94 protein-coding genes (1 of these 94 cut by a window edge) are annotated in these 115,343 nt (G+C 47.3%); 63 read left to right on the top strand and 31 right to left on the bottom strand.

What is annotated here, in order from left to right:
- Positions 1–353 precede the first annotated feature (353 nt).
- From L0U89_RS07320 to L0U89_RS07300, 5 genes are all read left to right on the top strand, one after another.
- The gene (locus L0U89_RS07320) at positions 354–1,061 is read left to right on the top strand and encodes an orotidine 5'-phosphate decarboxylase / HUMPS family protein (protein WP_234860929.1); all 708 of its coding nucleotides are present in this window, start codon (positions 354–356) and stop codon (positions 1,059–1,061) included.
- Between the two features lie 12 nt (positions 1,062–1,073).
- A complete protein-coding gene (locus L0U89_RS07315; RefSeq protein WP_040481490.1) occupies positions 1,074–2,108 on the top strand; it encodes a zinc-binding dehydrogenase in 1,035 nt (344 codons plus the stop codon).
- Between the two features lies 1 nt (position 2,109).
- Entirely contained in the window at positions 2,110–2,901 is a 792-nt protein-coding gene (locus tag L0U89_RS07310; protein WP_234860928.1) for an SDR family NAD(P)-dependent oxidoreductase, read from the top strand.
- A 3-nt stretch (positions 2,902–2,904) separates the two neighbouring features.
- Entirely contained in the window at positions 2,905–3,792 is an 888-nt protein-coding gene (locus L0U89_RS07305) for a sugar phosphate isomerase/epimerase family protein (protein ID WP_234860927.1), read from the top strand.
- Positions 3,793–3,907: 115 nt separating this feature from the next.
- Complete coding sequence (locus tag L0U89_RS07300) at positions 3,908–4,786, top strand: SMP-30/gluconolactonase/LRE family protein (protein ID WP_234860926.1); 879 nt, start codon at positions 3,908–3,910, stop codon at positions 4,784–4,786.
- Positions 4,787–4,934: 148 nt separating this feature from the next.
- On the opposite strand, the gene L0U89_RS07295 is transcribed toward L0U89_RS07300, so the two are convergent.
- From L0U89_RS07295 to L0U89_RS07265, 7 genes are all read right to left on the bottom strand, one after another.
- Positions 4,935–5,603, bottom strand: a complete 669-nt coding sequence (locus L0U89_RS07295) for a toxin-antitoxin system YwqK family antitoxin (protein WP_234860925.1) — start codon at positions 5,601–5,603, stop codon at positions 4,935–4,937.
- A 19-nt stretch (positions 5,604–5,622) separates the two neighbouring features.
- Positions 5,623–5,901 (bottom strand): Txe/YoeB family addiction module toxin, encoded by a 279-nt coding sequence (locus L0U89_RS07290; protein ID WP_234860924.1) that lies wholly within the window; start codon positions 5,899–5,901, stop codon positions 5,623–5,625.
- The gene (locus L0U89_RS07285; RefSeq protein ID WP_234860923.1) at positions 5,898–6,149 is read right to left on the bottom strand and encodes a type II toxin-antitoxin system Phd/YefM family antitoxin; all 252 of its coding nucleotides are present in this window, start codon (positions 6,147–6,149) and stop codon (positions 5,898–5,900) included. The genes L0U89_RS07290 and L0U89_RS07285 overlap by 4 nt, the downstream gene beginning before the upstream one ends.
- A 422-nt stretch (positions 6,150–6,571) precedes the next feature.
- The gene (locus tag L0U89_RS07280; RefSeq protein ID WP_234860922.1) at positions 6,572–10,090 is read right to left on the bottom strand and encodes a CRTAC1 family protein; all 3,519 of its coding nucleotides are present in this window, start codon (positions 10,088–10,090) and stop codon (positions 6,572–6,574) included.
- A 150-nt stretch (positions 10,091–10,240) separates the two neighbouring features.
- Positions 10,241–11,974: a RagB/SusD family nutrient uptake outer membrane protein gene (locus L0U89_RS07275; RefSeq protein ID WP_234860921.1), complete on the bottom strand. Its 1,734-nt coding sequence runs from the start codon at positions 11,972–11,974 to the stop codon at positions 10,241–10,243.
- A gap of 58 nt (positions 11,975–12,032) precedes the next feature.
- Positions 12,033–15,314, bottom strand: coding sequence for a SusC/RagA family TonB-linked outer membrane protein (locus tag L0U89_RS07270; protein ID WP_234860920.1), 3,282 nt, complete (start codon positions 15,312–15,314; stop codon positions 12,033–12,035).
- A 455-nt stretch (positions 15,315–15,769) separates the two neighbouring features.
- Positions 15,770–17,530 (bottom strand): tetratricopeptide repeat protein, encoded by a 1,761-nt coding sequence (locus L0U89_RS07265; RefSeq protein WP_234860919.1) that lies wholly within the window; start codon positions 17,528–17,530, stop codon positions 15,770–15,772.
- Between the two features lie 102 nt (positions 17,531–17,632).
- Between L0U89_RS07265 and L0U89_RS07260 the strand changes: the two genes are divergently transcribed.
- Positions 17,633–17,851 (top strand): hypothetical protein, encoded by a 219-nt coding sequence (locus tag L0U89_RS07260; RefSeq protein WP_008625126.1) that lies wholly within the window; start codon positions 17,633–17,635, stop codon positions 17,849–17,851.
- Here L0U89_RS07260 and L0U89_RS07255 read toward each other — a convergent pair.
- Positions 17,848–18,846 carry a glycosyltransferase family 2 protein gene (locus L0U89_RS07255; protein ID WP_234860918.1) on the bottom strand — a complete coding sequence of 333 codons (999 nt, stop codon included), beginning with the start codon at positions 18,844–18,846 and terminating at the stop codon, positions 17,848–17,850. The genes L0U89_RS07260 and L0U89_RS07255 overlap by 4 nt on opposite strands.
- On the bottom strand, positions 18,846–19,178 hold the full coding sequence (locus tag L0U89_RS07250; protein WP_234860917.1) for a YbaB/EbfC family nucleoid-associated protein: 333 nt from the start codon (positions 19,176–19,178) through the stop codon (positions 18,846–18,848). Before L0U89_RS07250 ends, L0U89_RS07255 begins: the two co-directional genes overlap by 1 nt.
- A gap of 190 nt (positions 19,179–19,368) precedes the next feature.
- Here L0U89_RS07250 and L0U89_RS07245 point away from each other — a divergent pair, with 190 nt between their 5' ends.
- Positions 19,369–19,650: a hypothetical protein gene (locus L0U89_RS07245; protein WP_008625132.1), complete on the top strand. Its 282-nt coding sequence runs from the start codon at positions 19,369–19,371 to the stop codon at positions 19,648–19,650.
- Between the two features lie 39 nt (positions 19,651–19,689).
- Here L0U89_RS07245 and hisS read toward each other — a convergent pair whose 3' ends face one another.
- Entirely contained in the window at positions 19,690–21,057 is a 1,368-nt protein-coding gene (gene hisS / locus L0U89_RS07240) for a histidine--tRNA ligase (RefSeq protein ID WP_234860916.1), read from the bottom strand.
- 289 nt (positions 21,058–21,346) lie between these two features.
- Positions 21,347–21,850: a metallophosphoesterase family protein gene (locus tag L0U89_RS07235; RefSeq protein ID WP_234860915.1), complete on the bottom strand. Its 504-nt coding sequence runs from the start codon at positions 21,848–21,850 to the stop codon at positions 21,347–21,349.
- A gap of 73 nt (positions 21,851–21,923) precedes the next feature.
- Between L0U89_RS07235 and L0U89_RS07230 the strand changes: the two genes are divergently transcribed.
- Both L0U89_RS07230 and L0U89_RS07225 read left to right on the top strand, forming a co-directional pair.
- On the top strand, positions 21,924–22,334 hold the full coding sequence (locus L0U89_RS07230) for a rhodanese-like domain-containing protein (protein WP_234860914.1): 411 nt from the start codon (positions 21,924–21,926) through the stop codon (positions 22,332–22,334).
- Between the two features lie 120 nt (positions 22,335–22,454).
- Positions 22,455–23,435, top strand: a complete 981-nt coding sequence (locus tag L0U89_RS07225) for a pyruvate dehydrogenase complex E1 component subunit beta (RefSeq protein WP_234860913.1) — start codon at positions 22,455–22,457, stop codon at positions 23,433–23,435.
- Positions 23,436–23,626: 191 nt separating this feature from the next.
- On the opposite strand, the gene L0U89_RS07220 is transcribed toward L0U89_RS07225, so the two are convergent.
- Positions 23,627–26,158: a TonB-dependent receptor gene (locus L0U89_RS07220; protein WP_234860912.1), complete on the bottom strand. Its 2,532-nt coding sequence runs from the start codon at positions 26,156–26,158 to the stop codon at positions 23,627–23,629.
- 258 nt (positions 26,159–26,416) lie between these two features.
- Between L0U89_RS07220 and L0U89_RS07215 the strand changes: the two genes are divergently transcribed.
- From L0U89_RS07215 to L0U89_RS07185, 7 genes are all read left to right on the top strand, one after another.
- On the top strand, positions 26,417–27,490 hold the full coding sequence (locus L0U89_RS07215; protein WP_234860911.1) for a sensor histidine kinase: 1,074 nt from the start codon (positions 26,417–26,419) through the stop codon (positions 27,488–27,490).
- Complete coding sequence (locus L0U89_RS07210) at positions 27,487–28,227, top strand: LytR/AlgR family response regulator transcription factor (RefSeq protein ID WP_234860910.1); 741 nt, start codon at positions 27,487–27,489, stop codon at positions 28,225–28,227. The genes L0U89_RS07215 and L0U89_RS07210 overlap by 4 nt, the downstream gene beginning before the upstream one ends.
- Positions 28,228–28,394: 167 nt before the next feature.
- Positions 28,395–28,871 carry a nucleoside deaminase gene (locus L0U89_RS07205; protein WP_234860909.1) on the top strand — a complete coding sequence of 159 codons (477 nt, stop codon included), beginning with the start codon at positions 28,395–28,397 and terminating at the stop codon, positions 28,869–28,871.
- Positions 28,872–28,883: 12 nt separating this feature from the next.
- Complete coding sequence (locus L0U89_RS07200) at positions 28,884–29,411, top strand: hypothetical protein (RefSeq protein ID WP_234860908.1); 528 nt, start codon at positions 28,884–28,886, stop codon at positions 29,409–29,411.
- Positions 29,412–29,585: 174 nt separating this feature from the next.
- Positions 29,586–32,009, top strand: coding sequence for a TonB-dependent receptor plug domain-containing protein (locus tag L0U89_RS07195; RefSeq protein WP_234860907.1), 2,424 nt, complete (start codon positions 29,586–29,588; stop codon positions 32,007–32,009).
- A 133-nt stretch (positions 32,010–32,142) separates the two neighbouring features.
- A complete protein-coding gene (locus tag L0U89_RS07190) occupies positions 32,143–32,679 on the top strand; it encodes a TetR/AcrR family transcriptional regulator (protein WP_234860906.1) in 537 nt (178 codons plus the stop codon).
- A gap of 84 nt (positions 32,680–32,763) precedes the next feature.
- Entirely contained in the window at positions 32,764–33,186 is a 423-nt protein-coding gene (locus L0U89_RS07185; RefSeq protein ID WP_234860905.1) for a hypothetical protein, read from the top strand.
- Between the two features lie 75 nt (positions 33,187–33,261).
- Here the strand turns inward: L0U89_RS07185 and L0U89_RS07180 are convergent, their stop codons facing one another.
- The gene (locus L0U89_RS07180) at positions 33,262–34,371 is read right to left on the bottom strand and encodes a porin (RefSeq protein ID WP_234860904.1); all 1,110 of its coding nucleotides are present in this window, start codon (positions 34,369–34,371) and stop codon (positions 33,262–33,264) included.
- Between the two features lie 308 nt (positions 34,372–34,679).
- Between L0U89_RS07180 and L0U89_RS07175 the strand changes: the two genes are divergently transcribed.
- From L0U89_RS07175 to L0U89_RS07145, 7 genes are all read left to right on the top strand, one after another.
- Entirely contained in the window at positions 34,680–35,456 is a 777-nt protein-coding gene (locus tag L0U89_RS07175; RefSeq protein ID WP_234860903.1) for a glucose 1-dehydrogenase, read from the top strand.
- Between the two features lie 24 nt (positions 35,457–35,480).
- Entirely contained in the window at positions 35,481–36,278 is a 798-nt protein-coding gene (locus L0U89_RS07170) for an SDR family oxidoreductase (protein ID WP_008625181.1), read from the top strand.
- 56 nt (positions 36,279–36,334) lie between these two features.
- Positions 36,335–38,068, top strand: a complete 1,734-nt coding sequence (locus tag L0U89_RS07165; RefSeq protein ID WP_234860902.1) for an alginate export family protein — start codon at positions 36,335–36,337, stop codon at positions 38,066–38,068.
- A gap of 20 nt (positions 38,069–38,088) precedes the next feature.
- Positions 38,089–38,538: a hypothetical protein gene (locus L0U89_RS07160; protein WP_234860901.1), complete on the top strand. Its 450-nt coding sequence runs from the start codon at positions 38,089–38,091 to the stop codon at positions 38,536–38,538.
- Positions 38,539–38,612: 74 nt separating this feature from the next.
- Positions 38,613–39,314, top strand: coding sequence for a hypothetical protein (locus L0U89_RS07155; RefSeq protein ID WP_234860900.1), 702 nt, complete (start codon positions 38,613–38,615; stop codon positions 39,312–39,314).
- Positions 39,311–40,378 carry a PCMD domain-containing protein gene (locus tag L0U89_RS07150; RefSeq protein ID WP_234860899.1) on the top strand — a complete coding sequence of 356 codons (1,068 nt, stop codon included), beginning with the start codon at positions 39,311–39,313 and terminating at the stop codon, positions 40,376–40,378. Before L0U89_RS07155 ends, L0U89_RS07150 begins: the two co-directional genes overlap by 4 nt.
- Positions 40,379–40,437: 59 nt before the next feature.
- Positions 40,438–41,019 carry a DUF502 domain-containing protein gene (locus L0U89_RS07145; RefSeq protein WP_234860898.1) on the top strand — a complete coding sequence of 194 codons (582 nt, stop codon included), beginning with the start codon at positions 40,438–40,440 and terminating at the stop codon, positions 41,017–41,019.
- 9 nt (positions 41,020–41,028) lie between these two features.
- Here L0U89_RS07145 and L0U89_RS07140 read toward each other — a convergent pair whose 3' ends face one another.
- Both L0U89_RS07140 and L0U89_RS07135 read right to left on the bottom strand, forming a co-directional pair.
- Complete coding sequence (locus tag L0U89_RS07140) at positions 41,029–41,676, bottom strand: TetR/AcrR family transcriptional regulator (RefSeq protein WP_234860897.1); 648 nt, start codon at positions 41,674–41,676, stop codon at positions 41,029–41,031.
- 386 nt (positions 41,677–42,062) lie between these two features.
- Complete coding sequence (locus L0U89_RS07135) at positions 42,063–42,665, bottom strand: hypothetical protein (RefSeq protein ID WP_234860896.1); 603 nt, start codon at positions 42,663–42,665, stop codon at positions 42,063–42,065.
- 383 nt (positions 42,666–43,048) lie between these two features.
- On the opposite strand from L0U89_RS07135, the gene L0U89_RS07130 reads away from it, so the two are divergent.
- Positions 43,049–44,308 carry a putative porin gene (locus L0U89_RS07130; RefSeq protein ID WP_234860895.1) on the top strand — a complete coding sequence of 420 codons (1,260 nt, stop codon included), beginning with the start codon at positions 43,049–43,051 and terminating at the stop codon, positions 44,306–44,308.
- Between the two features lie 27 nt (positions 44,309–44,335).
- Here L0U89_RS07130 and glsA read toward each other — a convergent pair whose 3' ends face one another.
- Positions 44,336–45,385, bottom strand: a complete 1,050-nt coding sequence (gene glsA, locus L0U89_RS07125; protein ID WP_234860894.1) for a glutaminase A — start codon at positions 45,383–45,385, stop codon at positions 44,336–44,338.
- A 940-nt stretch (positions 45,386–46,325) separates the two neighbouring features.
- On the opposite strand from glsA, the gene L0U89_RS07120 reads away from it, so the two are divergent.
- Entirely contained in the window at positions 46,326–46,745 is a 420-nt protein-coding gene (locus L0U89_RS07120) for a DsrE family protein (protein WP_234860893.1), read from the top strand.
- A gap of 69 nt (positions 46,746–46,814) precedes the next feature.
- Entirely contained in the window at positions 46,815–47,642 is an 828-nt protein-coding gene (locus L0U89_RS07115; protein WP_234860892.1) for a ZIP family metal transporter, read from the top strand.
- A gap of 71 nt (positions 47,643–47,713) precedes the next feature.
- Here L0U89_RS07115 and L0U89_RS07110 read toward each other — a convergent pair whose 3' ends face one another.
- The 4 genes from L0U89_RS07110 to L0U89_RS07095 form a co-directional block, all read right to left on the bottom strand.
- Positions 47,714–49,984, bottom strand: coding sequence for a TonB-dependent receptor domain-containing protein (locus tag L0U89_RS07110; protein ID WP_234860891.1), 2,271 nt, complete (start codon positions 49,982–49,984; stop codon positions 47,714–47,716).
- Between the two features lie 77 nt (positions 49,985–50,061).
- Positions 50,062–50,469: a hypothetical protein gene (locus L0U89_RS07105; protein WP_234860890.1), complete on the bottom strand. Its 408-nt coding sequence runs from the start codon at positions 50,467–50,469 to the stop codon at positions 50,062–50,064.
- Positions 50,470–50,473: 4 nt separating this feature from the next.
- Positions 50,474–51,697: a DUF8744 domain-containing protein gene (locus tag L0U89_RS07100; RefSeq protein ID WP_234860889.1), complete on the bottom strand. Its 1,224-nt coding sequence runs from the start codon at positions 51,695–51,697 to the stop codon at positions 50,474–50,476.
- Between the two features lie 161 nt (positions 51,698–51,858).
- Positions 51,859–53,643, bottom strand: coding sequence for a hypothetical protein (locus tag L0U89_RS07095; protein WP_234860959.1), 1,785 nt, complete (start codon positions 53,641–53,643; stop codon positions 51,859–51,861).
- Positions 53,644–54,031: 388 nt separating this feature from the next.
- Between L0U89_RS07095 and L0U89_RS07090 the strand changes: the two genes are divergently transcribed.
- Genes L0U89_RS07090 through L0U89_RS07085 form a run of 3 tightly spaced genes read left to right on the top strand, consistent with a single transcriptional unit; the run spans position 54,032 to position 56,979 of the window.
- Positions 54,032–56,149, top strand: coding sequence for a ribonucleoside triphosphate reductase (locus L0U89_RS07090; protein ID WP_255777842.1), 2,118 nt, complete (start codon positions 54,032–54,034; stop codon positions 56,147–56,149).
- Positions 56,133–56,309, top strand: a complete 177-nt coding sequence (nrdD, locus tag L0U89_RS20460; protein ID WP_008625303.1) for an anaerobic ribonucleoside-triphosphate reductase — start codon at positions 56,133–56,135, stop codon at positions 56,307–56,309. The genes L0U89_RS07090 and nrdD overlap by 17 nt, the downstream gene beginning before the upstream one ends.
- A complete protein-coding gene (locus L0U89_RS07085; RefSeq protein ID WP_234860888.1) occupies positions 56,296–56,979 on the top strand; it encodes an anaerobic ribonucleoside-triphosphate reductase activating protein in 684 nt (227 codons plus the stop codon). The genes nrdD and L0U89_RS07085 overlap by 14 nt, the downstream gene beginning before the upstream one ends.
- 77 nt (positions 56,980–57,056) lie before the next feature.
- Here the strand turns inward: L0U89_RS07085 and L0U89_RS07080 are convergent, their stop codons facing one another.
- From L0U89_RS07080 to L0U89_RS07070, 3 genes are all read right to left on the bottom strand, one after another.
- Positions 57,057–57,506 carry an OsmC family protein gene (locus tag L0U89_RS07080; protein WP_008625305.1) on the bottom strand — a complete coding sequence of 150 codons (450 nt, stop codon included), beginning with the start codon at positions 57,504–57,506 and terminating at the stop codon, positions 57,057–57,059.
- Between the two features lie 100 nt (positions 57,507–57,606).
- Positions 57,607–59,952, bottom strand: a complete 2,346-nt coding sequence (locus tag L0U89_RS07075) for a nitric-oxide reductase large subunit (RefSeq protein ID WP_234860887.1) — start codon at positions 59,950–59,952, stop codon at positions 57,607–57,609.
- 65 nt (positions 59,953–60,017) lie between these two features.
- A complete protein-coding gene (locus L0U89_RS07070) occupies positions 60,018–60,455 on the bottom strand; it encodes an RrF2 family transcriptional regulator (RefSeq protein WP_040479246.1) in 438 nt (145 codons plus the stop codon).
- Between the two features lie 337 nt (positions 60,456–60,792).
- On the opposite strand from L0U89_RS07070, the gene L0U89_RS07065 reads away from it, so the two are divergent.
- From L0U89_RS07065 to L0U89_RS07015, 11 genes are all read left to right on the top strand, one after another.
- Positions 60,793–61,380 carry a TetR/AcrR family transcriptional regulator gene (locus L0U89_RS07065; protein ID WP_008625313.1) on the top strand — a complete coding sequence of 196 codons (588 nt, stop codon included), beginning with the start codon at positions 60,793–60,795 and terminating at the stop codon, positions 61,378–61,380.
- 16 nt (positions 61,381–61,396) lie between these two features.
- Positions 61,397–62,719, top strand: a complete 1,323-nt coding sequence (locus L0U89_RS07060; RefSeq protein WP_234860886.1) for a TolC family protein — start codon at positions 61,397–61,399, stop codon at positions 62,717–62,719.
- A gap of 7 nt (positions 62,720–62,726) precedes the next feature.
- On the top strand, positions 62,727–63,773 hold the full coding sequence (locus L0U89_RS07055) for an efflux RND transporter periplasmic adaptor subunit (protein ID WP_008625317.1): 1,047 nt from the start codon (positions 62,727–62,729) through the stop codon (positions 63,771–63,773).
- A gap of 11 nt (positions 63,774–63,784) precedes the next feature.
- On the top strand, positions 63,785–66,904 hold the full coding sequence (locus L0U89_RS07050; protein ID WP_234860885.1) for an efflux RND transporter permease subunit: 3,120 nt from the start codon (positions 63,785–63,787) through the stop codon (positions 66,902–66,904).
- 171 nt (positions 66,905–67,075) lie between these two features.
- Complete coding sequence (locus L0U89_RS07045; protein ID WP_008625321.1) at positions 67,076–67,333, top strand: PqqD family protein; 258 nt, start codon at positions 67,076–67,078, stop codon at positions 67,331–67,333.
- A complete protein-coding gene (locus L0U89_RS07040; RefSeq protein ID WP_008625324.1) occupies positions 67,320–68,366 on the top strand; it encodes an ATP-grasp domain-containing protein in 1,047 nt (348 codons plus the stop codon). Before L0U89_RS07045 ends, L0U89_RS07040 begins: the two co-directional genes overlap by 14 nt.
- 14 nt (positions 68,367–68,380) lie before the next feature.
- Positions 68,381–69,739 carry an alanine racemase gene (locus L0U89_RS07035; protein ID WP_234860884.1) on the top strand — a complete coding sequence of 453 codons (1,359 nt, stop codon included), beginning with the start codon at positions 68,381–68,383 and terminating at the stop codon, positions 69,737–69,739.
- Between the two features lie 14 nt (positions 69,740–69,753).
- Positions 69,754–71,931 carry an urea transporter gene (locus L0U89_RS07030; RefSeq protein WP_234860883.1) on the top strand — a complete coding sequence of 726 codons (2,178 nt, stop codon included), beginning with the start codon at positions 69,754–69,756 and terminating at the stop codon, positions 71,929–71,931.
- Positions 71,916–73,256 carry a tetratricopeptide repeat protein gene (locus tag L0U89_RS07025; RefSeq protein WP_234860882.1) on the top strand — a complete coding sequence of 447 codons (1,341 nt, stop codon included), beginning with the start codon at positions 71,916–71,918 and terminating at the stop codon, positions 73,254–73,256. The genes L0U89_RS07030 and L0U89_RS07025 overlap by 16 nt, the downstream gene beginning before the upstream one ends.
- Before the next feature lie 11 nt (positions 73,257–73,267).
- On the top strand, positions 73,268–73,918 hold the full coding sequence (locus L0U89_RS07020) for a tetratricopeptide repeat protein (protein WP_234860881.1): 651 nt from the start codon (positions 73,268–73,270) through the stop codon (positions 73,916–73,918).
- 223 nt (positions 73,919–74,141) lie between these two features.
- Positions 74,142–75,545: an MBL fold metallo-hydrolase gene (locus tag L0U89_RS07015; protein ID WP_234860880.1), complete on the top strand. Its 1,404-nt coding sequence runs from the start codon at positions 74,142–74,144 to the stop codon at positions 75,543–75,545.
- Between the two features lie 157 nt (positions 75,546–75,702).
- On the opposite strand, the gene L0U89_RS07010 is transcribed toward L0U89_RS07015, so the two are convergent.
- Positions 75,703–76,386 carry a hypothetical protein gene (locus L0U89_RS07010; protein WP_234860879.1) on the bottom strand — a complete coding sequence of 228 codons (684 nt, stop codon included), beginning with the start codon at positions 76,384–76,386 and terminating at the stop codon, positions 75,703–75,705.
- A 76-nt stretch (positions 76,387–76,462) separates the two neighbouring features.
- Positions 76,463–77,032 (bottom strand): Crp/Fnr family transcriptional regulator, encoded by a 570-nt coding sequence (locus L0U89_RS07005; RefSeq protein WP_234860878.1) that lies wholly within the window; start codon positions 77,030–77,032, stop codon positions 76,463–76,465.
- A 155-nt stretch (positions 77,033–77,187) separates the two neighbouring features.
- Here L0U89_RS07005 and L0U89_RS07000 point away from each other — a divergent pair, with 155 nt between their 5' ends.
- The 14 genes from L0U89_RS07000 to L0U89_RS06935 all read left to right on the top strand — a co-directional run bounded on the left by L0U89_RS07000 (position 77,188) and on the right by L0U89_RS06935 (position 97,617).
- Entirely contained in the window at positions 77,188–77,619 is a 432-nt protein-coding gene (locus L0U89_RS07000) for an RrF2 family transcriptional regulator (RefSeq protein WP_234860877.1), read from the top strand.
- 41 nt (positions 77,620–77,660) lie between these two features.
- Positions 77,661–78,392 carry an iron-sulfur cluster repair di-iron protein gene (ric, locus tag L0U89_RS06995; RefSeq protein WP_234860876.1) on the top strand — a complete coding sequence of 244 codons (732 nt, stop codon included), beginning with the start codon at positions 77,661–77,663 and terminating at the stop codon, positions 78,390–78,392.
- Positions 78,393–78,396: 4 nt separating this feature from the next.
- Entirely contained in the window at positions 78,397–80,208 is a 1,812-nt protein-coding gene (locus tag L0U89_RS06990; protein WP_234860875.1) for a c-type cytochrome, read from the top strand.
- A gap of 24 nt (positions 80,209–80,232) precedes the next feature.
- Positions 80,233–82,197 carry a Sec-dependent nitrous-oxide reductase gene (gene nosZ / locus L0U89_RS06985; protein WP_008625345.1) on the top strand — a complete coding sequence of 655 codons (1,965 nt, stop codon included), beginning with the start codon at positions 80,233–80,235 and terminating at the stop codon, positions 82,195–82,197.
- A gap of 60 nt (positions 82,198–82,257) precedes the next feature.
- Positions 82,258–82,827 (top strand): hypothetical protein, encoded by a 570-nt coding sequence (locus tag L0U89_RS06980; RefSeq protein WP_234860874.1) that lies wholly within the window; start codon positions 82,258–82,260, stop codon positions 82,825–82,827.
- A gap of 45 nt (positions 82,828–82,872) precedes the next feature.
- Entirely contained in the window at positions 82,873–83,307 is a 435-nt protein-coding gene (locus L0U89_RS06975; RefSeq protein WP_234860873.1) for a nitrous oxide reductase accessory protein NosL, read from the top strand.
- Positions 83,308–83,315: 8 nt separating this feature from the next.
- Positions 83,316–84,563, top strand: a complete 1,248-nt coding sequence (locus L0U89_RS06970; protein ID WP_234860872.1) for a nitrous oxide reductase family maturation protein NosD — start codon at positions 83,316–83,318, stop codon at positions 84,561–84,563.
- The gene (locus tag L0U89_RS06965) at positions 84,538–85,281 is read left to right on the top strand and encodes an ABC transporter ATP-binding protein (protein ID WP_234860871.1); all 744 of its coding nucleotides are present in this window, start codon (positions 84,538–84,540) and stop codon (positions 85,279–85,281) included. Before L0U89_RS06970 ends, L0U89_RS06965 begins: the two co-directional genes overlap by 26 nt.
- Positions 85,274–86,041, top strand: a complete 768-nt coding sequence (locus L0U89_RS06960) for an ABC transporter permease subunit (RefSeq protein WP_234860870.1) — start codon at positions 85,274–85,276, stop codon at positions 86,039–86,041. The genes L0U89_RS06965 and L0U89_RS06960 overlap by 8 nt, the downstream gene beginning before the upstream one ends.
- A 201-nt stretch (positions 86,042–86,242) precedes the next feature.
- On the top strand, positions 86,243–86,932 hold the full coding sequence (locus L0U89_RS06955; protein WP_234860869.1) for a protein-L-isoaspartate(D-aspartate) O-methyltransferase: 690 nt from the start codon (positions 86,243–86,245) through the stop codon (positions 86,930–86,932).
- A gap of 170 nt (positions 86,933–87,102) precedes the next feature.
- Complete coding sequence (locus L0U89_RS06950; protein ID WP_234860868.1) at positions 87,103–88,719, top strand: tetratricopeptide repeat protein; 1,617 nt, start codon at positions 87,103–87,105, stop codon at positions 88,717–88,719.
- A gap of 230 nt (positions 88,720–88,949) precedes the next feature.
- Entirely contained in the window at positions 88,950–89,105 is a 156-nt protein-coding gene (locus L0U89_RS06945; RefSeq protein ID WP_234860867.1) for a hypothetical protein, read from the top strand.
- Between the two features lie 105 nt (positions 89,106–89,210).
- On the top strand, positions 89,211–96,626 hold the full coding sequence (locus L0U89_RS06940; RefSeq protein WP_234860866.1) for a S8 family serine peptidase: 7,416 nt from the start codon (positions 89,211–89,213) through the stop codon (positions 96,624–96,626).
- Positions 96,627–96,816: 190 nt separating this feature from the next.
- On the top strand, positions 96,817–97,617 hold the full coding sequence (locus L0U89_RS06935) for a sterol desaturase family protein (RefSeq protein WP_234860865.1): 801 nt from the start codon (positions 96,817–96,819) through the stop codon (positions 97,615–97,617).
- A gap of 57 nt (positions 97,618–97,674) precedes the next feature.
- Here L0U89_RS06935 and L0U89_RS06930 read toward each other — a convergent pair whose 3' ends face one another.
- Positions 97,675–98,832 (bottom strand): methionine aminotransferase, encoded by a 1,158-nt coding sequence (locus tag L0U89_RS06930; RefSeq protein WP_234860864.1) that lies wholly within the window; start codon positions 98,830–98,832, stop codon positions 97,675–97,677.
- Positions 98,833–98,835: 3 nt separating this feature from the next.
- On the bottom strand, positions 98,836–100,119 hold the full coding sequence (locus L0U89_RS06925; protein ID WP_234860863.1) for an APC family permease: 1,284 nt from the start codon (positions 100,117–100,119) through the stop codon (positions 98,836–98,838).
- Between the two features lie 540 nt (positions 100,120–100,659).
- Here L0U89_RS06925 and rocF point away from each other — a divergent pair.
- The 9 genes from rocF (at position 100,660) to L0U89_RS06880 (ending at position 108,325) form a co-directional block, all read left to right on the top strand.
- A complete protein-coding gene (gene rocF, locus L0U89_RS06920) occupies positions 100,660–101,610 on the top strand; it encodes an arginase (RefSeq protein ID WP_234860862.1) in 951 nt (316 codons plus the stop codon).
- Between the two features lie 134 nt (positions 101,611–101,744).
- Positions 101,745–103,535 (top strand): arginine--tRNA ligase, encoded by a 1,791-nt coding sequence (gene argS, locus L0U89_RS06915; RefSeq protein ID WP_008625380.1) that lies wholly within the window; start codon positions 101,745–101,747, stop codon positions 103,533–103,535.
- A gap of 2 nt (positions 103,536–103,537) precedes the next feature.
- Positions 103,538–104,119, top strand: coding sequence for a glutathione peroxidase (locus L0U89_RS06910; RefSeq protein ID WP_008625381.1), 582 nt, complete (start codon positions 103,538–103,540; stop codon positions 104,117–104,119).
- A 77-nt stretch (positions 104,120–104,196) separates the two neighbouring features.
- Positions 104,197–105,108, top strand: a complete 912-nt coding sequence (locus L0U89_RS06905) for a 1,4-dihydroxy-2-naphthoate polyprenyltransferase (protein ID WP_234860861.1) — start codon at positions 104,197–104,199, stop codon at positions 105,106–105,108.
- 72 nt (positions 105,109–105,180) lie between these two features.
- Positions 105,181–106,032 (top strand): universal stress protein, encoded by an 852-nt coding sequence (locus L0U89_RS06900; protein WP_234860860.1) that lies wholly within the window; start codon positions 105,181–105,183, stop codon positions 106,030–106,032.
- Between the two features lies 1 nt (position 106,033).
- A complete protein-coding gene (locus L0U89_RS06895) occupies positions 106,034–106,390 on the top strand; it encodes a translation initiation factor (protein ID WP_234860859.1) in 357 nt (118 codons plus the stop codon).
- 75 nt (positions 106,391–106,465) lie between these two features.
- Positions 106,466–107,191 carry an SGNH/GDSL hydrolase family protein gene (locus tag L0U89_RS06890; RefSeq protein WP_234860858.1) on the top strand — a complete coding sequence of 242 codons (726 nt, stop codon included), beginning with the start codon at positions 106,466–106,468 and terminating at the stop codon, positions 107,189–107,191.
- A 160-nt stretch (positions 107,192–107,351) separates the two neighbouring features.
- Positions 107,352–107,750 carry a VOC family protein gene (locus L0U89_RS06885; protein WP_234860857.1) on the top strand — a complete coding sequence of 133 codons (399 nt, stop codon included), beginning with the start codon at positions 107,352–107,354 and terminating at the stop codon, positions 107,748–107,750.
- Entirely contained in the window at positions 107,747–108,325 is a 579-nt protein-coding gene (locus L0U89_RS06880; RefSeq protein WP_234860856.1) for a hypothetical protein, read from the top strand. The genes L0U89_RS06885 and L0U89_RS06880 overlap by 4 nt, the downstream gene beginning before the upstream one ends.
- A 26-nt stretch (positions 108,326–108,351) precedes the next feature.
- On the opposite strand, the gene L0U89_RS06875 is transcribed toward L0U89_RS06880, so the two are convergent.
- The 4 genes from L0U89_RS06875 to L0U89_RS06860 form a co-directional block, all read right to left on the bottom strand.
- Positions 108,352–109,716 carry a glycoside hydrolase family 140 protein gene (locus tag L0U89_RS06875; protein WP_234860855.1) on the bottom strand — a complete coding sequence of 455 codons (1,365 nt, stop codon included), beginning with the start codon at positions 109,714–109,716 and terminating at the stop codon, positions 108,352–108,354.
- 60 nt (positions 109,717–109,776) lie between these two features.
- Complete coding sequence (locus tag L0U89_RS06870) at positions 109,777–111,000, bottom strand: MFS transporter (RefSeq protein WP_234860854.1); 1,224 nt, start codon at positions 110,998–111,000, stop codon at positions 109,777–109,779.
- Between the two features lie 146 nt (positions 111,001–111,146).
- Positions 111,147–113,855 carry a hypothetical protein gene (locus tag L0U89_RS06865; RefSeq protein WP_234860853.1) on the bottom strand — a complete coding sequence of 903 codons (2,709 nt, stop codon included), beginning with the start codon at positions 113,853–113,855 and terminating at the stop codon, positions 111,147–111,149.
- Between the two features lie 233 nt (positions 113,856–114,088).
- Positions 114,089–115,343, bottom strand: partial view of a T9SS type B sorting domain-containing protein gene (locus L0U89_RS06860; protein WP_234860852.1) — the end only. 2,216 nt of this gene lie beyond the right edge of the window; 1,255 of the gene's 3,471 nt are visible here — the last part of the coding sequence; its start codon lies beyond the right edge, outside the window; its stop codon occupies positions 114,089–114,091.

Here is a 115,343-nt window from a genome sequence, read left to right as displayed (position 1 = left end):
ACGTAGTGTACTCGTAGCGCCCTCATGATATTTCGGCCAAAGGGGATCATATTTCCTCTGCAACGGAAATAGTGCAAACTTTGGAAATTTGGCCTTTAATTCATTGGAAAAAGCTATCATCCTACTTTAAGGACCTGTTGGACATGGCTTAAAGAACCATTCCAATCGATCTATTTAACACTGCGATATTTCAGTTTATTGCCTCATTTTTTTATTGAATACCTAGGCATTTTTCAAATCCAAATTGGAATTGTTTATAGACTCCAAAATTGTTTGCCATTCATCCCAATCAAGATGGGGGCAGTCGCAAAATCTTTTATATTTAATCAAAGCAAGAAAAACTCCCAATACTGATGAGACCCATTGTGCAGATCTCCCTTGATCTGACGAATATCGATGAGGCGCTGGATACGGCCGCTTTGGCGCTTCGGGCCGGTGTGGATTGGCTGGAAGCCGGCACTCCCCTGATTTTGGCGGAAGGCCTGCATGGTGTGCGAAAGTTACGGGAAGCCTTTCCGGGCATCCCCATCGTAGCCGATCTCAAAACGATGGACGGCGGCTACCTCGAAGCGGAAATGATGGCCAAAGCCGGGGCGACCCATGTGGTGGTAATGGCCCGGGCCCATGCCGAGACGATCAAATGTGTGGTCAAGGCAGGACAAGACTTCGGCGTGAAAGTGATGGGCGACAACATGATCTGCCCCGACATGGTGGAAGGAGCCAAATTTTTGGAGGACTTGGGTTGCGATTATGTCATCCACCATATTGGCTACGATGAGCGCAGAGGAATCGCAGCGGCCGGCCACCGCATGCCGAGTCCATTGGACCAACTCCGGGAGGTTGTGGCCGCGGTCAAGGTACCCGTCCAGGCTGTCGGTGGACTTTCCCTCGAGCAGGCCATCCAATGCCCCCAATACGGGGCGCCCTTGGTGGTATTGGGCGCTCCGCTGACAATTGATGCAGATTCCTTTAAGACAGCCGATGGTGACCTCGAAACCTCCCTCAGGATGATTTGCGAAGCCATCCATGCACAAAAAACCATTTTTCCCCAAAACGCCTAAACGATGTCAATCATGAAGATTCCCGCAGTCGTCAACTACTCCGAGCAAAAATATTCGGTTGAAATCCGTGAAATCCCCATCCCTGATATCGGGGAGGAGGATATTCTTTTGGAAGTCGAAAACGTGGGGGTCTGCGGAAGCGACCTGCACCAATGGACCTCCGACCACAGTTGGCAGGTGAACTATCCGGTCGTCTTGGGGCATGAATTTGGCGGAAAAATCGCTGCCCTCGGCGCCCGCGTGGCAGGCTGGAAAGTCGGTGACCGTGTCGTCTCCGAAACCGCCGCCGTGATTGACAGCAAAAATCCCATGGGCAAAGTGGGACTCTACAACTTGGACCCGACCCGCAAGGGCTTTGGCTACGGGGTCAATGGCGCAATGACCCGCTTTGTACGGGTGCCGGCGCGATGCCTACATGCCGTTCCGGAAAACCTTTCTTTCGAGGAAGCCTGCCTGACAGAACCTTGCTGTGTGGCCTTCAATGCCTTGGTCGGAAACTCCCATATCAAACCAGGAGACCGGGTCGTCGTGATCGGCCCAGGAACCATCGGGACTCTTTGCGCAGCGATTGCACGACTTTGCGGAGCAGAAGTGGCAGTTTTGGGCTTGGACGTAGATAAAAACCGCTTGGAAATTGCCAAAAACGCCTACGGATGTGATACCCTGATTGGAGAAGATGCAGCCGAGGCCTGGGCCAAAAAGCGGGATGGATTGGGTGCGGACGTGGTGGTGGATGCGGCAGGACATAGCATCGCCCTCAAGGTGGCCATGAAGCTCGTCCGCCCCAACGGACAAATCACCAAAGTGGGTTGGGGACCAGAGCCATTGGATTTTTCCATTGATCCCATCGTACAGAAAAACGTGCGGCTACAGGGCACCTTTAGCCACAATTGGCCCATTTGGGAGCGGGTGATTGCGCTGCTGTCGAGTGGTGCCTTGAATGTCCGGCCAATCATCGGCGGCGTGTGGCCCATCACCGAATGGCATCATGCTTTTGAAAAAATGCACTCGGGACAAATTGTAAAGGCTGTATTAAAACCTGTATAGCATGCGACTCCAAAACAAGGTCATCATCGTCACCGGAAGCACCACCGGAATCGGCAAGGCCATCGCCAAGCGCTGTGCCGCCGAAGGCGCAAAACTGGTCCTGCACGGACTGGAAGGTTTCTTGGGAGAGGAAGTATTGGAGGAAATAGGAGCGGAGAAAGCGGTTTTTCACCAAGAGGATATTGCCGCCGAAGGCTGCCCGGAGCGATTGGTGCAATTGGCCGTAGACAGCTTCGGAAAGCTCGATGCAGTCGTCAACAATGCCGCTTGGGTGGTCCAATCCAACATCCACAACACCGACCGGGCCTTTCTCCAAAAAGTCCTCGATATCAACGCGGTCGCCCCCTTTCTGCTTGTCCAGGCAGCCTTACCCCAACTCTCCAAAAACCGTGGCTGTGTCCTGAACATCGGCTCGGTCAATGCCTGGAGCGGGGAACCCAACCTACTTGCCTACTCCATTTCCAAAGGCGCCTTGATGACGCTGACGCGCAATCTGGGGGATTCCTTGATCCGCGATCACGGCGTCCGCGTCAATCAAATCAACCCCGGATGGGTACTGACCGAGCGGGAAAAGGAAAGGAAAAAAAGCCATGGACTTTCCGATACCTGGTACGAAGACCTTCCCAAAATGTATGCGCCTGCGGGACGGATCCTTTGGCCCGAGGAGATTGCTGCGGCCTGCGTCTATTGGCTTTCCGATGAAGCAGGACCGATATCGGGCCAAGTCGTAGACCTCGAACAATACCCCATGATCGGGCGAAATGCCCCCAAAGACACCTCAACCATACACTGATCGATGCCAAAAATCGCCGCATTTCCAAAGGCCTTTATGCAGCAGCTTTGCAAGGACGGAAGCATGAAAATTGCCGATTGGGTCAAGCTTGCAGCCCCGCTTCGGATTGACGGGCTGGAATGGTATGCGGGATTTCTCGAAATGGCAGATGAAAAAAACTGGCCCAAGTTCCGCCGCATGGTGGAAAACGAAGGCATGGTTATCCCCATGATGTGTTGCTCGCCGGACTTCACCCATCGGGACAAGGCCTTCCGGAAAAATGAAATCGAAAAGCAAAAACGCTGGATCGAAATGACCGACGAACTCGGCGGAAAATATTGCAGGGTGCTTTCCGGTCAGTACCGCCCCGAACTTTCGGTATCGGAAGGCATCCAGCTCGCCAAAGAATGCATCGAAAACTGCCTGCCCTACGCGCAAAGCCTTGGTATCACCCTGGTCATCGAAAACCATTACAAAGACGACTTCTGGGAATACCCCGAATTTGCGCAGAAGCGCTCCATCTTCACCAAGCTGGTCAATTCCATCCACCACCCGCACTTTGGGGTGAACTTTGACCCGAGCAATGCCTTCCTGGCCGGGGAAGATCCCCTGGACCTGCTGTATGACATTTCGGAACGTGTCCTGACCATGCATGCCAGCGACCGTTTTTTGAAGTACGGAACGATCGAAGACCTGCGCAAAGAAGAAGGCGGTGCGGTCGGCTATGCCAAGCGACTGAGTCATGGCGAAATCGGAAAGGGCATGAATGACTACGACGCCATTTTCTCGGAACTCAGACGCGTCGGATTCGACAGCTGGATCAGCATCGAAGACGGCGTCGATGGCATGGATCAACTGAAGCGCAGTGTGGCGTTTTTGAAAAAGAAAATCGCGCAGTACTGGAAAAAATAGCCGATAGTTGATAGACCATGGTCCATAGCAATCGATCAAGCCAAAGTCATATCTAGAAATCCCTTGATTCCCATATTTCCATGGTCTATGGACTATGGACTAAACCCTCCCCCCCATGCAAGCTCTGACCATCACCTCTATTCCCTCCCAATGCTTCCTTGGCGAAGGGCCGCTGTGGATCGCGAAACTCGGCTGTTTCTTCTGGGTGGACATCGAAAAAGGCAAGCTCCACCGCTATCATTTAGGCAGCGGACAACTCGAATCCCGATACTTTCCACACCGCTTGGCAGTGGTTTTGGAAGCGGAAAACGGCAAATTGATCTTGGGTCTGGACCGAAAGCTGGTTCGCTACGATTGGGAAACGGAGCAAATCGAAGAACTCTGTGGAGTCGAAGAACACTTGCCCCTGAACCGATTCAATGACGGCAAAGTCGATCCCCAAGGCCGCGTTTGGATCGGCACGCTGAGCACCCGGTTTACGGAGGGTTCAGGCGCACTGTACCGCATCGGCGCTGATTTCCAGCCACAGGTACAGTTGGAAAACCTCACCATCTCCAACGGCATGGCCTGGACCGCAGATGGACGCACTTTTTATTTCATCGACACACCGACCAAAAAGATCCAGGAATTCAGTTTTGATCCCGCCTCAGGTGCGATCGGGTTTCGGCGTATTGCGGTGGAGATTCCGGAGGGATTGGGCTTCCCGGACGGCATGTGCATCGACAGGGAGGGCATGCTTTGGGTGGCGCATTATGCAGGCGCAGGCGTATACCGCTGGAATCCCAAGACAGGTGCTCTATTGGACAAAATCGAATTGCCCGTGCCCCATGTGACTTCCTGCTGCTTCGGTGGGGACGATTTGGACCTGATGCTGATTACCAGTGCGCAAGAAAACCTTTCTCCCGCTGAGATCGAAAAGTATCCGCAGAGTGGCGACGTATTTTTGGTGAAGATGGCGATCGGCGGTTTTGAGTCCCACCGCGCAGGTTTTTGAGGGTTTGGAAGCCCACCTGGGAGCAATGAAATCGGAAAGATCAACAAAATCATTAGGGTAAAATGGCTTGTCCCCTAAACCTAGCTCCTACACCAAATATCACCCAAGTGGAGGGAACACTATGAGAAATTTTGCTATTTCTTTTGATTCAACAGTCCTCGTCATCGGACAGAAGAGGTGCATTTTCTATGGAATTGTCCGGTTTTTCGAAGTCTGGACTCTGATAAATGGTTTCAATTAGGGAATCATTTCGGTAGAATTCTACGATAATTAGCTTTTGCTTTTGATAAATATACCACAACCCATGTCTCATGTCTTTTCTATATTCTCCCTCCTTCTCAATGTAACCGCACCTTGGATTATAGCTAATTGCCTTCCCTTCTTTGATTCCATTTTCATAAGTTTCGATATAATGTAGTTTACCATTTAAGAACCATTTTTGAATCCCGTGAAGTTTACCGTCCTTCACGATTAATTCACAATATTTTTCTCCCGATTCGAGAAACTCGTAATAATATCCATTTTTTTTATCATTTAGCATTAGGCCAGATTCTCTTAACCTACCATTTTGATAAAATGTAGTTACTGGTTCTATTTGATCTTCCAGCGCATCTTTTTTCTCCCCATTCTCACAAGAAAAAATGAATGAAAGAATCAAAATCGAGGCAATTATCCTATTTCCACCCATTGTGCCTTTTTTTGCGTTTTGTTTGTGATCTTTTAACCTGCCAGAAAAAGCCGTGCCACCCTCTTGGGAGTAGCATAGACCTTCGGTGGTGGCTGGGTGGTGTCTATTGCTATCGGTATGCAATTCCATCCACTCTGGGAAGTGAATTTTATTTATCACCATAATGGCCATAGGCCCCTAAAACAGTCACCAGGATTTTAGCCCCATCGATCAGGTAAACAAGCCTGTGCTTTTGATCTATCCTTCTTGACCAAGTATTTTGCTGAAAATGTTTGAGCCTTTCTGGTTTTCCTGTACCTGTTTCCGGATGTTCCTTTAGTTCCTGAATCAAAGAGAAAAACTTCTTTAGAAGGGGCTTATTTCCTGTTTTCTTCAACTTTTCAAGATCCTCCAGAGCCTCAATTGTGAACTCTATCTCAAAAGTCATATACCGAGGAGATCTTTCAACTGCTCATTGGACAACTTCACCGTTTTTCCCTCCGAATACGACTGAATACTCTTAGCCAATCGCTCCCGAACGACAGGGTCATCAAAGAATCGATCATTTTTTACTTCGTTAGAGATTTCATAGACCTTGCCTTTTCCTCTCTGAATGATCACGCGCTCATTCTTATCAATCAGATCCAGGTATTTTTTGAGATTTTGTCGGAATTCTCTCGTGCTGATTACTATCATGACATTAAATTCTGTGTACACATGATGGTACATTAAATTAGCTGGAAAAGTTCAGAATTCCATGCTGTTGGTCACTTATAAAGTTTTTGGCCTGCCTTAGCTTAGCACTTTATCCATAAGTGAAGTTCAACCACCGCCGTATAGGCCTTGAATAGACCTTCGATGGTGGTTGGGTGTTATGGATAGCTATCCGGATACCTTTAGCGGCAACCCCTATTATAAATCCAATTTGTAATTGGAACAGATATCCAAGTGCCGCATTTGAATTTAACTTAAGATCAAGTGAATTACAAATTCAAATCTATAGAAAAGCGTAGTTGCAAACTCACGCTTAGCGGGGACCGGGTAAGGGGCTTGGTATCGGTTTCTAGAATGTGAGACTGGAGACCGATCAAAATCATTTGAGCATGTAAGCACTTGGCCTATTCATCCAAGGCCACCCGCTCTCCTTTTCCATTCAGGCCAAATACACTCGCCCCTTCGGGAAGGGTGATAAACCCACCGCTGTTGGACAAAAATCCGGAACGGTTGGCCAATTCGACCCTACGTTCCTTGCCATCAGCCTGTTTCAGGACCACGGTCGAAAACGCCGCAGGAACCTTTTTCACACTGGCAGGCACCGCCCTCGTCGGCACAAAGGCCAAAAGACGGCCCCGGTTTTGACTGGCCAAATAGACGGTCCTCCCGTCGGCCAAATGCAGCAGCGCCATCGACTTGGCATCGCCAGGCACCAAAAATCCGGACTCAAGGCTTCGCACAGGCTCAAACTTGCCCGCACCATCTCCTAGCAGCACCAAGCCCGTAAAGGCATCATACCTTCCGGAAAAGACCTCATTGCCATAATCATTGCCCACCAGGAGGATGTCCATGTTTCCGTCTGCATTGACGTCCGTCAAGGTCATGCCATTGACTGGAGCGATTTGGGCAAGCAGGGGCAGTTCATGCAGTTTGAATTTCCCGTTGCCCAGGTTTTCCAGATAGCTCGTACGGTCGTAGTTGCCGGTCAGCGTGGTCACCCCTTCGAGTTCCTCTTTGGTGAACAGTGTCCCTTCCGTTACCAGCGCGTATTGCTTGTAGCGCTCAAATTTCCTTCGGAACAGCGTGCTTTGCCCATACAAGTCATCCCAATAGTGCGCCGGCACCGAGACAGGCTTGCCCTCATTGTCTTTGAAATAGGTGAAAATCACAGGATCCACGCTTTGGTTCTTGTCAAAATCCTTGGCGTAAACCTTTACAGGCCTTTCCGCACTTGGATGGTAGTAGTTGTTGGCGCCCATGTTGCCAAGGACGTAATCCATGTCCCCATCTCCGTCGAAATCGGCCGCGGCGATGCTGTTCCACCAGCCCAGGTGGTTATCAACTCCCGTATCCAGCAACTTTTCAAATCGGTCTCCGAAATTCCGGAACACCGTCAGGGGCATCAATTCCCCGACCACGACCAAGTCCATCAAGCCGTCGCTGTCCACGTCGGACCACAAAGCATCAGTCACCATACCGATATTGCGAAGCCCCGGCGCAAACAAATCCGTCACGTCTTCCAATGTACCTTTGTTGTTTTTCAGGATCAGGGATTGTTCGGGCAGTGGGTATTTGCCGATACCGGTTCTGCCTCCTACAAACAAGTCCGCAAATCCATCCCCGTCAAAGTCCGCAGCCCGCACCACCGACCCACTCGATTTGATGGCTGGCAAAGCCCCTTTTTGCTCCCTGAAATTCCCTTTGCCGTCATTGACCAGCAAACGGTCAAGGTATTCCTCCGATTCGGGCAAAAACTCCGGACTGCCTGATACCAAGTACAGATCCAAATCCCCGTCATTGTCGAGGTCAAAAAGGACCATTCCCATTTCCTCAAACCTTTTGTCAATATCTGCGGAAAACAGTTCTCTTCCTGCAAACCTGCCATCTTTGGATTGGGTGTATACTACCGGGCTGAATCCTGCCGATGAACCGACAATGAAATCCTCCAGGCCATCCCCATTGATGTCCCCTGTCGCCAGACTTGGTCCAAACTGCGTCAACTTGTGCGGCAAGGTGCGCTGTATGTTGTAGTCGATTTTGTCAGTTTCTTGGTGTACATAGTCAATACCCAAACTGCCGGAAACCTCACTCAGATAGGGGTTCAAGGCCTTTGGCACAAAAGGAAATTTGAGTGATTCCTTGCCGACCTGTGTTCCTTCACCATGTTTGATTTCAATGACTTGATTCGATTGGGGCTTTTGAATCGCTTGGAAAGTCCCATCTGGCCAAAGGACCTCAAGTGTCGCTATGTTTTTTGTCCCCAAGCCAAAATGAACCACGTCTTCCACGGCGGAAAGGTAGCCCCGCGAAAGCTGCTGTTCTTGGTAGAGAAAGCTTCCATCCTCGAACCTAAGGGTAAGTTTTGCCCCAATACCAAATGGGTTTTGTGTATTTCCCTTGAGCTTGACGCGCAGGTAGGTATGGGTTGGGTTTTTCTTGTCAAGCGTGTTTTCAAAGACGAAAGCCAGGTCATTGATATTGTTGACCACATAATCCAAATCCCCATCCTTGTCCAAATCGGCAAATACAGCACCGTTGGAAAATGAAGGTTTGTTCAGTCCCCAAGCTTCCCCCACGTCCTCAAATGTCCAATCCCCTTTATTCCTGAATGAATAATTCGGGATTTTCACGATTGGAATGGAATCCAGCAACTGCCGCAGGGACGCCACACTTCCTACGTCCGCCCGGTAGTTGGCGAAGTCCTTGTCGGTGATGTCCCTCGGGAAACCATTGGTAATCAACAAATCCCGCAGACCATCATTGTCCATGTCCACAAATAGCGGAGACCAAGACCAATCCGTTTGGTACATCCCCGCCATGAATCCAATCTCACTGTAGGGAATCCCGGGACCATTGCCCGCATGCAGCATGTTGCGGACATGTTGGTATTCGTAGCCCCACTGTTCGTTGCTGATGTAGGTTTGATAAGAATTTTTGGAAATGGTGGTCTTCTTCCGATAGTTGGTCTCTCCCAACATATCCAAGGTAATGATATCCGGGTACCCGTCATTGTTGTAATCACCGATATCAGAACCCATGGAAAACATGCTCTGATGCCGTACAAACTCGGCAGTCCTGTTCGAAAAGGTGCCGTCTTGGTTGTTGATGTACAGGATGTCGTTGGTAGTATAGTCATTGCTGATATAGAGGTCCGACCAGCCGTCACCGTTGATGTCGGCCACTGCCAAACCTAAACCAAAGCCCTCTATGGTAATCCCTGCCTCTATTGTCACGTCCGTAAAAGTCCCGTTGCCGTTGTTTTTATAAAGACGGTCATTGTTGATGGCAGAACCGTCGGTGATCTTTTCGCGGTAATTGGAGGGTATGGCCTTGTTTTGTTCGTTGTTGAGGACATACAAGTCCAAATGCCCGTCATTGTTATAGTCAAAAAAAGTCGCCATCATGCTGTTGCCCTTTTCGGCAACTCCAAAGTCCGCCGCCATTTCCTTGAATTGGGGAACGCCAGATCCATTCAAGCCTTGGTTGACAAAAAGCATATTGGCTCTTTTTTCAGGTGAATGGAACATCGCCGCACATACGTACACATCCAATAGACCATCCCCATTGATGTCCACGACGGTCACGCCTGTACTCCAGCGATCTGCGGCTTCAATTCCCGCTTCTTGGGAAACATCCTTAAACTTCAGGTTTCCCTCATTTAGATAAAGCTTGTTTGCCACTTGGTTACCTGTAAAAAACAAATCAGGCAAACCGTCATTGTTGAAGTCTCCGACCGCAACTCCCCCACCGTTGAAGATGTACTCATCTGTGAGGATATTGAAAGTATCGGTCTCTACGATGTTGTTGTTGAAGCTTATTCCAGTCTTCTTCGCGTCAAGCGAGCGAAACAGTGTATCGGGGTCTTTCTTACAGGAAAGCAATGAAAATATGATCAATACCAGTAAAGGGGTGGAGCGCTTCATGATTTGGGAAATGATGGGTTTGTGATTGAAAGTTAATCGGGATTGCTTGCTTGGAAAAAGGATTTATGAAAAAAAAAATCCCGATTGGTACAAAATACAAAGAGATGGCCGATGGCCATCTCTTTGCAATACAATATCTACAAATAGGTTTTAGAATCCAGGGTTTTGAACGAGGATGTCAGAACCCATCAAGTCAATTTGATTTTGAGGGATAGGCAACCACTCGTCTTTTCCAGTATCGAAAACAGAACCACCCAAGGCTGATGAAAGGATCGTTGCATCAAGTGCCAGGTAGAAATCGATTTCTGCCTTAGCAACTCCCCATCTTGCCAAATCGTAGAACCTGTGGCCTTCCATACCCAACTCTAGCATACGCTCCATTCTCACTGCAGTGCGTGCTACGTTGGCGTCCGTCCAAGCTGAATTATAGGTATCGATGACATAGTTCGCGGCAGGATTACCGTTGCTTCTCAACAAAATACTGTTTTTAGCCCTAGTCCTCACTTGATTGACATACCCTCTAGCAACTTCCAAGTTACCAAGTTCGATTTCCGCCTCGGCAGCCATCAACAATACATCAGCAAAACGGATGATTTGGAAGTTGATGCCAGTGTAACCAGGAGTCCAGGAAGAGTTATCTTGGAAGGAACCCCTTTCTGTCCTTGTATAGACATACTTCTTAGGAGAGTAAGGACCTGCGTTTGGCTGATTCCTGATCCAAGCGAAACCAGGGTGATCTTGCCAATCCAAATAAGGGATACCTCTTCTACCTACGGTATGGTCCAAACGTGGATCCAAATTACCTGTATCAGGAGTGAATGGATCGTTTGTTCCAATACCTTGGTCATTCTTCACCCTGTTTGCAGGTGCGTTGTATGATTTGTCCAAGAGAGGCAAACCGTTCGCGTCAGTTCTAAATGCGTTGACGAAGGTAAAGGTTGGCTGGAAGAATCCGCAGCAGTTACCAGGGCCATTTGGTCCGGTGTTGTAAGGGAAGTTCAAGTCAAACTCTGGGTTCGCATTGTTCACAGAACCTGTGTTGGCAGCAGACTGGTATGCCCATACGGATTCCTGGTGGTTGTCATTTGCACCCCTGAAAACATTGTCATAGTAAGGAACCAGACCATATTTCAATCCATTGCTGGTTACACCGTTATTGATAACGTCTGTAAGCGTAGCTCTTGCTTCTGCATACTTTTTAGCATACAATTGAATTTTGCCCAAGTAAGCCAAAGCAGCCCACTTGTTCACCCTTCCTACTTGAGGCTGGGTATTGGGCAAATTGTCAGCAGCAAACTTCATCTCAGCCTCAATGTAAGGAAGCATATCCTTATCGTTTTTGATGAGGTTGAGATCACCTCCAGCATCGTCATCCTTCGAAAGGATAGGAACCTTGTTGAAGTTCCTGTACAGCTGGAAATAATAATGAGCCTTCAAAAACCTTGTCTGAGCCTCGATTGAAAGAGCGGCCGCATCAGACACATCCGCACCTTTCTTGTCCAACAATCTCAGTACCTGGTTGCAACGGGAAATACCCTCATAGTTACCATTCCAGTTTTCTTCCAAGATGTTGATCGTCGGATCAGCCTCATACCTTTGGATCGGGTTGATTGTTGTGAAGTCACCGGGGTCAGTTCCTTTGTTGGCCTCTCCACCACGAATACTTCCCCAAACCCAGTTGGAAGGAGATGCCATCCTTTGGTTCCTGCCATTCACTTGTGAATATGCAGACAACAAAACAGCATTGATACCGTCCAAAGAAGCCAACTGTGCTTCTGAAAGCGAACCAATCGCCGGGATTTCAAGAAAATCCTCGCAACTCGTGGCTACCAACATCATCATGGCTGATGCAGCAGCAGCGATTTTCAATTTAAAACTTTTCATAATGATACTTTTTTTATGAATTTTGTTTCGTTAACAAATTGTTATACAGATTGTTTGATTAGAAAGTAAGATTCAAACCAAATGTATATTGCCGTGTAACAGGGTAGTTGCCTACGTCGATACCAAAGCCCAAGTCCACGTTACCACCAACCATCGGATCCAATCCATCATAGCCAGTGATTGTGAACAAGTTGTTGGCCGCACCAAATACCCTCAACCTCTCCAATTTCCATCTCTGAAGCAAGCTGCTTGGCATTGTATAGCCGATGGTCAAGTTTTGCAACCTCAAATAAGAACCGTCAACCACATAGTAGCTGTTAGCTACGTTTGAAGTAGAGAAGTTGGAAGTTCTTTCAACTTGAGGGATGGTAGAACCTGTGTTGGTTGGAGACCAAGCATCCAAAAGTCTGGTTGAAATCGCAGCACCCTCAAATGTCTGGAAGAAGTCGGTAAACCATCTCCACTGAGCCCAAATTTCGTTGCCAGCAGTTCCGTAGAAGTAAGCAGACAAATCAAAGTTTTTGTAACCCACTGTGAAGTTCATACCTCCAGAGAATGTAGGAATCGGCGAACCCAAGAATTGACGGTCGGCAGGCGTGATAGTACCATCACCATCTGTATCCTCGAACTTGAATCGTCCAACAGCCTTACCGGATTGCGCAGCGTGGCTATTAACATCCTCTTGGTTTTGGAAGATACCTAACACTTTATAACCGAAGAAGGACGAAAGTGCTTGACCTGGGGCGTTCCTGATTGGTTCAATACCCCTGAAGCTTGGGTTGAAAGTCGTCAAGAACGGCAAACCGCCCAAATCCTTGATCTCATTCTTCAACCAGCCACCGTTGACCTGCAATTCATATCTCCAATCTTGATTGAAGTTACCTCTCGTTGCTATCGTGAAGTCCAAACCACGGTTCATCATCGCACCTACGTTTTGTGCAGGAACTGCAGCGTTAAACCCGTACACTGATGGGATTGGAACAGCAAACAACAAGTCTTTGGAGTCTTTTTGCCAGTAGTCAACAATGAAGTCCAATTTGCCTCCAAAAGCAGTACCATCAAATCCGATGTTCGTTGTAACAACTGTCTCCCACTGCGTTGCAGGGTTACCAATCCTTGACCTTCTAAAGCCAATTTGCGCCGAACTGTTTGTTCCGCCAATGTCATAGGAAGATGCACCGATGTTACCTGCATACAAGTTGAACTGGTTTTCTTGGTTTACTGGGTTTGAGTTACCCATAGTACCCCAACCACCGCGGATTTTCAAGTCGTCCAACCAAGTGGCACCTGACATGAAGTTTTCAGCTGAAATCCTCCAACCGGCAGAGAAAGCCGGGAAAGTACCCCATCTTGCATCTGGACCGAATCGAGAGGAACCATCCCTACGTACAACGGCACTAAACATATAGCGGTCGTTGTAGATATAGTTCGCCCTTGCGAAGAAGGAAAGGAAGTTAGAGCCTTTGAACTGATTTGAGTTCACTTGCCTAGTTGATACAGGAAGCTGGGAAATGGTTACGAAGTTAGGATCCTCAGAGAAAGGATTCTGACCTGACGCGCTCATGTTTCTTCCAGAACCGGTATTCAATGCTTCTTGGCCGACGATCACGTCAATACCATGAAGACCAATTTTCTTTCTGTAGGAAACAGTGTTGGTGTTAACCCAAGCGAAGCTGTAGCCTGAAAACTCATTGTAACCGAACGCAGAGTTGTTCTCAGAGTTCTCGTACTGCAACCTTGAGAAACCAACGCCATAGAAGTTGTCATACTGACCACCGAGAGTGGTTCTGAAAACGATATCGTCTGTGATGCTTACTTCGGCGAAAACGTTACCAAACGCCTGGGCGTTGAAGTTTCTGTTGTTGCCGAGTCCTTCTCTGTTCGCGACTGGGTTACGTGGGTTATTAAATCCTCTTGCTGCAGTACCTGCATACCCTCCAAACTCATCGAATACTGGAATGAAAGAAGGCATCCTGAAGGCTTGCAAGATGTCGTTCTCATCACCTGATACACCCTGACCGCCGTTACCACCTGTTTGACCCAATACTTGTCTGTAGGTAGCTTGGAAGTTTTGGCCGATACGAACCCTAGAACCCAAATCGTGCTCAGAGTTAGCTCTCAAGGAAACACGCTTGAAGCTGTTGTTGATCATGATACCCTGCTGGTCTTGGTAACCCAAGCCAAAGAAGAATCTTGATTTTTCGCTACCGCCTGAGAAGCCCATAGAGTGTCTCTGCAATGGGGCGGAACGTGTGATGGCATCATACCAGTCTGTACCCTCACCTGTAGCTGCTCTTGTCAATTGCAAAACCGCACCCTTCCGAGGATCGATGTTGTACCAAGCTCTTTGTTGTTCCAATTGCTGTGCATTCAATGGACCTGGCTGCCCTGAGGCATTGGACAATGCACCTGTATTTGGGTTTTGAGAAATCACGCTCAAATAATATGGCAACACTGGGGTCGCGCCTGTTCCCAACTGAGGGTGACCATAAGCAGGAGCCCTGCCGTCCAAGGCGGCTTGGTTTTTCTCTGCCAACCATGTCAAATCAGCATATTGCTGAGGCGTAGTCATGTCGATACCACGTCCTGGATCGGTAACACCGTACATACCATCATAGGAAAAGCGCAATTTCTGGGCTTTTTTGGTTCCCTGCTTGGTAGTGTAAACGATCACACCGGCAGCAGCACGAGCACCGTAGATAGAGGCAGCTGCAGCATCTTTCAAGACGGTTACTGACTCGATGTCGTCTGGGTTAAGGAAATCGGTATTCAATGTGGGCACACCGTCAACGATGTAAAGCGGCGCGTTACCATCCAAACCGCCAAAGCCCCTTACCCTGATTTGGGAAGTGGTACCTGGCTGACCGTTGGTTACGACCGTAACACCGGCGATCCTTCCTTGAAGTACCTGCTCGACGTTACCGGTTGGGATCACGACCAAGTCTTTTGGATTGGCAGTTGCGATCGCACCGGTAGTCTCACGGCGGTTGTCAATGGTGTAACCTGTTACGACCAACTCAGTAAGTTGTCTTTCATCAGGTGCCATGGATAGATCGATCACAGAGCGAGTGCCTACTACTTGTTCTACGGTCCTATACCCTATAAATGAATACACAAGCACACTCTCGTTGCTTGGTACATTCAAGGAGTATTTACCGTCTATATCCGTAGCGGTACCAGTTGTGGTTCCTTTCACCAAAACTGTAACGCCCGGCAAACCTTCACCGAACTCATCCAAGATGGTTCCGGTAACCGTCTTTTGCGCCAGCGCAGTAGCACTGGAAAGCACTAAGAGTAATACGAATACGCTTAGACTTTTGTAAAATTTTTCCATAAACATAGATTGATTGGGTAATAATTATTAATTGATAAGGTTTGAAAGTAATTCATCAATTGAACCAATAATGCAAACGATTGCAGGTATTCTCCAAATAATTGCAATAGCGGATGGGGTTTTTGATTGTTTGTTTCCCTGACTATTGCAGCTTGTACCTTACAGCATTCTGTTTTCGCGTGGTCTCAAAACCTTGTCTCAAGACGCCATTTTGGCTTGCTAAAACGTTTTTGTTGGAATTCTAAAAAAAGGGTGATTTTGTCATAGGCAGAGATTTTGGGTTAATGTTAATTGGTTATTCATTCTTGGCTTTCTGTCAAATTAAATTTGGCAAACTACCTAGGGAGTGCGTGATCGTTGGGTATTTTCACTTCTCAGCAACTAATATAGAGTAATATCCATAAATACAAAAACTTTTTTCGAAAAATGAAATTTGCAGATGATCCCGGTCATAAAATGTATTATTCCCCGGATTTAAAGGCTTGAAGAAACTCCGCATCCTCGCGATACTTTTTGAAGTTGACGTCAAGCAATGCATGTTGTCTCAAGGATTCACTGCGCTGCACGGCTTTTTCCAAGTTTTCAAAAAGGGCACTTCGGTCATTATTTGCTGCTGCTACCAAGGCCAAACCATAGAAGCCCAAGCCGGAATCCCTATTGGCCTGTACCGCATTTTCGAAATTCTCCACCGCCAATCTGTACTCCTGGGTCATGAAATGTGCAATGCCTTTGTTGAAGTAGGTTTCCTCACTTTCTACAGCCCGATTGAGTCGAATGGTGGCCAAGCGATAGTCCCCGTTGAGGATGTCAAGTGCGCCACGGAGTCCCTCATTGTACATCAAGAAGGAATTGGTCTCGTCCTTTTCCAATGCCGACGCTTCGGATATGGCGATATAAGCCTCAAAGATATCTTGTCGCAATAAGTACGCCCTACCTATATTGTGGAGTGTGATGGAGTTTGGTCGAATCCTATTGGCCTGACGGAGGCTGTTGAGTGCGGACGTGATGTATTCATTTCGTTTTTTGGTATCCAATTCCCTTTGGGCAAGGTTGAGATACACCACGCCTAGGTTGTTGAAGGCGTAATCAGAGGGATGCAATTCCGTCAATTTTTTGAATATCGCTTCTTTTTCATCCAACTTCTGCGCCTTCTGTCCCGCTTCGATCAAAGAACCCTCGGTCACTTCCCATGAAACGGCACGGTCGTTGAGCTTCGCGTAAGCGCCCGCGGCTACCTTTTCGCCTTTCCCCAGGGACGGTTCCAAAATGAAAATCACTTTTGCAGTACGCAAATTAGGGAACAATTCCCGAGCGATTTTTTGATAATAGGGTGTTCGTTGCAGTGCTTTCAATTGGTTTGCATAGGAATCCTGATTGACCAAAATGCCATAAATATCTTCCCTTTCCTTCTCGTCAAAGCCCTCGTAATCTGCCAAAAGCTGCCTCAGGTCAAACCAATCCCGATAGCGGTAGCTCGTTTCGAAGGGTAAATTCCGCAGCGATCGGTTATTCTTCAACCTTTCAGAGATAAAATCCGCCCGCTTCTTCGCCAGTCCATTGATATCATCCTTCGCCTCCGGGGATTGCAGGCCGGTGACGACGACTTTGGCGATTCTCTTACCGGGCTCTACCTGAAGGATATAATCGCGCATTTGCAGAGGAATTGGATTGTCTGCTTTCTGCGCCGAACCCTGATCAAATCGGATATAAAAAACCCGCTCTTCGGAGCCCGAGCCTTCGAAAAAGTCCCTTTCCATATATTTACCGATAAATGGGATTGGTTCATCGGTGAAAACCTGTCCGTAGCGCACCAATCTTGGCGTTGTCTCCAAGCCAATAGCGAGCAACTTAGACGGTGCCTGTACCAAAGCCTGTTTCTTTTCGACCACTCCTTTGATAATCAGTTCTCCATTTTCCATACCCGGAAAAAAAGGAACTACGTATTTCCGGTCCACTTTAGCGGCAGTGACGACCTTTTCATATGCCCCATCAAAAGGCACAATCTCTTCAAAACGGAGTGCACCCTCACCATATACATATTCCGGATAAAGACTGATCTTGGTATCCTTAGAGAGGTATTCGAGCGGAATAGCGCCTTGAATAGAAAATCTTATTGAATCCCGATGCAATTCCAAAATCTCCGGCTTGGCAGAAATACCATCCATCAATTTCTCAAATTGGTAGACCTTGGGACTGCAAGCGGCCGCGAGCAGTACTGCCAAAGCTATTGTTAAAATATTTGCGGATTTTTTAAACATTTGGAAATCAATCAGATTATTAAAATAAATATTTACTTTTACTTTTGCACCCTCAACCAACTATTTATGAACGAGCTAAAACTTTTCTTCCAAGAGCATGCTTTCGGAGTTTGTTCCAAATTAGGGGAGAAACTGCGATTCCCAATAGATAGTATCCGCCTTTTCTTTATCTATTCCTCCTTTATCACCTTGGGCTCTCCGGTTATCATCTATGTAAGCTTGGCCATGATGATGAAGATCAGGAAGTATTTCAGAAGAATGAACAATCCCATTCTTTTCGATTAAATATCGCCGTACTTTTTTTTACCCCTTATATAATAATCGAATAAAATCGAAATCTTTCCGGCTACGCTGATAGCTTGGTTCTTTGCCAGTTCCATACCTTGTCGGGCAGGCCGGGAGAACAGGAATGCGAAATGTGCTTTTAAAACCGCCAACGCATCTGCAATACTCCCCCTACCCAGAAAAACCAAAGCTGCCAACGCATCCAAGGCAACCCTACATATATATATAGGAATAAATTTCCCTAAGGGTAGGTTTTTCCCCAACATCCAAAGATTGTTCCTAAAATTCAGGAATGTCTTTCTTGGGCTAGTCCTCGACAATGTCGCACCTCCTACATGCAGAACGGACACCGCACCGATATACACACAAATATACCCGGCACGTCTCAACCTCCAACAAATATCTATTTCTTCCATATGGGCAAAAAACCGCTCATCGAATCCTCCAAGCGAATGATACAAATCGGCGCGCACCGCCATGCAGGCGCCTGATGTCCAATCGACCAAAACCGAATCATCATATTGGCCCAAGTCCTTTTCTATATCCTGAAATATCCTGCCCCTACAATAAGGATATCCCAAGCTGTCCACAAATCCCCCACCTGCGCCAGCATAATCAAAATGGCTAGGATCCTGAAAAGAAAGGATCTTGGGTTGGACAGAAGCGATTTTGGGGTTGGACTCCAATACCTGTATCATGGGCTCATCCCAGTTTGGACCGACCTCCACATCGGAATTGAGCAGGATGTAATAGTTGAACTCTCCTTCCAACTCGGCCAAGCCCCTGTTGTACCCGCCGGTAAATCCAAAATTCTGTGAAAAAAAAACAAGACGGACTTTGGGATGAAACGATTGCAAATAGTCTATGGAACCATCCGTACTGCCATTGTCAATAACAACGACGGGGAATTTTGAATAGGCGCAGACTCCGGGAAGAAACTGCCGCAACATCTTTTCCCCATTGAAATTCAATATGACGATGGCTGCCTGCTGCATCAAAAAATATTTCCGAAATCCATACCGGGAATATTGGGCATCATACCATCTGTAGCGGATTTCATCTCCTGTTTGATTTTCTCTTCAATTGCTGCCATTGCGATATTGGTCGCGGCCACGATCAGATCGCTGATGAGACCTTTGTCTGGGGACTGCAGCAGCGCATCATCCATTTCGATTTTGAGGACCTTTCTGTTGCCGTTGACAATTACTTTGACCATTCCCGCACCGGATTCCCCTTCGGCCTGGAGATGCACCAACTTGGCCTGGGCATCTTTGATTTTAGCCTGGGCCTCCTTGACCTTGTTCATGATACTCATAAAATCAAACATATACTTCGAATTTGATCAACCGCAAATATAGAAGTTTTGGGTTGAGAACGTCATGACGCAATACGGACAGCCTATCCAAATTAAATTTTGCTTATACAAGATATTCAAAAGTTAAATTAATACTTTGAAACACAAGGACATATAATCAAGTATAGTCCGTAAATTAGAGCTACAAAAATTTCGTCATGGTATGAAGACTATCGAGAAAATTGAAAAGGAAAACATCAGCAATTTGAAGTTTTCCAAAAAAGAGGTGCTGCAGGATGAGATGGCGCGGAGAAAAAGGGCTTTTGACCTGATGCGGGCACAGGCCTTGGGCAATCTACTGCGCAGCAAAGTGACGATCACGTTTGAAGATGCTACCGAGAAAATCTACCAAGTATCCACGACCGTTTGGGCGACAGGGTCTGAGTTTGTCGCCCTCAAGTGCAATACCTACATTCCCGTGAATTCTATCTTGGAAGTTGATTAAAAAAAACAGCCCGGAATCGACTTGTCCGGGCTGCTTCATTTACTTTATTTTTGCGATTGCTTCGGCGAGTTCCAAAGTCTCCTGCGAGCCCGATTTCAAGTCCTTCAGGCTTACCTTCTTCTGGTTGATTTCGTCGTCTCCCAGAACCATGGCAAAAGCTATCTGCTTCTTGTTTGCGTAATCCAATTGCTTTTTGATCTTCCCCGTGTCGGGATATAATTCTGCGGAAATAACTGCCTTTCTCAATTCTCCCAACAAGGACAAACCATATTCAAATCCTTTTTGGTCAAAATGGCAAAGCAAAACCTTGGTCCCATCCAATGAATCCGAGGGGAACAAACCCAACTCCTCCATGACATCATAAATACGGTCTACGCCAAAGGAAAAACCAACGCCCGGTACGCCGGGCAAACCAAACACACCGGTCAAGTTGTCGTACCTTCCTCCTCCACTCACGGACCCGATCGAGACCCCGTGAACTTTCACTTCAAAAATAGCTCCCGTGTAATATGTCAGCCCTCTCGCCAAAACCACATCAAAATCCACATGGGCTTCATTTTCGCCGTAATTTTGCAGCAGTGAAAGGACTTCCTCCAACTCAGCAATCCCCTTCAGTCCGATTTCGGACTTTGTGAGGAAGGTCTTCAAAAATTCAATTTTTTCTCTATTCCCGGGCTTGAGATTGATGATTGGAGTGAGTTGGGTTATCGCTTGGGAATTGAAATGCCTTTGTACCAATTCCTCCTGTACCTTTTCCCAGCCAATTTTGTCGAGTTTATCAATGGCTACACAGAGTTCGGATTCACGTCCCGCCTCACCTATTACTTCTGAGATACCGGTGAGTATCTTCCTGTTGTTGACCTTAATGCTGTAGTCACTGATCCCAAGTTGGGCAAAAACCCGCTTGATCATCCCGATGATCTCCACTTCGCAAAGCAGGCTATCAGTCCCGACCACGTCTGCATCGCATTGGTAGAATTCGCGATATCTGCCTTTTTGAGGGCGATCGGCGCGCCATACCGGCTGAATCTGGAAACGCTTGAAGGGAAAGGAAATGTCATTCCTATTCATCACCACGTATCGCGCAAAGGGTACGGTGAGGTCATAGCGGAGGCCTTTTTCCGCAACTTTCGGTAAAACCTTCCCCGTACCCATGTCCAAATCCTCTTTGGTCACATCTTTCAGGAAATCACCACTATTCAAAATTTTGAAAAGCAACTGATCCCCTTCGTCGCCATATTTCCCAGTCAGCGTGCTGAGGTTTTCCATTGCCGGAGTCTCCAGTTGCTGAAATCCAAACAAACGGAAAGTGTCCTTGATGGTGTCCAAAATGAAATTTCTACGGGCCATCTGCAAAGGACCAAAATCACGCGTTCCCTTGGGCAAACTGGGTTTTTGTACTGACATCTTTGATTTTAATTTTGGCCAAAGGTAAGTAAAATCAAATTTTTATTTTACTTTTGCGCTTCATTTGGAATCACATAAACGGACAATACGATGGCTGTTACTGCTTTAAAAAGGAAATTGAAAAGAAAAAGACAGGCTCAAAAAGCCAGAGTCGTGAAAATCAAACAATTGACTGCCAGACCGGTAATCAAAAACGTTGATGTTGAGGCATTGAAACAAAGCTTTGAAAAGTAATTTCAGCCTTTTGCAAGAAACTTGAGGGCAAGCCGAAAAGCTTGCCTTTATTTTTTTATAAAACTCCCCTTTTTCCCAATTCGATGGCACGGAGATTCCTGACCTTGCCGGAATCAATCTCAAATACCAACATTGTCTTCACATGGTGGAATCCTTGGTTGCCGACCGCGCCGGGATTCATGAACAGGCATTTGAGCTTTTCATCGTATTGGACCTGACATATATGCGAATGTCCACAAACAAAAAGGTTGGCCCCAGATTGGACGATGACCTCTTTGACTCCCTTGGCATACCTGCCTGGCTTGCCACCGATATGGAGCATCAGTACCTTCAGTCCATCGACTTCAAAGAATAATGTTTCTGGAAAAAAAGCCCTAGCCTCCGTATCATCGATATTTCCAGTTACGATCCTTCTAAGTTTGCCTTGCGGTAAAATATTGAGTACGCCCAATTCACCAATATCACCGGCATGCCAAATCTCATCCGCATCCTGCAAATAGGGCAGCGCTTTGTGATCAATGTAACCGTGGGAATCGGAAATTAGGGCGATTTTTACCATCGTGCGGTTCGATTGGGGTATATTTATTGTTCCAAAAATACCAGCACAATATTAACCCAAAACCAATTGTATCATGAAAACAATGAAAATTTACCTCAGCTCTATTTTCAGTTTAATTTTAATCACTTGGTCGGCCCAAGCCATCGCCCAGGAAGGTGCACCGAAACTTTCGCCGAAGGAGTTCAATGAAATGGGCCATAAGGGCAAGAAAAGCGTGATTCTGGATATCCGAACTCCCGAGGAAATCGCCGAAGGATATATCGAAGATGCGATTTTTGTGAATTGGACAGGCGGAAATTTCGAAGAGGAAGTATCCAAACTGAACAAAAAGAAAACATACTATGTGTACTGCCGTTCCGCGCGGAGAACAATACCTGCCACAGAAAAGATGAAGGAACTGGGTTTCAAAAAAGTCTATATGCTTGATGGCGGCATCAATAATTGGATCGAAGCCGGTATGCCTGTCGTAAAGCCTGAAAAATAGCCCATTTATCCATAAGAATGGGTGAAATGTAGCTTCATCAAATATCGGCAGCGCATGCCGAAGGCTGTTTTGTATTTGAGGGATTCCTTTCTATTTTTACGGCCTTAAATACTGTTTGAGATGAGAGTAATTCAATTTAGAGAAGCACTGAGAGAAGCCATGTCCGAAGAAATGCGACGTGATCCAAACATCTTTTTGATGGGCGAAGAAGTGGCGGAATACAACGGTGCCTATAAAGTTTCCCAAGGAATGCTTGACGAGTTCGGCCCGGATCGTGTCATCGATACGCCGATTGCGGAGCTAGGATTTGCCGGACTTGGCGTTGGTGCCGCGATGAATGGCCTGAGACCAATCATCGAATTCATGACTTTCAACTTCTCCTTGGTAGCAATCGACCAAATCATCAATTCCGCGGCCAAAATGCTCGCCATGTCGGGAGGTGCCTACAGCGTGCCGATCGTTTTCAGAGGTCCGACAGGTAATGCTGGCCAATTGGGTGCCACACACTCTTCCAATTTTGAAAACTGGTTTGCAAATACGCCCGGCCTCAAAGTAGTAGTCCCTTCGAATCCCTATGATGCCAAAGGCTTGATGAAAGCTTCCATCCGCGATAATGATCCCGTGATCTTCATGGAGTCCGAATTGATGTACAGCGACAAAGGCGAAGTGCCTGAAGGAGAATACCTGCTTCCAATCGGTGTCGCGGACATCAAGAGAAAAGGAAAGGATGTGACCATTGTTTCCTTTGGCAAGATGATGAAAGTGGCTTTGGAAGCTGCCGAAGAACTTGCCAAAGAGGGGATCGAAGCAGAAGTGATCGACTTGCGTACCGTAAGACCGATCGATTACAAGGCTGTGGTTGACTCCGTGAAAAAAACAAACAGGTGCGTGGTGGTTGAAGAAGCCAACCCTTTGGCGGCCATCTCCTCCGAAATCGCATACCATCTTCAAAGAAATGCATTTGACTATTTGGACGCTCCTGTCATCAGGGTCAACTCCATGGATGTGCCGTTGAGCTATGCGCCGACCTATATCGATGTCACCATTCCAAACGTAAAGCGGACATTGGATGCTGTGAATCAAGTAATGTACAGGAAATAAGAAGTACGAAGTTAGAAGTACGAAGTAAGAAGAAGATTCAGAGACAAGAAACGAGAGTCGAGAAGCGAGAGGAAGAAGAACGGAATCGCAATTGAATGTTTGACCTTGGTTTTTTTCCTTAGAAAATAAAAAAGCCCGCCTGGAATTCCAGAGCGGGTTTTTTCATAATAAACTCAATCTATATTTAAACCCTAGTTATTTCCTCCCATTCCACCTTGGGCAGCGTTGTTTCCACCTTCGCCGCCTTCTTTGATGTCGTCGTTGTTGACACCTCTTTTCCTTCTAGGAGGGCCTTGGGTACTCAGTTTACCAATGCGGTAGTTGAAGTTGATTTTGAAGTTCATGTTTTTCATGCCCATTGTTGACTGCTGCATGATGGTGGGCGTGGTAAGCTCGCTGTTGATGCGGAACACCGGCGTGAAGAAGTTTTCTGCACCAAATCCGATGCTGCCCTTTTTCTCAGCAAACTGCTTGTTGAAGTTCAAGCTGTACATCCCGAAGCCACCTGCAAAGCCCTGCAATTGAACCTGTCTACCTCTAGCAAAGGCAAATGCTTGGATTTGCCAGTCTTTTGGAAGGGAATAATTGGCGAAAACTCTACCGCTAATGACAAAGCCTTCGTTTTGAGCGGCATACAATGGATCTTCGAGACCGTTGTTCAGGTAGGCATAGTACCCGTCAATGCTACCATTGAGGGAGAATTTGCCCGAAATATTGATGTTTGAAAATAAACTCAACCCGTATGCCTTTTCTGTTCCCACGTTTTCATAGGTAGTGAAGATGATGTCGTCTTCCAATACTGACCTGACAGGCTGTATCGAACCGGTAGTGTTTCTGAAGAAACCTGTGAAGTTGATCGAAGAACCTTTCACCATCGTGCTGTAGGAAAGCTCATAGTTGTCTGTCAATTCCGGATCCAAGAGTGGGTTACCCTGCGTAATCTGTCTTGGGTTTGCGGCGTTGATGTTGGGGTTCAGGAAGTTCAAAAATGGACGTTGTACCCTTCTGTTGTAAGCAGCTTTGATCATGTTGCCGTTTTTGAGTTTGCGGCTCAAGTTGGCACTAGGTACCCAAAGCCCATAGTTTGGAATCTCGGCAGGCAGGTCGGAATTTGCGAAATCAGCGTTGATCGTCGTGTACTCGTAGCGCAATCCCGCTTTCAACCCGTAGTTTTTGAAAACCGTGGTCGTAAATGAAGAATAAGCAGCGGTCACGTTTTGATCATAGCTGAATTCATTGGAAAACTGGACATCGTCCACTGGAATAAACTCACCATCAGGTCCCTGTGCGGTAAAGTAGGTAAAATCAGAATTGGCCTTTCTGAGGATATTCTTCGCTCCGTACTCCAGGATTTGACCTTTTTGCGAGCCTATAGGCTGCACGTTGTCCAATTGGATGGTAAATTCCTGGTTTCTTCCCAAGTTGTTGTTTTTGATCCTGCTCGCTATGTCATCAAAAGTGCCATTGTAGAGGCTATTGATGAAATCATTCGTCAAGTTGTTGTTGGAATACAACGAGGAGATGCTGAACTCCTTCATCGGTTTTTCGAAGGTCTTCGTGTAGTTCAGGTTGACATCCACGTTGTTTGAAAGGTTGTCCACTACCACGTCGCTCAATGTTGAACTGATAAGCGCTTCTTCATTGTAGGTGTCGGTCGAAAGACCATCCTGTCTGTTGGTCATGTTTCTGATACCAAAGCCAACTGATGCTGTGAGGAAGTTGTACTTGTTGATCTCATAATCCCAACCAAAATTGTACCTTCCAAAAAGCATGTTGTTACGCGTATCGGCAGATTGGAGGACTTTGACGGTGTTTCCGTCGCTATTTGTGATATACTGCGCGTTGTCAAAGAAACCAAGGATATTGTATCCTGCCCTGCCGAAACCACCCAAAGTAAAGCCCATTTTGCCTTTCTTCAAGCTGGCATTCAAGCCGAGGTTGGAGCCCCTGTAACCGACGCTGGAGTTGATATTCAGAGAAGCACCTTGGAGGTTGTTTTTCTTAGTCACAATATTGATGACACCGCCCGTACCTTCGGCATCGTATTTGGCTGAAGGAGAAGTGATTACCTCGATGGATTTGATCTCTTCGGCGGGGATCTGCTTCAATGCTTCCGATACGTTTGTGGCTACAATAGCAGATTGTTTGCCATTGATAAGGACAAGGATATTCGAGCTACCGCGCATGGAAACGTTTCCATCCAAGTCTACAGAAAGCATCGGCACCCTTCTCATGACGTCCGTTGCGTCGCCACCCATGAGGGTTTTGTCGTTTTCGGCATTGTAAATCGTACGGTCGACCTTTTCCTCAATCAAATCCCGCTGGCCCATGACCGTCACCTCTTGCAAGGCGACCGCTTCTTGGTCCAAAGCAACATTACCCAACTCAATGCTTGGGTTCTGCTCGGAAAGTTCAAAAGGTTCGGTGGTGAAATTCTGAAAACCCATGAAGGAAACCTGCACCGCATATTTCCCATTGGCAAAACCCGTGATGACGAAGTTGCCATTGAAGTCCGCGACAGCGCCCGCTACGCTTTGGTTGGTCTCGGGATTTACCAAGGCCGCCGCTGCATAGGGAATGGGCTGGTTGTTGGACTTGTCCAAAATCCTGCCTGACACCTTATATACTGCCTTTGTTTGGGCAGGTGTCTGGGCTTGGGCTCCCCAAAATCCTGTAGTCAGGAGCAGCAGGAAAGTAAATAATAGTTGGTTTAAAGTTTTCATAATCCTTTGTGGTATCGTTGGAATAGATTTCGACAACAAAGGAACATCAGGCACATTTCATAAAAAAATCAAATAGACAAGCGGGGTAAATGTCTCGACGAAATGACCTAAAAGCAGGTTGAATGAACCATGGGCCCGTGCCAGGCCCCCTTATCCGACGAAATGGTAATTCTGCCGACAAAATGGGCAGATTGGTAGAATGTTTTGGCAAATGGCCAATTTTTTGTATTCTTTTGAGATCGAATCAACCGCATAACCATGTCAGGTTCACCCATTAAGAAAAATTTCCCCGTCTTTATCCATATATTGGGTTGGGCTTTGTTCGGGTCATTTGTATTCCTGCTGAGGCCGCTTTCCATGGAAATGGAGATGCCGGGAATTTGGTGGAGCAAGCAGGCCCTCACGTTTTTTTTGCTTCTGATCGCCTTCTATTTCAATTTTTTTGTACTCGTTCCAAGGTTTCTTTTCACAAATCGCATCCCCATGTTCTTTATCGTCAATACATTGGCAGGGATTTCCTTTGTGCTTCTTTTGGTGGGATTCGACGAGTATTTCAACATGTCAGCAGTCATGCATGAGGTTTTTAGACCAAATACACCGCACGTCGACAAGCCTAGAAACTGGTATTGGGATGTGACAAACTTCTTCGTGTTCAGCATGTCCGTGGGTATCAGCACCTCGATTGCTACCGTTCAGAAATGGCAGGCTGACGAAAAAGTACGCCTCGAGTTTGAGCAGCAGAAGATCAATGCTGAGCTCTCCTACCTTAAGGCGCAGATCAATCCGCATTTCTTTTTTAATACACTCAACAATATCTATTCGCTGACCAATATTGATGTTGAAAAAGCCAAAACTGCCCTGCTGAAGCTCAGCCGGATGATGCGTTATGTGCTTTATGAAACAGAGAAGAACCATACGTTACTAAGTAAGGAGCTGGATTTTATCCGGGATTATGTCGAATTGATGAAGCTGCGGCTTTCCAGTCGGGTGCACCTGGATATCAATATTCCCGAAAAGGTAGATGAAGTCGAAATCGCACCTATGCTTTTGCTTCCTTTTATCGAAAACTGCTTCAAACATGGCATCAGTTCACAGCAGGACAGCTTCATCAAGGTCTTTATCGACAAAAAAGGAAACGAGCTCAAACTATTTACCGAAAACCATAAATTCAAGGCTTCCGAGAATACGCCGGAAGGAAATGCCAGCGGCATCGGGCTAACCAATACCAAGCGGCGGCTGGACTTGCTCTATCCCAGCAAATATTCCTTGGGTATTGATAGCGAAAATACCCGAAACCAATACAAGGTAAACCTAAGCATCCAACTGAAATGAAACTCCGGTGTGTTGCGGTAGATGATGAGCCTCTTGCGCTCGACTTGGTGTCGAAATTCATCTCCCAAACGTCCTTTCTGCAATTGGAAGCCAAGTTCGATAACGCAATCCAAGCGTTGGGCTATCTCAACCAAAACCAGACGGACCTCGTTTTCCTTGATATCCAAATGCCGGACCTCTCAGGGATGGAACTCGCCAGGATACTTGACGGCAAGAACTCGGGTCAAAAACCACGCATCATCTTCACCACGGCCTACAATCAGTTCGCCATCGAAGGCTACAAAGTAGATGCCTTGGACTATTTACTCAAGCCCTTCAGCTATGAGGAATTCCTAAAAGCCGCCACCAAAGCATACCAATACTTCGAAAAACTTCAAAAACCTGCTGAATCGATCCCGGATCTGGAGAAAAATCACGATTATATTTTCCTGAAAGTGGAATACCAGTTGGTGAAAGTGATGGTAAAAGACATCGCCTACGTGGAAGCCTACAAAGACTATGTCAAGGTTCACTTGACCAACAAACCAAATCCCCTGCTTTCCCTCACCAGTATGAAAGCCATGGAAGACATGCTGCCACAGCAGGATTTCATGCGTGTCCATCGCTCCTACATCATCAATCTCAACCATATCGATTCGGTCTCCCGAAACGTCGTGAATATCGGTGACGCCCATATCACCGTCAGCGACAATTACAAAGAACCCTTTATGAATTTTTTGTCTCGTTGGATGAGCTGAGATACATTTGACTTGGAATCATTTCTGATTGTTTTCTGCCAACTTTTCCAAATTATTTACCATTTTGAGTGCACTGGCTTTTGATTTTCCAACTTAAGTTCTGAACTTTTCGTCGTTTGCAACGTTGCCTTAATTGAGGATTCCGAGCCAAAATACTTTGTTTCTTAATGAAAAAAGACCCGAAATACTTCATGCAAATGGCCATTGACCTAAGCAGAAATGGAATAAAAAACGGCAAAGGCGGACCATTCGGCTGTGTAGTTGTCAAGGATGGAGAAGTGGTCGGCCAAGGTTCCAACGAAGTGTTGCTGACCAACGATCCCACCGCCCATGCCGAGGTGGTAGCGATTCGGGATGCCTGTAGGAATTTGGGCACCTTCCAGTTGGATGGCTGCGAAATCTACGCTTCCTGCGAACCTTGTCCCATGTGTCTGGGAGCGATATACTGGGCAAGACCCGAAAAGGTCTACTTTGCCAATACCAAATCAGACGCCGCTTCGATTGGTTTCGACGACCAGTTTATTTATGGTGAAATCGAACTTCCAACCGATAAAAGGAAAATTGCATTTGAGCATATCTTCGAACCGGCAGCCATGGAAGTTTTTATGGAATGGAAAAATATGAACAACAAAACACTTTACTAAATAATCAACAACATGAAAAAAACGATCGCAATTATGCTTACCGCAGGACTGCTTTGGGCCTGCAAGACAGAAAAAGCTCCAGAGGAAAGATTTGTATTCGAAGGTGACGCGGTCACTGACGTAGATACCGGTGACAAATTCATCATGGACCAAGACAGTACCCACGTGACCGTCATTCACCAAGATGGAAGCCAAGAAGTATTAGATCTCGACAAAGCACCTTTTTATGGGACTACGGTGGCTGAGGAATATTTGCAGAAAATGGAGGACGCGTTCCAAAAGCGCGTCGATGACCTGATCGAGCAGAAAAACGCCAGACTCCAGGAAGCACGCAAGGCGCGATATGCCGCCATAGGCGATGAGGACTTGTTGAAGCAGTTTCAGGAAGGCCACAAAAATGGATTGGACATGGCGAGGCAAATGGATATGATCGCAGAACTCATCGCCCGCGGCGTCGTTTCGTCCGAACAGGCGCCTGACCTGCTGGAAATCGCCCCTGAGATGGTCGACCTCAACGTCGAATTGGATTCCATCAACTAAGCGGACAGCAATCAATTATCCCTAAAAATACCTGCGGTCTATGCTGCAGGTATTTTGGTTTTCAGACTTTTTCCGCTTCCAACAGGACTTTGTGCCTTTCCAAAAATTCCGATCGTTGGATTAAGGCAAACTTCGCTATTTTTCGGGCCCAATTAGCTACTACAAATCCGGGCTGTGTTGCGTTTATCTTTACTCTTTTTTCTTTTCGTTGCAGGACTATGGCAGTATTCGTCTGCCCAACAACTCATTGTACTGGCTTCGGATACCAAGCTTCCCCTCGAATCCGCGCTTATTTTCCACCCAAAATCCAAATCCCAATTGATTACCAGCGCTTCCGGCAAAGCCGACATAAGCGGATGGAAAGGATTTGACAAAATCCACATCCATGCCTTTGGATATACAGAATTGGTGAAAAGTTATGAAGAGCTAGCGGCGATGGGATTCGAAGTAAGGTTGAATCCGCTATTATTTTCCCTTCAAGAATCCGTTGTCTCTGCGACCCGCTGGAACCAGAATCGAAGCGAAATCCCCTCCAAGATCACGGTAATTTCTGCCGAAGAAAGAAAGATATTCAATCCGCAAACAGCCGCTGACCTGTTGGGGACTTCTGGGGAAGTTTTTATCCAAAAAAGCCAACAGGGTGGCGGAAGCCCCATGATCCGTGGATTCTCAACCAATAGGCTTCTTTATACCGTCGACGGCGTGAGGATGAATACCGCGATATTCCGCAGCGGCAACCTCCAAAATGTGATTTCCCTGGATCCATTCGCCACACAAAGCACAGAAGTCTTTTTCGGTCCCGGATCCATCATTTATGGCAGCGATGCAATCGGGGCGGTTATGAGCTTCCAAACGCTCGCGGCAGAGTTCGTTGACCGGAGCAAGCAAGCGTCTGTCACAGGAAATGTTACCCTTCGCGGCACCACGGCCAACAAGGAGAAAACCGGACATGCGCATCTGAGCTACGGGGGAAAAAACTGGTCGGGAGTAAGCAGTTTTAGTCGCCATGATTTTGGGGATTTAAGGATGGGAACCCGGGGGCCGGAAGAGTTTTTGAGGCCAAACTATGTCGAGCGAATCGGGGACAAAGATGTATTGGTAGAAAACACAAATCCACTCCTACAGGTCCCTTCGGGCTATGACCAAATCAATCTGATGCAGAAACTCCGGTTCAAGCCGTCTGAACGCTGGGATCTGCAATACGCCTTCCACTTTTCAGAAACCAGCCCCTACAGCCGGTATGACCGACTGATTCGATTCCGTCCAAATGGTCAACCCCGAAGTGCAGAATGGAAATACGGCCCCCAAATCTGGATGATGAACCACCTGCGTGCCCGACACGTCGGCAACGGAAAATGGTACGACGAGCTCTCGGTCAACCTGGCATACCAGAAGTTTGAGGAAAGCAGGATCGACCGCAATTTCAACGACCCAATCCGAAGAACCCGGACGGAAAAGGTCGATGCCTACTCGGTCAATATGGACCTAACCAAAGGTTTTGGCAACAAGGGAAAACTCTTCTATGGTCTGGAATGGGTCCGCAATGATGTGCATTCCACGGGAAGCGATGAAAATATCGACTCAGGCATCACGGAGCAGGGACCTGCTAGGTATCCAAATTCCGAATGGAGTTCCTACGCGGCCTATGGAACATACCAGCATCGCATTTCGCCACAATCGCTGCTGCAGGCAGGCTTGCGGTACAATTACTTCAGGCTGTATGCTGACTTTTCCAACAATGTCGGCTTCTATCCGCTGCCCTTTGTGACGAGCGAAAACAGGAATGCAGCCACCACATTCAGCACGGGTTGGGTTTGGACCCCCGGGAATTCCTGGACGATGCACCTCAACGCCTCCACGGGATTTCGTTCGCCCAATGTGGACGATATCGGAAAGTTTTTCGACTCCGAACCGGGCACGGTCATGGTACCCAATCCTGACCTTTTGCCAGAGTATGCCTACAACTTGGAAGCCAATGTCGGAAAGGTCATAGGCGACCGAATCATGCTCGACTTGACCGGATACTATACTTATTTGGATGATGCTTTGGTACGCCGCTCCTTTCAGTTAGGCGGGCAGGATAGTATCCTGTATGACGGGGAGCTGAGCAAAGTATTGGCTTTGCAAAATGCGGCGTTTGTCCAAATTATCGGCTTACAGGCGGCGGTAGAGATCAAATTCACCAGGGAATTCAGCCTTACCAGCCGCCTCAATATCCAGAAAGGCACTGAGGAAATGGAAAACGGGGAAAAAAGCCCATCCAGGCATGCGCCGCCCACCTTCGGGCAAACGAGGCTTGAATTCAAGAAAGAAAACTGGTGGTTGATGCTGTACTCGGATTATTCGGGAGGATTCAGCTTTGGACAACTCCCCCTCGAAGAACGCGGGAAACCCGAACTCTATGCCGTCGATACCAATGGCAACCCGTACAGCCCTTCTTGGGCTACGATTAACTTAAAAGGGTACTGGAAAATCAACAACCTGCTATCGACCAGCCTGGGTTTTGAAAATCTTACAGACGTCCGATATCGAACCTACAGCTCAGGTATAGCCGCTCCGGGAAGGAATTTTATACTCAGTCTGATGGCTAATTTTTAGCCTAAGAAGCGGACTTTGGATTGCCGATCAAAAGGGTTCGGGATCGCAAATCCCAAACAGCTGAATGCACTTTTTCGAAAAACTGAACAAATGGATCTGGGTTGGATCCGTAAATTTGAAAAAACACCAAACTATGGCTCAATCGTCCCAAAAACAGAAATGGATAGCGATCGCCTATGAGCAGTTTGCATTGCAGGGCTGGAAAGGGATGAAGATCGATGGGCTTTCGCAATTGGTTGGCGTAAGCAAATCCTCATTCTATCACCATTTCGCGGATATGGAAATACTGATGGCGCTGCTTTTGGAACACCATCTCGTCCAAGCCAAAATCCTATCCCAAAAGGAATCCCTTGCCAAATCCATCGAGCCCGAACTCCTCAATATCCTATGCGAGCATCGGATCGATTTGCTTTTCAGTCGCCAACTGCGCATACACCGAGACAATGCCGTATTTGCGAATACGATTTCCAAAACCGACCAACTTGTGGGAGATGCCATCTTCCTGCTTTGGGTAAGGGAACTCAATCCGAAACTCGGAAAAAACCAACTCCAGAGTATTTTTGAACTTGCACTGGAAAACTTTTTCCTGCAGATGACCCCGGAAAACTTTTCGATGGCATGGCTGTCCAGTTATTTCGCCAACCTGAAAAAACTGTCCGCACAGTTTTAGACCAACTTATTGTACCGTTTAGTCTAAAGGATATGGATGTAGGGAGGTAATTTCGAAAAAAACCTCTTTAACCCATATTCCACCATGGCAAGTAAAAAAACGCACAAAGCTTGGTTGAAAATCACAGCCATTGCAATCGGCCTTTTTGGACCGGTATTCTTTTTTGGAACAATGCAAGCAACCTCCGAAGCTGCCCGCCTGACAATGGACCTACTTGGATGGCCCATAGACGGTGCCCAGGATTTCGAGGCTCCTACCACACGCTTTCTTTCAGCACTTACTGGAGGATTTCTGCTGGGCTGGGGAGCGACCGTTTGGTGTCTTTCTACCTGGGTATATGACAAAGCTCCTGAGGAAGTCAGAAAAACAGTGCTGGTTGGCATTCTATTTTGGTTTGTGTTGGACAGTGCAGGTTCGGTAGCTTCCGGGAATGCCGCCAACGTGTTTTTCAATACGCTAATCATGTTTGTTGCAATCGGTCCGATGTGGACTCCTGCCAAGGGCTAATGTCTAACAGGTTCAAGCCGAAAGGCCAAAAAGTCAATGGAAAAGTCGGGAGCTCGGACATGCGTCCTCCCGTTTTCAATCCGCCCATGTCTTATTGAATCTAGCTGCCAGCGAAACACCTACAAAAAAGTTGGTGCTCGTATTTCCATTTGGACTTTCGAAGATCCGATCTTGGCTATTCAGCCATCTTGCTTCCGTCCTTAGCATGATGGCGTCCGTTGGCAGGAAGTCCAAAGTTCCCGAGATTCCTAAGGTTTGGAAACCGTTTGCTGTTTCGGTCGGAATCATGATCCCTGTGCGGTCCTGATAAAATTCGGCCCTGATCGCCGTTCGCCAATGGGGTTGGATCTTATATTGGGCAATAACAACGGGACTAAACCATGGGTCAAGGCTACTACTGCCCTTCTGCGATTGCTGCAAGCCAAGGTCAAATCCGGCTGTAAGAGCTAGTTTCTCCGATAATTGAAACTTCCCGAAGATGTTATTGAAATACCTCATTCTACGTGTGCTATCGGGGTCGTTTGTACCAACGAAAGTACTCCAATTGAAAGTCATTCCCTCAGTCGGTGTAAAAGTCACTTGGCTCCCAAAGGAGGGAATGGAATTCCCGGGCAAGCGCTGAATTCGCTGCCAGCCATTTAGGATCAAGCCAGCCAGATACCACTTTTCATTTGGCTGATACCCCAACTTTGCACCGGCCATAAAGTATGGCGAATTTTCCGCCAAGATTGAGCGGGTCAAGGTAGGATTATCCATCGAAATGGCGCTTTCGAATCCAATATGGGAAGGCATGATTCCCATGTCCAGCCATAGGCTGTTATTGGCATTAAGGGATATACCTACATTGGCTTCCAATACCGCCTTGAGCAATCCTGGTTCATCGGCGTAGTTGTCATTGGGATAAGTCCCCGATTGGAGCGCAAGATTTGCCCGGTATTTGGCATTTGAAACATTCCATTGGATAAAGCCAAGGTTCAGGTTGAATTCATTGTGCCTGTTATGGTTGTAAAAGAAAGGTTGCCTTGAAGGACCATCAGGTCTTGCAAAATCATAGACGTAAAAAACGTCCAAAAATCCGGAAAACGTCAATTCAGGCTTTCCCGTCCAAGCATCCGCCTTTTGGGGCTTTGCCTCAAAAGAAAAAAAGAGAAGACATAAAAAGCCAAACCACCAAATCTGCTTCATCTGCTCAAGCTTTGGTTTCAATTTCAAAGTCCAATATAGGCAAACTTGAAGTGAATTTTTCGCGGTTCGTCTGAATAATCCCTACCGTTAGGTTCACCTTTTTTCATGACCAATTGGCAAACGCGTGCCCCACTTACAAGGTGTAACTTTTCAATTTAAGGCTTCGATTGTCCTTCCCTACTATGGGGCCTCAACCATATCAAAATATTTGGATAGGTAAAGATTCACTTTGATTAAAATAAAAAAATTATTTTTTTTAATATGTGAAAATAATAAATTCGCATCATGGAAAATCAACAGACAAGACCATGGAATTCAATCAATTTTTCTCATTAAAAGGCAAGGTTGCCATAGTCACCGGTGGCGGCAATGGCATTGGAAAAGCATGTGCATTGATCCTTGCGCAGGCTGGCGCATCGGTGGCTGTCAGCGATCTCAAACTCGCAGATGCGCAGGCCGTAGCGGATGAAATCGCCGCTTCGGGAGCTAAGGCCATTGCGGTCGAATGTAACGTCACGGAAGATAGCCATTTGGTGAATTTGGTCGACAGGACAGTCAAGGAGCTCGGGGGAGTCCATATCCTAGTCAACAATGCCGGTGGCGGCGGCGGTGGCCGTGAAAATCCCCGCAACATTACAGTGGATGACTTCGCTTGGCGCTTCAAGCTCAACGTCTATTCGGCATGGCGCCTTTCCCAACTCTGTGCGCCGCACATGAAGGATGGGAAATATGGATCCATCATCAATATCACATCTATGGCCAGCATCAATAAAAGCCCCAATATGAGCGCGTACGCATCCTCAAAAGCTGCGATGAACCACATGACCGCCAACCTTGCCATGGATTACGGTATCGACGGCATCAGAGTCAATGCCGTTGGCCCGGGCGCTACCAAAACAGCTGCGCTTGCCTCCGTTTTGACTCCCGAAATCGAGGCAAAAATGCTCACCCATACCCCCATCAAGCGACTTGGAGAAGTGGAAGACATCGCGGGTACCGTCCTGTATTTCGCCGCACCAGTTTCAGAATGGGTCAGCGGACAGGTCATTTTCGTCAATGGCGGCGGTATTCAAACCTTGGACTAAACTCAATCTATAAAACTTACCATCATGTCAGCTATCGAAAAATTGTTCTCCTTTGAGGGAAAGGTAATCATCATCACAGGCGCGGCTGGAGCGATAGGTAGTGCCGCAGGACATCTCTTCGCATCCTTGGGAGCAAACGTCGTCATCTCCGATCTCAATGAAGAGGGAGCAAAACAAGTCGCCGCAGCGATTGAAAAGGAATCCGGCAAAAAAACGCTTGGAATCAAAACCGACGCCACAAACGAGGCAGACCTTGAAAAACTCGTGAAGGCAACCTTGGACACCTTCGGCAAAATCTCAGGATTGATCAACAACGTCGGCTGGGGAGCCAATACACCGATTTGGGGCTCCGATACCGACAAAATGGTCAAATCCTACCTGCTCAACACGGTAGGTGCTTATAACCTCACCAAACTTTGCATGCCACACTTGGAAAAAGAACCAAATGCCTCCGTGGTTTTCTCAGGTTCTATGGTTGGGGTGACTCCCTCGCCAGAGTTTATTGAATACAGCACAGCCAAGGCTGGTTTGATGAATATGGTCAGGAGCATGGCCGTCGTCTCAGGTCCAAAAGTCCGTTTCAACACGGTACTCATTGGTTCTGTAGATAACGGAGACAGTACGCTCGCCGCTGGCTATACCCCCGAAATGCTCAAAGCACTTTCAGATATGTTTGTGATGAAGCGCAGGGGAGCGCCTATTGAAATCGCCTATGGGATGATGTTTTTGATGAGTGATGCCGCACAATGGATCACGGGAATCGATCTGCGGATTGACGGCGGTGGAACTTATAAGAGTAAGATGCCAACCAAAAAAGACTAAACAATCGAAACCGGTGGGAATGCTTGTGCATTCCCACAGTTTTTTGCTATTCGCTTATGAGAAACATTTACTGGATTTTTCTCCTATTGGTACTGCTGTTCTCAAAACGCCATGAAGGCGTAGCTCAAGTCAGTCAGATTTTTGGCGTAGAAGTGGTCCCCAATACGGTCGAGGGCTCTCCAATACGATCTGTGGTGATTTTGTTGGAAAAGGAGGGCAAGCAATACCTTGCTGACTCAGCGGAATTGCAGGCCCTCTATGACAATTTCAAACTGCAGCCGGGAGGCGTCTTTAGGGAAATGACGGCCGATTTAGCGGTCAGTGCCTTTCTCCGCCAGCCCCAAATCAAGTCAGCCAGTTACAAAGTCTACACACCCGAAATCTCCGGACCCGTCGTACTTGTCATTTCTGCTGTGTTTCTCGGTCCCGGCGAGATAAAGGAAACCCTCCCGTCCAAAAAAGAAACGCGGTTTCCGGTCCTTTTGGAAACAGACCGAAGCAAGCTTGCATTGATCCTCAACGGTGCTTTTGGTTTTTATCATGACCAAAATGCCTTCTTTTCAAAAGGCCCTGAATTTACCCAAGGAAATCCAGTCGCTGACAATGCCGCCGTACGGGGCCCAAGGTTTTGGGGAGAAACGTTTTTGGAGCCAGGTATCGGAGGCATCACCCAAATAGGGAAATCCAAAATATACCCATACGGAGCTGCCTCTTTCCTGATTTCGGCAAGAAATACAAACGACATTTATTCTGAAGGTACGGCAATCTACGGCGCGTTTGAACGCCTGTATGCAGGCGTTTTAATCCCACAGCTCGGAAAAAACAGGAATCTTTCAATTGACATCTCCGCGGGTCGGCAATTTTTCCAACTCAATGACGGCTTTCTTTTCTCGCGCTTTTCGGGCTCTGCCAATGCGGGTGAAAGGGGAAGCCTGTACTTGAATTCCCGGACAGCCTACCAAATGACCGCTTGGGGAAAGGTCCATTGGAAAAAGTTCAACTTCTCTGCCTTTTTCCTGGAACCGCAGGAATTGTTTAAAGATAGGCAAACCAACACGCGCTTTCTCGGAGGAGGTGTCCTTTTCAACGACAATAAACACCTCGACCTCGGACTGCACCACATTTCCATTCAGTCCTCCAAGTCCTCATATGCGACACCAAACGGAAGAATCCCCTTGGAGGGCCTGCAAACCCTCAATCCAAAGGTGTGGATCAATAATATCGCGGGCAAAGGGATATTCATTAAATCAGAATTCGCTTACCAATGGCACTCCAATGCCGACATGGTTTCCAATGCTTGGTATCTCGGCGGAGGTTTGCTCAAAAAAGCCTGGAAGTTCAGCCCTTCTTTCTATTACAGATATGCGTTCATGAAGGGAGATGACCCAAGTACCTCAAGGTTTGAAAGATTCGACGCACTTCAAACCGGTGGCCTCGGCAACTGGGTACAGGGGATCAATTTCCGGAAGATCATAGGCGACGGCAACCTGATAACCCACCGGGTCGAGGTCAAAGGATACCTGAAAAAGAACATGGACCTGAGTTTCGACTACTTTTTCCTCAAGGCGGATTCGTTCAGCAATCTTGGCTCACTCGCTCCGATCGCGAACCTGACCGAAAAAAATTACGGCCATGAGTTTACCACGACCTACCGCTACTTCCTGAAGGGAAACTTCCTATTCCTAGGCCTATTTTCCTGGGCAAGCCCCGGCCCTGCTATCAAGAGCAGTTTTGAATCCGAGGTCTACGATTGGCTGAGCTTCCAGGCATCCTTCTTCATGTTTTACTAATCTCAACTACAATAGATCCCATGACACTCAACGAAATCAAAAAAGGAGCCGCCATCAACGGCGTCGTCAATGCAGTCATCAACGGCATCATCAATTGGTTTATTCTGGACAAAAGCCATCCAACAATGCTGCTAACACAAGACCAAATATCTTCTTCAAGCCATACCGTTTTTTCAGGCGCTGTACCATTGGCCATTTCCTTGGCATTTATCCTGACATCCATCGCGTTTTTCCAAACGAAAGTCGAAAACAAGCCCTCCTATTTCCCTACATTCTTTGTAAAGGCACTGAAGCACAGTGTGTATGCATTCGGACTGGTCGTCATTTTTGCGATTTTGCTCCAGCGAATTGCGGGTGAGGTGGAAGTCAGTCTGCCCATTGCAGCCGTTATCGCGGGGATTGTTGCGGGAATTGTCGCTGCGATCGTTGACTTCGAGACCAAGAAATCGCTTTTCGAAAACAAGAAATAATCCAGTCTCTCCCAAGTATTTGCATCACAGAAAAGGGAGTCTTCTCAATCTTTCCGAAAAATATGAACATGCTGATGAGGACATTGTGGCTCTGCCTGCTGGTATGCGCAGCCCATCCCCTATTTTCCCAACAATCAAAATCCGAGTCTGCCGGGGTGCCTATCACCAAAGGTACCTGGTTCAGTAGCTTGAGTCTCTCTGCCTCCCAAAAACGGGCTGAAAACGACCGACAGCTATTCGCTACCTATCTCAATGATGACCGTCGCTCGTTCTCAATACGGCTCGACCCCGGCTATGCGATCAAGGACAACCTCGGTATAGGACTTGGCCTTTTGTACGGAAGCACCAAAGATATCAGCACCCAACAAGCAAGCGATGGCACCATCTCTGACGTCAGGCTTGCCGAGCGACAAATGGCCTTCCGTCCCTACATTAAGAATTTTATTCCTTTGGGGACAAGCAACAGGTTTTACATCATCGTCCCTACCGAAATCCAAATCGGATATGGCAGTCAGGTAAAAGAAGTAACCACCAACCAAATCCTCACGCGCACATTTTCCAGTTCGGTCTATTATGGACTGGAAATGCGCCCAGGGATGCTGGTATTTGTGCAGCGCAACTTCGGCTTTGAGGTCAATGTCGGTGCCTTTGGACTCAGCAACTCCGTCACACGGGGAACCGCCACCAACCTGCCCGACTCCAAAGTGGTCTCCAATGACCTTAGCCTGAAGATCAACCTGTTTGAATTGTCCCTCGGATTCTCAGTATATCTATGAAAACGACCAAACAACTCTTTTCCTTTGGACTTGTCCTTGGCATGATGCTGCTGACGTTTTCCTGCTTGGATGAGCATCATTTTGGCAAATCCTCTTTGAAGCAAATCCTGTACTTTACGGTACCTGGACAAGTTGGCAATACCCAAATCCAAAACGACAGCCTACAAATCAGAATTACTGTGGGCGCTAAGGTGGATGTTTCGAGGTTATTTGCGGATTCGATCAGCCTCAGTTCCTATGCCAGCATCGCCCCTGGCAAAGGGGATTTGGTGGATTTCAGACAACCGGTGTTTTACCAAGTCACCGCCGAAGACGGTTCGATGGTCAACTACCGCATCATCATCCAAAAAGAAACAGAAACACCCCAACTCGAAAACTCCGGGTTTGACGATTGGCATACCCCAACAGGAAAAAACTACCTCGAGCCCGGAAAGGACGTAAATACCATTTGGGCATCGGGCAATGCCGGGGTTGTGACCCTTGGTGCCGCGAATGTCGAAAAAACGGAAATTAGTACAGGCGATTTTGGGGCAAAGCTTACCACCCGTGATTTGGGTCCTTTGGCTCAATTACTCAAACAAGGCATGGCAGCAGGATCGATGTTTACCGGCGATTTTGTCTTGGACATTGCCAATCCTTTGAACTCCGCCAAGTTTGGAACCCCATTCACCGCGCGTCCAAAAAGCTTTACAATCAGCTATACGTATTCTCCTGGAGCAGTTTACAAAAACGGATCAGGACAGGTTTTGCCCAAAAAAGACCAAGCAGACATCTACCTTTTGCTTGAAAACAGGGAAGGAAACATTGTCCGCCGCGTCGCTACCGCATGGTTTAGAAGCGGAGATACCGTTAGCGAACCCAAGGAAATCACGATCCCTTTGACTTATGGCACACTGCCTTCCGGTTCTCCTGCCCACTGGTTTCCGGCCAATGGGCTTTTCGCAGATGCCAATGTTGAGGTAACCCATCTCAGTTTTGTTTTAGCATCCAGCGCAGAGGGGGCAAACTTTGAAGGTGGTGTCAACAGCACCCTGATTGTCAACAACCTGCGCTTGAATTATTGAGGATAATTCGATGGCTTGTACCTAATTAGCAGTAAACAAAGCGTTCCTTCTGGATTTCCATGATTTTCAAAAAACCCATTAAAGACTTCATCGTCACATTCTGGACCGGCCTGTCTTTCCTGTTGCCATTTGCAGCCATCGGATACATATTTTGGAAAATCATCGAATTCATACTGTCCAGCATGCTGCCCGCACTGGAGGAAATGGGCAAAAACATCGGCGTCGAGGAATACCCAAAAGGGTCTGGACTGTCCGTCATCATCCTCTTTGTCTTCCTGATTGGTTTTTTGTTGAGGCGACGGGCCTTCCGCAGGTACCTCGTCAATTTTGAATCCAAGCTGTTGTTCTATGTGCCTGGATTCAAGTTTTACAAGGCATTGGTGAATCTGGGAGAAGATTCCGAGGATAAGGTCCTCAAGCCCTGTTTGCTCAAAGACGAAGGAATCAGAAAGGTTTGTTTCTTGGTGGAAAGCAACGAAGAATGGGCTACTTTGATGATCCCGGAAGCCCCATCCTTTACGACAGGCGAGATCGTCATCGTGCCGCTTCATAAAATCACGATGCTGCACATGTCCAATTTTGAGGTGACGGGGATGATTCGCAACTATGGGGAAGGGATCCTGAGAAAAATCGAACGATGATCAGCAAGCTTACTTGTATTCGATCGAATCGAATTGCATCCTACCCTTTTCTGTAAGGTAATCTTCAAACGCTCTGAAAATGCCCTTCAGGTAGATGGGTTTTATGGATTTGAAGCTCTTCTTTGCGTCATACAAAGAATAGGAGATCATCCAAGTAGTGAACAGATTTACATACTGAAACCTAAAAACAGCAAACTCCTCCGGTTTAAGGATACTTTCATCTAACAGGCCTAGACTCACCAAAGTATTGGCTAACCGCTCCAAGCGCGCCTGACGGTTGAGCCAAGTTTTGAGCAATTGCTCCAACATCACGGATTGGGATTGATGCATCACGGAGAAAAAAAGGATCACCGAGCGATGCTTATACTGCACGTCCATTACTTTTGAAAACAGCGCCGCCAATTTCCCAAAGGTAAGGTCAGGTCCATACTGATGTGCGGCAGTCACCTCAGCCATCTCGGCCTCATATTGTTCGGAGAGACCCACAAACAAATGCTCTTTGGTAGGAAAATGGTTGGTGATGCGTCCGGACGTCATCCCTATTTTCCGCGAAAACTCATTGATCGTCAAAAAAATCCCTTCCTCATTGAACACCTCCCTCGCCTTATCCAAGATCAATTCACGGGTTTTGATGCCTTTGGTGAGTTTTTTTTCCATTTATAGTGATACAGCGGATTAATGGGCAAATTAATTACAAATTCGCAACCGAAAACCAAAATATCAACAAAATCACCTCGGTCGTATCAAGTAAAATCGGATAGTTAAGTATTGATTTCGCCTATCCTCCTCCCCATCTGTGTGAAATTTGGCGTAGGCGCAAGCTGTATCCCAATGGCTAACGTGGATGGTATTGAAAGAAGGGCTGAATCTCAAATATTATCCAATCCACTACCTAAAGTCTATACTTAGCCGAAGGAGGAGAGCAAAGGTTTTTTCGTTTTTTAAAGTATCTCCCTCAAGCAAAATTAACTCCAATTGGCAAGGGAAAACTTTTCTGTTTCCCAAAAAGCTTCTCCAAATAGGTGTGCTGTGATTGGTTATTTTCAAGGGAAAATTCCCAACTTAAGGGCAATCTGCCCGGAAAATCCCGAAATGTCTGCGCTTTCAATACTTCGATAGGCAAAATCGCCCGCAAACCTGTAACCCGCCCCGGCGAGCAAGCGGATATTTTTCGTGAGATTCAGCTCCAACAGCGCGGATGGTTCCACCAGGAGGAAATTGGCCTCGCCAAATTGGGTAGAGGACGGGCCCTCCCTGTCCAACTCCAACTCTGCGCCTCCTATCAAGAGCGGGAAGGTGAAGTGGACCTTTTTGTGCGCCCGCCAAGTGTACTCTACATACCCCCCAACCCATCTGAAATCCATGTAGGTGTTAGGATCGGTTTCAGATTCAGGCACAAAATCATTCAAGGACAAGTTATAAAATCCACCGATACCGATCTTGTCGCTGAACACCGCGCCGGCACGACTCATCCCGACCAATACACTGGCACCATCAAAGGAGGCGCCGGCAACTCCTGCTGTAACGGCAAATCCGACATTTTTGAAGGAATTTTGACCGAGTAGGGTCTCACGTGGTTGTGACTCCTGAGCGGAGAGAATGCCTGTCGATAGCAGCACGATCAAAATCAATATCCGTAGTTTCATCCAGCTTTAGTTTGGTAAAGGCCTTTGTTCAAAGTTTGATACACTTTATGGCACAATCACGGAAAGGAATCGTACAGGTTCGGATTTTATAAAGAAATCTTTAATTAAAAAAGATTATACATTTATTCACTTTTGTTTATTGTTGAAATGGATCAACAACATTGGGCCGGCTCCACAAAACAGCCGCAGCAAGTCAATTCTCACCATTTAGGGCGCGGACGGTAACCTCATTAAGGAGAAAAGCATCCGAAAAGAAAAAACCAAGCTCATGAAGCCGAAGGTGTCGAATCGGTTTTGATTTCGCCTCCGTTCCTCCTAAATTTAGGTATACTGACGAGTTCGAACATTTTTTCCATATGCCACACTAACCAAACTTTGCGACCATGAAGACACCTCAGATTCTCCTGGTTTTGACAGTAATCTTCCAACTGTTTCTTGTCCAAAAAGTAAGCTCCCAATCCGAAGCGGACCGTTATCCGCAGCGCTTTAGGTACCGATACACGCCGCCGGGGGCATTTCAGGATACAACCAAAACGGCGGGCTTTGACCCATCGCTCTACCATCCCTTTTTTATCAAAAGCAAGGACGGACAATATACCCTCCACATTTCTGCCTACGCCCAGGTACGCTACAACATGGCCTTGCTGCACAACACACCGGATGATGTGAGCGGAATTGCCACGGGCTATAACCTCGGTCGCTTCAGGACATTTTTGGAAGGAAACTTGACCGATAGGTTTTACTACCACCTGCGTACCAATGTCAACCCATCGGGAAAATTTGAGTTGATTGCGGCCTATATCCAATACAATCTGAACGACAAAAACTGGTTCCGCTTTGGGCGGCAGTTTATGGCACTCAGCTTGGAGGATTGGATGTATCCCCTGGATTTGGCGGCGATAGAATTCAGCGCAATGGATTTTGAGTTTGCCATCTGGAGTTCATTTGGCCTACAATGGCGGCACATCTTCAGCGAAAAATTCAGAAGTTACATGTCAGTCGGCAATGGTTCGTATGGTGGCAGACAGGAATTCCCGGCACCGGCGGCTTCTGACGTGGCCCTGATTGCAAGAGGAGAATGGAATATCCTGGGTGGGTCTTGGGGTAGATGGGATGATATGGTCGGTCGCAAAAACAAATTCGATTACGGCATGCTCTTGGGATTCTCGGTCGGAAACCAAACCCGGTTTGACAAGGAAGTCATCCAAACCGAACCAAACGGAGGAACCCAGGTAAACATTGACTTCAGCACACAAGGGCAAAGAATACACTTTTTCAGTGCCTACAATAGGACTTGGACACGCTTCGAACCGGGAGTTGGGCAGGAATATTATCGGGAAGGCTTCTACTCTACCTTGGGCTATTGGCTGGACAACCAACTGTTTACCTATGCGCGGTTTGATTTTGTGGGTAAGGGAAACCAGCCCTCAGCGACACCGCTAAAGAACTATGCCGCGCCCGGGGCCGGCATCAGCTACTATCCTTTCTTCTTCAACAACAAGGTGCGCTTCACGCTCGAGTTCAACCACCTGACCAATCCGATCGATCAAACGACGGTATCACCGGATGGGCAATTGGGATTTGTTCCGAGCAATTATGGCGCGCAATCGTCGATTCGCTTTCAGGCCCAATTTGGTTTCTAGATTCACGGATCATTCGAATCGGAAAGCCTACTTTTTACCTGTTTTGGGAACGGTGTAGAATGGATTGGCTCCGAGTTCGGCCACGATATACTTGATGGCCTGTTGTGCGCGTACCGAGTTGCCGGCGACGTCCAAGCGCGGGGAAATCACTGCAATGCCAAATTGTCCCGGGAAAAAGGCAATGATACCTCCACCCACGCCGCTTTTGCCTGGCAGGCCGATATTGTAGATCCATTGCCCCGAATCATCATACAAACCGGCAGTGGCCATGACGGGAGTGATATGGGCGACCGTTTGGTAAGAAACAACCGTCCTGCTCGTAATGGGATTGGTGCCGCCGTTGGCCAAAGTCGCTGCCATCACGGCAAGATCCTTCACGTTGACCGAGACAGCGCATTGTTTGGTGTACAGGTCTGTGGTCTGGATCGGATCCCAATACATCCTGCCATAAGCGTTGAGAAGCATGGCAATCGCCTGGTTGCGCTGATTTGTTGCCGCTTCGCTCTCGTAGACCACCTGGTTGATATCCAATGTCCGGGCGGCAAAATCGTCATAAGTTCCCTTGATAAGGCTCCATTTTTCATCATAGGTATTGCCCCTGACCAAGCTCGTGGTCGCGATAGCACCTGGATTGACGAAGGAGTTGATCTTCTGGCCCTTGTGCATTTCGATCGCGATGATCGAGTTGAACACCATACCGGTGGCATCCACACCGACCTTGTCCTGAATGATTTGCGGCCCAAAATCCTCGATCACCCTTGCCATGGTAAATACCTTGGAAATCGACTGGATGGAAACCTCGGTATTGACATCGCCCGCCGTGAGGATTTTACCATCTACGGTCACGATAGCAAGTCCAAACAACTCCGGATCGACTTCTGCCAAGACCGGGATATAGTCGGCGTTGGCGCCTTCCTTGAGGTCTTTGAACTTGTTATAGGCGTTGTTCAGGGCCTTTTGGAATTCCTGCTCGGTCCAAGATCTTCTCTGTGCAAATCCTTGGCTTACCGAAAAAACAAAAACCAGGACGATGAATGTCCATTTAGGCAAATTGAAGGAATAGTGTGGTCTTTTCATGGCGAGTTGTAGGTTATGAATGTGAAAAATCAGTTTGAAAATGGTTATTGCCGCTGCAAGGCTTGGCTGGCTTGATTGCTAAATCTACCAAAAAAAGACAGGCGAAGAAAGTACCAAAAGGATCTTTTCGTTTACTCTCGCCGACAAACCGGACCTAGAAGCTATTAATCTCTTGGCAAAGAAAACAGCCAAATAGGCACTTCCAAGGGTACCGCTGTTCCTTTTTTACCGACTCGTGTCGGCTCTGGGGTGACTCATGTTGGCTCTTTGCTGACTCATTTCGGTTCCGAGGCGTCTCGTGTCGGCTTTTTACATACTCCTGTCGGCTCTGAGGTGACTCGTGTTGGCTTTTTTCTGACACGTGTCGTCTCCAAGGTGACTCGTGTTGGCTCTTTACCTACTCCTGTCGGTTCTGGGGCGACTCGGGTCGGCTATTTACCGACTAATGTTGATCGGTCTCATTAATTGGCTCAGGACCAAATTGGAGATCGAAGACCTTGTATCTAACACCGCGAAAACCTAAAAAAATGGATGAATCCATTTAGTGTTCTCATTCATAGCCCAAGTTTTTAACTGTGGGCTATGGGGGCTATTTCGCATCTATACCCAAAAACCATTTCAATGGTTTCCCAAAAGGCGCTTGCAAAAAGCTAACGCCTCATTCCGGGTTTTTAAATCTGGCATTTACAGAAAGGCAATGACATCTGTGGTCCGTCATGCTGAACCGTAGCTTGCGGAGGGAAGCATCCCCATACATTAAGGAGACCCTTCGTTCCTCAGGGTGACGGTTCACCAATCTGTCATTGGTAGACCCGTTAAGTTTCGAAACCTGACAGATCTAAATATTTATTCCCTGGTCCGCCCTTTCTATTTATGTTGAATTTGCGATACCTTTCTCAGGGTTCAAGTCAATTCCCTATCTTTCATTCAAATATCCGATATGAAAAGATCCCTCCTTCTCCTCGTGTTGCTATTTGCCGGTTGGTCTGCGATGGCACAGATTGTCTCCTCCGGCAACCATCAAATCATCTTCCAACTGACCAATGGGCAGGCTGCCACGCACGAGAAGTTTCTCCGCCAACTCAACAATATCCTCGAGGCCGCGCCAAATGCACAAATCGAAGTCGTGACACATGGCATGGGTGTGGATTTGCTGCTGAAGGACAATAATGCCTTCCAATCGGCCTTGGAAGATTTGAGCAAAAGGGGAGTGGTGTTTGTCGTTTGTGAAAATACCCTCAAGCAGCGCAACCTGACCAAGGACATCTTTCTTCCGCTGGCCGGATTCGTGCCATCCGCGATCTTGGAGTTGGTCATCAAGCAGGAACAAGGCTGGATTTACATCAAGGCTGGGGACTGATTTTTTAGATACCGCCGATTTTTCTACCTTCGGGCAAAAGGCTTTTTCAAATCCATTCCTTCAAGTGCAATGATAGAGACATTGGAAAATTTGGCTGTCGAACTGGGTCCCGTCAAAGCGGCTCTATTTGCTACCATTTTCACATGGCTGATGACCGCAGTGGGTGCGTCGGTGGTGCTCTTTTTCAAGACGATCAACCGTGCGGTTTTTGACACGATGCTGGGTTTCACGGGAGGGGTAATGATCGCCGCGAGCTTTTGGTCCCTGCTGAATCCCAGTCTCCAATACGCCGAACAGATATACGGTGGCATGCCTTGGTTGCCTGTGGCATTTGGCTTCCTGCTGGGCGGATTGTTCATATTCTCGCTGGACAAGTTTCTCCCGCACCTCCACATCAATTTCGGCAAAAACGAGACCGAGGGCCTACCGACCAATTGGCATAAATCAACGTTGCTATTGCTGGCCATTACCCTGCACAACATTCCCGAGGGTTTGGCTATAGGAATTCTTTTTGGTGCCGCCGCGGAGCATTTGGACGGTACCACGGTATCGGCGGCCATCGCCCTTGCGATCGGTATCGGTATCCAAAACATTCCAGAAGGAATGGCCGTATCGATGCCGCTTCGGCGCCTGGGCGTAAGCCGGGTAAAGAGCTTTTGGTACGGGCAGCTTTCCGCAATAGTCGAGCCCATGGCCGGTGTACTTGGTGCGGTGGCGGTGATTTACATGCAAAATATCCTCCCTTTTGCGCTCTCGTTTGCAGCGGGGGCGATGATATTCGTCGTGGTGGAAGAAGTTATACCCGAAACCCAAAGGGACAAATACACCGACTTGGCCGTACTCGGGTTTATGCTGGGCTTTACGATCATGATGATCTTGGATGTGGCTTTGGGATAGGTCCCGAGATGATAATCGAACAAAAAGAAAATCCGGTCATGATCTGGCCGGATTTTCTTTTTCGCCTATGGTCAGGGCAAAGTCAATCGCAACATCACGTAGAAGTTGCGCCCTGGCGCGTATAGGGGAACCCGATTGGTTCCGATGGGGCGATTGAGGTGCTCGTAGTAAGCCTGGTCAAATAGATTCTGTACCCCGAGCTTCATTCCGATATTTGCTGTAAAGTTGTAGCTGGCATCCACATCAAAGAGCGTGAATTTGGGGGTTGACTTTTCGCCAAAACTCTCGGAAACGCGATCCTGCCCCATCACATGCCTTAGTCGCACGGCAGCTTGCAGTTTTCCGTCAAAGTAATTACCCAAGAGTGCATACCGCAAGTCCAAGGGTGCGATTTCCGGCAGGGCTTCTGAGAGAACCAAATTTTGACCATAAGTATATGCCACCATCATCTGCTGACTCAAACCCCAAGCGAGGTTTTGTCTGAAGGACAGTTCGAAACCTGTTTTCAGCGCCTGATCCACATTGACAAATTGCCGGACGCCGGGACTTGTGGCAATCCTGGGTTTCAGGTCGGTCTTTACCGCAGTGATGTAATCTGTGAGGTAGGCAGCAAAGAAATTGACTTCGGCCTCAATGCTTTTGCTGTGAAAGCCCAAAATCAAATCCGCTTGATTGTTGGTCTCTGGCAGGAGAGTAGGATTCCCTACCATTTCATGGGGATCCACACCAACGGGGAAATAATTGATGAAACGCTCGGTCAAGCTGCCGCTTCTCTTGGCCCTTGCCAACCAAATACCGCCATGAAAATGATTGCCCAAGTCACGCTGCAGGCCGACCGATAGTCCGGGATTCAATTGCATGATCTCGGCGTCTTGATTGACTTGGGTGAATTCCACCGCAACGTCATGGGCTTGCGCTTTATTGGCATCGAGTCGGCCCGCCAAGCTCAAGGTAGATATCCCGATTGGAAGTTGGTAGCTGGCAAAAATTCCCAATTTGTCGATCCTTGAATCCTGCCATGCATTGTCGTACATGGTTTTACCCATATTGGGCCCCATCAAAAACTCCCGGGCTCTCTGTCCTTGAGCGGCTTCGTGCCGGAAATCGCCTCCCCCATAGAGTTTCCCCTTACCAAGCAACCAGAAACCTTCAGTCCGGGCACCGATATTCTGGGTATTGGCTGCTGTGCTCGCATTCATCATGCGGGGATTGAGCTCGCGGCTGAAATTGTCCATAAAATGGTCCACCAAAGTGAAATAGCCCGAGGTGGTCCATGTTTGGAGCGGCCTTCCGCTAAAAAATCGGGTATGGCGGACATTGCCCATCCAAGTATCGTCAGACCTCAAATCCATGGCCAAGGACGGAAAATCCACATCGCGTGCAAAGTTGCGGTTCACGTTTACTTGGATGAGATTGCTGGCGTTCAATTTGAAGTCACTGTACAATCCAATCGTTCCTCTTCGGAATTCGGCAGGTACGACTGCCCCGTTGCCATCCAAATAATCCGATCCTTGGGACCAAGAGCCGAGGATTCCGATGTCATGGTTTTGTCCCGAAAAACCAACCCTGCCCTCATTTCTGAAAACCTGTCCATTGGACTCGTACATCGAAGAGAGTCTTCCGTAGGCCCCTGGTGAGGGATTGAAATTGGGCGATTCCTGGATGAAATTGATGGTACCACCCAATCCAATTCCATAACGTAAAGCATGTGGACCTTTGAGGATTTCAATTTGCTTGATCCGATTGAGTGCAATTTGCGAGGTCGGCGGATCCATCCTGTTTGGGCAAGCGGCGTTGGCGGATTGAAGTCCATCGACGACGACATTGAGTTGCTCGTACTTAAAGCCCCTCATCACCGGATCGAAGCCAAATGCGCCGCTTTTTCGGATAGAAGCAACAGCTGGATTGAGGTTCAAAATCGCCCCCGCATCGTGGTGGAGTCGCTCTTGGTCGGAGATTTGGATTTTGTCGTCTTTTTCGCTGGTCATTTTCAGGGAAATAACCGAAACAGGTTGCAGATTGATGACTTGTTCTGTGCGGGAAACACTTCCTCGCTCCAAGGCAAGTATGAGTTCCTCTGGCGTCAGGAGCCATTTCCCGTAGAGAACATGGCTGAGTTGTAGCCTGGCATTTTCAACCAAAACAAATGAAATCAGGCCGTTTTCATCGGAAACGCCTTGTTGGCTGTCGTGATGAAAGGTAGCGGCAATGATCGGCTGACCGGATTTTTGGTCTAGCAGACGAAGCAGTCGGGTTGTTTGGGAAAAGGATGGCAAATTGAAAATGCACAGAAGCAGCACCACCAAAAGTAGGCGGAGGGGAAAATGTATTTGCGGTTTCATGATTTTGGAATTTGAGATGATCGGAAAGGACAAGGTGGTCCAGCCAATGTGTTAATTGGGTGAAATGAGGGTTCTCATCAGGGCAAGGCCTGAGTTAACCAAACCAAAAATCTGGAAAAGCTGGGGGGATGGAAAAAGTCGAATGCTTCCAACAATTCGTTTTCATCATCATCCCAAACCCCATATACAGGATGAATTTCTTTCCAGATGACCTGAGGTGCCGTACAATGGCTGGGTAGAACATATATCTGTGCCTCCTCTTGGGTCAGTTGTTGTTTCTTTTCCTCGTGGTCTTGTGCCTCGACCAATCTCCTCTCGAGTTCGCATTTACCTTCACAAGCGAGCTCGGGTTTTTCCTTGTTGATGCAAAAAAGCGCCGCTATTTCTTCCTGATTGAGGAGAAAATCCGCCTGAATCAGCGAATACCCGAGACCATTCAGGAGAATGAGGGCAGCAAGGGCGATATGGAAGATGCTTCTCAGCATGGCATCATTGGGAAAACGGGTCAGAACCGATCCTTTCTATACTGTTAAGATTATCAACCTCAAATGGATTTAAATTTTTTTTGAATGAATCCTGAGGGGAAATCTTGGGATTCTTTTTCGGAAAACCAGAATGGTTTCTTAGCTGGCGGTGGGACAATCGGACAAAATCCTTTCTTGCGCCAATGGTTCGAAACAGGACAATCAATGCCATCAATACAAACATTGATAGAATGCTTAGGCCGTTGACGATACCGAAAAAGAGCCGCAATTCCGCCCAACCCATGAGCGAGACCAGGGCTCTTCCCAAAAGCGATAGCTGGAATACCACCCACCCAATCCACAGAACCGAATGGTACAGGGAAAGCTTAAGGTTCAGCACCATTGGCAGGATAATCGGCGCATGCGCCCAAATCATCGAAAATGCAAATCCCAAAAAGAAGGTATGCAGGTATAGGTCGTAGAAAAACCCGTGGTTGTCCAGAAAACACAATGCGAGCCCATGCAGCGTCAGCCACACATAACCCACCCGAAGGCCTACACCGATATAGCGAAACTGCTTTTCTTTTTTGGCGGCGATTTTTGCCATGTCAAAGTGCAGCAACCAATAAGAAACCGCCACCGCCGCAAATCCCATCAACCACCTGCCATGACCATGGAAAGGCAACAACATACCCAGAAAGAAAAGACCGAGTATGGCGAGAAGCGCCTTTTTTGCCCAAGTCGGAGTTGGCAGGAACTTGCTGAGTTCCAATCGCTCACCAATGATGGTAAAGAATACAAAACCTATCCACCAAGGAACTGCCGCGGCAATCAGGCCTTTTTGGACCCAAGCTACAATACCTATAAGGTAAAATGCCGCGCCGGCAGCCATCACATATTGATGCATCAGTGGATGCCTGACCGTCTGCAGGTACATCATTGCCACCAAACCAAGGCCTGCCAAAATCAACAAAACGGATCCTGTCTGCGAAAACCCCAGCAGCACAACCGCAATGCTCAGACCATTGAAGACCGGAACCAGCATCCAAGTCTTTGCCTGCATCACCATGGCCCTTTCCAGACTGATCAAAGTGCCTAAAAATCCTGCAACCATCAACAACCCATGCCCGGCAGCAGCTTCAGGGACAATCCAACCTACATATCCAAGGCGATTGAATCCTCCCAAAACCCCCATTAGCAAGCCAGCGACTGCCAGTGGAAATACCATTATGGGTCTGAGAACTTTCATAACAAATAGGGGATATTTTTATCCTTTATTTTTTCCAAAGAAAAGGGAGATAGGTTCTCCCTTTGTTTGATGCTTCGAAATTAGAAAGAAAATATAAAAGGACAAATTTATCCGTTATTATTTTCTCCATCAATGCTTAAAATCAAAACTTCGATCAGTACTCAGGATACGCTGGGGACCAAGCCTTCGATTTGTTCTTGGAGGAATCGTAACTGCTCCTTCATTTGCAGCATGACTTCCTCCGCGTCTAAGCTGACTTCGTCGATAAGTTTGTTGTAATACTGGATGCCCGCCGTCAGGTTTTCCCTGAATTTAGACAAATAAGCCTCGTATTTGGCTGTAGGTTCGGGTAGCGCCTTTGTCACTTCTTTTTGCAGATGCGCGACATAAAGTTCCAACTCCTTGATAAATACATGGGGACGGGAGGCATCGATGGTAATCTGGATCTTTCCATATATATGATCCACCATTTCTCGAAGGCTGAAGACGCCCTTGAAATATGCCAAATTAGGTCCAGGGCAAATAGTGACGGCCTTGAGGTTTCTCTTGGGCGTTTCTCCAAGTGCCAGGATTGCAGGAGCGCTGAGTCCCTCGCAGAGGCAATCTTTTTCCAAAGTCTCATCTAGCTGTTCCCTTGAAATCTCATTCCTTTCAAAAAGTTTGGTTTTGAGATTTTGGTATTCCCGGGATGCGGTGCAGATGGATTTTTCCGAAAATTCCTTCGAAAAGGCCAAGAACTTCTTGTAGCAAGGGCTGCCCGGACGGTTCTTTTCGATCCTTTCGACCCGCTGCTGCTCGCCACTACTGGTACGCAGATTGTTGAAAGGAACACCCAGCGGAGAAGCATGGCTGAGGTAAAAATCGGACTTCTTGGCCTGAATCAAGCGATCCAGCGTGTCCTTATCCACTGAAGTGGCTTCGGGAACAAGTAGGAACGGGCTTCCCCATCCAGTACCATCGAGTGCATAGTATTCAGTCAGGAAACGGTTTTCGGCTGCGGTTCCAAGCCCGCCTTGGTAAGTGATTTTCGGTTGGATTTCTGTAGGAAGCAGATATCCTCCCGTATCGGAAAGGTATTGTTGACAAGCTGCATGCAGTGCTTGGCTGAGTGCTTCCCTTTTGGTTTTGAATTCCTCCAAAATCGGCCCAGCCAGAAAACCTTCGGTTGCAAAGGCATGCCCGCCACAATTCAATCCCGACTCGATCCTGAATTCGGAAATCCAAAGGCCCTTTTTCGCAAGGAATTTTCCTTGGATCAGTGCAGAGCGATAGTCGGATACCTTAAGGATGATTCTTTTGGTAATCCTTCCAAACTGATCCGGGAAAAACCCCGCAAACTGTGCCGCATAGCTGTACAAAGCCGGATTCAGACCAGCAGAAAAAACGACCGCACCGTCTACGCTGCTCATGGCAAATCCGCGCAAGGCTGACAGCGCATCAGAAAATTCCCTCGGAAGTTCGTTCCCCTCCTTATCGCTGTTGATTTTGTCCACCTTGGTCATGATGTTGACATCGATCGCACCGGGCTGAATGGCATTTCTCAACAATTCCTCCAAGGCCAGACGTTCTGGACCTTTGGCGCCCAGCATCTCGTGATACAGGTTGAAAAGCGGGTTTTCACTCGGCAGCAGTTCAAAATATTTGTCAATATCCGCCCCTGCCCCAAACGATTGGGACTTCATTTCCGTCATATGGGCTTCGACCCTCTCGTGGAGAAAATCGAGGTAGGCGGTAATTCTTTTTGCCCGATAATCCTCCTCCTTTTCGTCGATATATTGATAAGGAATCCCGCCCTTGCGGCTGTAAATTCTCCGCATTTCCTCTAGAAGGTGGTCGTCCATGATGGAAACGACGGATGAAATACCAAATCGGGCGACTTTGAGGGGTGAATCTACCGTGTAGCCCAGTCCCATGACCGGGATGTGGAAGGAATGCAATGTATTCATGGTACGCAGATTGAACTTGATGCGATTGACCCGAACAGGCCATGCCAATAAAAGGACAAAGCTATCCGCCATTTTTGGGAAAGAAGAATTTTTAGAGGGTAATTAAAGGTGATTTTGGTCATGGAAAATGGCCTTAACTTTGAAGACAAGGCATGTGATTCCAAATCGTATTTAAACTTAACTTTTTTACCTTGTTGAATTACTTAGTCCAAAAAATCATCAGAAAAGAATAGCAAGCTCGGAAACTCAAGTTTTAAACGCAATTTTATTTAGGACAAAAAAGTATGATTTATATCACCGTGAATCATGACCAATTCCATACTCGAAAAAATGGCCTATTTCTACTTTGGATAAGTTTTAAATGTAGAACCATCAACCCAACTCCTTTATGGATCAATTTGTCATCAAAAGAAACGGTGCCTTTGTGCCTTTCGAATCCTACAAAATCAAAGATGCCTTGGTCAAAGGCTTCAACTCCGTCCACCAAGCTTATGACCCTTATATATTCGGAAAAATCCTCGAAGGGCTTAGTAAAAAGACCACTTGGGCCGTCGAAGAGATCCAAGACCTGATCGAAAAAGAACTCTTCGATGCCGGTTTTTTTGAAGTCATGCGTTCATTCATACTTTACCGACATACCCGAAAACTCCAACGCGAACATGTCGCCGGCCTCAACGAGGATACGACCTATGTCGATAGCACCCAAACCATAGAGGAATATATCCACGCCACCGACTGGCGGATAAACGCCAACGCCAACACCTCCTACTCCAATGCCGGCCTGGTCAACAACGTCGCCGGAAAAATCATCGCCAACTACTGGCTGGACAAGGTGTATTCCAAAGAGGAAGGCTATGCCCACCGCAACGGGGATTACCATATCCATGATTTGGATTGCCTAACGGGGTACTGCGCTGGCTGGAGTCTAAGGGTGCTGCTCAACGAAGGCTTCAACGGCGTGCGCGGTCGGGTGGAAAGTCGGCCTCCCTCCCACTTCCGGGAAGCATTGGGGCAAATGGCCAATTTCCTCGGCATTTTACAAAGCGAATGGGCGGGCGCCCAAGCTTTCAGTTCTTTTGACACCTACTTGGCACCATATGTTTTCAAAGATCAACTTTCCCAAAAAGACGTGGAAAAGGCGATCCGTTCCTTTGTCTACAACCTCAACGTCCCTGCCCGCTGGGGTCAATCCCCCTTCACAAATATTACTTTGGACTGGGTGGTACCCAACGACTTGGCCGACCAAATCCCCACGAAAAATAACCTGCACCTTTTAAGGGGACTCAGTAATGGCGAATTGGAAAAAAGTGCCCAAAACCGCGGTGTGCGTAGTTTGGAAGATATGACCTACCGACATTTTCAGCGGGAAATGAACATGATCAACAAGGCCTACTACACGATCATGACGGAGGGAGACGCAAATGGACAACCCTTCACTTTCCCAATCCCGACGGTCAATATCACGGAAGACTTTGATTGGCATGGGGAGAATACGGATTTGCTCTTTGAAAACACGGCCAAAATCGGTTCCTCCTATTTCCAAAACTTCATCGGCAGCCAGTACACCTTTGACGAAAACGGCTACAAAGTCGAAAACCCGAATGCTTATAAGCCAAATGCTGTCCGAAGCATGTGCTGCAGGCTTCAGCTCGACCTGAGAGAATTGCTCAAGCGCGGCAACGGCCTCTTTGGATCGGCAGAAATGACCGGCAGCATTGGCGTGGTGACAATCAATATGGCTAGGTTGGGCTATCTCTACCGAGGAAACAAAAAGGCCTTGATAGTACGCTTGGACCACCTGCTGCTCTTGGCCAAATCCACTTTGGAGAAAAAACGGAAGTTCATACAGGAAATGTACGATCGGGGTCTTTACCCCTACACAAAAAGATACCTGCCACATTTTCGCAACCACTTCTCTACGATTGGGGTCAATGGGATGAATGAGATGATTTTGAACTTCACAGAAGGACAGTCTGACATTACTTCCATCGAAGGCCAGCAGTTGGCGGCAAATATCTTGGACCATATCCGTGACAGAATGCGGGAATTCCAAGAAACAACGGGCAACCTATATAATCTCGAAGCAACACCTGCGGAAGGAACTACTTACCGCTTTGCCAAAGAAGACCGGAAAAGGTATCCCGAAATCATTCAGGCCGGCATGGAGGAAAACATTTACTATACCAACAGTTCCCAACTGCCCGTCAACTTTACCGACGACCCCTTTGAGGCCCTTTTCCACCAAGATGAGCTCCAATGCAAATACACAGGAGGCACAGTCCTCCACCTCTACATGCGGGAAAAAATATCCACAGCCGAAGCCTGCCGAAATCTGGTAAAGAAGGTACTGACCAACTTCAAGTTGCCCTATATCACAGTCACGCCGGTATTCAGTATTTGCCCGGTACATGGCTACCTCAATGGCGAGCACGAGTTCTGCCCAAAATGCGATGAAATCCTAGTCCAAAAAATCCAAAACCAAAACGATTATGCAAACCTATCCTGAAACACAATCCATCCTTGAAAAGCACACAGAATCCAGAACAAAATGCCTTGTCTATACCAGGGTCATGGGCTATCACAGACCCGTCGAGAGCTTCAACATCGGCAAAAAAGGCGAACACAAACAGCGTACGCATTTCGAAGAAAAAGGTGACCGATCCTAGGCCCATATTCAGCATCAGTCCATTTACGCTATTGGATTATCCAGACAAGACAGCCTGCATCCTATGGTTTGCAGGCTGTAATATGCGCTGCGGATATTGTTACAATCCCGAGATTGTCAAAGGCAAAGGCAAGATCGGGTTTAAGGAAGTATTGACTTTTCTCAATAAAAGAAAAACCCTACTCGACGGGGTCGTGTTCAGCGGCGGAGAATGTACGCTTCACCCCGACCTACCATGGCTTGCGGCCGAAGTCAAAAAAATCGGCATGCGCATCAAGGTCGATACCAATGGATCCAAACCCGATGTGGTGCGCCGCCTGATTGAGGACAGTTTGGTGGACTACGTGGCTTTGGACTTCAAAGCCATGCCTGCCAAATACCGATCGATTACCAATAGGCCACTTTTTCCAGAGTTCGAAAGAAGCCTCCTGCTGCTCCTTTCGTCCAACATTCCCTTTGAAGTCCGCACGACAGTGCACGCGGGGCTACTTTCAAAAACAGACCTGCACGAGATGGTAGGCAAACTAGCGGCTTTCGGGTATCGCGGCAAATATTTCCTACAGCATTTCGTCGCTGAATCCGAAACCTTGGAGCCACTTCCCAAAAGTTTAAAGAATGAAGTCCTCGATGACTATTCCAGCCAAGAAATTGAGGTGGTTTGGAGGAATTAAGCTATCAGAAAAAGGAAAAAAAACCGAGCCAATGGCCCGGCCTTTTGGGATGAAAAAGGTATGTCAGTCAATATTTCTCAGGGTTGGAATTCCTTCACGAAAATCTTCGGCTCCATAAAAACCCTCGTAAGGATGGAATTGGAAATCAAACAGGCCTTTTTGGCTTTTTCCAAAACCTTGAGCGCCTTCTCGGGATTTTCGTGGGGCGGCAGGGAAAGTTCAGGACTGAGGATGATTTCCGTCATTTGGAATTTGCCATCTTCACGGGAAAGCCTCCCTTTGGCATGGGAGGTAAAGCCCTCAAATTCCAGCCGCGAATGTTGGGCAACCGCAAGGAATGTCGTCATCAGGCAGGAATTTACCGCTGCGACAAAGAGATGTTCGGGGGACCAAATTCCGGGTACCCCTCCCTCAAATTCAGGCGGCGTGGCACAAGTCACCGTGTTATCCAAATGGGGTGAAGACAATTCTCCCACCCGTCCATGTTTCCAATGGACACTTACTTCGTAATCATGCGAATCGAACATAGAATTTCAATTATTTGTTTTTTGATTTTTGTGAACTTGCTCTTCGGAATTTGGGAGACATCCGTAACGGACATCTCCCGTTGGCATTGATATTGGGCGATCAAACTACCTCCACTACTTCTTCTTCATTTTTTTCGATTTCACTTAGGTTCAAAGGCCCTTGCTTTTTGACATACCGCGCACTGCGAAGCACAAACCAAGTGAGCGGGAACAAACCTCCCACACAGAATATCGAGCCACCCACTATGCGAAGCCAAGTCATGCTTTGAAATTCAGTGCCTTGGATAAACTCCTGCGACCTCGCATACCAATACCCCTCTTCCATCACGGTGACCAATTGGTGGATCCCGGCGGGAAACAAATCCAAGACGACCATCAGCAGAAGGCCGAGATTGATGGACCAGAACGACGCTTTGATCAATTGATGATTCCAGGCTTCGGGCTGTATCAAATACCGCAGGCAAAACAGCAAAGCTGCAATGGACAGATTGCCATACACGCCCATCAAAGCAGCATGCCCGTGGTTGACTGTGAGGTAGGTGCCGTGCTCGTAGTAATTGGCGATAGGAAGGTTGATGATCAAACCAAATACGCCCGCCCCAAAGAAATTCCAAAATGTCACACCGAGTATATAGAGAAACACTCCTGGCATGGCAAACAACGAAGACCGCCCGCGTCCGTTGGACTTATCCTCCAAGAGATGCGGCATTTTCTGCATCTTCCATGCCTCCAAAGTCAATAGGATCAATGGCACTACCTGAAGGGTGGAGAAAACACTCCCCAAGGCCAAGGTTCCGACAGGCTTTGCATTCCAATAGAAATTGTGGGAAATACCCAAAAGACCTGAACCTAAAAACAACAAAGCCGCCAGATAGACCACCTTCACAACAGCCTGTCGGTTGACCAAGCCCATCATTACCATCATGTATCCGACGATGATCGTCGTAAACACTTCAAAAAACGCCTCCACCCACATATGTACCACCATCCAGCGCCAGAAGTCAGCAATCACAAAGTTAGTCTCCGGTCTTGCCACAAATCCTGACATCAACAGGATCAGGATACAGACTATCGAATACACCAGCCAATTTGGCAAGGCCCAGGGCATGCCAGGGCGAAATGTATTTTTTACTCCCCGATAGACGATCAGGGCCCAAAGTGCAAATATGGCCAAGAGGAAATATTGGTAAAGCCTGCCCAACTCGACGAATTCCCAACCTTGGTGGCCCAACCAGCGGGAATAGGATCCCAACATGCCTTTTGGGCCGAGGAAAATCCCCACAAATGAACCGGCCACCATCACGAAGAATATCCCAAACAGCAAATTGATCAACAACAATTGTCCTTTGGGCTCCTTTTTAGCGAGCAAAGGCAACACAAAAAACGAAATCCCAACCCAGCAGGCGGAAATCCAGTAAAGCGACAATTGGACGTGCCAGCTACGCGAAATCGTCACCGGAATCGCCTCCTGAAGGTCGACCCCAAAGAACTTTGTGAAGCCCACAAAGTCGTGCACAGTGAGTACCCCAGCTAGGACTTGAACCAAAAACAATAGAATCGCGACATAGAAGAATTTGAAAGTTGCCCGCTGAGTGGGACTTGGCGTAAAGGCATGGAGCTTTTCTTCCGTGACCATTTCGGACGCGCCCTTGGAATAATACTCCTGGTTCAGCTGCTCAAACTGGCCGTAATAGTACATCACAATCCCAAGACCCAACACTAAACCCAAAAGCCCTACAATACTCCAAATCATAGTGGAGGGGGTTGGGACGTTACCCGCCTCAGGATCATAGGGCCAGTTGTGGGTATAGCTGTATTTTTCGCCCGGACGCTGCACACTGCATACCCAAGCGCCCCAATAAAAGAATCTAGCCAAATTCCGGATTTCTTCCTCGTTTTGGATATATCCGGTGGGATTGAACGCCTCGCCAAAACCTGCATCTGTAAAAACACGCACATAGAAATCTTCCACCGCCCGAACGCCGGCAATTTGCGCCGAGTTCAAAACCGCAGAATTATCGCTTGGCTGATAGGTATTTGCCTTTATTTCCTGCTGTACTTTTCCAGTGACGGCTGCTTCACCGAGTTCCTGAAGCCCCTGATAATTGGGGAGATTTTTTATATAGTATTCCTTCATTGCCTTGGCGTGGACATTCAGCGCTTGGGCGGTGAAATCAGGCCCACGAAGTGCCCCGTCCCCAAACATGCTGCCGTATTCCATGAGTGCGTACCGGTGAAAAACCTCCTGCCCCTTCAAGATTTCGGCTTCGCTCATGACTTTATTACCATTTTCATCCACAAAATCAGGGATTGGTGGTGCCTCTTCATAGGTCTGATAGGCAATGAATCCCAGCCCAATGATGCTGACCAGGAAAATGATACCAATGGGAACCCACCAGTTTTTGGGCTTCATCAGGTAATGCAGAAAGGTAGTTTCGGATTTCATGGTTTTGTGCAGTAAAGTTTATTTCATATTTCGGAGTATTTATTCTTATTTATGAAGAAAAAAAATCACAGCAAGAGGCGGACCTCCTCTGAGACTATTTTTTCAGATAGGTGTTGCAGGCTGGTACCACTGAGATGTACACGGATGTCATGCTTGACGTCCTTCCAGAAATCGTGGACCGGACAAGGCTTGGCGTGTCCGCATCCCGGCAAACCAAGCAGGCATTGGTCGAAATAGTCTTTCCCTTCGAGGGCAAACACGATATCAACGAGCATGATCTCTGAGGCGGGTTTTGCCAAGGCTATGCCGCCAGAGGGGCCACGGTATGAATAAAGGATGCCTTTAGCGGTGAGTTCCCGGAAAATTTTGGTCAGAAAGTGAAAGGAAAGGTCTATTTCCCGAGCGATTTCGCCTATACTCATGTATTCCGACCCACTTGGATGGGACACCATATAAAGGAGTGCGCGAATACCGTATTTACTGGTTTGGGAAAGGACTTTCATTATTCAGACAATTTTATCCGAAATAAAAAACAATTTTTTAGAAGAACAAAATGTGCGGCCATTTTTTGATTTCGGAATCAGATTGTTCTGAACTTGTTTTTGCAAAGGGATGCTTTTTGAATAATTGGAAATCGCTCTAAATATGAAATCTTTACCTAGGAACGACTCAACCTATTTGCAGGTTATTCGAAACCGCGGTGACTAACGATTCAATCGAACTAGGATAAACCTCGGCGTCTATCCTGCCTTTGAGAAAATCAACAAGCGATAAAAAAATAATTCATCAAAATTTTTGGCTTGAAAAAAATACGGTACCTTTGTTAGTGAATATTCACATATGCCAATGGAAGTCTCGGAAAGACAAAAGGAAATTATCAACGCGGCAGGAAAAATCCTCACCCAAGCAGGCCTAAGTGGACTTACGACCAAAAACCTTGCAAAGGAAATGGAATTTTCCGAAGCAGCCATTTACAGGCATTTCGATAGCAAAGAGGAAATAATCCTTGCATTGCTCGGTTTTTTGAAATCCAACATGGACGAAAGACTTGGACGCATTTACATGGTAGATACTTCGGCTCAACAGAAGTTTCAGGCGATATTCCAAAGTCAATTCGAGTTTTTCAGAGACAATCCCCATTTCGTTGTCGCTGTGTTTTCGGACGGGCTATTGGAGGAAAGCTATAAAATCAACCAAGCGATATTGGACCTCATGCAGGTCAAAATGAAATACCTTACACCCTTGGTCATGCAAGGGCAGCAGTCCGGTACGTTTACACAGGCGATCACTACGGAAGAACTCGTTCATATCATCATGGGCTCATTCCGCCTGCAAATGTTCAAGTGGCGAATAGCCAATTTTCAGTTTGATATCATCCGTCAGGGAAAAAACATGATCGCGGCGTTGTTGACCTTGATGGCGTCCTAAAAAAATTTTCAATTATATGTTAGTAAATATTTACATACAGAAGAGCGTTCTAATTGGACTTCTGTTAGCCAGTGCGCCCGTAAGTGCACAGGTAAAAATGTGGACCCTCGATGAATGTGTCGATTCCGCTTGGGCCTACAATAAAACGCTGCAAATCGCCCAGAATAACCAGGACATTGCGGTGCTTAAAAACCAAGAAGCGAAAGCCTCGCTTTTACCCAAGGTGTTTTTACAGGGCGATTACAGATACTTCACAGAGCTTCCGATCCAATTGATGCCCCAATCTGCATTTGGCGGACCGGAAGGAGTATTTAAGGAAATCCAATTTGGCGTTCCACACAATATCAGTGCGAACCTCGGATTCAAAATGCCCCTTTACGACCCGCAGGTTACCGGAGCGATCAAAGCATCAGAAACACTCCAGGAGCTATCCTCGTTGCAGGCACAGAAAACCAAAGAACAAGTTTATCTGGAAGTAGCCAATCTGTACTACAATGCGCAGATCTTGAAAAATACGCTGGACTTCCTTCAAAAAAACTTGGCGAATAGTCAGCGACTGGAAAAAAACACCCGGCTTCTTTACGAACAGACACTCGCACAGCGCACGGATTGGGACAAAGTAGTCCTACAGGAGACACAGTTAAGAAGCGCGATCACGCAGGCACAAAGCCAATTCCAGTCGGTGCTCAATGCTTTGAAATTTGTAATTGGCCTAGACTCGGAAAGAGAAATTGATGTCCCTATGGATATTGAAGGTGCTATTTCCGACCATGGCGAATTCCAGAAAAGCCTCGACCATAAAATCCAAGAAAAAAAGGCAGCACTTACCCTACAGGAACTCAAGACGCTGCAAAATACCCGAATCCCTACCCTTGCCCTTTATGGCAGCTACGGTCGAACCGGCTTTGGCTTCACAGGCGACCCACAATCCTTCTTGAATTTCTACCCCGTGAGCTTCACAGGCATTCAACTCAATTTCCCAGTTTTCAATGGTACAATCACCAACAAGAAAATAAGGCAAAAGCGAATTGAACTCGAAAACCAACAGCTCCAAAAGGAATGGATAAGTGCGCAAACCTCCATGCTGTACGAAAACGCACAGCTTCAGCTAAAGGCTTCCAAAACGCAGCTTGAAACTGCCCAAGGCCAAATTCGGCTTGCCGAGTCGGTTTACCAAAGAACCCTGCTACAACAAAGGGAGGGTTTGGTCAACCTTACAGAGGTATTATTGGCAGAAAATACCCTGAGAGAAGCGCAGCAGCATTACCTCAGCAGCATGGTCGACTACCTGAAAGCCGATCTTGAAATCAAAAAAACATCAGGAAACCTCCTAAAATGAAATCCCCATGAAAAAGATACTCTATATCCTAATCCCAATAGCTCTAGTCGGCTTGGTCATCGGAAAATTGGCCACCAACAAAAAAACCGCCGAAGAAAGGGTTTACAAATTTGATCCTTCAAAGGCCGTCGAGGTGGCTACGATGGAAATCAGCGTCTCAAAAGTGCAGCCATCATACGACTACACGGGAACCTTGGAGCCTAATCGCGAAAGTAAACTCAGCGCTGAAGTGCAAGGTAAGGTCAACAAGGTTTTGGTTGAAAATGGAGCAACCGTACGAAGGGGGCAGGTGCTGATTCAATTGGACGATGCCTTGCTGCAATGGCAACGCAAAACCGCTGAGGTGCAAGTGAAAGGGCTGGAGCGCGACTTGAACCGATTTCGAATCCTTGTTGAAAATGACGCAGTCCAAGGAATACAACTTGAAAAAACCGAGTTGGCCTTGGAAACTGCAAAGATCCAAATCAATACGTTGAATGAACAAATCAATAAATGCCAAATCAGGGCTCCATTTGACGGTATCGTGACGGCCAAGCTTACCGAAGAAGGGGACTTTGCTGCACCCGGAAAGCCACTGCTTCAGTTGACCGATATTTCTTGGTTGAAGTTGAGCATTCAGGTTCCAGAAAAGGATCTGATCTTGTTTCAAATAGGCCATGATTACCCCATCGCCATTCCTTCCCTCAATTTGGAAACAACAGGCGAAGCAAGTCTGATCGGCAGTAGAGGCAATCCGGCCAATAGTTTCCCTGTAGAAATTACAATTGCCAACATAGACCAAAAGATCAAAGCAGGGATGTTTGGTCATCTGCGCCTGCAGAGTGTCTCTGCCATTAAAGGAATCGTGATCCCATCCTCAGCCATCGTCGGTTCTGATCTTGCTCCACAGGTTTTTGTAATCAAGGAAGGCAAGGCAATCCTGAAGAGCATTGTCATCCAAAATCGAATCGGAGACCAAGTCCTGCTACACTCAGGACTTCAGGAGAACGAAATCCTGATCACAGGCGGACTGATCAATGTCTTCGAAGGCGCCCCCGTGACCAAAAAACTCTAATCCAAGAAGCCATGAACATTACATCCATATCGATCAATAGGCCCTCGCTGGTCATTGTACTCTTCTCGATTTTCATTCTCCTGGGTTACATAGGCTTCACCAACCTGTCATACGAGTTGATGCCTGACTTCAACCAACCTGTTGTAGTGATCAAGACTGTCTATCCAGGGGCAGAACCTGAAGAAGTCGAGACTTCCGTTTCCAAGAAAATTGAAGATGCGCTTTCTAACCTGGAAGGTGTCGATTATCTCGTGACAAAATCCCTTCCCAATGCCTCCGTCGTCATAGCCAACATGAAATATGGCGTCAATCTGGATCAAGCCATGCTGGATGCGCAACGCTACATCGACAATATCAGGAAGGCCTTGCCCGAGCAAGTTATGGCCCCCGAGATGTCCAAAGTGTCGCCAAATGACCTACCCATCATGTCCATCACTGCGACCAGCAAGCTGAGCAGCACGGAGTTTTTCCAAAATATGATCGACGAATATCTCCCTCAAATCCAACAGATCAAAGGCGTGGCAGAAATCACCATTCTTGGAGGCGAACAGCGGGAAGTTCAGGTAAAGATCGACCAAGAAAAGTTGCGCCAATACCGCGTGTCGCTGCAGCAGGTAGTTGAAGCAATCAACCGCTCTGGATTAGATATCCCAGCAGGTATCGTGCAGACGGCAAAAGAGCAGAGCGCGGTAAGATTAAGCGGGAAATTCAGGACTTTGTCAGATATCGAAATGGTACAGGTAGCCATGCCAATACCCGGAAGCCCGATTTATGTCAGGGATTTGGCTGTTGTAAAGGATGGGATCAAGGAAATCACATCGATCAGTCGCTACAACGGAAAAGAAGGAATCGGCCTGATGCTCAAAAAACAGGGGGATGCCAATGCCGTGGACGTGTCCCGTGCCGTCAGGGCCGAGTTGGAACAGATTGAAAAACTAAATGCCGCAGATGGGGTCGATTTTATCATCGCCGACGACAGCACGGACAACACTATTGCGGCGGTAGATTCGGTTGTATTTGACCTCATCCTGGCAGTTATCTTGGTTTCATTGGTGATGCTGTTGTTTTTGCGAAGTTTCAGGAACTCGATGATCGTATTGGTCGCGATACCTACGTCTCTTGTGACGGCATTCGCCGTGATGTGGATACTGGGCTATACACTCAACCTGATGACCTTATTAGCTATGTCGCTTATCATCGGGATCTTGGTAGACGATGCCACGGTAGTGTTGGAAAATATCCAAAGACACTTGGATATGGGCAAAGAAAAGCGCGCCGCTGCCTTGGACGGCAGGATGGAAATCGGATTTTCGGCAATCTCAATCACTTTGGTCGATGTAGTTGTATTTCTTCCTATTCTTTTCTTACAGGTATTTGTGGCGGATATGCTCAAGCAATTTTCAGTAGTGGTCATCACTTCAACTTTGACGAGTTTATTGGTCGGCTTCACCCTGACACCTTGGATGGCTTCACGGATCGGGAAATCCGAGGACCTACAACCAAAAAACCTATTCAATCGGTTTTTGATATGGTTTGAAGAACAGTTGGATCGCTTCATAGCTTGGTATGGACGCCAATTGGTTTGGGTATTGGACCACAAACTCATTCTTGTGGGAATCGTCCTTGCCCTTTTTGCCTTCACGGCAATCACCCTGAAGCAGGGGATCATCGGAAAGGAGTTGATCGCTACCGGAGATCAAGGGAAATTTAGGCTTTACTTGGAGTTTGACAAATCCACCAGCATCAAGGAAAACAACGTCCGAACACTGGAAATCGAGCAGTTCTTACTCCAACAACCCGAGATCTTGACCGTGTTTAGCAATGTAGGCGGTCCCTCGACGGGTATTGGAAGCCTCGGAGTTGGCTCGGCCTATAAATCAGAGCTTACCATACAGCTCAAAGATGCTCAGGAGCGTAACAAAACTCCGACGGAGAGCTATATGAAGCAAATCCGTGAAGTTCTGAAAAAGGACTACCCCGGAATCGGCTATTCCATGGCAGCCTTGGGTTTGGTTCCCCGATCCGCTCCCATCGAGCTTACACTCAGCGGTCCTGACAATGAAGAGGTCATGGCAGAAGCCAACAAATTGAAAAAAGTAATTGAAAATATCCCCGGTGCAGACCATGTCAGACTATCGGTAGAGGAAGGAAGTCCTGAATTCCAAGTCATTCCCGATCCTGACCGCCTGCAACGCCTAGGACTGAACAATGCCTATGTGGGCATTACCCTACGAAATGCATTGAGCGGGAATGATGACGCGACATTGACCGAAGGGGGGACGGTATATCCCGTCAGAATCCTTTTGGACAATTTTAACAGACAAAATTATGATGACATCAACCGTGTGTTGCTGGTAAATCCCATGGGGATGCCAATTAACCTTTCCCAAGTGGCAGCTATTGTTCAGACAAAGTCAGCGTCACTACTCGAAAGAAAAGACCGACAACCCGCTGTGACACTTACCGCAGATGCGTTGGGAAGGCCATCCGGCACCGTTGCTGACGAAGTGGTTGCCTTTTTGAAACAAAATCCCCTTCCAGAAAATATCAGCTATGTATGGGGTTCGGACATCAAAAGACAAAATGATAGTTTCGGCGCGCTCGGTTCGGTACTGTTGATTTCCTTCTTGCTGATTTACCTGATTATGGTGGCATTGTATGACAGCTTTGTGTATCCGTTTGTGGTGCTGTTTTCGATCCCTGTCGCCGTGATCGGGGCGTTTTTGGCACTTAACCTCTCAATGAATAACCTTAGCCTATTTGCCCTTCTTGGCCTGATTATGCTGATGGGACTGGTAACCAAAAACGCGATATTGATCGTGGATTTCACCAACCAACTGCGGGAAAAGGGGCTCACAGTCCGCGATGCGCTGATTGAAGCCGGGAAAGGCAGGATGCGTCCCATCCTCATGACTACCCTATCCATGGTTTTTGGGATGCTTCCCATCGCGCTAGCGACAGGGACAGCTTCAGAGTGGAAAAACGGTTTGGCTTGGGTCATTATCGGAGGGCTTCTTTCTTCCCTGATACTCACGGTGTACCTCGTTCCGGTGGTTTATGAAGCGATCGAGAAATTACGGGAGAAACTTGGCCGAAACTCAACCCAATTGAAAGAAACGGTATCTACATAAGCTATCTTCAATAAACTTTCGAAGCATCAAAATCCACACATGAATGGATTTGTCTGGTTGACTCAAAACACGATAGATTTTCTCTATTGGGTGACAAATGTCATAATTTCCCTCCCTAAATCTTTCTAATTTTTAACCATCAATAAAGATTGAACCCTTCACATCCCTGCTATGACAAGAATCAAGAAAAATATCGCAATCAGTGATTCGGGATTTGTTTTTGACCCGGGTACAGGTGATTCGTATTCGCTCAATCCGACAGGCTTGGAAATCGTACAGTTGATCAAATCGGGGAAAGATTTCCAGCAGGTCCTGGCAGAAATGTCGATAAAATATGAAGTAGATCCTGAATCATTTGAAAGGTACTACTACGACTTCACAACAACGCTCAAGCAGTTGCGGCTGACAGAATCCGATGGAGAAGATTAAACTCAATATCGCCTTATCGGGACTCAATAATATTGATAGTCCCGGACCGGGAATCCCCGTGATCAGAGGAATCAGAGATTCGACGAAAATCGATGCCAGGATCATTGGACTGGCATACGACAATTTGGAACCTGGGCCCTACATGCATGAGCTCGTGGACAAAACCTACAAAGTACCCTATCCGTCGGATGGCGTGGAACCCTTGCTCGATAGGATCAAATACATCCAGGAAAAAGAGCACGTGGATGTGCTGATCCCAAATTTTGACTCCGAACTGTTCACTTTCATGAAGTCCGAAAAGGTCCTGCGCGACATGGGCATCCGGACATTCCTCCCTACCCTGCAGCAGTTTGAAGAAAGGCACAAATCCAATCTCCCCCAGTACGGAGAAAAATACGGAGTAAAAGTCCCCTACAGTGAGCCCATTGGCAGCATCATGGACTTTCGGAAAATCGAGGAAAAATTTGATTATCCCGTAGTCGTGAAGGGTAAATTCTACGATGCCTATATCGCTTATGACTTGGAGCAAGTCGGGATTTACTTCAATAAGATTGCAGCAAAATGGGGCCTACCCATCGTCATCCAGGAATTTGTCAGAGGTACAGAGGTCAATGTAGTCGCCCTCGGTGACGGCAATGGCAATACCGTCGGCGCTGTCCCCATGCGCAAAACCTATATCACCGACAAAGGCAAAGGCTGGGGCGGAATTACACTCCAAGATCCCGCGATGCTGGACTTGACCCACAAGATTATCTCACAAACACATTGGCGTGGGGGGATGGAGCTCGAACTGATCAGGACTGCGGCAAACGAGCTTTACATGATCGAAATCAATCCAAGGCTTCCTGCATGGGTATATCTGGCCGTGGCGGCCGGGCAAAACCTACCCGAAGCGCTGGTCATGCTGGCGATGGGCATGGAGGTCAAACCCTTTACCCACTACGAAGTCGGAAAAATGTTTATCCGTTATTCGTACGATATGATTTGTGACCTCAAGGAATTTGAACAACTCTCTACCAAGGGAGAACTCTAACCCGAACTGAAACCATGACAAAGCTAACATTCGAACGGCCCATCATCCAGCGAATCAATGCGGGTCTTCCCAGTAAGTATGGAATGGCGCATAAACTGGAGCCTGTCAGCCATATCGATGGTGTTTCCATCAAGTCTTTGCTTGAGTCCTACGGATCACCATTGGTCATCATCTCCGAATCCACTATTCGGAAAACCTATAAAACTGCACATCGGGCCTTTAGCTCGCGGTACCCCAAGGTACAGTTTGCATGGTCCTATAAGACCAATTACCTCAATGCCGTATGCAATGTATTCCATCAAGAAGGCGCCTGGGCGGAAGTCGTGTCAGGGTTCGAATATGAAAAGGCAATTGCCAATGGCGTTCCGGGAGATTTGATCGTGTTCAACGGCCCGGACAAAAGCCGGGAAGACCTGTCCAAAGCGATCAAAAACGGCTCCCTAATCCATATTGACCATTTTGACGAACTGTATGAAATCATTTCGCTCAGCAAGGAATCCGTGCTGCGACCCAAAGTCGCCATCCGGGTAAACATGAATACAGGTATTTACCCACAATGGGACCGTTTTGGCTTCAACTATGAAAATGGCGAAGCTTGGGATGCGTTGAATAGGATCATGGCAAGCAAGCAGCTGGATCTCGTCGGCCTACATACCCACATCGGCACATATATCATGACCACAGAGGCATACAAAGTGGCTGCGACAAAGTTGGCAGATTTGGCTGTGAGGATCGAAAAGAAGTTTGGCCAGGCACTCCAATATCTTGACTTAGGCGGCGGATTTGCTTCCAAAAACACGCTTCGTGGCGCCTACTATCCAGGAACCGATACAGCGCCTTCTTTCGATGACTTTGCGGAAGCTATCACCTCCGCGCTCATGAGCAGTGAAATCAAACCTGACCATCTTCCTTTGCTGATACTGGAAACCGGCCGTGCAATGATCGACGATGCGGGATATTTGGCTGGGACTGTAATCGCCAACAAAAGACTGGCAGACGGTCGTCGGGCTACAATCATTGATGCCGGTGTAAACCTGCTGTTTACGGCATTTTGGTATGAACATGACATCAGACCTGTGGAACCTGTCTCCGAACAATCCGAAGACACGACGATCTATGGGCCGCTTTGCATGAACATAGATGTCATCCGCGGCAATATCATGTTCCCTCTTTTGAAAAAAGGGGACCACTATGTCATCCGAAGAGTTGGTGCATATAACAATACACAATGGCTTCAATTTATCAATATGCGACCAAACGTGGTGTTGTTGGACGGCAAGGGTAAGCCACATCTGATCAGAAAAGCCGAAACACTGGAAACGATCAACTCCCAAGAAATCACGCCGGATCACTTGGCGAAATTTGACCTGTAAATCCCTACGGAGCCATGAAAAGGCTGGAATGGTTCATAGATGCGCTCCTCAACAGTTATGCGCAGGTATTCTTTTCCAACAACAAATGGTTTGGAACTATCCTGATGGCGGTGACTTTTGTGGATTTTTACGTGGGAATGTATGGATTTTTCGCTGTCAGTACAGCCTTGCTGACAGGTCATTTTTTGGGTCTATACGAACCCAACGTACGGCAGGGATACTATGGCTTCAATTCCCTTTTGGTAGGTGTCGGTCTATCCATCTATTTCGAGCCAGGACCTTTGCTGCTGGTTTTGGCAGTCTTTTCCGGCATGCTCACCGTCTTTGTGGCCTTGGCATTTGAGGGAATTCTGGGCAAATATGGACTGCCATTCCTGAGTATTCCTTTTATTCTTGTCTTTTGGACTTTAAGGCTGGCTACGCGTCAGTTTGAGGCTTTGGGATTGAGCGAACGGGGTGTCTATTTCCTCAATGAACTCTATTTGTTGGGTGGAAAAAACCTCGTCGATATGTACGAATGGTGGAACCAAATCCCTTTCCACACCTCCATCAAGGCATATTTCCTTTCCATCGGAGCGATATTTTTCCAGCAAAACATCTTTTCGGGTTTTTTTGCTGCACTTGGCTTGTTGCTTTATTCCCGGATCGGATTCACCCTTTCACTTCTTGGATTTTATATCGCCTACCTTTTTTATATTGCTTTGGGAATACCCTTTTCCGAAATATCCTACAGCTACATCGGATTCAATTATATACTCACGGCCATTGCGCTTGGGGGATACTTCATTATTCCAAACAGGAACACCTATCTCAGCCTGCTATTCATTATTCCGATCACAGCCATTATCGGAATCTCCCTGCAACAGGTCTTTGACAAGCTCTATTTGCCGGTATATTCTTTTCCATTCAATATTACGGTCCTTTTGTTTTTGTATGGATTAAAATTTAGGGTTGACAACCGTATCGGTCTCAGCACGATCTTTTGGCAGCAGCAATCACCTGAAAAAAATCTTTACAATTTTGTCAATTACCAAGAACGGTTTGGCAACGGAAGCCCTATCCCAATTTATCTTCCCTTTTTCGGAGAATGGTCAGTCACCCAGGGCCACAATGGTGCCTTCACCCACAAAGATGACTGGAAACATGCTTGGGATTTTGAGATCAGGGACGATCAGGGCAAAACATTTCGCGATGAGGGTGATTTTGCTTCGGATTACTTCTGTTTTGACAAAAACGTCCTTGCACCCGCCGACGGAGTAGTAGAGGTCCTTGTCAATGACATCGAAGACAATACCGTCGGAACCAGAAACCTCGACAAGAATTGGGGAAACACCGTGGTGATCAAACATTCGGAATTTCTCTACAGCAAACTCAGCCACCTGAAAAAAGGCTCTATCCTACCCAAAATCGGAGATAAAGTCAGCAAAGGCGAAATCATCGCCAAAGTGGGAAATTCAGGCAATTCCGCATTTCCCCACCTTCATTTCCAGCTGCAGGCGACGCCATTCATCGGCTCAAAGACGATCGATTACCCGATCTCCGACTTCTGGATGAGATATGCAGGAACCGAAAGCCTCGAGGCAGTAGGCATTCCACCATTGGATGCGGTAGTTTCTTCACTGACAACAAATATGCAATTGAAGAAAGCATTCTCATTTGTCATTGGAAACCAATTCCATTGGGAAACCAACAAGGGTGAAGCTGTGGTGTGGGAAGTGAAAAGAGACTACTGGCTCAATACCTACCTGGAATGTCAGGCGACGGGTTCCAAGGCCTTTTACAAATTGGACGAAGGCACCCTGCATTTCATTCATTTTACCGGCGATCGGGAATCGCTCCTGTATTTTTTCTTTCTATCAGCCTACAAAGTGAGTTTTGGGTACTCCAATAGGCTTCGATTGCAGGACACCTTCGCCATCAATATGGTCTTCCAACCGAATAGGCTTTTCGTACAGGATCTATTTGCACCGTTCTACAGATACCTGAAGGGAGAATACACGCTCAATTATCCCGAAAAAGCCCGGGGAATTGGCTTTCAGCCGATCCAATTGGATGGAAAGATCACGAAATCGGCATTTGGGCAGGAAATGGAAACTTCACGCTTCCAGTTCCTGATTGCAGCTAACGGCCTTCAAAGCTTTGAATTCACAAACAGACACTCCCAAATTAAGGCAACATGTACCGCAGACTGATTTTCATCGCACTGCTTGCAATTCCATGGGCATTTGTCCAGGCCCAGCAGAGCCTTCCACAGGTGGATGCCAAAACCTATGAGCTATTTCAACAAGGTGCTTGGGACAGATTGATCGAGGAAGGTAACAAGGCCATTCAGCAGGGAATTGATTTCTATTACCTCAGGGTAAGAATAGGCATTGCCCATTACGAAAAAAGAAATTACCACGCAGCCATCCGGCATTTTGAAAAAGCAAGAGAATTAAACGATTCTGAATCCTACGTCCAGGAATACCTCTATTTTGCCAATTTGTTTTCGGGAAGATCTGCGGAAGCCAAAGTTATTGCCGAAGGATTTGATCCAGTTTTGAAAAGCAAAACGGGAACCGAGAAGCTTCCCGTAGTTTCAAGACTTGATCTTGCCTACAATTTTACGGGACAAATCGACCCCTCAGTGATTCAGGATTTCAATCCGAATGCACCAATTGGTATGGAGGGGTCGCAGTTTATCCCGGACTACCACCATTACTATTTCGGAGGCTTGGGGCTAGACCTTTCTCCACGTTTCTCGATTTATCAAGGATACTCCTATCTCCAGGTAAGTCATTTGTTGTATAGTCAATCGGCAAACGAACAAATTCTGGACAAAACCTTTGCCTCATCTGTACATCAATACTATGTGGCGGCCAACTTGCTTATTGGCAAGGGTCTCACGCTCCTGGGAGGGTTACATTTCGTCAGAAGGATTTTTCCTGTGACCAGCACCATCACCTCCGGGCCTCCGGGCCCATCCGTGGAATCCACCGTAATTTCAAATGCGGGGGAAAATGACCTTACCGGATTCGTCTCGCTTTACAAGCGACTGAATCGAGTCACCATTGGAGCTTCCTATTACAGAGGTTCATTGGGCAATTTCACCCAAAACCAAGCGGACGGCAAAGTCATCATTTTCCCTTTCGGAAATCTAAACCTCTATACCGCATCTACCGCTTCCCTGCATCAGCAGGATTTCGGGGGAGGGAATAACAGCGCAAACTTTGTTTTTGACCAACAAATCGGATTGAAAACTACAAGATGGCTTTGGGTGGAAGGGTATGGGACATTTGGCAATATGAACAACTTCTTCATGAATGACGGTTTGCTGGTTTTTAACCGCATGGATACCATCAAACAAAGACTCGGCGGGAGACTTTTGATCCTTCCGTCTTCCAATCTAAAACTGACGTTGGACTATACCCTTTTTCAAAATCAAAGTGAATTTTTTCCTGTCTCTGCGGGCGAAAATCTCAATACGCAGACTTACAACACACAGGCAATCACAGGCATCATCACATGGACATTCTAACCAAAAAGATCATGAAACCTTCAAATGAAAGTCAGTCTTATCAGCGGCACTTCCTAAAGACCATTGTGCTTTCCCTGCTATTTAGTGGGTTTGTCGCTGTGGAAACCTTTGCACAAGACAAAACCACTGAGGCCTTCAAGCAAAGCTATTCTTTGGAAAAAAGCCAAGATTACAAGGGCGCAATTGCTTCCTTAGGGCAGGTGTATGAGGCAGATGGATACGAAATCAACCTGCGGCTTGGATGGCTGACCTACCTTGCCGGACAGCTATCCGAATCATTGGAGTATTACAACAAAGCGGTTGCCTTGAAGCCTTATGCCATCGAGCCCAAATTAGGTCTGGTTTTGCCCCTTTCGGTACAGGGCAAATGGAACGAAGTGGAAGAAATCTATCAAAAAATCCTTCAAATTGATCCACAAAACACCTTGGTCAATTACAGACTGGGATTGATCTATTACAACAGAGGAAGCTATGATAAGGCGGATCCTTATCTGGAAAAAGTGGTGAACCTGTATCCTTTTGATTATGATGGATTGATTTTGCTAGCGTGGAACAAGCTGAAACTCCAAAAATTCAGGGAAGCAAAAGTACTTTTCCAAAAGGTCCTGCTGAACTCACCGGAAGATGCGTCTGCACTGGAAGGCTTGAAATCGATCAAATAAGGAAATCACGCAAAACCAAGCATTTCCAAGCTAAACAACTCGACTTTACCCATAAAGCCGAAAAATCACTATCCTTAGCTGACTTCTGGATTGCCTGAGTAATTTTTATCACATGACAAATGTCATCTTATCCCTTGTTTTGTATCGTGCATGTCGGAATCACCGATGACGAAGTTTTCGGTCCGATCTCAGGTAAATTGAAACAAGTCAAAAATCATATCATATGTTCTTCGAATTAGTCTATGACAAAAGTTTGGCACAAGCCAGCTACGTAGTTGGCTGCCAAGCAAAAGGTGTCGCCGCAGTGATCGACCCAAAAAGAGATGTGGATACCTATCTCAACATTGCAAAAGCCAATAACATGAAAATCACCCATATCTTGGAAACGCACATCCATGCGGATTTTCTGAGTGGTTCGCGGGAATTGGCGGCCTTGACCGGTGCCGAAATGTACCTGTCCGACGAGGGCGATGAAAACTGGAAATATGAATTCCCCCATAACAAAGTCAAGGGCGGAGATGTCATCAAAATGGGCAACCTTACCTTTGAAGTCATCCATACCCCAGGACATACGCCAGAAAGCATCAGCTTTCTTTTGACCGACAAACCGGCTACCACTGAACCCGTGATGCTCTTTACGGGAGACTTCGTGTTCGTCGGCGACGTTGGAAGACCTGACCTTTTGGAACAAGCTGCGGGTATCAAAGGCACGCAGGATATCGGCGCTGCACAGATGTTTGATTCCCTACACAAATTCGTCAAGTTGGGGGATTACCTTCAAGTTTGGCCGGGCCATGGGGCAGGTTCTGCTTGCGGCAAGGCCTTGGGCGCTGTACCGATGACCACTGTCGGCTATGAGAAAATCAGAAACTGGGCACTGCAGCTCTTGAACGACAAGAAAGCCTTCTCACAGGAACTTCTAGCAGGTCAGCCCGAGCCGCCAAAGTATTTTGCGATGATGAAAAAACTCAACAAGGTGGACAGAAAACTGGTGACAACAGTCCCAACAATCAAAAACCTGAGTCAAACTGAATTCGCACAAGTCAAAGCCCAAGGAGCAAAAATAATTGATACCAGACCTTGGCCCGACTATACCAAAGGATATCTGAGAGGAACCTTGAGCATCACCAACAACAACTCATTCTCCACGTGGATGGGCTGGTACGTCAGCTATGATGAAGACTTCTACGTCATTGCCGAAGACGCGCAAGTAGAAGATATTACCAGAAAACTGATGCGTATCGGATTGGACAACCTCGCTGGATACATCACGCCTGCGCAGCTGTATGCCTATGAAGGCGGTAAACTCGAAAGCTACACACCTATCGATTTTGAAACCGCACAACAAAAAATTGCGGAAGGAAAGGTACAAGTCGTGGATTTGAGGGCTGCTTCAGAGTTCCAAAAAGGCCACATCGAAGGAGCCGAACATATTTTCGTCGGAAAACTTACCCAAAACCTGGACAAGATATCCCAAGACAAGCCGGTCATCATCCATTGCCAAAGTGGCGCAAGGTCTGCGATCGGCTATTCCATCTTGGCCGCCAATGGATTTGACAATATCCTAAACTATGCAGGTGGATGGGCAGAGTGGTCCATCAAAGAAAACGAGCTGGTAAATAGCTAAGCAGATTCCCATATTTCACCAGAAAGCCCGATCGCTCGGGCTTTTTTTGTTTTGTTAGAATTACTTGCTGTTTCAAGCTATTCGATCGAAAACGGCGGACACTAAATCGCCTTTCTTTTTTTCACATTAACAGAATCGATGTTGCTCTATATCGTTACTAGAGAAATGCCCAACCCACGAAAAGCCCGAAATTTGGTTTGAAGTCCTTTTCTGGCCCATATTGGTCCAAATTTGCACCCAGGCCAAAACTCAGCGCGTCTTTCTTAACGCCAGCCCTCAATTGCAAAAAACTACGCGCATGGAAATTCTGGGCCGTGTTATGGATATACATAAACTGCACCCGGGTGTACAAGTTGGTCTTTGGAGTAAGCTGGGGTTTGAACTCATAAATTCCAAAAAGCTCCACGTTTCGGCTGGAGTTGAGAAACAAAGATGCAATCGTCACTGCGACCCACTTTTGGTTTGTGAATGAGTGCTGTGCCCCGACAAGCGGAGAAAACCCAACCCGATTGTTGATGGTCGTTCCTGCGACGAGGCCAAAACCTTTGTACAGCGTATAGTTGATCAAAACCGGCGCAACCAAATCCAATTCTTCCCTTTCGTTGTCATAACTCGTGGAAAATGAAGACACGTTAAGAAACCCAAATTTGCTATCTGGGCTGAATTTCCTTTTCACTACCATTTGGAAAAAGAGCCGATTGTTGCCGGCCATCAATTCGACTGGTGTTGGAACTTTCGGCGCAGTCGCTTGGGCTATGGCTTGGTAATGGGCACTGAAAAAAACAAGCAGAAAAAGGACAAAAAATCTGGAATGGGGAGAATTTCGAATAGCGTCTTTCATGATACAAGGATTATTTCCCTACAAAGTTCCAGAATTGGAAGCGGTAAAAAGTTGCTCCAAAGCAAGGATTTGGAAGCTACAGCTTTGCCTTGAGGCGGCTGAGCGTGTAGGGTGTTACACTGAGGTAGCTGGCGACGATTTTGCTTGATATCCGATTCAAAATCGTCGGATATTCCTTCAGCAGCCACCTAAGCCGATCCAGGCTATCTGCGGATTGGAGATTGTAAATCCGTTTTTGTGTAGTGATGTAGGCGGATTCGAGAATGTTCCGGTAGATTTTGTTGACGGCCGGTTCGCTCTCCACCAAAAAATAAAAATCCTCCCTCGATATACAATAGACGGTTGTTTTTTCAAGGCATTGGATGGACTCGATCGATGGTTCCCTACTAATCAGACTCATGAACGAAGTGCCGAATTTTCCTTCAAACGCAAAATATCTTGTGTTTTCCATTCCGCCTTCACCTGTCGAAAAAATCCGCATACAGCCTGCGACAACAAAATAATTGAAACGACACACCTCTCCCTGTCTAAGCAAATACTCGTTTTTCCTGCACTTCTTCTCTGTGAAAAACGAAGAAATGAAAGCCAATCTCTCTTCAGAAATATTCGTCTTCTCCTGGAAATAAGCTTTCAACGCTGGATGCATATCCCAAAATAGGTAAACAAGACAGGAAAAGAAAATCCTGCAATTGAGGTGCCCTCTTCCGGTTTCCTCCTGAGGCGAAATTTTTAAAAAAATATTATCGGATATTTTTGTCCTTTTTATAAAAAAGATATATTTGTCCTGTAATACAGCCGAAGATGTTTTCGAAGACCTGCAAATACGCCATCAACGCCATGATCTACGTGGCAACGCTACCCACCGAACAGGAGCGCGTCGGCCTGAAGGAGATTTCGAAAGCGATCAATTCACCGGAGGCCTTTACGGGAAAGATCCTGCAGGCCTTGGTCAGGGACGAGCTGCTTGCATCTACAAAAGGCCCAAATGGCGGCTTTTTTATCGCAAAAAATCCCGCCGAAATCGTCCTTTCCCAAATTGTGGAATCGATCGACGGAGACATGTTATTTACGGGCTGTGCTTTGGGGCTTGAAAAGTGCTCCGAAGACCACCCCTGCCCTGTTCATCATAAGTTCAAGGCTATCCGCGACCACCTGACGGGCATGCTAATGACGACAAGTCTCAAGGATGTCGCTGAGCGGGTGAATGTGGGCATCAGCTTCCTGAAGTATTAAAAAAAATTTGAAGCAATAAAAGACAAAACACTCCCACAAAAATGACTACAGAAATGGAAAACCTCGCAGAAAAAAAAGTCGGACGAATCGTGGCCGACAATTTCCGAACCGCACAAGTCTTTTCACAATACGGAATAGACTTCTGCTGCAAAGGTGGCATCACCTTAAAGGCTGCCTGTGAATTGAACGGTGCATCGGTCGCATCTGTCCTCAGTGATCTGGAAAAAACGATGACAACCCCCGAGGAGGTCCATTTCAAGGATTTTGGGATGACCGACTTGATTGACTACATCGTCGACACTCACCACAAGTATGTTGAGAAAACCATCCCGGCCCTCAAGGCCTATCTCCAAAAACTGGAGCATGTACATGGCGACAGACATCCTGAGCTGTTCGAAATCCGCAGGCTGTTTTTTGAAGCTGCCGACGCATTGACAATCCATATGAAGAAGGAGGAACTAATACTTTTTCCATACATCAAAGCGATGGAAGAAGCCCAAAAGAGTCATTTCCCACTTTCTAAACCCCACTTTGGACATATCGAAAATCCCATCCACATGATGGAAGATGATCATGCTGGCGAGGGCGAAAGATTCCGCATCATTTCTGAACTCAGTCATGGCTACACCCCGCCCAAAGACGGGTGCCAAACCTACAGAGTGGCCTTTGCGATGCTCGAAGAATTTGAATACGACCTCCACACCCATATCCATTTGGAAAACAACATCCTGTTCCCAAAAGCTTTGGAAGCCTTTGAACTCCTGAATTCATAATCCCATGTCAACCCAGCGACCACATATCGAAGCCAATTTACCGGGAGTGAATTCGACCCAATACTTGGTGAAATCTTGGATGCGCTGGGCATTGTTTTTCTTCTTTGCCGCCAGTGTTTTTGGATTGATGATGCGGTACTATTTTCTGGGCGAGATTCCATTTTTCGCCTACAAAAATCTACTGCACACCCATTCCCATATCGCTTTGCTGGGCTGGGGATACATGTTGATCATGGGTTACTATGTGTTTAGCTTCGGTTCGGATCAAAAAAGGGCCGGACTATACAAAAAGATGCTCACAATCAACGTAGTCGCCGGCTTGGGCATGTTGGCGAGCTTCCCTATACAGGGATACGGTGCCGTGAGTATCTTCTTCAGCACGATCCAACTGCTGTCGAGTTACTATTTCTCCGTCCAAATTCTACGAGACCTCAAGAAAGCTCCATCTTCCACAGCCGTACGAATGATTCAGTTCAGCATCTATTGGATGTTGCTATCGACTTTGGGGCTCTTGGCGATAGGTCCCGTTAGCGTACTCCTAGGTCGCAACCATCCCCTGTACTTCATGAGCGTGCAGTGGTTTTTGCACCTTCAGCTAAGCGGCTGGTTTACCTATGCGGTATTTGGCGTGCTGATGCATTACCTGGAGGAAAAGGGAAAAACGATCCACTTGAGCAAAACGCAAGAATGGACCCTGCACCTTTCCGTGCTTTTGACCTATGCCTTGAGCGTATCCTGGAGCACGCCGATGCCATTCCTGAGCCCTACCAACTCATTGGGTGTCGTGATGCAGAGTTTGGCTTATTTCTGGATTTTGAGGCCACTTATCTCGGCACTTTTTCCTGGACTCGGCTTCCCTTCCCATTGGGTGGATCGGCTGATGTATCTCGGAGTGCTGAGTCTGATCGCCAAGGCATTGGTAATGGCACTGCTCGCCGTGCCCTCCGTAGCCCATATCTCGATAACAATCCGATTGTTTGTAATTGGCTTTATCCACCTCGTGATGCTTGGGACCGTGTCCCTCGGAATTGGGGCAGTGATGGTACGCAAAGGCTGGTTGCCAATTGACAAACTTTCCAAGAAAGGCTGGACGCTGTTGATATGGGCTTTTGTCCTCACAGAAACCCTCCTTTTCATTCAGGGCCTGCTGCTTTGGATCGAAGCCGGATACCTACCCCAATATCACCTCATCGTCTTCTCAGCCTCCGTCCTGTTTCCTGTCTCCTTGGCAGTCTTGCTATATGCCGCATTTCGTAGCCCATTAGGCGAAACAATTACTCCCATACAATCCAAATCAAATTTCAACATCCAAACCAAAAATCAATCTATGAAAAGTTCAGTAATCCTGTCCATAGGAATCGCAGCATTCCTATGGACCAGTTGTGGAGGAGGCAGCAACCAAGGCACTTACACGCCTCCAAGTGCAGAACCCGCGGCAGAAAAAGCAGCAGATCCAAAGGGTATCGGTGAAATCAAATCCGTGGAAATCGGCGAAGGAATCGACGAAGCACTTGCCAATAAGGGGAAAGCAATCGTGGATATGAAGTGTACCGCTTGCCACCAACTCAACGACAAGCGTTTGGTTGGACCGGGCTTTCAAGGTGTGACCAACAGAAGGAAACCGGAATGGATCATGAACATGATTACCAACGTGGACGTGATGCTGGACCAAGACCCAACGGCCCAAGCCCTCCTTGAGGAATGTCTCACCCGTATGCCAAACCAAAACATATCCGTGGGTGATGCCCGGGATATCCTGGAGTTTCTCAGAAAAAATGACCTAGAAAAAGCCGGTTCCAAAGACGGAGCCCTTTAATAAATCAACCAAACCCCCAATACAATGAAAACAAAATTATGGTTAGTAGCAGGTGCTGCAGTCGCCATGACCCTTACCTATGGCTGTAAACCCAAAGGAGCCCAAACGGCCATCTCGGGTGATGCGGCAAGCAAGGTATATGTAGCGCCCGGCCAGCATGATGAGTTTTACAACATCATCTCTGGCGGTTTCAACGGGCAAATGTCCGTCGTAGGCCTTCCATCAGGAAGAGTATTGAAAATCCTCCCCGTGTTCTCGGTCCATCCTGAAAATGGCTGGGGTTTTACGGAAGAAACAAAACCGATGTTGAACACATCGCACGGCTTCGTTCCTTGGGATGATCTACACCATATTGCCATTTCAACAACCAATGCCGAGCATGACGCAAGGTGGGCTTTTGGCAATGCCAACAATACGCCACGTATTGCACGCGTAGATTTGACCACTTTCAAAACCGTGGAAATCCTAGAGCTGCCAAATTCCGGTGGTAACCACTCCTCTCCTTTCATTACTGAAAACACCGAGTACGTGGTGGCTGGAACCAGGTTTTCTGTACCGACTGGCAGCGATCAAAACAGGGATGTGCCGATCGATACCTACAAGGATAATTTCCGCGGAACGATTTCCTTCATTTCTGTAGACAAAGACCACGGAGACATGAACTTGGCTTTCCAATTGGAAGCTCCGCCGTTCAACTTTGATTTGGCAAGGGCTGGTAAGAAAAAATCACATGGATGGTTCTTCTTCTCTACCTACAACACCGAGATGGCCCATACGCTTTTGGAAGTGAACGCATCCCAAAAAGACAAGGACTTCATCATGGCCGTCAACTGGAAGAAAGCAGAAGAATACATCGCCCAGGGCAAGGGCAAGAAAGTCCCTGCCAAATATGCGCATAACAAATGGGATGAAAACTCCCACACCGGCACCTCCACGATGATGAACGAGGTACTGTCATTGGATCCCAGGGAGTTGAAAGACATCGTTTATTTTATCCCTTGTCCAAAATCCCCACACGGATGTGATACCGACCCAAGCGGCGAGTACATCATCGGTTCCGGAAAATTGGCCGCGGTTATTCCCGTTTTCTCTTTCACCAAAATGCTGGCAGCGATCGAAAAGCAAGACTTTGAAGGTAGTGTTGACGGCATGCCTGTGTTGAAATATGAGTCAGTGCTCCATGGCGAAGTAGAAAAGCCAGGTCTTGGCCCATTGCACACCGAGTTTGACGGAAAAGGAAATGCCTACACTTCTATGTTTGTCTCATCTGAAGTAGTCAAATGGAATATCGAGACTTTGCAGGTTTTGGACCGGGTGCCAACCTACTACTCCGTGGGGCACTTGATGATTCCAGGCGGCCCAACCGGTAAGCCACATGGCAAATACATGGTAGCGTACAACAAAATCACCAAGGATAGATATCTGCCAACTGGACCGGAATTGGCACACTCTGCACAGCTTTATGACATTTCAGGTGACAAGATGCAGCTGCTTTTGGACTTCCCAACCATCGGTGAACCGCACTATGCGGAAGCTTTCCCAGCCACTTTGGTCAAAGACAAGCAAGTCAAATTCTTCCCCTTGGAGACCAACTCCCACCCAGCAGTCCTAAAAGGTATCAACGACGCACGGGTGGAACGAAATGGCAACCAAGTCCATGTCTACATGACCACCATCCGCTCCAACTTCAGGCCTGACAACATCGAAGGTGTCAAATTGGGTGACGAGGTGTACTTCCACGTGACCAACTTGGAGCAAGACTGGGATGTACCGCACGGATTTGCAATCAAGGGCGCCAATACCGCCGAACTGCTGGTAATGCCGGGCGAGACACAGACATTGAAATGGGTGCCTGACCGGGTCGGCGTATTCCCATTCTATTGCACAGACTTCTGTTCTGCACTGCACCAAGAAATGCAAGGCTACCTGCGGGTATCACCTGCCGGCAGCAATGTACCACTCAAGTATTCAACTGGCTCAGTAGAATAGTTGCTTAATTCCCAAGAATACCGCCAACCGTTTGGTTGGCGGTATTTAAAACCCTTAGTCATGAAAACTACCAGTTCACTTTCGAGAATTCTGATTTTGGTCTCAGCCTTGCTGATGGTTTCGGCCTACTTCACACCACTTTGGCAAATCAGCCTTTGGGCACCCCAATACCCCGAGGGTCTGAACATGAAAATCTGGATCGACCGCCTCAGCGGAGACGTGGATATCATCAACGGCGTCAACCACTACATTGGCATGAAGCATATCGGCCAAGAGATGTTCCCCGAGCTGCAATACTTGGTTTACGTTTTTGGTGCGATCATAGCCTTTGGTGTATTGGCAGCGATATTGGCCAAGAGATGGGCGCTTTATACCTACTTATTGCTTCTATTGATCCTCGGCCTCGGTGTACTCGTGGACATGTACCTGTGGGGATATGACTACGGCCACAATCTCGACCCTTCAGCTGCCATCAAGGTTCCTGGGATGGCCTATCAGCCTCCATTGATCGGCTACAAGGAACTACTCAATTTCTTAGCGTATTCAGGTCCTGATACAGGTGGTTGGATCTTAGGGGCATCAGTGCTCCTTGCTGGGCTCGCCTCATTCAGAGAGTTTAGAGCAAAATAAACATCAACACCATTCCCCAATACTGAATAACCAATCGATCAAACCATGAAAACCCTCCCCATAACCCTACTACTTGCGCTCCTTCTGCTCGGATGCAGCACGGACCCACGTCCAATCCAGTTTGGCCAAGACGTCTGCCACTGGTGCAAAATGAAGCTGATGGACCCCCACTATGGCGCCGAGATCGTCACCAAAAAAGGAAAGATCTACATCTTCGACGACATCAATTGCCTGATGGCATTTATGGAAACCGGCGAAGTGGCACAGGAGGATATCAAACACGTGCTGGTCATAGACTACGAAAACCCAGAAAAACTTGTCGACGCCACTACCAGCTTTTACCTTAAGTCAGATCAGTTCAAAACCCCGATGGCCAGCCAAATTGTGGCATTTTCCGACTACGAGGTAATGAACCAATACAAGAAAAGGAATGGCGGCGTGTACCTCGCATGGGGCGAACTCGTCACCCAATTCAAATAGACACGGCCATGAAAACCCTAATTACCCTCCTGTTCGCGATTTCCTGCTTTCTGCCAAACGTGGCAACTGGCACGGTAATTAAGCTAACTTCCGGAGGAAACATCCAAATGGCCATTGACAAAGCCCAGCCTGGCGATACGATTTTGCTTGCGGCAGGTAGGTACGAGGGCCATGACCTGACCATCCGGAAGCCCTTGACGATATGGGGCGAATCATACCCCGTCGTGGACGGGATGCACAAAGGCAATATCTTTTTGGTGGCTGCAGAAAATGTCCATTTCAAAGGACTTCACATCATCAACTCCGGGAAATCCACCATGGAAGACTCCGCCGGCATCAAGTTTTTTGACTCAAAATCCTGTACCGTCTCCGACAACCTACTGGAGGAAACCTATTTTGCCCTCCATTTTTCCAATTCAGAAGATATAACCGTCAGCAACAACAGGCTCTTTTCCTCTGCTGAAAAGGAATACCAAACCGGCAACGGTATCCACCTTTGGAAGTGCAAAAACTCGATGATTGAAAATAATACCGTCATGGGACACAGGGATGGCATTTACCTCGAATTTGTCACCAACACGGTCAGTAGGCAAAACACGATCGAAGGCAACAAGCGCTACGGCCTACACTTCATGTTTTCCCATGACAACAGTTATCTCCAAAATACATTTCGCAGAAATGGCGCTGGCGTGGCGGTGATGTATACCCACAACGTACTCATGCAAGAAAACCTGTTCGAAGAAAACTGGGGTGCATCCTCCTATGGGATCTTGCTCAAGGACATTACCGACAGCCAGGTCATCAACAACATTTTCCGGAAAAACACTATCGGCATCTACATGGAGGGAAGCAGTCGCAATACCTTCCAAAACAACAGTTTCCAGCAAAACGGATGGGCATTTAAGCTGATGGCCTCCTGTGACCGAAACACCATCGAAGCCAATAATTTCCTTGGCAATACATTTGACATAAGCACCAATGGTAGCGTGGTTCTCAATACTCTTAATCAAAATTATTGGGACAAATACGAAGGATACGACCTTGATAAGGACCGCCTCGGCGATGTCCCCTACCGGCCAATCAATCTTTTCAGCATGATCGTGGAGAAAATACCCGCGGCAGTCATCCTGTGGCGAAGCTTCCTGGTGACGCTGCTAGACAGGATGGAAAAGGTGATCCCTTCCATCACTCCCGAAAACATGATCGACAACTCCCCAAAAATGAAACCCTATGATCTCGGTACGGCACATTCATAAAAAATTCGGCAAACTCGATGTCCTGAAGGATTTCGAATTGGAATTCCAAGCGGGCAACAGCTATGCCCTGATGGGGCCCAATGGCTCGGGTAAGACCACCTTGATTAAGATCATACTCGGCATGGTCCTCCCCAATTCTGGCGATGTGCTTGTCAATGGACAATCCATCAAAGGCAATACCGCCTATCGCTCCCAAATCGGCTACATGCCTCAAATTGGTCGATATCCTGACAATATGCGTATTGGGCAGCTTTTCTCGATGATGCAGGACATCAGGCCGGAAATCAAAGACTACGACATGGATTTGGTAAAGGCCTTCGGTCTTGACACCATGCTCGACAAACCCATGCATACGCTCAGCGGCGGTACCCGGCAAAAGGTGAGTGCGGCCTTGGCGTTTATGTTTCGCCCGGCCATCCTGATACTCGATGAACCCACGGCGGGATTGGATCCGATCGCGGTCGAAGTATTGAAAAACAAGATCAAGAGAGAAAGGGAGGCCGGAAAACTCATCCTAATCACTTCGCATATTCTCAGCGAACTGGAGGAACTGACCAATCAGGCCATCTACATTTTTGAGGGCGAAGTGTTCTTCAACGACTCGGTCGAAAGCCTCAAAGACATCACGGGTGAAAACAAATTTTCCACTGCCATTGCGCGATTGATGGAGTGGAGTTTAAAAAAAAACACGAAAAAAACTGAATTGAGCCATGTTTAAGCTATTGAAATATTCCCTCTATGACATTGTCAAATCCCGGTTTGCCTTGTTGTACACGCTATTCCTCGTTCTGGTGGCCATTTCAATCTACCAAGTTTCCGAGGATATGGGCAAAGTCTCGCTCAGCCTGCTGAACATCATGCTGATGATCGTCCCGCTGATCGCCGCCGTATTTGCGAGCACCCACTTTTTCAACAACCTTGAGTTTACCGAACTGATGCTGGCCCAGCCGGTGAAGCGCAGGGATGTGTTCCTGAGCCAGTTTTTGGCCGTAGCATTTGTCCTCAGCATGGCTTTGATTGTTGGATTTGGGGTCCCCATGCTGATTTGGGGAGCAGATGTGACGATTCTGACGCTCTTGGGAATTGGGATCGGTCTTAGCGTGATATTTGCGGGATTGGCATTTCTTGCTTCAGTGATGACCCGTGACAAGGCCAAAGCCATCGGCATAAGTCTGTCATTTTGGATCTATTTTTCCTTGGTATATGATGGATTTGTGCTGTACCTGATATACAGCTTGGCAGATTATCCTTTGGAAAAAACCACCTTGGGACTCATTTTCCTCAATCCCGTGGACTTGGGACGCATCATTATGCTGATGCAACTGGACATTTCGGCCTTGATGGGCTACACTGGCGCGTTCTTCCAAAATTTCTTCGGCAGCTTCCAGGGAATCCTGATTTCCTCAGGCGTATTGCTTCTTTGGATGCTATGGCCTTCATATTTTGCGCTGCGGGTATTTCGGAAAAAGGATTTCTGACCGCTCCTCGGATCTCGAAAGCTTTCGGAATACAAGCTCGAGCTTGGATCATGCATATTTCCAATCGCTTCCGCAAGCTTAGGATTGAAAATTCGAATGACCCGGTGATTCGTTTTCAAATACCGAACAGGCATTTATTTTCAAGGATTTTTCCCCCAATTTCGTTAAATTCAGGTAGTCATCGGCACAGCCCCATTCCCCATGAACCGATTGCTCTACATCCTCATGCTGTTATCTATTTTCCAAACCGACCATTACCAAACCCTACGCAACGATATGGTCAGGACCCAATTGGAAGCCCGTGGCATCCGCAATGCGCTCGTCCTAGCTGCTATGCGCAAAGTGCCCCGACACCAACTCGTCCCGGGAAATGTCCGCCATCTCGCCTATGAAGATGGTCCGCTGCCGATTGGGAATGGGCAAACCATTTCCCAACCTTACATCGTGGCTTTCATGACGGAGGCAATCGATCCAAAGCCAGGGATGAAAGTATTGGAAATCGGAACGGGTTCGGGATACCAAGCGGCAGTGTTGGGAGAAATCGTCGGGGAAGTTTACACCATCGAGATCGTCGAACCCCTTGGCAAAAAAGCGCAAAGGGACCTTGCTGACTTGGGCTACAAGAATGTCCATGTACGTGTGGGCGACGGTTACCAAGGTTGGCCGGAAGAGGCGCCATTTGATGCAATCATCGTCACCGCCGCCCCCGACAAAGTCCCCCAACCGCTTATCGACCAATTGAAAGAGGGCGGAAAAATGATCATTCCCGTAGGGCCGCACGCCAACGCCCAAGAGCTGAGGCTTTTGGAAAAAAGGAAAGGAAAAATCCGTACCAGTTCATTAATGGGGGTTCGTTTTGTGCCATTCACGAGGGATTCGGTGAAAGAATAAGTCCTGAGCTGTAATTTGCCTTACATATCTGCATTAAACCCGAAATTTTTTTCAAGCGAGTCAGTTTGGCATTTCACCCAAAACCTTAACAACTTCAATTTCATTGATTTTTGAGCGATTTACACTAAGTTGCGAAGCAGAATATTGCGTAAATCCCACAGCTAGGTCATATGACTCTTAACCGAATTTTGCTGATACCGATTTTGGCGTTGACGGTCTTTCAAGCCAGCGCTCAGGATATCATCAAGTTGGACAGTCTGCAACTGGTAGTGAAACAGGCAAAAACCGATACGGCCCGCTTCAGAGCACTCATAGACCTTTCGCACTTATATTTTTCGACCGATTATGTCAAATCCATGGAATATGCCATTCAAGCCAAGGATTTGGCAACCGCAAAAGACCTCAAAAAGCATGAACTCACTGCGCTTACACAAATGGGCAATGTGGCGATAGCGCAGGGGGACTACAAGCAAGCGGCGACTTTGTTCTTCAACAGTCTCAAAGAGTATGAGGAACTGAAGGATACTTCAGGAATCATCTCGATGAACAACAATCTCGGCGCTTCCTACGATCGTATGGGTGAATATGATAAAGCCTTGGAATGCTATTTCACTGCCCAAGAGCTCATGAATGCTTCCAACCTGACAGAAAGAAAAAAGGTAGTCCTGCCCACCGTTTACAACAATATCGCCAACATCTATCAGACCAAAGGTGATCCGAAATCCGCACTCGCGTACTACGAAAAAGCGCTAAAACTCGCCTTGGAAGTACCCAACCACAAAGCCCAAGGTATTGCCTACAACAATATCGGAAAGCTATACGCGAACGAACTCAATGAACCTGACAAAGCATTGGATTACCTGATGAAAGGATTGGAATTTCGGGAAAAGATCGGCGATTTGGGCGAGATCGCGCGCTCACTCATTATCCTCAGCAACTTTCACCTCAACCAAAAGGATCTTGCAAAAAGTGAGGAATACTCGAAACGTGCCCTGGAAATAGGCAATAAAATCGGCTCAATGGACATCAAGCGTGCCGCTTTCCTGGGGTTGTCAGAAATCGAGGAAAATCGCGGCAACTATTCCGCTGCCTTGTCCAATTTCAAAAACTTCAAAACCTACAGCGACAGTATCCTCAACCAACAAGCTACGAGCGAAATCACCCGCCTACAACTTCAATATGATTTCGAAAAGGCAGAAAAGCTACGAGAGGAAGAGGCAAAGCAATCCCGGTTCAAATACCTCAGCACGATTGCCGCATTGTCTATCGGACTGATTTTGGCCGTGTTGATCACATTGGTGATCAGGTCCAAGGCCCGGCAAACTGAGTTGAGTCAGAAGAACCTTGCACAAGACGTTGAAATCAAAAACAAGGAATTGACGACCAATGTGATGTACCTGATCAGAAAAAACGAGCTGATCAACAATGTCGCAGAGCGCCTTCTGAAAATACAGCGGAACCTGCTTCCTGAAAACCAGAAGATCATTCAGGAAATCATCCTGGATCTGCAGCGGGAAGGTGACAATGACACTTGGAAGGAATTTGAATTGCGGTTCAACCAGGTGCACAGTGAATTCTACACAAATCTTCGCAAGCTATATCCCGACCTATCCCCGACCGAGGAGAAACTTTGTGCATTCCTTCGCCTCAACATGAATTCGAAGGAGATCGCCGCTGTCACCCAACAGAGCATCAAAAGCGTGGAAGTAGCACGAGCACGTCTTCGAAAAAAGCTCAACCTTACCAACACCAACTCCAATCTGGTGACACACTTGGCCAATATCTAGCTTCTTTGTGGCCTAGGCGTCGGAAAAAAAATTCGAATGCCATTTTCTATAAATCACTGATATACATAACATTAAAATGTTTGTTAAGGTGATGTTAAGGTGTTTTTCTACCTGCTAGCAATTATTCTAAGGTCATTTTTTTCAAAGTAGTGGTTATTCAAAGGCTGATTTTTTTCAGGTTAGTTTTATTTACCGTTGCTTTAGTCCTCGAAACTCAATCGGGGCCAACAATGGACGACAAAAACAAAAATGAGGAATTGATCTACAAGCTGATCGAGAAACGAAAGCAGGAAAACGACGCTTTCACCAAACTGCTTAACGCCATGGGAGGCAAACCCTCTGAGGCTTCGGTCAAACCTTCCTCCACTGATCGCAAAAAAAACTAGCGATAGAAGGCCAAAGTGCCAATTCCCCTCAAAAAACGCAATTTCAATTCAATCAAAGATTATAATCCTAACCCAAGTACTATGAATCATTCTCTACCCAATATCATGAGAAGCCTTCTAGTCGCCACACTGCTGATATTTTGCTCGATGCAAGCAATCGCGCAGAATCTTTATACAGATGGTGTACGAAAAGGCATGGTAAAGGTAAAATTTACCCCTGCCATGACTTCATCGCTTCCACAGGCAAGAGTCAATGCGCGCAACAACCAACTCACCACCGGGATGACTTCCTTTGATACAAAAGCTAGGGCTGTCAACGCCCATTCCATGTATCGGTTGTTTCCCTATGATGAAAAAAACGAACACAAGCTACGCAAACACGGGCTTCACCTTTGGTATGTAGTGGAAATCGAGGAAAGCGTAGACCCAAAAGTCGCTGCTGTTCAATTCAAAGAATTGCAGGAAGTGGCGATCGCTGAGGTAGAGCATGAAAAAATCCTCGCGCCCTATGCGGTAAAGGAACACGTTTCCGGACCCAGTCCTTTTTCTACCCTGCCCTTCAATGATCCTTTGCTCAAGGATCAATGGCATTACAACAATACCTTGCAAACAGGTTTGGGTGATGCGGATGTCAACTTGTTTGAGGCTTGGCAGCGTACTACGGGTGCCAGCAATATCATCGTAGCCGTGCATGACGAAGGTGTCGATGTGAACCACGAGGACCTCAAGGCCAACATGTGGGTCAATACTGCCGAACTTAATGGAAAGCCTGGTATTGACGACGACGGAAACGGGTACATTGATGATATCAACGGGTACAACTTTTCCAAAAATACCGGAAAAATCGATGCCCAATATCACGGTACACACGTGGCGGGAACTGTCGCCGCTGTCAATAACAACGGCCTTGGTGTAGCCGGCGTGGCAGGTGGAGATGGTTCCGGAAATGGTGTCAGAATCATGTCCCTGCAAATCATGGGCGGTGGCTCCATCGAGCGATCCTATATTTATGCTGCTGACAATGGCGCTGTAATCTCACAAAACAGCTGGGGCTATACCAATCCAGGCGCATATGACCAGTCCGTTTTGGATGCGATAGACTACTTTGTGGCTGAAGCCGGGGACTTCCCAGGTAGCCCAATGAAAGGAGGAATCGTCATCTTCGCCGCAGGGAATTACAACTACGACGACAGATGGTATCCTGCATACCACGAAAACACCATTGCCGTAACCGCGATCGGTCCGGAATGGAAAAAAGCCAGCTATTCCAATTTTGGAGCTTGGACAGAGATCGCAGCCCCGGGTGGTGACACTGAGTTGGGACCGGGAAATGGCGTGCTCAGCACGATTCCAGGAAACAAATATGCCTTTCTTGACGGTACCTCCATGGCTTGCCCACACGTATCCGGCATCGCAGCCTTGGCTCTGGCCAACAGGAACAAACAACTGACCAATACAGAACTCAAGAATAAGCTCCTCACGGGAGTGGTCAACATCGATGCCTTCAACCCCGATCACGTGGGTCTTTTGGGAACCGGTGCAATTGACGCGGAACTAGCCATAAGAAATGACTTGGGAATTGCTCCGAATCAGATCACCGACCTCGCCGTCACGGGGATAGCGCAAGAGTTTGCAACGCTGACTTGGACCGTACCAGCCGACGGAGATGACGACCAACCCACGGCATTTCATTTGTTCGTCCATACGGACAGCATTACGGCTGAGAATATCAACGCTGCTGAAAAGATCGTGATCAAAAACACCCTTCTTGCCGATAGCTTGATGACTTATGAGGTAACGGAACTTTTGGGATTGACCAAGTATTACTTCGGAATTACCTCTGTAGACCGTTGGGGAAATACTGCAGCATTGTCCCCGGTCATCACTGCAACAACCAATGAGGGACCAAAAATCGTGCTAGACGAAAACAGCCAAGAAATAGCGCTCGCGATAGATGTCAACACTGCAAACACTGCTACCCACGAGATTACGATTTCTAACCAAGCCGCGGGTATTTTGAGATGGAATCATTTGACACGCCACCGGAATTCCTTCCTTTCCTATTCTGCAAAACTAAACTACCCAACCCCTTCCCGAGCCAAACTTGCCAAGGATGGAATGGTAGGCATGCAAACTGTAGAGAGTGACAAAAACCAATTGAAGAAAAATGGTGTTGCCACTGCTTCGTTCATGCCGATCAATAAACAGTATGCTGCCTGGCCTACCAATATCATCGGAGATACAGACCTCACATTGACCAACTCAGCGGCTGCGAAGTTTTTTGTCACAGAAACCGAGGGTTTCAACCTTACCAATCTATCCATGTACCTCAAGCATGACCCTGCAAAAGGCCCGGTCATTGTCGAGATCTATGAAGGTGACAGCCCAATCAAAAAGAATCTGGTTTATGCGCAAGAATACAGCCATTGGGCCAGCATGGAAGCTTTTGCCTACATCACCTTGGATGAGCAGCTTTATTTCGAGCCAGGTTCCACATTCTGGGCGGTATTTCATGTGCCCGCGGGCAACCAATTCCCCTTGGGTATAGGCTTTGAAGCGGATCCATCCTATTCCGACAATTGCTTTATGTCTTTTGATATGGGAGCTACCTGGACGCAATTGGAAACGCTGCTTGGCAGCGGAGATTTTGCATGGGCAATCACGGCAAGCAGCAACAACCAACACCTAGGCACCTACCTCAATCTCGAGCCAGGCTCCGGGGATGTCAATGGTTTTGAACAAGTGGCCACAACACTTACGGCTGACGGCTCCAACTTGATCAACGGAGACTACAGCGCGTATTTGATCATCGAATCCAATGACGCCACCAATCGGCAGCTGAGAGTTCCAGTCAATTTGAATGTGAGCGGTCACAAACCATCTCTCCAACACGCGCTAATCGCAGATTATGGTGCAGTATTTATGGGTGAACAAAAGACGCTTGACTTAGTGATCGAAAACATAGGCTTTGGCAACTTCAACAACCCGAGCATCTACGCCGACAACGCCGCTTTCGTAGTGGATCCAAACGTGCCATGGCAAATCAAAGCAAGAGAACAAGTGGTGGTAAGCGTCTCCTTCAAACCAACCGCACCTGGAAATACCAACGGTATTCTCACGATTACCAACGGCGAACAAACTTATGAAATCGCATTGTTTGGTGTAGGTGCAGAGACTTCCAAAATCACAATCGCACCTGAAATTCAGACATTCAACGGTTTGACCATTGGAGACGAAGTAACCGCAAAAGTGTTGGTCGAAAACAAGGGCGCATTCCCATTAAAGTATTTTGTGCCGGGCCACGACAAAAACGGTATTTCGCAAAACTGGCCAAGTGATTACCATTCCTATGGCTACAATCTGCGATCAAACAGACCAACAGAAGCCAATCCGATTCCTTATGAATTTAAGGATATTTCCGGAACGGGCACCAATATTACCCAATCCATCATTGACCTTGGCAGCTATCATGCAGTGGATATGGGATTTGAGTTCCCATACTATGGAGACAGGGTCAAAACCCTCTACATTGCTAGCAAAGGCTTCACCACCTTTGACAATAGCGTCCGCTCGGTCAACGTACCGAGACTGAATGGTGGCGAATGGAGCCCTAAAGGATATGTATCTATCTTGGGCGCCTTCCTAAGCTACCTGACCCAGGGCGAAGTCTACTACCAAGTAGAGCCCGACCGCGTGATCGTGCAGTACGACAATGTTTGGGATGGATGGAGTTTTGGGGAAAGCATGACTGCCCAGATCGTCTACCATGCCAACGGTGATATCCGGTTCTACTATGAAAACCTGAACATTGCCGATTACAATAAGCAAAATCTGACCGTGCTGATCGAAGACCTCGGCCAACAAGACGGGATTTTGGTGAGTGACTGGACGCAGCCCGCGGATTTGTACACTGGGCTCGCGTTGGGATTTGATTTCCCTGGTCCAAACATCATCACCGAAGTAAAAAATGGCTCAGGAGTCGTCATGCCAGGCGCATCGCGGGAAATGGAAATCACCTTGTCGACAGCTAGCTTAACCGAAGGCTTGATCAATCGCTATGTCAACATTGTCAACAATGACCCGGACAACAAACAGAAAAACGCACTCATCCAGCTCGAGATCAACAAGGGCGGTATCGCGGTGCCGGTAGTTTCGGCAGACACAGTCAGATTTGGGACACTGTTCCAAGGGACGATCCGCAACCATCCATTTACCGTGAAAAACCCTGGAACCGCAAGTCTTGGCATCAGTTCCATGAACTTTGTCAACAATTCCTTCACACTTTCTGGCGATCAACCTACGACAATCGCGCCGGGACTGTTCGGAAAATACGCCATCCACATCCCTACAGACAAAAATGCAGACCTGGAGGATTGGCTGTCTATCAACTATCAAGACGGTACACAGGACACAATCTATGTGACGGGGAAAGTCGTCGATGCACCGGGTATCAATATCGACCTTGGCTTACTGACTGACACACTTGCCTTCGGGGAAAAATCATCCCACCCGATTAAGATCGAAAATACCGGTCTTTCACCACTGCAAGTGGCTCCGTCCGGTGGCAACTGGCTTTCTTTCGAAACGGAAATCCTCCCAAGCAGTATCGTGCCGGATTTTGGATACACGTTTGAAAAGTACAACAACGACGAGTTCTACCAGTGGATAGAAATCCGCAAGACAGGTACCCAAATGGAGTTTGTGGACTATGAAGATTTCCAAGGCACCTATTGGAGGGATTTGGAACTGCCCTTCCCAATCGAATTCTATGGTCAGAAGTACGACAAATTCAAAGTCGGTGACAATGGTATCATCTCCTTTGAAGACGATCCACAGGCTGAGTTCTTTACGGACTATATTCCTACTGCAACCCAGGGTAGAGCGATCATGCCGTACTGGACCTTCAGTACCTTCTCGGATTACTTCCACAAAAAAGAGGACATTGGAATATTCTACCAGTTTGAGGATGATAAAATCATCATCACTTGGAGCATTTTCATCAACAATCTTGGAGGGATGGGAGACCCCATTTCCGCCCAAGTCATCTTCTACAAAAATGGAACAATGAAGTTCCAGTACAGGCCTGAAGAAGGCGGTGCGGACTTGACGTCAGGGTTCTCGACGATCGGTCTCCAACGTAGCAGTACGGATGGCTTGTCCATCTCGGCTTACCAGCCGCTTGATCACGGAAAAGGCCTGGCGTACATCATCGTGCCTTCACGAAGGTATACCCTTGCACCGGGATCTTCCCTAACAGGAGATATTGTCTTGGATGCAACCAATATCTACGGCGGCGTCTACAACAAGCCGATGAAGTTTTTTACCAACGTACCAAACCAAGAAATCCTAGAAAAACCAGTGGAATTGACCGTGACGGGAGATCCCATGTTTGTGATGGCCGACACGGTCGACTTCGGAGCCAAGCTTGTATCGTTCGGATCCATCGAACCGACCATCAACACGGTCGACGTTGTCATCGAAAACAAAGGTGCAGCAGCATTTGACATCAGCTATGCTTCCATGGTCGATGGCACAGGGCCACTGCACATGATGGTCGAGGTCCAAGGCTTCTGGGGTCCCGAGTGGACACGCATAGACAACATCTGGTTCTGGCCAACATTCACGATCAGACCGGGCGACAAACTGGTCACCAGGGCAATTTTCTTCCCATCCCAAGAAGGGGAATTCATGGATGAAGTGGTTTTCCAAACCAGCCTTGGTGAACAAAGACTGTTGTTGAAAGGAACAGCATTTGAACCTGCAAGTATCAGGGTCGCGACAGAACCGATCTACGTGTCGATGCCATGGCCGAGACCAGTGAACCGCACGATCGCGCTTGACAATGAGAATGGCAAATCCGATCTCAACTACACGGCCACTGTGGATTATTTAAGGCCAGTGGGCACTTCAAGGACCGAGAGTTTGGCGACAACCAACTCCAAGGCCGTCAGCTTGACTGCTACACAAGTGGAAAGCCCTTCTGCCGCTAAAACATCCGCAGACTATAACAGAACACTTTCTCACACAGACAAGAAAGTTCCTGATACGTTCATCGGAACTGGTGGTACCGCACCATTCACACTCAGTACCCAATTCAATGCCGGACCGGAAGGTTTCAATCTCTCCCATATCGAGACGTTCTTCAGAATGGAAAATCTGACTTCCGCAGTAATTGAAGTGGAAATCAGGGCAGGAGGAAGCTCCGTGGCGGATGCCACAGTGATCACAAAAGGTACACTTGCTGTAACGAGAGTGGGTGCCGACGATAGCGGTGACTGGCATCAGGTTACTTTGGATCAGACTGTCGGCATTTATCCAAATGAAAACTTCTACGTGATAGTTACCTACCCGCTGGGAATTCAATTCCCACAAGGAACAGTCACCGGCATTGCAAATGTGCCAGGAAGGTTTGCCTACTATTTCGAGGGACAGTGGTACGAAGTTCAGGAAGGTGAGTTTGCAAATGCTGGCTGGCTGATGATAGCCGCCGAGATGGAAGCCGGAAACTTCAGCTGGCTACGCATCACAGAAGGTCAGACAGGTACCCTTGCCAAAGGGGAAGCAGGTATCGTTTCTCTGGAAATCGACGGTGGGTTTGGAAATCCAGGCAACCAGTCAGCCAATATTGTTTTCTCATCCAATGATCCAGCAAATCCAATTGTACGGGTTCCGGTGACCCTTCACCTCAACGAAGCACCAAACTTTGTGGGCGCACCGTCCACGATCGCAGTGGCTGAGGCAGACACATTGGTCGTGAAGTTTAAGGTTTCCGATCCGGAATCCAACACAGTAGAAGTCACAGCAGCACAAACCAAGGACTTCATCGAATTCGGATTTGCTTCTGACACCGTCAGTTTGGTGATGAAGCCAGATTTTGGTGACAAAGGGATATTCATCTACAGGCTGAAAGCTACCGACCAATATGGCGCGAGCCGTGATCTGGAGTTGCCAATCGAAGTGCTACACACAAACAGGGCTCCTGGCTTTATTGGAGATGCTGAAGCATTCGGATTCCTGAAGCCGGGTAACCTAACCGAACACAATCTTTCCGATTACTTCGCCGACCCTGACGGTGACGAGTTCACCTACACTGTTAGCAGCAGCAATGAGTCCATCTTGACCGTGTTTGCTTCAGCTTCCAGCTTTATCATCAGGACCGCCAACGAAGGAAATGCGACCATCACCTTCAAAGTGACCGATAAGCATGGTGCATCTAAAACCGTAGAAATCGCCGCTAAAGTAGATTTGATCAACGGATTGGAGGATTTGGACCAGCTCTTCAGCCTCACGGTGTATCCTAACCCGACCCCTGACTATGTACGTGTCCGCATCAAGGGGGAAATTGGAAACAGCTACTCCCTCCGAGTGATCACGATGCAAGGCGTCACGATGATCAGGAAAGACGAGGTCAACTCAAGGGAAGAAGCGGTGATCGATCTTAGATCGCTTCCAAAGGGAGTTTATCTCATGGAGGTAACCGACATGCGCGGTAAGAGCATGAGGAGAATTGTAAAAGATTAAGTCAAAATGCGTAAAGGTTGCGAAACCACCCAATAGTTGCAGTTCTCATGAACTGGGTTTAAGTTCAAAAGTGCGAAAAGGCCTCCGAGTGATCGGGGGCTTTTTTGTATGTTGGAAAAGCTGGGTTCCGCTGCCCAAAATAACCTTCCGATCTCGTTTTTTGTTATTTTCGATGCGATATCTTGACAGTATGGATTTTGATGTAGAATGGCTCTTGGGCCCGGATTACCTTGTTCCAGGAAATTTTCTGGCTTTGTTTTCCTTGTTGCTGCTTGGGATTTTTGTCCGGTATATCCTGTTGGCCTGGCTTTACCACAATCTGGTTTACAAAAAACTGGGCGATATGATGCCTTACCGAAGGCTCCATCAGCAAATCAAATTGAAACAGGTCAGGACGGAAATTTGGTATTCCTTTTTGGGCGCGATCATTTTCGCCGTTTCGGGTACATTGATGATCATTTTTTGGCAGCGAGGCTGGACCAGATTGTACACCGAACTGACGCTCCTGGATTTCATTTGGGTACCGCTAAGTTTTTTCATAGCCATGTTTGTCCACGAAACCTATTACTATTGGCTCCACCGCTGGATGCACAAGCCGAAGGTGCTGCGCCATTTTCACCATATCCACCACAACAGCCTCTACACGAGTTCATTTACTTCGTTTTCGTTTCACCCGATTGAAGCCTTTCTCCAAGCAATCTTCCTACCGATTCTGGTTCTGTTGATGCCGATGCACATTTTTGTGCTGCTGGCACTGTTAGTGACAATGTCCATCACCGCCGTGATCAACCATGCGGGTGTCGAAGTCTACCCGGCCTCCGCATTCAATTCACGATGGGCTAGATGGATGGTCGGGGCAACGCACCATGACATGCACCACTTGAAATACCGCTGCAACTATGGTCTTTATTTTACTTTTTGGGACGTCTGGATGAATACCGAAGACAAGGGTTTTGAGCAACGCTTTAAGGAACACAGCCAAAAAACCTGACACATCCCTGTAGGGGCTAGGAGGATTTCAATTCCTAAATTTTAAATCTGAAATGCCCTAACCCAGCCTGGACCAATCCAATCCTTGCAGCAATCCCAAGGCCTTTTCCAATAGTCCATCGTCTTTGGCAAAGCAAAACCTGAGGAGTTTGTGATCCTGCTTGTCATGGTAAAAAACCGAAACCGGTATACAGGCGACACCCACTTCTTTGCACATTTTCACCGAAAGCGCATAATCCGAAGCCTGGCTTAAATGCCCGTAGGACACGAGTTGGAAGAAACTTCCCTGCGCCGGGGTAAATTCAAAAGCTGTCTTTTTCAATCCCTCACAAAACAAATCCCGCTTGGTTTGATAAAAATCGGAAAGACTTTCGTAGCGGCTGGGTTCCATCAAAAACTCCGCAAGGGCATATTGCAGCGGCGTGGCGGTACTGAATGTCACGAATTGGTGGATTTTTCGGAAGGCTTCAGTCAGTGCGGGAGGCGCGATACAATACCCGATCTTCCAGCCTGTCACGTGGAAAGTCTTCCCAAATGATCCACAGGTAAATGTCCTTTCCCGCAGCAAGGGATGACTCATCAGGGGCAAATGGGGCCTCCCATCAAAAGTGATATACTCGTATACCTCATCGCTGACGACATAGATATCCCGATCCTGGATCAGGGAAGCAAGATTGTCAAGGTCTTCTTTTGTCCAAACATAGCCGCATGGATTGTGGGGCGTATTGACCATAATCAGACGTGTCTTCTCCGTAATCGCGGCAGACACACGATCCCAATCCACGGAAAAATCCGGCAAGCTCAACGGCACATAGACCGGAATACCCCCACTCAACTCTACAGCCGGAGCATAGCTGTCATAGGATGGCTCCAGCAAAATCACCTCATCCCCAAGGCTCACCACTGCCGTCACCGCAGAGAAAATCGCCTCTGTAGCACCGGATACGACCGTTACTTCCTTTTCTGGGTCGATCGAAAGTCCAAATGAGATGAGCGTCTTTTCTGCAATCCTTTGTTTCAAAATCGGAACCCCACTCATGGGTGCATACTGATTGTAGCCATCCCGCATGTATTGGGCGACGAGGTCCATCAAATACGGATAGCAATTGAAACTCGGAAATCCTTGGGACAGGTTGATGGCACCATGGTCCGAAGCCATTTTGGACATTACAGTGAAAATGGTCGTGCCAACCTGCGGCAATTTGGAGGGTAACATGGTTTACTTTATGGTTTTCCTATCAAACAAATAGACGATGTAACCTAGCAAGATTATTCCCAAACCCAAAAGACTTTCCTTCGGGCGGTCATACAACATAAATGCCATTACCCAAAGACTGAACAGGATGTAAATCACCTGTGGCCAAGGCTTCCAAGGACTCCGGAATCCCGAATGTTTGGGAAGGCGAAGTGAAGCTGCGATGGTGAGTGTGCCCATGAGTTGCAATACAAACCCTGCATACAAGAGCACTGTTTCGAACGAACCGGAAAACATCAGGGCCAAAGCGATCGCCGTATTGAACCAAATTGCGCGTACGGGGATTCCCTTTTGGTTGGTTTTGGCAAGCGGTCTCCAAAGACGGAAATCCTTCGCCATGGCATTGGTAATCCTCGGCCCAACCCAAGTGTAGCCGCTGATGGTAGCCACCAATTGGATGCCGATAAACAAGCTGACCCAAAACACGCCGGTGCTGCCAAACAGATTCCCAAATGATATCGTCGCTACCTGCACCTGCCCGGAAAGCTGCGCAATGGATGCATGTTTGAGAAAGACCAACTGCAACAAGAGGTACAGCACCATGACCAAAACGGTCCCTGAAATGAGCGCCTTAGGCAGGTTTTTGCTCGGTTGCTCGATTTCCTCCACGATGTAAGCCGCCGAATTCCAGCCCGTATAGGCGTAGAAAACATATACAAGCGAAACGGCAAAGCCGGGCTTAAGTATTTCTTTTTGCCAATTGGAGGAAAAATCCAAACCAACATCGGGTACCGCCGAAGCAAGCAGCATCCCTAATCCGATCAAAGCAAACACAAAGGCCATTTTGATTCCAGTGAGTACATTTTGAACGGTGCCCGATTGTCTGACCGAAAAGGAGTGAAAAGTACCCATCAGCAAAATGGCCGCAATTCCCATTACCGAACTGCTGTCCTCCCCTATCAGCGGCGACCAATATTGGATCATCGCCATCGCTGCAATCGCGATAGGCGCGGAAAATCCCACTGTCAACGAAATCCAGGCGTACAAGTAGCCTAAGGATGGGTGAAGTGTTTTTGACAGAAAGACGTAATCCCCACCGGACTGCTTGAAATGGGTTCCCAACTCCGCATACACAAATGCGCCCACCAATGCCAATACCCCACCTATCAACCACAGCAAAAGTATACTCCAAGTATTCTGGCTATCCAATACCTGAAAGCCCAGACTGGTAAAGACGCCCGTGCCGACCATGTTGGCGATCACCAAACTGGCGGCTGTCTTCCATCCGATTTTGTTGATTTGTCCCATTTCGAATAATCAGGGAGAAAAATAGCTTGATTTTTCGTATCGCAACTCGGGAACGTCAAAAATCAGCTCCGAACAACACAGGAAAAAAGCAAAATGTCACATCTGTGAAAATCCGTATCATCTGTGGTCCAAAAATCAACCACAGATTTCACTGATGAACGCAGATAATGGGCTGGCAGAAAGTAGCACCCACGGATTCCTCTTGATTCCTTTTCAACAAACTGGACTGAGGCAGATATTCACAAAGATCCATCTGTGGAAATCTGTGCCATCTGTGGTCCAAAAATCAACCACAGATTTCACAGATGGGCACAGATAATGGGGTGGCGGAAAGTTGTTCCGATGGGCTGAATTGAGAAAATTATTCATCAGAATCCAATCTGTGAAAATCCGTGTCATCTGTGGTTCAGAGATTTATTCACAGAAAACATTGAGTCCGCACATAAACCCCTCTTCTGTGGCCCAACAACCATTTTTCAAGCATTTTTGACTAGATTTGCAGCACTTTCGAAAAAGAAAGAAACCCAAATACCGCACTTTATGAGAAATATCAAGTTGGTCGAGGTACGCTCGGAAATTGCTGCAGGTACCCGCGGCGCAAGTCTTGGAATCGATGCGTTGAAAATAGCAAGCTTGGACAAAACCTCTGATTTTTTTACACGCTTCGACCCGATCAATGTTCCTGACGCCAACAATTTCCTGTGGAAAGGCAACAAGCACCCAAACGCCAAATACATTGACGGCGTCTACCAAGTGCTCAAAAACGTCTACAGCACGATCGAATCCCTCCGACTCGAAAAGATTTTCCCAATCGTTTTGGCTGGGGACCATTCGACCGCAGCGGGAACCATCATGGGCATCAAGGCCGCGGACCCGGATAAGCGATTGGGTGTTATTTGGATTGATGCCCATGCAGATTTGCATACGCCATACACGACTCCTTCGGGAAATATGCATGGAATGCCACTCGCGATGTGCATCCAAACGGACAACAAGGATTGCCAAGTGAACAATCCGATTCCAGAAACCATCAACTATTGGGAGAAAATCAAAAAAATCGGCGGTGACGCCCCAAAGATACTTGCCGAAGATATCGTCTTTATCTCCGTCCGGGATACCGAAACCCCAGAGGATCATCTTATCAGGAAACATGGAATCAAGAATTTCACAACAGATGAAGTAAGATCCTTGGGAATCTCCAAAGTGGCCGAGAAAGCACTGGAAATACTCGGCAAATGCGACCAACTCTACATCTCATTCGATGTGGACAGCTTGGATTCTTCAATCTCAGTCGGAACAGGAACCCCGGTCCCGAACGGTTTGACAGTCAAGGAAGCCTTGGAATTGAATGCCGAATTGATCAAAGACAAGCGGGTTTGCTGTTGGGAAATCGTCGAAGTGAACCCGACATTGGATACCGAAAACACCATGGCAGAAAATGCCTTCGATATTCTCGAAGCGACCACCACTTCACTCGTAGAGCATTTCTAATCCGGAAAAATATGAGTTGATTGACGGGGAATACGATGATTTTCTCTTCCCCTTATTGAAAAGGATAATGGACTTGCCATCCGAAATTATTTTCTTTGCGTCACACTTGGGAGCCGAGGGCTCAAACCGAATCCATGAACTTACAAGAAAAAATAATTGCCCAAATCCAAGAGGCATTCCTCCAACTTTTCGGGCATCAAACAGCGGCAGGCGAAATTGACTTGCAACCAACCCGCAAGGAATTTGAGGGAACGTTCACATTCGTGGTTTTCCCTTTTCTCAAAATCACCAAGCTCAATCCCGAAGCATCTGCCAACAAAATTGGAGAATTTCTACAAAGCCACTGCCCCGAAGTGAAGGGCTTCAACGTAGTGAAAGGATTCCTCAACATCTCCGTCAACGAACAGTCTTGGTTGGGTATCTTCTCCAACCTCTATCAAAATCAAGCCGTCGGCCAACTTCCAGCAAATGGGCAAAAAGTCATGGTCGAATACAGTAGCCCCAATACCAACAAACCCTTGCACTTGGGCCACCTGCGCAACAATTTTCTTGGTTACGCCGTGGCCGAAATCCTCAAGGCAAACGGGTACGAGGTCATCAAAGCCAACCTCGTCAATGATCGTGGCATTCACATCTGCAAGTCCATGGTCGCCTACAAGCACCTCGCAAACGGAGAGACTCCCGAATCGAGCGGACTGAAAGGTGACCATTTGGCCGGTAAGTACTATGTGCTTTTCGATAAGGAATACAAAAAGCAGATCGGGGAACTCATGGACCAGGGCCAATCCGAAGAAGAAGCCAAGAAAAATGCCCCTTGGATGCTGGAGGCACAGGAAATGCTACGCCTTTGGGAAGCTGGCGATGCAGATGTAGTGGGTTTATGGAAAACCATGAACACTTGGGTGTACGCGGGTTTCGATGCGACCTACAAAAAAATGGGAGTCGATTTTGATAAATTCTACTACGAATCAGACACTTATCTCTTGGGCAAAAACATCGTCGATGAAGGACTGACGAAAGGGGTTTTCTTCAAAAAACCAAATGGCTCCGTTTGGGTGGATTTATCCGCAGAGGGATTGGACGAAAAACTGGTGCTACGTGCAGATGGTACCTCAGTGTATATCACCCAAGATATGGGGACCTGCGACTTGAAATACCATGATTTCAACATCGACAAGTCAGTTTATGTCGTCGGCAACGAGCAAGATTACCATTTTGACGTGCTGTTCAAGATCATGCGTAAGCTGGGCAGACCCTACGGAAATGGCCTTTATCACCTTTCCTATGGGATGGTGGACTTGCCCACTGGCAAGATGAAATCCAGGGAAGGTACCGTCGTGGATGCGGACGACTTGATGGAAGAGATGATCCAAACTGCGGAATCACATACCAAAGAATTGGGAAAAATCGAAGGATTTTCTCCGGAGCAAGCGCGTGAACTGTATCAGATCCTGGGTATGGGCGCTTTGAAATATTTTCTATTGAAAGTTGATCCAAAAAAACGCATGCTTTTCAATCCGCAGGAATCCATCGAGTTCCAGGGAAATACCGGGCCATTTATCCAGTATTCGCATGCACGGATTGCGTCAATACTGCGAAAAGCGGACCAAATAGGAGTCGATTACAGCCTGAGTGGCTTTGCTGGATTGGAGCAGTTGGAGCCCAACGAGCGCGACCTAATTGTGGTACTCAGTGATTTTGAGAAAAAACTGGTCCAAGCCGGGGAGGAATATTCACCCTCCGTATTGGCTCAATATCTCTTTGAACTGGCAAAGGAATACAATAGATTCTATGCGGAACTACCCATTTTCAACGAGTCAAACCCGAAAATCCAGTCTTTGCGAATTGCACTCTCCGCCATGACAGCCAAAACAATCCGCAAAGGCATGCAGTTACTAGGTATAAAGGTCCCAGACAGAATGTAATTATGAAAAAAATGATCCTCATGTTGGCCGTGATAGGCATAGCCTGCACCGCCAGTATCCAAAAACAAAATCCTGAAACTATCACGACATTGGAACAACTGATTATGGAAAAATCCATCTACGATTTCAAAATGAAGGATATCAACGGCCAAGAAGTTGATTTCTCGCAGTTCAAAGGCAAGAAGCTCCTTTTGGTAAATGTCGCATCAAAATGTGGCTACACCCCACAGTACGAGGATCTGCAAAAACTGCACGAACAATACGGGGAAAAAGTGACCGTAATCGGCTTTCCAGCCAACAACTTTGGAGGACAGGAGCCCGGTACCAATGAGGAGATCAAGGAATTCTGCTCTACAAAATTTGGAGTAACCTTTAAAATGATGGACAAGGTATCCGTAAAAGGCGCAGACAAAGCCCCTTTGTATAGATGGCTTTCTGACAAAGACATGAACGGCTGGAACGACAAAGAGCCTTCTTGGAACTTCTGCAAATACTTCATCAACGAAAAAGGTGAACTCGTGAAGTTTTTCCCTTCTTCAGTGAAGCCAATGGATAAGGACATCCTTGCATTGATCGAAGCTTAATAAGTCCCATTAACAATAAAAGACCTGTTTTCTTACCAAAAACAGGTCTTTTTGATGTTTTTTAGTATCATTGGAAAATGGAAGTAACGCTGACCAACAAAAAACAAGCCTGGCTCCACGCCATCAGATTGAGGACCTTGCCACTAGCCCTTTCAAGCATTTTGATGGGATCTTTTTTGGCGGTCATGGCTGGCAGCTACCGTTGGGAGGTAATGACGTTGGCAGCATTGACCACCATCTTCCTCCAAATATTATCCAATCTTTCCAATGATTATGGCGACTCGGTACACGGTGCAGACTCAGCGCACAGGGAAGGTCCCGTTCGCGCAGTCCAATCTGGGCTGATCGCATTGCCGGAAATGAAGCGGGCGATGGTATTGTTGGTAATTTTATCGCTCCTTTCCGGTCTGACGCTTTTGTACATCTCATTTGATAACCTAAGGTTGTTTTTGACCTTTCTTGGCCTAGGTGTAGCGGCGATCGTGGCGGCAATCACCTATACCTCGGGAAAAAAACCCTACGGCTACGCAGGATTAGGAGATATATCGGTGTTCCTGTTTTTTGGACTTTTGGGCGTGTGCGGTACTTATTTTTTACATACGCTAAGTTTTGAACCGCTTGTCCTCCTGCCCGCTGCTTCGTTAGGCATGTTCAGCACCGCTGTCCTCAACATCAACAACATCCGAGACATTGCATCGGATAGCAAGGCCGGAAAAAAATCCATCCCCGTGCGGATCGGAAGAAAAAATGCCATCATCTACAATTGGGCGCTGATAATTTTAGGCAATGTTTTGCTGGTGGTTTTTGTTTTTAGCAAACAAGAATGGGGATGTCTGATGGCGTTGGTCCTTTTACCCTTAATGGTAAATGTAGGACGTTCGGTTTCCTCAAAAACCAATCCGAGAGACCTCGATCCATTTCTGAAAAAAATGGCTATTTCCACCCTTCTTTGGGTATTGGCTTTTGGTGCAGGCGTATTATTTTTTTAGAAACACCGCCCGAGAATACGCTTGGACTGGGGTATTTTTTGTATTTTCCAGCATCACAAACACCCATTCAAAATGAAGACTATTCTCGTACCCTACGATTTTTCAAAAGAGGCGCAATATGCGCTGGATTTTGCCATCGGGATGGCAAAGAAAACTCAAAACAAACTCGAACTATTCCACGTGATCGAACTTCCGGTTCCACAAACCTTCAACAGTTTCGGTGAAGCAGGTGCATTCAGCAGTGAAACTTCCCAGATTTTCATGATCGAGCTGGTCGAAAAAAGGAAAAGGCAGATGGCCGAATTTGAAGCCGAATACAAAGACCATGGCTTTGTGTTCCAAACAAAGATGGTCTTTGGGAACCCATTTGCGGGTATTTCGAAAGAGATTGCAGACACCAGAGCAGATATCGTGGCGATGGGAAGCAAGGGCTCAAGCGGATTGGAAGAAGTTCTGATAGGCAGCAATACCGAAAAAGTAGTGCGTCATGCAACCTGTCCCGTATTGACCATCAAAGGACCAGTAAAGGCGGGAGATATTAAGAAAGTCGTCTTTGCTAGTGACTTTACCGACGTGCCGGGTGAAGTAATCGAGCGCCTAAAGGCCGCTATCGATGCCATCGGGGCCGAACTGCACTTGGTGAAGGTAATCACGCCAAGCATGTTTGAAACCAGCAGAGCCTCCATCAAAAAAATCAAGGATTTTATTGAGGATTTTGAAATCGACGCGGCATCCTACCAAGTATACAACAGCACCTCTGAAGAAGACGGCATCATTGAATATGCCGACGATATCGGAGGCGACTTGATAGCTATGGCGACACATGGTAGGACCGGATTCCTTCACCTGCTGAGTGGCAGTATTGCAGAAGACGTAGTCAATGCGGCCCATAAGCCCGTATGGACAATGAAAATCAAAAAGTAGAATGACCAAAAACAAAGGAAACGATTGGAAACGAAGGGAAGGAGTAGTCTATTCTACCAACCAAGATTTCGCGTTCCGATTGGAAGGAAATGAGGAGCAGGAAACACTCCCGCCACAGCAGCAGCAATTGAAAGTGATGCTGGACAAAAAGTCCCGCGGCGGCAAGCAGGTCACCTTGATCGAGGGCTTTGTGGGTGCTGACGACGACCTACAGATTTTGGGCAAAATGCTCAAAACAAAATGTGGCGTCGGCGGTAGTGCCAAAGACGGTGAAATCCTCATCCAAGGGGATCACCGTGACAAAGTACTTCAAATCCTGCTGCAGGCGGGCTACAGGGCTAAAAAAAGCGGTGGCTGATTTGATTTCCAACACCAAACTGATTCAAGACACCAAGCCTCCCAAAGCGCTTGGTGTTTTTTAATTCATAAACCCATGCTCAACTGGCTCAAATATATCCTGGAACTCTTGCTCCTGATTCCACTTTTTCCCTTTCTGGTGTACGAAGGGAAGGAGCTCAGAAAGCGCATCAAGAAAATGCCCCCGAGAAGTGAGTTCCTCCACTTACCGAGCGAAAAATCAGCGACAAAAAACTTGCTCATTATTGGGGAATCGACAGCAGCAGGCGTGGGCGCTAGCGCAAAAGAGACGACATTGGCAGCAAAAACGGCCTCATTTCTCTATGGCAAATTCCATGTGTACAACCTCGGGAAAAACGGCCTTACGGCTTCCAGATTACCTAGGCTGCTTGCCCACGGGAAACCTGATATTCCAAACCATTTTGAAGTCGCAGTCTTGATGATTGGAGGCAATGACTGTTTCAAGTTTTACCCACCTTGGAAATTCCGGCTGGAAATTGAAAAAATGTGCAAACTACTGACCAAGAAAAAACAGGTGAAGCACATCATTCTTCCCATGATCCCTCCTGTCCAGCAATTCCCCGCGATCCCTAAGATCATGCGTTTTTTCCTCGGCTGGCATCGTCGGATATTGATACATGAAATGCGGAAATTGGCAGGTGCACATCCCGAAATAGACCTCATCGAATTGAATGGAAATTACGCTGCCGAGTTCTTTGCGGAAGATGGCATACATCCTTCAGATTTTGGCTATGAGAAGATGGCAACCGAAATCGCCCGAAGGATCCACGTGCATGCATAATAAAGGCAGATCCCTACAAATCCGCCCCAAACACGAAAAAACGACCACATAAAAAACAGCCTTGCGGACTCTCCCTGATAGATGATTGTATTGTTTGGAAACATCTGCGAATGCAACGAACTGACTGGACCATTGAAGAAGTGAAAAAACCGAAAAAATGATGAGGCAGTACCTGGCCAAGATTGCGCTTGTCGTAAAGGACTACGATGAAGCCATTGATTTTTACACCCATAAGCTGAAATTCACCTTGCTTGAAGATACGCCGATGTCGGAAACCAAGCGCTGGGTGAGGATTTGCCCGCCGGGATCGGGTGGGGAGAATTGTGAAATTTTGCTTGCCAAAGCTGTCGGACCTGAACAAACCCAAGCGGTCGGCAACCAAACTGGTGGAAGGGTTTTCCTTTTCCTACACACCGACGATTTTGAGCGGGACTACCAAAACCTGATTGACCATGGCGTGCATATCGTCCGCCCCAAATCGGAGGAAGCCTATGGGAAAGTGGCCGTTTTTTCGGATTTGTATGGAAATCTCTGGGACTTGATCCAGCCACTTTCATGAAATCCCGAAGCATTTCCTTGGCGAAAGGATTTAGCTTTTTGGGCCACCCGCTCATTTTGGGTACGGCATATGTGGCTTGGATGAGCTTTTTGAATTTACCGAGAAGCCAAGCTTGGTATATAACACTCGCAGTTGTCCTCACGCTGACCTTGCCCATCACGGTCCATAATTGGCGAAAGTTGAAATCGGGCGCCTATGCCAATTTCGACGTATCAGACCAAAACCAACGGAAAGGATTCTATCCCGTTGCAATCGGGCTTTTTTTTGCATTGATACTTGTCCTTTGGCTGATGGATGTCCCCAAGGAAGTCATCTACCATACCCTTTTGGTACTTGGTATGGTAGGTTTGATGGCGCTTGTAAACAGAAAAATCAAAGCATCACTGCATGCCGCTATCGCGCTTTTTATCACTGTGAATTGCTTCACACTCGGAATATTTCCAGGTATCGGCATCACCTTTTTTTCCTTGGCCATTGCCTGGTCTCGGTGGAGACTTGGCCGGCATTCTCTGAATGAAATCGCTATCGGATCGGTATTTGGTACGGTGTTTGGATTGCTAGCGGTCGGGATATGATAGGTCAAAAGACCAGACGACATTTTTTACCGCTTTTCCACAATCAACACCCAGTCATTTCCCTTTCCAGACGATGGCGGCGCGACTGAATTTTTTCCTTTTACCAACTGCGGACCAGCATAAGGAAAGCTTACACCTGTACGCGGGTCAAACCAAGCCGCCTTTAGCTTGCGGCCCTTCAGGGATGAAAAATCCAATTCGGTAGTATCACCCATCGGAAAATACACCATCGCATAAGCACCCTTAGCCTCTCTGATCGCTATCACAAAATGTTCGTCATCCTCCTGCGGACTTGCTACTATTTCCCAATCTGGAATACGTGAAAAATAGGCCCTTGAAAGCATCAGGTTCTTTAAATGCTTCACTTGATTGGCCATCGGAAGATCGAGAGAAACCTGCCAGGGCCGCAGCGGCCCATTTATTGGTTGCCTATCCAAAGTAAACATCTGCCAAACCGCATGACAACCATAGCTCTGACCAGCAGCGCCGGCAAAAACGTTCCAGTACATAATCCTGCGGATATCATCAGCCACGGAGTATCCAAGCTCCTTGGCATTGAAACAGTTGGGATGCTCCTCGTACAGCGGCTCGCCGTCGATGGTAGGCTTGGCCGGGTTCAGGTTATAGTCGTGCTGGATCTTTCGGTAGGTAGGCTGATTGGGACAATGTCCGGTCTGGTGCATGTTAAAATCCAGCCAATCCTGCTTGTGAAACCAGTTGGAGGAACCTCCTGGGGACGTCGGCTGTGGATGGAAGGTCCGTAGGATTGGGTTTCGTTTATTGGCAGACGCCTCTATTCCCTTTGCCATTTCTGTCCAGACTTGTTCGTCCTTCGATCCTTTGCGTGGATTACGATCACCACCAAGCACCCAAATCAGGTTCTTCTTCTCTGCATACCTTGCCCCAATCCATTTGCCGTATTCATACGCATTTTTCTCATTGAATATCTCCGGTCCAACTCCCCAATTATCCTTAAAAAGCTTGTCGCCCCAAGTCGGCAACAATGCGACATGGATCCCTTTTGCAGCCGCCATATCTATCACTTCGTCGACGTAGCGCCAATACTTCTCGTTCATGCGCATCCGGTCAAAGTTTTCAAAAGGGACTTCACCATAGGAATTTGGACCATTCACCCCATCCAACTCGGCCAGGGCAACTGCATGAACCACATTGAATCCCTGCTCTGCACGCATGGTGAGGTACATATCAGCCTCTTCCCGAGTGGTCCGATGGAATAGCTCCCAAGCCGTATCGGCCATCCAAAAAAACGGAGTGTCATCCGCTTGGGCCAAAAAGCGTTTGTTGTCTGAAATCTTGATAGGACCGTTGACCTGTCCTGAAGCAAAGGGCACTAACGCCCAAAGGCAAAGAATGATGAGAAGCTTTTTCATGAGGCTAAATATATAAAAAAAGGCGGCCGATTGGCCGCCTTTCATGGGATTCAAGTCCTTCTAGTGCGCGGCAGCCGCAACTTTCGCGTTCTTCTGCCAGATAAAGAAGATGATGAACAGGACTATCAAAATCGCTGGGAAAGACACCATCTTCAAAAGGGTTGCTTGGCCCGCAGCGAGCTCGAGCGCATCTCCCGTCAAGCCTGAAGCTTCTTGTTCCAATCTTGAAGTATCAATCCAACGACCAATGATCGGCTGGAATATCGCGGTGGAGAACATTCCCACGCCACCTATGATCGACATACCCAAGGCGCCACTCAATGGCACTCTCTGCGCAACCGCACCCACCATCACAGGCCAGAAATAGCAGACACCAATAGCAAAGAAGATCGCCGCCAAATAAGCCATCTCACCTTGGACGACTGAAAACAGGTATACGCCTATTGTAGCGAAAATTGCACCGCCCAGCAAAACACCAGTTTGACCCAATGCCTTCACGACCGGACCTGCGAAAAATCTTCCAACAGCCATCACACCAGTGGTCAATGCCAAAATCAACATTCCGCTGGCGCCCGTGCTGCTCAATACGATATTTGCCCACTGTTGCGGTCCAAACTCGGTGATGGCAGTAAGCGCCATGGCAAAGAACAAGAAGATGAATACTGGCGAGAACATCGCTTTGATATTGCTGGCTACAGATGTAACACCCTCGACAGTTGGCTTAGGAAATGCCTTTCCAAAGAAAATACCAGCGTAGATCACAGTTGGGATCATCAAAACCCACATTTGGGCCTGCCAGCCAAAGCCTCCATCAGTCATGAACTTGGAAATCAAGCTGCCCAAGACGATACCGCCAGGGAACCACATGTGGAAGCGGTTGAGCATTTTGTTCAACTTGTCACCGGAATACATGTCGGCGATCATCGGGTTACAGGCAGCTTCTGTACAACCGTTTCCGAAGCCAATAAACAAGGTGGAAATCAGCAATCCAGTGTAGCCGCCGGCATAGATCGTCAAAACAATACCCAGTGTATGGGCTACAAAAGCCACCTGCATGATCACTTTTGGTCCAATGGAGTGATAAAGCAGGCCACCCAAAATCATGGAAATCGGGAAGCCCAAGAACCACATGGAGTTGATAAAGCCCAGCTGCTCGGCGGAAAGGCCAAATTGTTCACCCAGTTGGGGAAGGATACCTGCCCTGATCGCAAAAGTGAAAGCGGTGGTAATCAGCGCAAAACAGCTTGCATTGAACAGGGCACTACGATTGATGTTTTCGTTCATATTCGTCGGGTTTAAAGGTTGAATTGACTTATTTAAAGGATGATTTTGCAAATTTTCCTGTCAAGATAAAAAAATCTACATAATTGCCTTTGACCTTTAAAAAAATTTTAAAAAACTCTCATCCAGCTTTTTTTATTCCGAACCAATCAATCCAAAATCACGAGCTTCTGGACAAACTTTTTCTCCAATCCAAACCTGTTACTTTTGATGACGAATGTCGCAGTATAAGAGCCTAGGGGAACGAACTTTCCATTGACGGTTCCATCCCAGGGGCAAAAAACCACCCTGGATTGCACGTTTTGGCCTTGGCAATAATGAACAAGCTGCCCATTCCTGTTGTGAATCCAGATTTCGGCTTGCTCCACGGCATCATTGACATAAACTTCAAATTGCTTGTTGGGATTGCGCAATTCCATCGCGTTGGTAGCCACAAACTGGAAAGTACAATCCTCAAAAGTAGAAAATTCAGCTTCAAATGAACATCCGTCGGCGTTAGTGACGATCAGCGTATAATTGCCTGCTGATCTCAAATTATACTCAGCATCAGTTGATACAAGATCGCCGTCGCGGTACCACTCATAGGACACAAATGTTCCCGGCCTGACGATTTCCCCATATCCTGATTCTGTACAGATTGAATAGGCTGGTAGGACTTCCGGCCTTGCATCGTCCTGACTTTCCAAAACCAAAAGCATGTTTCGTCCGATTTCACAGCCAGCACGATTAAAGACAGCTACCTCATAAGTGCCTTCCAGATCAGCGGCAATTGCACGCTCATTTTCAAACTGGGTCAAAAACACCTGATTGTTGTTGGGATCAATGTAAATCCATTCGATTCTTTCCACTTCGTCGAAATCCGTTTCAAGTGTCACGGTAGCTGCTTGCCCAGGACAAATAAAGCCCGCGGTCAGCGTCACAGGTACCTCAAAAACCGGCGCACGAACCGTAAATGGTTTAGGATTGAAGTCACAAGCCACAGAACCACGAGGCTGCACATCCAGGTAGAAGTTGGCGTAGGCAACAGGGAACCATGTTTCTCCCCTGCCGACGATATTGAAGTTTTCATCGTACCAGCGTATCGAAACATCATCCACATCGGCACCAAACAACTCCGCGCGATAGACTCTATTGCCAAAGCAATCCTCACTTTCCAAAATCGGTTCAAATGCCGGCGCATCCATATTTACCACCGTAAATGTCCTGGAAGCAGTACAGCCCGATGCCGGATTGTCCAGGCTTCTACCGGTCAAGGTGTACGTGCCGGGAATAGACATCTGAAATGAGTCCCCTGCATTTCGCGTGGATTCAACACCATTAGGATCAGTCAAAGTAAAGCTGAGGTTTTCGGTTGTTGCTGGGGTAAATGGCGTTGGACCACAAATCCTCAGTACGTCGGGAACAGAAAAGGAAACGTTGTTGGCTGGAGGAATCGTCAAGAGTGTTGGGGCGGGATTCTTGCAGCCGTTTGGTGCGACAAACTCCAAAGCAAAGTCTCCTGCCGGGATTGGAAGTTCCCATACACTCTGATTGCTGATATTGCCCGTCGCGATCTCCGTACCGACATTGTCCACAATTCTGAAGGAACCCGTAAAAGGCCCGTTCAGGAAGGTAACCCGAACCATACCCATTATCCTAGCTGCAGGCGAACAACTTTCACCAATCAAAGAAACTGTGAACTCCAAGTCAGCGGGCGGATTGGAATTTGGGACGATGACCACTTCATTGCGTACACAGCCGCCAACCCTAGTTTCGACTGTGTAGATGCCCGGGTATAATCCTGAGAAATTTCTGATTTCTCCAGCGGACAGGTTTGTTGCCACCAATGCCAGTTCCGGAATACGCAATTCATCCAATGCGGAAATAGCAGTGAAAGAAAAACTCCCATTCGGTGTGATACAATCCGTCGAAGGCGTCGGGGTACTGACCGCAAAATCCGGCCTCTCCGTCACCGTGAAGTAAATATCCCTTTGGGAAACACAGTTTGGAAATTGAGGTGATTGTGACCTAAAAATGACCCTGTACTGGCCCGGGCCGTCCAAATCATCCTCCGTGTCAATATCGAGACCAAATCCCGGTAGGATGTAGGACCAGTTGGGAACGCCTACTTTTTGGATCTCCCATTCTCCCTCGAGCGGCGTATCCAAAGAAACCGTCACATTGCCTCCCATACAAACCGAATCATCCGAGACCGAAAGTCTGAAATCCTGTGGCTGTCCGACGAAGGTGCCTCCATTAACCGTGCATTCCCTGCCTCCGGATTGATTTGTTAGATAGAGCGTGACGTAATAATAGCCCTCGACAGAAACAACCAACTCGTTTTGGTTTCCGACAATGTCACCCGCCGAATTGGTCCATTCGAAGGTATATTGGGAAAGATTGGGTGTATTTGGATCGACCGCGGTTACGGTCGTTGGAGTATCTCCGCACAAAAGGTAATCCGGCTTGATTGTGATGGTGGGGCCTTGGATGACCGAAAGGTTTTTACTCCCGGTAAAAATGATGTCATTTCCACGACGCACACTCAAATTGACTGCATAAACTCCCAATTCAGAAAACGCGACCGAAATATTCTGAAAGGTTGCCCCTCCACTTCTGGCGAAATGCTCACTGCCATTGGGATGGGTGATCGACCAAGTATAAACGTCCGTGACAGGATTACCTGCGCCTGAAAACTCAGCCATCGCGGAACCGAAAATGATACACAAGTTGTCTGGTCCGATCAACTCGGGCTGATTGAAGTATTCACCGGTCAAGGGCAATGTGAGTTCATTTGCTTGTACGGCTCTTTGCGAAGCCCAAAAGCAAACGAAAAACAGAAAAAAGACCTTCAAAAAGTACTTGTTAAAAACCGACATGGTAACAAAAGGGGTGACAGTTTTGCGAGATAGCTACTACTTTCAACCCAAATAAACAAACAAAAAAGATACCAGCAATCCTAAAAAGTGAAAAATTTTTCGACTAAACCAAAACAATTAATACACTGAAAAACAGGATTTTGCGATTAAATTTAGCGAATTAGTTCAATAAATAGACCAATAACAAAATCCTATCTTTCAACTCCAAGTATCCCGCTTCAAACTCTCAGGCATCATTCCAACACCGTCAGCGAAGACCAAATCGATTTTTCGTCGTCTTCGACATTATTTTTGTACCTAATTTTTACTGCATATGATCCGGGTTGGACATAAGCGCCATTGAAGATCCCGGACCATTCGATCACGTTTTGTTTGGCATCTACATTCGTTCCGAAAAATACGAGCTGCCCCCAACTATTGTAAATCCAAACTTCCAGTTTGTCCACCAAGGGATTTTGATAAATCCTGAATGTCCTTTGGGAATCACCAAGCCTCATACCCGTCGTATGCGTGACTTTCATTTCGCAATCCTCTACCACCCTGAATTCCTTTTCGAAAACACAGCCTTCCCATGAGGTCACCCTGATGGTATAAACCCCAAGCTCCCGAGGTGAAAACACCGCTTCCTCGCTGACAACCCGGTCTCCTAGAATCCATTGGTAGGCTTGGAAACTGCCAGGGTTGATTTCAGTCGTTTCACCAAATTTGACACAAATGTTATAAACAGGTTCAACTTCCGGCCTCACCTCGTCGGTACTGCGCATAACCATTACCAAATCGGAACCCACCAAACATCCGAGTTTGTTGAAAACCTGCGCCTCATAAGTGCCTTCTTTTGACGTCTCGATTTCAAATTGATTTTTGAAGGCAGCCAATTCTGATCGATTGCCCGCAAAATCCTCAAAAAACCAAACAATGCTTCCAACCAGTTCGGCCTCAGTCGTAATCGTTACCGTGACAATGTCCCCATTAGGACACAGTGGTGTGGCATCCAGCCTGACATCGAGTGAAGTAACCGGCTCGAAAACTTCAAATTCCTTGGCGTTGGGCAGCGGGCAGGCCAGACTGCCCAAAGGCCTCACTTCCAAACCGAATATTCCAAAACTCTCCGGAGTGAGTGTTGCCCCCCTGCCGACGAGTTCGCCTTTTTCATTGTACCAGTAGAAATCAACTGTTGCCGGATCCTTTCCAAAAAGGTCTGCCCCATAGGTAATCTTGCCGTCACATTTCTGCTCAACAACGATCGGATCAAATGGGAAGGGCTCAAATCTTGAAACAACAATCTCTTTTGTCACAGGACAAAGAAAACGGTCTGGGTCAGCACTGCTTGCGGTCAATGTATAGGTTCCAGGCTTTTCTATGCTGAGCCTTTCCCCAAGATCCATCAACAACAACCCGCCATCTGGATCTTTCACTTCAAATCGGATCGGAAGACTGGAAATCGGCTCAATTTCAAAGAAATCGCAAATCACCATGGATTCCGGAATC

Origin of the sequence: Mariniradius sediminis (assembly GCF_021491425.1) — a bacterium.
Lineage (GTDB): Bacteria > Bacteroidota > Bacteroidia > Cytophagales > Cyclobacteriaceae > Mariniradius > Mariniradius saccharolyticus.
Note: the sequence above shows the minus strand (reverse complement) of the source record. Positions and strands in the feature narration are given on the sequence as shown.

Coding starts and splice junctions, on each gene's coding strand:
- L0U89_RS07320 (WP_234860929.1), top strand. CDS start 354: ATGAGACCCATTGTGCAGATCTCCCTTGATCTGACGAATATCGATGAG.
- L0U89_RS07315 (WP_040481490.1), top strand. CDS start 1,074: ATGAAGATTCCCGCAGTCGTCAACTACTCCGAGCAAAAATATTCGGTT.
- L0U89_RS07310 (WP_234860928.1), top strand. CDS start 2,110: ATGCGACTCCAAAACAAGGTCATCATCGTCACCGGAAGCACCACCGGA.
- L0U89_RS07305 (WP_234860927.1), top strand. CDS start 2,905: ATGCCAAAAATCGCCGCATTTCCAAAGGCCTTTATGCAGCAGCTTTGC.
- L0U89_RS07300 (WP_234860926.1), top strand. CDS start 3,908: ATGCAAGCTCTGACCATCACCTCTATTCCCTCCCAATGCTTCCTTGGC.
- L0U89_RS07295 (WP_234860925.1), bottom strand. CDS start 5,603: ATGGAATTGCATACCGATAGCAATAGACACCACCCAGCCACCACCGAA.
- L0U89_RS07290 (WP_234860924.1), bottom strand. CDS start 5,901: ATGACTTTTGAGATAGAGTTCACAATTGAGGCTCTGGAGGATCTTGAA.
- L0U89_RS07285 (WP_234860923.1), bottom strand. CDS start 6,149: ATGATAGTAATCAGCACGAGAGAATTCCGACAAAATCTCAAAAAATAC.
- L0U89_RS07280 (WP_234860922.1), bottom strand. CDS start 10,090: ATGAAGCGCTCCACCCCTTTACTGGTATTGATCATATTTTCATTGCTT.
- L0U89_RS07275 (WP_234860921.1), bottom strand. CDS start 11,974: ATGAAAAGTTTTAAATTGAAAATCGCTGCTGCTGCATCAGCCATGATG.
- L0U89_RS07270 (WP_234860920.1), bottom strand. CDS start 15,314: ATGTTTATGGAAAAATTTTACAAAAGTCTAAGCGTATTCGTATTACTC.
- L0U89_RS07260 (WP_008625126.1), top strand. CDS start 17,633: ATGAACGAGCTAAAACTTTTCTTCCAAGAGCATGCTTTCGGAGTTTGT.
- L0U89_RS07255 (WP_234860918.1), bottom strand. CDS start 18,846: ATGCAGCAGGCAGCCATCGTCATATTGAATTTCAATGGGGAAAAGATG.
- L0U89_RS07250 (WP_234860917.1), bottom strand. CDS start 19,178: ATGTTTGATTTTATGAGTATCATGAACAAGGTCAAGGAGGCCCAGGCT.
- L0U89_RS07245 (WP_008625132.1), top strand. CDS start 19,369: ATGAAGACTATCGAGAAAATTGAAAAGGAAAACATCAGCAATTTGAAG.
- hisS (WP_234860916.1), bottom strand. CDS start 21,057: ATGTCAGTACAAAAACCCAGTTTGCCCAAGGGAACGCGTGATTTTGGT.
- L0U89_RS07235 (WP_234860915.1), bottom strand. CDS start 21,850: ATGGTAAAAATCGCCCTAATTTCCGATTCCCACGGTTACATTGATCAC.
- L0U89_RS07230 (WP_234860914.1), top strand. CDS start 21,924: ATGAAAACAATGAAAATTTACCTCAGCTCTATTTTCAGTTTAATTTTA.
- L0U89_RS07225 (WP_234860913.1), top strand. CDS start 22,455: ATGAGAGTAATTCAATTTAGAGAAGCACTGAGAGAAGCCATGTCCGAA.
- L0U89_RS07220 (WP_234860912.1), bottom strand. CDS start 26,158: ATGAAAACTTTAAACCAACTATTATTTACTTTCCTGCTGCTCCTGACT.
- L0U89_RS07215 (WP_234860911.1), top strand. CDS start 26,417: ATGTCAGGTTCACCCATTAAGAAAAATTTCCCCGTCTTTATCCATATA.
- L0U89_RS07210 (WP_234860910.1), top strand. CDS start 27,487: ATGAAACTCCGGTGTGTTGCGGTAGATGATGAGCCTCTTGCGCTCGAC.
- L0U89_RS07205 (WP_234860909.1), top strand. CDS start 28,395: ATGAAAAAAGACCCGAAATACTTCATGCAAATGGCCATTGACCTAAGC.
- L0U89_RS07200 (WP_234860908.1), top strand. CDS start 28,884: ATGAAAAAAACGATCGCAATTATGCTTACCGCAGGACTGCTTTGGGCC.
- L0U89_RS07190 (WP_234860906.1), top strand. CDS start 32,143: ATGGCTCAATCGTCCCAAAAACAGAAATGGATAGCGATCGCCTATGAG.
- L0U89_RS07185 (WP_234860905.1), top strand. CDS start 32,764: ATGGCAAGTAAAAAAACGCACAAAGCTTGGTTGAAAATCACAGCCATT.
- L0U89_RS07180 (WP_234860904.1), bottom strand. CDS start 34,371: ATGAAGCAGATTTGGTGGTTTGGCTTTTTATGTCTTCTCTTTTTTTCT.
- L0U89_RS07175 (WP_234860903.1), top strand. CDS start 34,680: ATGGAATTCAATCAATTTTTCTCATTAAAAGGCAAGGTTGCCATAGTC.
- L0U89_RS07170 (WP_008625181.1), top strand. CDS start 35,481: ATGTCAGCTATCGAAAAATTGTTCTCCTTTGAGGGAAAGGTAATCATC.
- L0U89_RS07165 (WP_234860902.1), top strand. CDS start 36,335: ATGAGAAACATTTACTGGATTTTTCTCCTATTGGTACTGCTGTTCTCA.
- L0U89_RS07160 (WP_234860901.1), top strand. CDS start 38,089: ATGACACTCAACGAAATCAAAAAAGGAGCCGCCATCAACGGCGTCGTC.
- L0U89_RS07155 (WP_234860900.1), top strand. CDS start 38,613: ATGAGGACATTGTGGCTCTGCCTGCTGGTATGCGCAGCCCATCCCCTA.
- L0U89_RS07150 (WP_234860899.1), top strand. CDS start 39,311: ATGAAAACGACCAAACAACTCTTTTCCTTTGGACTTGTCCTTGGCATG.
- L0U89_RS07145 (WP_234860898.1), top strand. CDS start 40,438: ATGATTTTCAAAAAACCCATTAAAGACTTCATCGTCACATTCTGGACC.
- L0U89_RS07140 (WP_234860897.1), bottom strand. CDS start 41,676: ATGGAAAAAAAACTCACCAAAGGCATCAAAACCCGTGAATTGATCTTG.
- L0U89_RS07135 (WP_234860896.1), bottom strand. CDS start 42,665: ATGAAACTACGGATATTGATTTTGATCGTGCTGCTATCGACAGGCATT.
- L0U89_RS07130 (WP_234860895.1), top strand. CDS start 43,049: ATGAAGACACCTCAGATTCTCCTGGTTTTGACAGTAATCTTCCAACTG.
- glsA (WP_234860894.1), bottom strand. CDS start 45,385: ATGAAAAGACCACACTATTCCTTCAATTTGCCTAAATGGACATTCATC.
- L0U89_RS07120 (WP_234860893.1), top strand. CDS start 46,326: ATGAAAAGATCCCTCCTTCTCCTCGTGTTGCTATTTGCCGGTTGGTCT.
- L0U89_RS07115 (WP_234860892.1), top strand. CDS start 46,815: ATGATAGAGACATTGGAAAATTTGGCTGTCGAACTGGGTCCCGTCAAA.
- L0U89_RS07110 (WP_234860891.1), bottom strand. CDS start 49,984: ATGAAACCGCAAATACATTTTCCCCTCCGCCTACTTTTGGTGGTGCTG.
- L0U89_RS07105 (WP_234860890.1), bottom strand. CDS start 50,469: ATGCTGAGAAGCATCTTCCATATCGCCCTTGCTGCCCTCATTCTCCTG.
- L0U89_RS07100 (WP_234860889.1), bottom strand. CDS start 51,697: ATGAAAGTTCTCAGACCCATAATGGTATTTCCACTGGCAGTCGCTGGC.
- L0U89_RS07095 (WP_234860959.1), bottom strand. CDS start 53,643: ATGAATACATTGCATTCCTTCCACATCCCGGTCATGGGACTGGGCTAC.
- L0U89_RS07090 (WP_255777842.1), top strand. CDS start 54,032: ATGGATCAATTTGTCATCAAAAGAAACGGTGCCTTTGTGCCTTTCGAA.
- nrdD (WP_008625303.1), top strand. CDS start 56,133: ATGCAAACCTATCCTGAAACACAATCCATCCTTGAAAAGCACACAGAA.
- L0U89_RS07080 (WP_008625305.1), bottom strand. CDS start 57,506: ATGTTCGATTCGCATGATTACGAAGTAAGTGTCCATTGGAAACATGGA.
- L0U89_RS07075 (WP_234860887.1), bottom strand. CDS start 59,952: ATGAAATCCGAAACTACCTTTCTGCATTACCTGATGAAGCCCAAAAAC.
- L0U89_RS07070 (WP_040479246.1), bottom strand. CDS start 60,455: ATGAAAGTCCTTTCCCAAACCAGTAAATACGGTATTCGCGCACTCCTT.
- L0U89_RS07065 (WP_008625313.1), top strand. CDS start 60,793: ATGCCAATGGAAGTCTCGGAAAGACAAAAGGAAATTATCAACGCGGCA.
- L0U89_RS07060 (WP_234860886.1), top strand. CDS start 61,397: ATGTTAGTAAATATTTACATACAGAAGAGCGTTCTAATTGGACTTCTG.
- L0U89_RS07055 (WP_008625317.1), top strand. CDS start 62,727: ATGAAAAAGATACTCTATATCCTAATCCCAATAGCTCTAGTCGGCTTG.
- L0U89_RS07050 (WP_234860885.1), top strand. CDS start 63,785: ATGAACATTACATCCATATCGATCAATAGGCCCTCGCTGGTCATTGTA.
- L0U89_RS07045 (WP_008625321.1), top strand. CDS start 67,076: ATGACAAGAATCAAGAAAAATATCGCAATCAGTGATTCGGGATTTGTT.
- L0U89_RS07040 (WP_008625324.1), top strand. CDS start 67,320: ATGGAGAAGATTAAACTCAATATCGCCTTATCGGGACTCAATAATATT.
- L0U89_RS07035 (WP_234860884.1), top strand. CDS start 68,381: ATGACAAAGCTAACATTCGAACGGCCCATCATCCAGCGAATCAATGCG.
- L0U89_RS07030 (WP_234860883.1), top strand. CDS start 69,754: ATGAAAAGGCTGGAATGGTTCATAGATGCGCTCCTCAACAGTTATGCG.
- L0U89_RS07025 (WP_234860882.1), top strand. CDS start 71,916: ATGTACCGCAGACTGATTTTCATCGCACTGCTTGCAATTCCATGGGCA.
- L0U89_RS07020 (WP_234860881.1), top strand. CDS start 73,268: ATGAAACCTTCAAATGAAAGTCAGTCTTATCAGCGGCACTTCCTAAAG.
- L0U89_RS07015 (WP_234860880.1), top strand. CDS start 74,142: ATGTTCTTCGAATTAGTCTATGACAAAAGTTTGGCACAAGCCAGCTAC.
- L0U89_RS07010 (WP_234860879.1), bottom strand. CDS start 76,386: ATGAAAGACGCTATTCGAAATTCTCCCCATTCCAGATTTTTTGTCCTT.
- L0U89_RS07005 (WP_234860878.1), bottom strand. CDS start 77,032: ATGCATCCAGCGTTGAAAGCTTATTTCCAGGAGAAGACGAATATTTCT.
- L0U89_RS07000 (WP_234860877.1), top strand. CDS start 77,188: ATGTTTTCGAAGACCTGCAAATACGCCATCAACGCCATGATCTACGTG.
- ric (WP_234860876.1), top strand. CDS start 77,661: ATGACTACAGAAATGGAAAACCTCGCAGAAAAAAAAGTCGGACGAATC.
- L0U89_RS06990 (WP_234860875.1), top strand. CDS start 78,397: ATGTCAACCCAGCGACCACATATCGAAGCCAATTTACCGGGAGTGAAT.
- nosZ (WP_008625345.1), top strand. CDS start 80,233: ATGAAAACAAAATTATGGTTAGTAGCAGGTGCTGCAGTCGCCATGACC.
- L0U89_RS06980 (WP_234860874.1), top strand. CDS start 82,258: ATGAAAACTACCAGTTCACTTTCGAGAATTCTGATTTTGGTCTCAGCC.
- L0U89_RS06975 (WP_234860873.1), top strand. CDS start 82,873: ATGAAAACCCTCCCCATAACCCTACTACTTGCGCTCCTTCTGCTCGGA.
- L0U89_RS06970 (WP_234860872.1), top strand. CDS start 83,316: ATGAAAACCCTAATTACCCTCCTGTTCGCGATTTCCTGCTTTCTGCCA.
- L0U89_RS06965 (WP_234860871.1), top strand. CDS start 84,538: ATGATCTCGGTACGGCACATTCATAAAAAATTCGGCAAACTCGATGTC.
- L0U89_RS06960 (WP_234860870.1), top strand. CDS start 85,274: ATGTTTAAGCTATTGAAATATTCCCTCTATGACATTGTCAAATCCCGG.
- L0U89_RS06955 (WP_234860869.1), top strand. CDS start 86,243: ATGAACCGATTGCTCTACATCCTCATGCTGTTATCTATTTTCCAAACC.
- L0U89_RS06950 (WP_234860868.1), top strand. CDS start 87,103: ATGACTCTTAACCGAATTTTGCTGATACCGATTTTGGCGTTGACGGTC.
- L0U89_RS06945 (WP_234860867.1), top strand. CDS start 88,950: ATGGACGACAAAAACAAAAATGAGGAATTGATCTACAAGCTGATCGAG.
- L0U89_RS06940 (WP_234860866.1), top strand. CDS start 89,211: ATGAGAAGCCTTCTAGTCGCCACACTGCTGATATTTTGCTCGATGCAA.
- L0U89_RS06935 (WP_234860865.1), top strand. CDS start 96,817: ATGGATTTTGATGTAGAATGGCTCTTGGGCCCGGATTACCTTGTTCCA.
- L0U89_RS06930 (WP_234860864.1), bottom strand. CDS start 98,832: ATGTTACCCTCCAAATTGCCGCAGGTTGGCACGACCATTTTCACTGTA.
- L0U89_RS06925 (WP_234860863.1), bottom strand. CDS start 100,119: ATGGGACAAATCAACAAAATCGGATGGAAGACAGCCGCCAGTTTGGTG.
- rocF (WP_234860862.1), top strand. CDS start 100,660: ATGAGAAATATCAAGTTGGTCGAGGTACGCTCGGAAATTGCTGCAGGT.
- argS (WP_008625380.1), top strand. CDS start 101,745: ATGAACTTACAAGAAAAAATAATTGCCCAAATCCAAGAGGCATTCCTC.
- L0U89_RS06910 (WP_008625381.1), top strand. CDS start 103,538: ATGAAAAAAATGATCCTCATGTTGGCCGTGATAGGCATAGCCTGCACC.
- L0U89_RS06905 (WP_234860861.1), top strand. CDS start 104,197: ATGGAAGTAACGCTGACCAACAAAAAACAAGCCTGGCTCCACGCCATC.
- L0U89_RS06900 (WP_234860860.1), top strand. CDS start 105,181: ATGAAGACTATTCTCGTACCCTACGATTTTTCAAAAGAGGCGCAATAT.
- L0U89_RS06895 (WP_234860859.1), top strand. CDS start 106,034: ATGACCAAAAACAAAGGAAACGATTGGAAACGAAGGGAAGGAGTAGTC.
- L0U89_RS06890 (WP_234860858.1), top strand. CDS start 106,466: ATGCTCAACTGGCTCAAATATATCCTGGAACTCTTGCTCCTGATTCCA.
- L0U89_RS06885 (WP_234860857.1), top strand. CDS start 107,352: ATGAGGCAGTACCTGGCCAAGATTGCGCTTGTCGTAAAGGACTACGAT.
- L0U89_RS06880 (WP_234860856.1), top strand. CDS start 107,747: ATGAAATCCCGAAGCATTTCCTTGGCGAAAGGATTTAGCTTTTTGGGC.
- L0U89_RS06875 (WP_234860855.1), bottom strand. CDS start 109,716: ATGAAAAAGCTTCTCATCATTCTTTGCCTTTGGGCGTTAGTGCCCTTT.
- L0U89_RS06870 (WP_234860854.1), bottom strand. CDS start 111,000: ATGAACGAAAACATCAATCGTAGTGCCCTGTTCAATGCAAGCTGTTTT.
- L0U89_RS06865 (WP_234860853.1), bottom strand. CDS start 113,855: ATGTCGGTTTTTAACAAGTACTTTTTGAAGGTCTTTTTTCTGTTTTTC.